The sequence below is a fragment of the Cellulosimicrobium cellulans genome (genome assembly GCF_016921195.1).
Lineage (GTDB): Bacteria > Actinomycetota > Actinomycetes > Actinomycetales > Cellulomonadaceae > Cellulosimicrobium > Cellulosimicrobium cellulans_F.
On record NZ_JAFGYF010000010.1, the window covers coordinates 1 to 114,718 of the forward strand.

Annotated in this window: 100 protein-coding genes, 1 tRNA gene and 1 riboswitch (1 of these 102 cut by a window edge); of the genes, 28 read left to right on the top strand and 73 right to left on the bottom strand. The window is 74.5% G+C overall.

What is annotated here, in order from left to right; all coding sequences use genetic code 11:
- Positions 1–630: 630 nt before the first annotated feature.
- Positions 631–1,632, top strand: coding sequence for an ATP-binding cassette domain-containing protein (locus tag JN535_RS16945; RefSeq protein WP_205206906.1), 1,002 nt, complete (start codon positions 631–633; stop codon positions 1,630–1,632).
- Positions 1,632–2,480 (top strand): ABC transporter permease, encoded by an 849-nt coding sequence (locus tag JN535_RS16950; RefSeq protein ID WP_205206907.1) that lies wholly within the window; start codon positions 1,632–1,634, stop codon positions 2,478–2,480. The genes JN535_RS16945 and JN535_RS16950 overlap by 1 nt, the downstream gene beginning before the upstream one ends.
- 11 nt (positions 2,481–2,491) lie before the next feature.
- Here the strand turns inward: JN535_RS16950 and JN535_RS16955 are convergent, their stop codons facing one another.
- The 3 genes from JN535_RS16955 to JN535_RS16965 form a co-directional block, all read right to left on the bottom strand.
- Complete coding sequence (locus JN535_RS16955; RefSeq protein ID WP_205206908.1) at positions 2,492–3,439, bottom strand: universal stress protein; 948 nt, start codon at positions 3,437–3,439, stop codon at positions 2,492–2,494.
- A gap of 187 nt (positions 3,440–3,626) precedes the next feature.
- Complete coding sequence (locus JN535_RS16960) at positions 3,627–4,427, bottom strand: C40 family peptidase (protein ID WP_374100523.1); 801 nt, start codon at positions 4,425–4,427, stop codon at positions 3,627–3,629.
- Positions 4,428–4,434: 7 nt separating this feature from the next.
- Positions 4,435–4,595: riboswitch (cyclic di-AMP (ydaO/yuaA leader) on the bottom strand.
- Positions 4,596–4,762: 167 nt separating this feature from the next.
- Positions 4,763–5,473 carry a metal-dependent transcriptional regulator gene (locus JN535_RS16965; RefSeq protein WP_205206910.1) on the bottom strand — a complete coding sequence of 237 codons (711 nt, stop codon included), beginning with the start codon at positions 5,471–5,473 and terminating at the stop codon, positions 4,763–4,765.
- A 249-nt stretch (positions 5,474–5,722) separates the two neighbouring features.
- Between JN535_RS16965 and serC the strand changes: the two genes are divergently transcribed.
- Positions 5,723–6,865, top strand: coding sequence for a phosphoserine transaminase (gene serC, locus JN535_RS16970; RefSeq protein WP_307868871.1), 1,143 nt, complete (start codon positions 5,723–5,725; stop codon positions 6,863–6,865).
- Positions 6,866–6,959: 94 nt separating this feature from the next.
- On the opposite strand, the gene JN535_RS16975 is transcribed toward serC, so the two are convergent.
- The 6 genes from JN535_RS16975 to JN535_RS17000 form a co-directional block, all read right to left on the bottom strand.
- Positions 6,960–8,306, bottom strand: coding sequence for an MFS transporter (locus tag JN535_RS16975; RefSeq protein WP_205206912.1), 1,347 nt, complete (start codon positions 8,304–8,306; stop codon positions 6,960–6,962).
- On the bottom strand, positions 8,303–8,761 hold the full coding sequence (locus JN535_RS16980; RefSeq protein ID WP_205206914.1) for a MarR family winged helix-turn-helix transcriptional regulator: 459 nt from the start codon (positions 8,759–8,761) through the stop codon (positions 8,303–8,305). Before JN535_RS16980 ends, JN535_RS16975 begins: the two co-directional genes overlap by 4 nt.
- Positions 8,762–8,846: 85 nt before the next feature.
- Positions 8,847–10,193 (bottom strand): mannose-6-phosphate isomerase, class I, encoded by a 1,347-nt coding sequence (manA, locus tag JN535_RS16985; RefSeq protein ID WP_205206916.1) that lies wholly within the window; start codon positions 10,191–10,193, stop codon positions 8,847–8,849.
- Between the two features lie 9 nt (positions 10,194–10,202).
- Entirely contained in the window at positions 10,203–11,678 is a 1,476-nt protein-coding gene (locus tag JN535_RS16990) for an NCS2 family permease (protein WP_205206918.1), read from the bottom strand.
- An 85-nt stretch (positions 11,679–11,763) separates the two neighbouring features.
- On the bottom strand, positions 11,764–12,504 hold the full coding sequence (locus JN535_RS16995; RefSeq protein ID WP_205206919.1) for a hypothetical protein: 741 nt from the start codon (positions 12,502–12,504) through the stop codon (positions 11,764–11,766).
- A gap of 38 nt (positions 12,505–12,542) precedes the next feature.
- Positions 12,543–14,057 (bottom strand): sugar transferase, encoded by a 1,515-nt coding sequence (locus JN535_RS17000; protein WP_205206921.1) that lies wholly within the window; start codon positions 14,055–14,057, stop codon positions 12,543–12,545.
- A gap of 447 nt (positions 14,058–14,504) precedes the next feature.
- Between JN535_RS17000 and JN535_RS17005 the strand changes: the two genes are divergently transcribed.
- Positions 14,505–14,768, top strand: a complete 264-nt coding sequence (locus JN535_RS17005; RefSeq protein ID WP_205206922.1) for a DUF2530 domain-containing protein — start codon at positions 14,505–14,507, stop codon at positions 14,766–14,768.
- On the opposite strand, the gene JN535_RS17010 is transcribed toward JN535_RS17005, so the two are convergent.
- Genes JN535_RS17010 through JN535_RS17025 form a run of 4 tightly spaced genes read right to left on the bottom strand, consistent with a single transcriptional unit; the run spans position 14,744 to position 19,916 of the window.
- The gene (locus JN535_RS17010) at positions 14,744–17,884 is read right to left on the bottom strand and encodes a sacsin N-terminal ATP-binding-like domain-containing protein (protein WP_205206923.1); all 3,141 of its coding nucleotides are present in this window, start codon (positions 17,882–17,884) and stop codon (positions 14,744–14,746) included. The two genes, JN535_RS17005 and JN535_RS17010, sit on opposite strands and share 25 nt — an antisense overlap.
- Entirely contained in the window at positions 17,881–18,741 is an 861-nt protein-coding gene (locus JN535_RS17015; protein ID WP_205206924.1) for a DUF3027 domain-containing protein, read from the bottom strand. Before JN535_RS17015 ends, JN535_RS17010 begins: the two co-directional genes overlap by 4 nt.
- 1 nt (position 18,742) lies before the next feature.
- Positions 18,743–19,126, bottom strand: a complete 384-nt coding sequence (locus JN535_RS17020; protein ID WP_237840107.1) for a cold-shock protein — start codon at positions 19,124–19,126, stop codon at positions 18,743–18,745.
- A gap of 40 nt (positions 19,127–19,166) precedes the next feature.
- Positions 19,167–19,916, bottom strand: coding sequence for a TetR/AcrR family transcriptional regulator (locus JN535_RS17025; protein WP_205206926.1), 750 nt, complete (start codon positions 19,914–19,916; stop codon positions 19,167–19,169).
- Between the two features lie 121 nt (positions 19,917–20,037).
- On the opposite strand from JN535_RS17025, the gene JN535_RS17030 reads away from it, so the two are divergent.
- The 5 genes from JN535_RS17030 to JN535_RS17050 all read left to right on the top strand — a co-directional run bounded on the left by JN535_RS17030 (position 20,038) and on the right by JN535_RS17050 (position 28,647).
- Positions 20,038–20,976, top strand: a complete 939-nt coding sequence (locus JN535_RS17030) for an NAD-dependent epimerase/dehydratase family protein (RefSeq protein ID WP_205206927.1) — start codon at positions 20,038–20,040, stop codon at positions 20,974–20,976.
- A 106-nt stretch (positions 20,977–21,082) separates the two neighbouring features.
- The gene (locus tag JN535_RS17035; RefSeq protein ID WP_205206929.1) at positions 21,083–23,605 is read left to right on the top strand and encodes a helicase-associated domain-containing protein; all 2,523 of its coding nucleotides are present in this window, start codon (positions 21,083–21,085) and stop codon (positions 23,603–23,605) included.
- Between the two features lie 84 nt (positions 23,606–23,689).
- Positions 23,690–25,369 carry a DNA repair helicase XPB gene (locus tag JN535_RS17040; protein WP_205206930.1) on the top strand — a complete coding sequence of 560 codons (1,680 nt, stop codon included), beginning with the start codon at positions 23,690–23,692 and terminating at the stop codon, positions 25,367–25,369.
- Positions 25,370–25,685: 316 nt separating this feature from the next.
- Entirely contained in the window at positions 25,686–27,731 is a 2,046-nt protein-coding gene (locus JN535_RS17045) for a TPM domain-containing protein (protein WP_307868875.1), read from the top strand.
- Between the two features lie 112 nt (positions 27,732–27,843).
- Entirely contained in the window at positions 27,844–28,647 is an 804-nt protein-coding gene (locus JN535_RS17050) for a PspA/IM30 family protein (RefSeq protein ID WP_205206931.1), read from the top strand.
- A gap of 396 nt (positions 28,648–29,043) precedes the next feature.
- Here JN535_RS17050 and JN535_RS17055 read toward each other — a convergent pair whose 3' ends face one another.
- Complete coding sequence (locus JN535_RS17055; RefSeq protein ID WP_205206932.1) at positions 29,044–29,802, bottom strand: type 1 glutamine amidotransferase; 759 nt, start codon at positions 29,800–29,802, stop codon at positions 29,044–29,046.
- A gap of 92 nt (positions 29,803–29,894) precedes the next feature.
- Here JN535_RS17055 and JN535_RS17060 point away from each other — a divergent pair, with 92 nt between their 5' ends.
- Entirely contained in the window at positions 29,895–30,494 is a 600-nt protein-coding gene (locus JN535_RS17060) for an NYN domain-containing protein (protein ID WP_205206933.1), read from the top strand.
- An 80-nt stretch (positions 30,495–30,574) separates the two neighbouring features.
- Here the strand turns inward: JN535_RS17060 and JN535_RS17065 are convergent, their stop codons facing one another.
- Positions 30,575–31,804: a winged helix DNA-binding domain-containing protein gene (locus JN535_RS17065; RefSeq protein ID WP_205206935.1), complete on the bottom strand. Its 1,230-nt coding sequence runs from the start codon at positions 31,802–31,804 to the stop codon at positions 30,575–30,577.
- Between the two features lie 114 nt (positions 31,805–31,918).
- Here JN535_RS17065 and JN535_RS17070 point away from each other — a divergent pair, with 114 nt between their 5' ends.
- The 4 genes from JN535_RS17070 (at position 31,919) to JN535_RS17085 (ending at position 35,718) form a co-directional block, all read left to right on the top strand.
- The gene (locus JN535_RS17070; RefSeq protein ID WP_205206937.1) at positions 31,919–32,656 is read left to right on the top strand and encodes a response regulator transcription factor; all 738 of its coding nucleotides are present in this window, start codon (positions 31,919–31,921) and stop codon (positions 32,654–32,656) included.
- 215 nt (positions 32,657–32,871) lie between these two features.
- Entirely contained in the window at positions 32,872–34,332 is a 1,461-nt protein-coding gene (locus JN535_RS17075) for a sensor histidine kinase (protein ID WP_240201355.1), read from the top strand.
- 236 nt (positions 34,333–34,568) lie between these two features.
- Complete coding sequence (locus JN535_RS17080; RefSeq protein WP_155097872.1) at positions 34,569–35,300, top strand: HD domain-containing protein; 732 nt, start codon at positions 34,569–34,571, stop codon at positions 35,298–35,300.
- A gap of 124 nt (positions 35,301–35,424) precedes the next feature.
- Positions 35,425–35,718 carry a WXG100 family type VII secretion target gene (locus tag JN535_RS17085; protein ID WP_047232478.1) on the top strand — a complete coding sequence of 98 codons (294 nt, stop codon included), beginning with the start codon at positions 35,425–35,427 and terminating at the stop codon, positions 35,716–35,718.
- Between the two features lie 25 nt (positions 35,719–35,743).
- Here the strand turns inward: JN535_RS17085 and uca are convergent, their stop codons facing one another.
- From uca to urtA, 7 genes are all read right to left on the bottom strand, one after another.
- Positions 35,744–39,472, bottom strand: coding sequence for an urea carboxylase (gene uca / locus JN535_RS17090; protein ID WP_205206941.1), 3,729 nt, complete (start codon positions 39,470–39,472; stop codon positions 35,744–35,746).
- Between the two features lie 159 nt (positions 39,473–39,631).
- Positions 39,632–40,330: a GntR family transcriptional regulator gene (locus JN535_RS17095; protein ID WP_205206943.1), complete on the bottom strand. Its 699-nt coding sequence runs from the start codon at positions 40,328–40,330 to the stop codon at positions 39,632–39,634.
- A 114-nt stretch (positions 40,331–40,444) separates the two neighbouring features.
- Positions 40,445–41,137: an urea ABC transporter ATP-binding subunit UrtE gene (gene urtE / locus JN535_RS17100; protein WP_155097875.1), complete on the bottom strand. Its 693-nt coding sequence runs from the start codon at positions 41,135–41,137 to the stop codon at positions 40,445–40,447.
- Complete coding sequence (gene urtD / locus JN535_RS17105) at positions 41,137–42,084, bottom strand: urea ABC transporter ATP-binding protein UrtD (RefSeq protein ID WP_155097876.1); 948 nt, start codon at positions 42,082–42,084, stop codon at positions 41,137–41,139. Before urtD ends, urtE begins: the two co-directional genes overlap by 1 nt.
- Positions 42,081–43,319: an urea ABC transporter permease subunit UrtC gene (urtC, locus tag JN535_RS17110; protein ID WP_205206945.1), complete on the bottom strand. Its 1,239-nt coding sequence runs from the start codon at positions 43,317–43,319 to the stop codon at positions 42,081–42,083. The genes urtD and urtC overlap by 4 nt, the downstream gene beginning before the upstream one ends.
- On the bottom strand, positions 43,316–44,200 hold the full coding sequence (gene urtB / locus JN535_RS17115; protein ID WP_205206953.1) for an urea ABC transporter permease subunit UrtB: 885 nt from the start codon (positions 44,198–44,200) through the stop codon (positions 43,316–43,318). The genes urtC and urtB overlap by 4 nt, the downstream gene beginning before the upstream one ends.
- 190 nt (positions 44,201–44,390) lie before the next feature.
- A complete protein-coding gene (gene urtA, locus JN535_RS17120; protein WP_205206954.1) occupies positions 44,391–45,656 on the bottom strand; it encodes an urea ABC transporter substrate-binding protein in 1,266 nt (421 codons plus the stop codon).
- 503 nt (positions 45,657–46,159) lie between these two features.
- Here urtA and JN535_RS21620 point away from each other — a divergent pair.
- On the top strand, positions 46,160–46,567 hold the full coding sequence (locus tag JN535_RS21620; RefSeq protein ID WP_307868880.1) for a GNAT family N-acetyltransferase: 408 nt from the start codon (positions 46,160–46,162) through the stop codon (positions 46,565–46,567).
- Between the two features lie 209 nt (positions 46,568–46,776).
- Here JN535_RS21620 and JN535_RS20950 read toward each other — a convergent pair whose 3' ends face one another.
- From JN535_RS20950 to groL, 8 genes are all read right to left on the bottom strand, one after another.
- Positions 46,777–47,823: an energy-coupling factor ABC transporter permease gene (locus tag JN535_RS20950; RefSeq protein WP_240201356.1), complete on the bottom strand. Its 1,047-nt coding sequence runs from the start codon at positions 47,821–47,823 to the stop codon at positions 46,777–46,779.
- A gap of 1 nt (position 47,824) precedes the next feature.
- On the bottom strand, positions 47,825–48,841 hold the full coding sequence (locus tag JN535_RS17135; RefSeq protein WP_205206956.1) for an urease accessory protein UreD: 1,017 nt from the start codon (positions 48,839–48,841) through the stop codon (positions 47,825–47,827).
- A gap of 22 nt (positions 48,842–48,863) precedes the next feature.
- The gene (gene ureG / locus JN535_RS17140) at positions 48,864–49,679 is read right to left on the bottom strand and encodes an urease accessory protein UreG (RefSeq protein WP_205206958.1); all 816 of its coding nucleotides are present in this window, start codon (positions 49,677–49,679) and stop codon (positions 48,864–48,866) included.
- Positions 49,672–50,460, bottom strand: coding sequence for an urease accessory protein UreF (locus JN535_RS17145; RefSeq protein ID WP_205206960.1), 789 nt, complete (start codon positions 50,458–50,460; stop codon positions 49,672–49,674). The genes ureG and JN535_RS17145 overlap by 8 nt, the downstream gene beginning before the upstream one ends.
- A gap of 3 nt (positions 50,461–50,463) precedes the next feature.
- A complete protein-coding gene (locus JN535_RS17150; protein ID WP_240201357.1) occupies positions 50,464–52,182 on the bottom strand; it encodes an urease subunit alpha in 1,719 nt (572 codons plus the stop codon).
- Positions 52,183–52,185: 3 nt separating this feature from the next.
- Positions 52,186–52,617: an urease subunit beta gene (gene ureB / locus JN535_RS20955; RefSeq protein ID WP_240201358.1), complete on the bottom strand. Its 432-nt coding sequence runs from the start codon at positions 52,615–52,617 to the stop codon at positions 52,186–52,188.
- 50 nt (positions 52,618–52,667) lie between these two features.
- Complete coding sequence (locus JN535_RS17155; RefSeq protein WP_205206962.1) at positions 52,668–52,970, bottom strand: urease subunit gamma; 303 nt, start codon at positions 52,968–52,970, stop codon at positions 52,668–52,670.
- 165 nt (positions 52,971–53,135) lie between these two features.
- Entirely contained in the window at positions 53,136–54,761 is a 1,626-nt protein-coding gene (gene groL, locus JN535_RS17160) for a chaperonin GroEL (RefSeq protein WP_205206964.1), read from the bottom strand.
- 298 nt (positions 54,762–55,059) lie between these two features.
- Here groL and JN535_RS17165 point away from each other — a divergent pair, with 298 nt between their 5' ends.
- Positions 55,060–56,520: a glycoside hydrolase family 15 gene (locus JN535_RS17165; protein ID WP_205206966.1), complete on the top strand. Its 1,461-nt coding sequence runs from the start codon at positions 55,060–55,062 to the stop codon at positions 56,518–56,520.
- Positions 56,521–56,527: 7 nt separating this feature from the next.
- On the opposite strand, the gene JN535_RS17170 is transcribed toward JN535_RS17165, so the two are convergent.
- The 4 genes from JN535_RS17170 to JN535_RS17185 all read right to left on the bottom strand — a co-directional run bounded on the left by JN535_RS17170 (position 56,528) and on the right by JN535_RS17185 (position 59,490).
- Positions 56,528–58,030, bottom strand: a complete 1,503-nt coding sequence (locus JN535_RS17170) for a phytoene desaturase family protein (RefSeq protein WP_205206968.1) — start codon at positions 58,028–58,030, stop codon at positions 56,528–56,530.
- A 19-nt stretch (positions 58,031–58,049) separates the two neighbouring features.
- Complete coding sequence (locus JN535_RS17175) at positions 58,050–58,253, bottom strand: cold-shock protein (RefSeq protein WP_205206970.1); 204 nt, start codon at positions 58,251–58,253, stop codon at positions 58,050–58,052.
- A 182-nt stretch (positions 58,254–58,435) separates the two neighbouring features.
- Positions 58,436–59,089: a LytR C-terminal domain-containing protein gene (locus JN535_RS21625; RefSeq protein WP_205206972.1), complete on the bottom strand. Its 654-nt coding sequence runs from the start codon at positions 59,087–59,089 to the stop codon at positions 58,436–58,438.
- Between the two features lie 80 nt (positions 59,090–59,169).
- Positions 59,170–59,490 carry a DUF3263 domain-containing protein gene (locus JN535_RS17185; protein WP_240201359.1) on the bottom strand — a complete coding sequence of 107 codons (321 nt, stop codon included), beginning with the start codon at positions 59,488–59,490 and terminating at the stop codon, positions 59,170–59,172.
- Between the two features lie 242 nt (positions 59,491–59,732).
- On the opposite strand from JN535_RS17185, the gene JN535_RS17190 reads away from it, so the two are divergent.
- Positions 59,733–60,392, top strand: a complete 660-nt coding sequence (locus JN535_RS17190; RefSeq protein WP_307868901.1) for a uracil-DNA glycosylase — start codon at positions 59,733–59,735, stop codon at positions 60,390–60,392.
- Positions 60,393–60,864: 472 nt separating this feature from the next.
- Positions 60,865–61,704: an SGNH/GDSL hydrolase family protein gene (locus JN535_RS17195; RefSeq protein WP_240201374.1), complete on the top strand. Its 840-nt coding sequence runs from the start codon at positions 60,865–60,867 to the stop codon at positions 61,702–61,704.
- A gap of 135 nt (positions 61,705–61,839) precedes the next feature.
- Here JN535_RS17195 and JN535_RS17200 read toward each other — a convergent pair.
- The 4 genes from JN535_RS17200 to JN535_RS17215 all read right to left on the bottom strand — a co-directional run bounded on the left by JN535_RS17200 (position 61,840) and on the right by JN535_RS17215 (position 65,336).
- Positions 61,840–61,915 (bottom strand) — tRNA-Thr (locus tag JN535_RS17200).
- A gap of 92 nt (positions 61,916–62,007) precedes the next feature.
- The gene (locus JN535_RS17205; protein ID WP_205206974.1) at positions 62,008–62,862 is read right to left on the bottom strand and encodes a DsbA family protein; all 855 of its coding nucleotides are present in this window, start codon (positions 62,860–62,862) and stop codon (positions 62,008–62,010) included.
- 89 nt (positions 62,863–62,951) lie between these two features.
- A complete protein-coding gene (locus tag JN535_RS17210) occupies positions 62,952–63,527 on the bottom strand; it encodes a hypothetical protein (protein ID WP_205206976.1) in 576 nt (191 codons plus the stop codon).
- Positions 63,528–63,614: 87 nt separating this feature from the next.
- Positions 63,615–65,336, bottom strand: a complete 1,722-nt coding sequence (locus JN535_RS17215; protein ID WP_205206978.1) for a serine/threonine-protein kinase — start codon at positions 65,334–65,336, stop codon at positions 63,615–63,617.
- Between the two features lie 191 nt (positions 65,337–65,527).
- On the opposite strand from JN535_RS17215, the gene JN535_RS17220 reads away from it, so the two are divergent.
- The 5 genes from JN535_RS17220 to JN535_RS17240 all read left to right on the top strand — a co-directional run bounded on the left by JN535_RS17220 (position 65,528) and on the right by JN535_RS17240 (position 72,431).
- Positions 65,528–66,988 (top strand): alpha,alpha-trehalose-phosphate synthase (UDP-forming), encoded by a 1,461-nt coding sequence (locus JN535_RS17220; RefSeq protein ID WP_307868884.1) that lies wholly within the window; start codon positions 65,528–65,530, stop codon positions 66,986–66,988.
- Positions 66,985–67,830 (top strand): trehalose-phosphatase, encoded by an 846-nt coding sequence (gene otsB / locus JN535_RS17225; RefSeq protein WP_307868885.1) that lies wholly within the window; start codon positions 66,985–66,987, stop codon positions 67,828–67,830. The genes JN535_RS17220 and otsB overlap by 4 nt, the downstream gene beginning before the upstream one ends.
- Positions 67,831–68,081: 251 nt before the next feature.
- Positions 68,082–69,206, top strand: coding sequence for an ABC transporter ATP-binding protein (locus JN535_RS17230; protein ID WP_205206994.1), 1,125 nt, complete (start codon positions 68,082–68,084; stop codon positions 69,204–69,206).
- Between the two features lie 177 nt (positions 69,207–69,383).
- Positions 69,384–71,093: a discoidin domain-containing protein gene (locus JN535_RS17235; RefSeq protein WP_205206995.1), complete on the top strand. Its 1,710-nt coding sequence runs from the start codon at positions 69,384–69,386 to the stop codon at positions 71,091–71,093.
- Between the two features lie 78 nt (positions 71,094–71,171).
- Entirely contained in the window at positions 71,172–72,431 is a 1,260-nt protein-coding gene (locus JN535_RS17240) for a DUF4032 domain-containing protein (RefSeq protein WP_205206996.1), read from the top strand.
- Between the two features lie 77 nt (positions 72,432–72,508).
- On the opposite strand, the gene rlmB is transcribed toward JN535_RS17240, so the two are convergent.
- From rlmB to JN535_RS17255, 3 genes are all read right to left on the bottom strand, one after another.
- On the bottom strand, positions 72,509–73,522 hold the full coding sequence (gene rlmB / locus JN535_RS17245) for a 23S rRNA (guanosine(2251)-2'-O)-methyltransferase RlmB (protein WP_205206997.1): 1,014 nt from the start codon (positions 73,520–73,522) through the stop codon (positions 72,509–72,511).
- A gap of 209 nt (positions 73,523–73,731) precedes the next feature.
- Complete coding sequence (gene cysS / locus JN535_RS17250; protein WP_205206998.1) at positions 73,732–75,162, bottom strand: cysteine--tRNA ligase; 1,431 nt, start codon at positions 75,160–75,162, stop codon at positions 73,732–73,734.
- 91 nt (positions 75,163–75,253) lie between these two features.
- Complete coding sequence (locus JN535_RS17255) at positions 75,254–76,522, bottom strand: alanine racemase (RefSeq protein WP_205206999.1); 1,269 nt, start codon at positions 76,520–76,522, stop codon at positions 75,254–75,256.
- Between the two features lie 44 nt (positions 76,523–76,566).
- Between JN535_RS17255 and JN535_RS17260 the strand changes: the two genes are divergently transcribed.
- Positions 76,567–77,985 (top strand): D-arabinono-1,4-lactone oxidase, encoded by a 1,419-nt coding sequence (locus tag JN535_RS17260; protein WP_205207001.1) that lies wholly within the window; start codon positions 76,567–76,569, stop codon positions 77,983–77,985.
- A gap of 31 nt (positions 77,986–78,016) precedes the next feature.
- Here JN535_RS17260 and JN535_RS17265 read toward each other — a convergent pair whose 3' ends face one another.
- Complete coding sequence (locus JN535_RS17265; protein ID WP_205207003.1) at positions 78,017–78,655, bottom strand: TetR/AcrR family transcriptional regulator; 639 nt, start codon at positions 78,653–78,655, stop codon at positions 78,017–78,019.
- A 157-nt stretch (positions 78,656–78,812) separates the two neighbouring features.
- Between JN535_RS17265 and JN535_RS17270 the strand changes: the two genes are divergently transcribed.
- Complete coding sequence (locus JN535_RS17270) at positions 78,813–79,379, top strand: LpqN/LpqT family lipoprotein (protein ID WP_205207005.1); 567 nt, start codon at positions 78,813–78,815, stop codon at positions 79,377–79,379.
- A 2-nt stretch (positions 79,380–79,381) separates the two neighbouring features.
- Here the strand turns inward: JN535_RS17270 and ispF are convergent, their stop codons facing one another.
- The 3 genes from ispF to JN535_RS17285 all read right to left on the bottom strand — a co-directional run bounded on the left by ispF (position 79,382) and on the right by JN535_RS17285 (position 81,269).
- Positions 79,382–79,930: a 2-C-methyl-D-erythritol 2,4-cyclodiphosphate synthase gene (ispF, locus tag JN535_RS17275; protein ID WP_205207007.1), complete on the bottom strand. Its 549-nt coding sequence runs from the start codon at positions 79,928–79,930 to the stop codon at positions 79,382–79,384.
- Positions 79,927–80,673 carry a 2-C-methyl-D-erythritol 4-phosphate cytidylyltransferase gene (gene ispD / locus JN535_RS17280; RefSeq protein ID WP_205207009.1) on the bottom strand — a complete coding sequence of 249 codons (747 nt, stop codon included), beginning with the start codon at positions 80,671–80,673 and terminating at the stop codon, positions 79,927–79,929. The genes ispF and ispD overlap by 4 nt, the downstream gene beginning before the upstream one ends.
- Before the next feature lie 113 nt (positions 80,674–80,786).
- Positions 80,787–81,269 carry a CarD family transcriptional regulator gene (locus JN535_RS17285; protein ID WP_031315710.1) on the bottom strand — a complete coding sequence of 161 codons (483 nt, stop codon included), beginning with the start codon at positions 81,267–81,269 and terminating at the stop codon, positions 80,787–80,789.
- 314 nt (positions 81,270–81,583) lie between these two features.
- Between JN535_RS17285 and JN535_RS17290 the strand changes: the two genes are divergently transcribed.
- A complete protein-coding gene (locus tag JN535_RS17290) occupies positions 81,584–82,090 on the top strand; it encodes a hypothetical protein (RefSeq protein WP_240201361.1) in 507 nt (168 codons plus the stop codon).
- 318 nt (positions 82,091–82,408) lie between these two features.
- On the opposite strand, the gene pstB is transcribed toward JN535_RS17290, so the two are convergent.
- The 6 genes from pstB to JN535_RS17320 all read right to left on the bottom strand — a co-directional run bounded on the left by pstB (position 82,409) and on the right by JN535_RS17320 (position 88,693).
- Positions 82,409–83,188 carry a phosphate ABC transporter ATP-binding protein PstB gene (gene pstB / locus JN535_RS17295; RefSeq protein ID WP_205207011.1) on the bottom strand — a complete coding sequence of 260 codons (780 nt, stop codon included), beginning with the start codon at positions 83,186–83,188 and terminating at the stop codon, positions 82,409–82,411.
- A 14-nt stretch (positions 83,189–83,202) separates the two neighbouring features.
- A complete protein-coding gene (gene pstA / locus JN535_RS17300) occupies positions 83,203–84,186 on the bottom strand; it encodes a phosphate ABC transporter permease PstA (protein WP_205207012.1) in 984 nt (327 codons plus the stop codon).
- Positions 84,186–85,208, bottom strand: a complete 1,023-nt coding sequence (pstC, locus tag JN535_RS17305; protein ID WP_205207015.1) for a phosphate ABC transporter permease subunit PstC — start codon at positions 85,206–85,208, stop codon at positions 84,186–84,188. The genes pstA and pstC overlap by 1 nt, the downstream gene beginning before the upstream one ends.
- 109 nt (positions 85,209–85,317) lie before the next feature.
- Positions 85,318–86,457, bottom strand: coding sequence for a phosphate ABC transporter substrate-binding protein PstS (gene pstS / locus JN535_RS17310; RefSeq protein WP_307868888.1), 1,140 nt, complete (start codon positions 86,455–86,457; stop codon positions 85,318–85,320).
- 248 nt (positions 86,458–86,705) lie between these two features.
- Complete coding sequence (locus tag JN535_RS17315; RefSeq protein WP_087469847.1) at positions 86,706–87,410, bottom strand: response regulator transcription factor; 705 nt, start codon at positions 87,408–87,410, stop codon at positions 86,706–86,708.
- Positions 87,407–88,693, bottom strand: coding sequence for a sensor histidine kinase (locus JN535_RS17320; RefSeq protein WP_307868890.1), 1,287 nt, complete (start codon positions 88,691–88,693; stop codon positions 87,407–87,409). The genes JN535_RS17315 and JN535_RS17320 overlap by 4 nt, the downstream gene beginning before the upstream one ends.
- 218 nt (positions 88,694–88,911) lie before the next feature.
- Here JN535_RS17320 and phoU point away from each other — a divergent pair, with 218 nt between their 5' ends.
- Positions 88,912–89,595 carry a phosphate signaling complex protein PhoU gene (phoU, locus tag JN535_RS17325; protein ID WP_087469848.1) on the top strand — a complete coding sequence of 228 codons (684 nt, stop codon included), beginning with the start codon at positions 88,912–88,914 and terminating at the stop codon, positions 89,593–89,595.
- 719 nt (positions 89,596–90,314) lie between these two features.
- Here phoU and JN535_RS17330 read toward each other — a convergent pair.
- Positions 90,315–91,052, bottom strand: a complete 738-nt coding sequence (locus JN535_RS17330) for a phosphoglyceromutase (protein WP_205207019.1) — start codon at positions 91,050–91,052, stop codon at positions 90,315–90,317.
- Positions 91,053–91,176: 124 nt separating this feature from the next.
- Here JN535_RS17330 and JN535_RS17335 point away from each other — a divergent pair, with 124 nt between their 5' ends.
- Positions 91,177–91,623 (top strand): nitroreductase family deazaflavin-dependent oxidoreductase, encoded by a 447-nt coding sequence (locus tag JN535_RS17335; RefSeq protein ID WP_205207021.1) that lies wholly within the window; start codon positions 91,177–91,179, stop codon positions 91,621–91,623.
- Between the two features lie 25 nt (positions 91,624–91,648).
- Here JN535_RS17335 and mshA read toward each other — a convergent pair whose 3' ends face one another.
- The 21 genes from mshA to dacB all read right to left on the bottom strand — a co-directional run.
- The gene (gene mshA, locus JN535_RS17340; RefSeq protein WP_205207080.1) at positions 91,649–92,908 is read right to left on the bottom strand and encodes a D-inositol-3-phosphate glycosyltransferase; all 1,260 of its coding nucleotides are present in this window, start codon (positions 92,906–92,908) and stop codon (positions 91,649–91,651) included.
- 69 nt (positions 92,909–92,977) lie between these two features.
- A complete protein-coding gene (locus JN535_RS17345) occupies positions 92,978–94,174 on the bottom strand; it encodes a lactonase family protein (RefSeq protein ID WP_205207023.1) in 1,197 nt (398 codons plus the stop codon).
- A 140-nt stretch (positions 94,175–94,314) separates the two neighbouring features.
- Entirely contained in the window at positions 94,315–94,650 is a 336-nt protein-coding gene (locus tag JN535_RS17350) for a histone-like nucleoid-structuring protein Lsr2 (protein ID WP_205207082.1), read from the bottom strand.
- A gap of 175 nt (positions 94,651–94,825) precedes the next feature.
- The gene (locus JN535_RS17355) at positions 94,826–95,005 is read right to left on the bottom strand and encodes a hypothetical protein (protein ID WP_205207025.1); all 180 of its coding nucleotides are present in this window, start codon (positions 95,003–95,005) and stop codon (positions 94,826–94,828) included.
- Positions 95,006–95,034: 29 nt separating this feature from the next.
- Positions 95,035–96,495, bottom strand: coding sequence for a lysine--tRNA ligase (gene lysS / locus JN535_RS17360; protein WP_205207084.1), 1,461 nt, complete (start codon positions 96,493–96,495; stop codon positions 95,035–95,037).
- A 198-nt stretch (positions 96,496–96,693) separates the two neighbouring features.
- Positions 96,694–97,575, bottom strand: coding sequence for a carboxylating nicotinate-nucleotide diphosphorylase (nadC, locus tag JN535_RS17365; RefSeq protein ID WP_307868902.1), 882 nt, complete (start codon positions 97,573–97,575; stop codon positions 96,694–96,696).
- Between the two features lie 235 nt (positions 97,576–97,810).
- Positions 97,811–99,499, bottom strand: coding sequence for an L-aspartate oxidase (locus JN535_RS17370; protein WP_205207027.1), 1,689 nt, complete (start codon positions 99,497–99,499; stop codon positions 97,811–97,813).
- The gene (gene panD / locus JN535_RS17375; RefSeq protein ID WP_240201382.1) at positions 99,496–99,960 is read right to left on the bottom strand and encodes an aspartate 1-decarboxylase; all 465 of its coding nucleotides are present in this window, start codon (positions 99,958–99,960) and stop codon (positions 99,496–99,498) included. Before panD ends, JN535_RS17370 begins: the two co-directional genes overlap by 4 nt.
- A gap of 53 nt (positions 99,961–100,013) precedes the next feature.
- Complete coding sequence (gene panC, locus JN535_RS17380) at positions 100,014–101,024, bottom strand: pantoate--beta-alanine ligase (protein ID WP_205207029.1); 1,011 nt, start codon at positions 101,022–101,024, stop codon at positions 100,014–100,016.
- Positions 101,021–102,031: a Rossmann-like and DUF2520 domain-containing protein gene (locus JN535_RS17385; RefSeq protein WP_205207030.1), complete on the bottom strand. Its 1,011-nt coding sequence runs from the start codon at positions 102,029–102,031 to the stop codon at positions 101,021–101,023. The genes panC and JN535_RS17385 overlap by 4 nt, the downstream gene beginning before the upstream one ends.
- Positions 102,028–103,641, bottom strand: coding sequence for a PH domain-containing protein (locus JN535_RS17390; protein ID WP_205207032.1), 1,614 nt, complete (start codon positions 103,639–103,641; stop codon positions 102,028–102,030). Before JN535_RS17390 ends, JN535_RS17385 begins: the two co-directional genes overlap by 4 nt.
- Positions 103,638–104,156, bottom strand: coding sequence for a PH domain-containing protein (locus tag JN535_RS17395; protein ID WP_205207034.1), 519 nt, complete (start codon positions 104,154–104,156; stop codon positions 103,638–103,640). The genes JN535_RS17390 and JN535_RS17395 overlap by 4 nt, the downstream gene beginning before the upstream one ends.
- Positions 104,157–104,263: 107 nt before the next feature.
- On the bottom strand, positions 104,264–104,773 hold the full coding sequence (locus JN535_RS17400; protein ID WP_205207036.1) for a DUF3180 domain-containing protein: 510 nt from the start codon (positions 104,771–104,773) through the stop codon (positions 104,264–104,266).
- The gene (folK, locus tag JN535_RS17405) at positions 104,773–107,355 is read right to left on the bottom strand and encodes a 2-amino-4-hydroxy-6-hydroxymethyldihydropteridine diphosphokinase (RefSeq protein WP_307868895.1); all 2,583 of its coding nucleotides are present in this window, start codon (positions 107,353–107,355) and stop codon (positions 104,773–104,775) included. Before folK ends, JN535_RS17400 begins: the two co-directional genes overlap by 1 nt.
- A 128-nt stretch (positions 107,356–107,483) precedes the next feature.
- On the bottom strand, positions 107,484–108,371 hold the full coding sequence (gene folP / locus JN535_RS17415) for a dihydropteroate synthase (protein WP_205207093.1): 888 nt from the start codon (positions 108,369–108,371) through the stop codon (positions 107,484–107,486).
- 64 nt (positions 108,372–108,435) lie between these two features.
- Positions 108,436–109,089, bottom strand: coding sequence for a GTP cyclohydrolase I FolE (folE, locus tag JN535_RS17420; RefSeq protein ID WP_240201362.1), 654 nt, complete (start codon positions 109,087–109,089; stop codon positions 108,436–108,438).
- A complete protein-coding gene (ftsH, locus tag JN535_RS17425; RefSeq protein ID WP_205207039.1) occupies positions 109,089–111,191 on the bottom strand; it encodes an ATP-dependent zinc metalloprotease FtsH in 2,103 nt (700 codons plus the stop codon). Before ftsH ends, folE begins: the two co-directional genes overlap by 1 nt.
- A gap of 192 nt (positions 111,192–111,383) precedes the next feature.
- A complete protein-coding gene (hpt, locus tag JN535_RS17430; RefSeq protein WP_205207040.1) occupies positions 111,384–111,938 on the bottom strand; it encodes a hypoxanthine phosphoribosyltransferase in 555 nt (184 codons plus the stop codon).
- A gap of 5 nt (positions 111,939–111,943) precedes the next feature.
- On the bottom strand, positions 111,944–113,074 hold the full coding sequence (gene tilS, locus JN535_RS17435) for a tRNA lysidine(34) synthetase TilS (RefSeq protein WP_205207046.1): 1,131 nt from the start codon (positions 113,072–113,074) through the stop codon (positions 111,944–111,946).
- A gap of 4 nt (positions 113,075–113,078) precedes the next feature.
- Entirely contained in the window at positions 113,079–114,260 is a 1,182-nt protein-coding gene (locus tag JN535_RS17440; protein ID WP_307868898.1) for a zinc-dependent metalloprotease, read from the bottom strand.
- 65 nt (positions 114,261–114,325) lie between these two features.
- A protein-coding gene (gene dacB, locus JN535_RS17445) for a D-alanyl-D-alanine carboxypeptidase/D-alanyl-D-alanine endopeptidase (protein ID WP_307868900.1) crosses the window boundary here: on the bottom strand, positions 114,326–114,718 show its end. The gene runs 1,107 nt beyond the window's last position; only the last 393 of its 1,500 coding nucleotides appear in the window; its start codon lies beyond the right edge, outside the window; its stop codon occupies positions 114,326–114,328.

A 114,718-nucleotide genomic window follows, 5' to 3' on the forward strand; every position in this document is an offset into this window, starting at 1 on the left:
GTGGTGGTGCCGCGTCTACCATCCGCCGCTCGTTCCTCGCGGCTCCCGCCAGGCCCGACCACGACGCGGCACCACCACCCACCCCGCCCTGCGCCGTCTCGCCCTGGTCTCCGCTCACTGCCCGCGGTGTCAGGTTCTTCCGTGCCATGCCGCCGCTCGGCCCCCGCGCTCTACGCCGACCGAGCGCCGTCGTGTCGAACAGGCGATCTGGGCGCGTCCTACTTGCCTGATTGACCCTGGCCATCTGTTCGACCTGCCGAGACCACCTGCTGGACTTGGTGGAGACCGCCGTGGACGGCAAGACCACCGAGGCGTGCGGCCGGCGATCCCGGGGGCGACCGGGCCGCGCTGGATGACCGGCCGCCGTCCGGCACGACCGCGGTTCTACCTCGCGCGACCAGGGTTCTACCTCGCGCGACCACGGTTCTACCTCGCGCGACTGGAGGCACTCCTGCGTGCGAGCTCCCTCTGCTCCTGACGAATCGCACTGGTCCTCGGGCGCCCGTGCGGCGCAGGATGGAAGGCGTGCGCGACCGATGAGTTCCGCTGGCCCCGACGGTCGGTGGGTGGGTGGCCCGGAGACCCGGGCGGCTCGTCGGCAGCGGCGAACGACCATCCCGCGGAGGGGACATGACCGACACTGCACGCGGCGACCTCGCCGTCGAGGCACGCGGCCTCGTCAAGCACTTCACGTCCGGGAAGTCCGTGACCAAGGCGGTCGACGGCATCGACCTGCTCATCCCCGAGGGCACGGTGTTCGGCGTGCTCGGGCCGAACGGCGCGGGCAAGACGACAGCCGTGCGCATGCTCGCGACGCTCCTGCGCCCTGACGCGGGCACGGCGCGCGTGCTCGGCCACGACGTGGTGCACGACGCCGACCAGGTGCGCTCCGTCGTCGGGCTCACCGGGCAGTACGCCTCCGTGGACGAGGACCTCACGGGGACGGAGAACCTCGTGATGCTCGCGCGGCTCTACGGGTTCCTCGGGGGGACGGCGCGCGGGCGCTCTGCCGAGCTCCTGGAGGCGTTCGGCCTCGGGGACGCGGGCGACCGCCAGGTGAAGACGTACTCGGGCGGCATGCGGCGCCGCATCGACCTGGCCGCGAGCCTCGTCATGAGCCCTCGCGTGATCTTCCTGGACGAGCCGACGACGGGCCTCGACCCGCGCAGCCGCAACCAGGTGTGGGACATCGTCCGCGTGCTCGTGGCAGACGGTGCGACGGTCCTGCTGACCACGCAGTACCTGGAGGAGGCGGACCAGCTCGCCGACCGGATCGCCGTGATCGACCACGGCAAGGTCATCGCGGAGGGCACCGCGACGGAGCTCAAGCGCTCCGTGGGCGAGGGCGCGGTCCACGTGCGGCTCGCGGACGCGACCCAGCGCGGCCGCGCGGCGGAGGTCGTGGGCGCGCTGCTCGGCACGGAGATCACGCTCGCGAACGACCCGTACGCGTTCACGGCGCGCGTGCCCGACGACGGCGCGGCCGACGTCGCGCGCATCCTGCCCGCGCTCGGGGACGAGGGCATCGTCGTGCCGGAGTTCACGCTCGGACAGCCGAGCCTCGACGAGGTGTTCCTCGCCCTGACCGGTCAGCCCATGGAGGACGACGAGACGATCGAGGAGGTGGCCTGATGGCCGTCGAACCCACCACCACCGCCGACCTGCGCGCGCCGGAGGCGAACGCGCTGCGGGCCGCCGTCGCGCTCGAGCAGCGGCCCTCGCGCCCGTCGCCGGTCTCCGCGACACTCACGTACACGTGGCGCGCGCTGCTCAAGATCAAGCACGTCCCCGAGCAGCTCTTCGACGTCACGGTCTCGCCGATCATCTTCACGCTCATGTTCACGTACCTGTTCGGCGGCGCGCTGGCCGGCGACGTGCAGAGCTACCTGCAGTTCCTCCTCCCGGGCATCCTCGTGCAGGCGGTGCTCTTCACGACGATCTACACCGGCTACACGATGAACACGGACATCAGCAAGGGCGTGTTCGACCGGTTCCGGTCGCTGCCGGTGTGGCGGCCCGCGCCGATCGTGGGGGCGCTGCTCGGCGACACCGTCCGCTACACGATCGCGTCGGTCGTGACGCTCGCCCTCGGCCTCGTCCTGGGCTTCCGACCGCCGGGCGGGGTCGTCGGAGTGGTCCTCGGGATCGTGCTGCTGCTGGTGTTCGCCTTCGCGCTGAGCTGGGTGTTCACCGCGCTCGGGCTGGTGCTGCGCTCCCCCAACGCCGTCATGGGCACGTCGATGCTCGTGCTCATGCCGCTGACGTTCGCGTCCAACATCTTCGTCGACCCGTCGACGATGCCCGTGGTGCTGCAGCGGTTCGTCGACGTCAACCCCGTCACCCACCTCGTGACCGCGGTCCGCGGCCTCATGGCAGGAGAGCCGGCGACGGAGGGGATCGTGTGGGTCCTCGTCGCGTCGGTCGTCCTCACCGCGATCCTCGCCCCGATCACGATGCGGCTCTACCGCAACCGCAGCTGACCGGTCCTCGGTCAGCCGTCCTCGGCCGTCGGCGCGTCGTCCTCGCACTTCTTCGTCACGACCATGACCGGGCACGCCGAGTGGTGCAGGACCGCCTGGCTCGTGGACCCGAGGAGAAGCCCCCGGAACCCGCCGCGACCGCGGGAACCGACCACGATGAGGTCAGAGGCCGTGGAGAACTCCGTGAGCAGCTCCGCGCCCGTGCCGTCGAGCACGATGCGCTTGATCGTGAGCCCCGGGTGCTCCGCCTCGTGACGGTCGATGATGACGTTGAGGCCCTCGGTGATGTCCGCCAGGACCTGCTCGTGGTCGATCGACGCGGGCAGCCACGCGAGGAGCCCGGCGCCGGCGCCGACCGGGACGCCGGCGACCGCGACGAGCTCCGCGCCCCATGCCTGAGCCTGCCGGATCGCGTGCCGCAGGGCGATCTCCGCGGACGGCGACCCGTCCACCCCGACGACGATGCGCCGCAGCGGCTTGACCGCGGGAGGCTCCTGCAGCGCGCCGTCGGCGTCCTTCGCGTCGGAGCGGTACGGCACGACGACGGTCGGGCAGTGGGCGTGCGCGGGCAGCGCCGACGACACGGTGCCGAGCAGGCGCTCGGTGAACCCCCCGCGACCACGTGTGCCGACGACGACGAGCGAGTGCTCGCGCGACATCTCGACGAGCACGCCCGCAGCGTCCCCCGTCGTCACCGTCGCGGTCGTCCGCACGCCGGCCGCCTCGGACCGTGCGCGGGCCTCCTCGAGGACCGCGCGCGCACCCTCCTGGATGGCCGAGTCGTCGAGCGCCGCGTAGCCACCGTCGAGCGAGGCCGCCGTGAACGACGGCAGCGAGTAGGTACAGACGATGTGGAGCGGCCAACCCACCCGCAGCGCGTACGCCGCGGCCCAGTCCAGGGCGTGCAGGCTCGGCGCCGAGCCGTCGACGCCGACGAGGACGGATTCCGTGCGGGTCATGAGCGACGCTCCTCTCGACGGCCCGGTGCCATCGGACGACCAACCTAGCCGAGACCAGCCCGCTCGTCCGTCTGCCACGAGTCACGAATACGTCAAGAATGCCACGAACCCCGCCTCCTCGCGACGATGCGCGAGGTGACGGGGTTCGTCAGGCCAGTGGCCGCAGGGGCCCTGAGGGCGTGGGCGATCAGGCCACGCGGATGAAGGTGGGGTTCGACTGCCAGATCTGACGGAACTGGACGGTCTTCCCGGGGCGCGGGGCGTCGATCATCATGTTGTCGCCCGCGTAGATCGCGATGTGGCCCGGCGTCCAGATGAGGTCGCCCGGCTGCGCCTGGTCGCGCGACACCTTGGTGCCGACGGAGCCCTGCGCGCTCGAGGTGCGCGGCAGGTTGATGCCGACCTGCGCGTAGACGTAGCTGGTGAAGCCCGAGCAGTCGAAGCCGTCGGGGGTGGTGCCGCCGTAGACGTAGGGGACGCCCACGTAGCGCGCGGCGATCGAGACGATGGTCGAGCCGTAGGCCGAGGCCGGGACCTCGACGGCCGCCTCCTGCTGGGCAGGCGCCTCGGACTGGGTGGACTGACGCTCCTGGGAGCGGCTCGTCTGCGTGCTGCGGACGGGCTCCGGCTCCGGCTCGGGCTCCGGCTCAGGGGCGGGCGTCACGGTGACAGGCGCGGCGGCCTGCTCGATCGTGAACGCCGCGTCGGCCGCGACGGTCACCGCAGGGGCGGCCTCGAGAGCCTGACGCGCCTGCGCCGTGAGGGCGCTGAGGTCGACGGCGTTGAGCTTGCCGGACTCGTTGTCGACGGGCGCGGCCGTCGCGGGGGCGGCGGCACCGATCATCGAGACGATGAGGCCCGAGGACGCGGCGACGACGGCGGTGCGGCGACCGACGGTCGACATCTGGTCCGACGCGGTCTGGGCGATGGAGCTGAGTGGCGTCACGGGACGCCGCGCCGCGCGGTGGCGGGCGCGAGTCGTGCTCACGGTCACTGTTGCCTCTCCTGGACGCCTGCGAGGTCAGCTGTCGGGTTCGGGTGGAAGAGTCACCCGGCCCGGCGGACCGAGGTCCGTCGGGCTTCACCCCAAGGGCGCTGTCCCCAGCACCCGGAAGTGGGTCCCCCGTCCCTGTCATCGGGTCGTCGTTGGCCTCTTGCGGTGACAGGGTTAGGCGTTCCGCGCGAGGACTCCCCCGGACGTGTCTTCCGATGGAGCAGCACCGACCGTACAGGACGCCTCGGCAAAAGTCACGTTCCCATTACGAATCGACGCGGACGATCGCGTCGTCGCAGGTCACAGCGGATTCGCGGGTGAACGGACGGCTAGCCGCGGGCGACGAACAGGTGGCGCGCTACGTCGTCGGGCAGGTCCAGGACGATCTCCGCGCCCTCGCCCTGCACCGTCACTCCGCCGTCCCCGGCCCACCGCACGACGAGCGTCCGGCGCGGCAGCACCCCGGCCTCCGCGAACCTCGCGAGCAGCTCGACGTCGACCTGGATCGGCTCGCCGATCCGCTGCAGCACGACGCGCGCCTCCGCGCCGACACGCCCGTGCTCGACGAGGAACGCCGGGAGGGACACGACACCGTCGAGGAAGTCGACCTCCTCGAACTGCTCCCCCAGCTCCGGCAGACCCGGGATCGGGTTCCCGTACGGGTCGAAGTGCGGGTGGTCGAGCAGCCCGATGAGTCGCTGCTCGACGAGCTCGCTCATCACGTGCTCCCACCGGCACGCCTCCGTGTGCACGTGCTCCCAGTCGAGCTTGATGACGTCGGTGAGCAGCCGCTCCGCGAGCCGGTGCTTGCGCATCACGCGCGTGGCCTTGTCGTGACCCACGGGCGTGAGCTCCAGGTGCCGGTCGCCCGTCACGACCACGAGACCGTCGCGCTCCATGCGCGCGACCGTCTGCGACACCGTCGGGCCCGAGTGCCCGAGGCGCTCCGCGATGCGCGCGCGCAGGGGGACGATGCCCTCTTCCACGAGCTCGTAGATCGTCTTCAGATACATCTCGGTGGTATCGATCAGATCGGTCACGTCACGCTCCCAGTCGCTCGTCGGCTCGGGGCGCCCGGTCGTCGTCGCCGCGGGGCGCCTGCCCGCACCGGCGGGCCGCTGGGGACAGTCTATGGCGAGCCCGTGACCCGGCCCGGGGCCCGCGCGGGAGAACCCGTGGTGCCCCGCTCGCCCGGATGTCCCGCCACCCGTCCACGACCCCGCGACCGCGGTCGCGCGCGCCCGCGGACGCCGCTCCCGGCGCGCGCGTCACGCGCGTAGGGTGGCGGCGTGCCTGATCCCGCCACCGCCCCGATCACGATCCCCTCGGACCTGCTGCCGGCCGACGGCCGCTTCGGCTCCGGACCCAGCAAGGTGCGTGCCGCGCAGGTCCGCGCGTTGTCCGACGCCGGTGCGTCCCTGCTCGGGACGTCCCACCGCCAGGCGCCGGTCCGCTCGGTCGTGCGCCGGACGCGCGAGGGGCTCGCCGAGCTCTTCGCGCTGCCCGAGGGCTACGAGGTCGTGCTCGGCAACGGTGGCTCCACGACGTTCTGGGACGTCGCCACGGCCTGCCTCGTGCGCACCAAGGCGCAGCACGCCGCGTTCGGCGAGTTCGGTGCCAAGTTCGCCGCCGCGACGACGGCCGCGCCGTTCCTCGAGCCGTCGCAGGTGATCTCGGCACCCGCGGGGTCCGTCGCGCTGCCCGAGCCGGCCGACGACGTCGACGTGCACGCCTGGCCCCACAACGAGACCTCGACCGGCGCCACGGCCCCGGTCCGCCGCGTCGAGGGGTCGCGCGAGCGCGGCGCGCTCACGCTCGTCGACGCGACCTCGGGTGCCGGCGCGCTGCCGGTGGACGTCGCCGAGACCGACGTCTACTACTTCGCGCCGCAGAAGGTCTTCGGGTCCGACGGCGGCCTGTGGCTCGCGCTGTGCTCGCCCGACGCGCTCAAGCGCGCGGAGGAGGTCGAGTCGAGCGGCACGCGGTGGGTGCCGGAGTCGCTCTCGCTCCGCACGGCGGCAGCCAACTCGCGCCGGGACCAGACGCTCAACACGCCCGCGATCGCGACCCTCGTCATGCTCGCCGAGCAGGTCGAGTGGATCCTCGGCAACGGCGGGCTCCCGTGGGCCGCGGCCCGGTCGGCCGAGTCCGCCGCCCATCTGTACGGCTGGGCCGAGGCCCGCGAGTGGGCGACGCCGTTCGTCGCCGACCCGGCGCAGCGGTCCACCGTCGTCGGGACGGTCGACCTCGACGACACGATCGACGCGACCGCCGTCGTGGCCGCGCTCCGCGCGAACGGCATCCTCGACGTCTTCCCCTACCGCAAGCTGGGCCGCAACCAGCTCCGCGTCGCGATGTTCCCGGCGATCGAGCCCGACGACGTCCGCGCGCTCACCGCGTGCGTCGACCACGTCGTCGCGCACCTCGCCTGACGACCACGACCGTGCTCCGCGTCGAGCACGACCTTGGTGTCGTCATGGCCCCCATGACCACAGCAAGGTCGTGCTCGACGGGGAGACCGCGGCGTCAGGCCGCGCGGGCCGCCTCCTCCGCGTCGTCGGCCTCGAGCCGACGACGCGTCTCGGCGCGGGCCGAGCGGTCGGTCGGCGTCCCGGCGTCGAGGTAGCGGACCACGAGGTGCGGGCGCTGGAGGACCCGATAGCGGACCTCGAGGTGCCAGTTGCGCACCGCCCAGACGGCGGCACCCACGGCGACGAGCCCGGCGGTGATCGACCCGACGCCGATGGCCCAGCGCGGGCCCCACGCCTCGGCGATCCAGCCGACGAGCGGCGACCCGACCGGCGTCGCGCCGAGGAACACGATCATGTAGAGCGACATGACACGCCCGCGCATGACGGGGTCCACGGACATCTGGATGGTCGAGTTGGCGGCGGTCATCATCGTGAGCGACGCCAGGCCCACCGGGATGCAGGCGACGGCGTAACTCGCGTACGTGGGCATGAGGGCCATGACGCCCGTCGCGACGGCGAACCCGAACGCGGACCCGATGACGAGCCGGACGCGCGGGCGCTCGCGCCGCGCAGCGAGCAAAGCGCCGGTCAGCGACCCGATGGCGAGGATCGACCCGAGGATCCCGTACTCGCCCGGACCCTTGCCGAACTCGACCTTCGCCATCATCGCGGACGTGAGCTGGAAGTTCAGCCCGAACGTCGAGACGACCCCGACGACCACCATGATGACGATGATGTCCGTGCGCTTGCGCACGTACCGGATCCCCTCGCGGATCTGCCCCTTCTCCCGTGGCGCACTGGGCAGCACGTGGAGCTCGCGCGTGCGCATGTAGGCCAGCGCGAGGATCGTCGCCCCGAACGTCACGCCGTTGATGACGAACAGCCAGCCGGAGCCGACGGCCGCGATGAGCAGCCCGGCGACGCCCGGCCCCACGAGCCGCGCGGCGTTGAACGACGCGCTGTTGAGCCCGACGGCGTTCGACAGCTTGTCAGCGGGCACCATCTCCGCGACGAACGTCTGGCGCACGGGGTTGTCGAACGCCGAGACGACACCGAGCAGGCCGGCGAACACGTAGACGTGCCACAGCTCGACGTTCCCGGACAGGACGAGAGCGCCCAGGCCGAGCGCGAGCAGGCCCATCGCGCCCTGCGTGGCCATGAGGAGGCGACGGCGCGGGAGCCGGTCGGCGAGCAGGCCCGCCCACGCCGACAGGGCGAGCACGGGGGCGAACTGCAGCGCTGTCACGACGCCGACCGCGACGCCGGAGTTGTCGGTGAGGTCGGTGAGGACGAGCCAGTCCTGCGCGACGCGCTGCATCCAGGTGCCGACGTTCGCGACGAGCGCGGCGCCGAACCAGACGCGGTAGTTGAAGTACTGGAGGGAGGAGAACGTGGTGCTCATCGGGCGGCGATCCGGGTCAACAGCTCACTGGCGCGGGCCAAGGTCTCTCTTTCGTCGGGGGTGAGGGAGGACAGCTGCCGCGTGAGCCACGCGTCCCGGCGACGGCGGGTCTCCTTGACCTCGCGCGCGCCGGCGTCGGTGAGCCGCACGACGACCTGGCGGCGGTCGCTCGCGTGCTCGCCCTTCTCGACGAGCCCCATCTCGACGAGCGCGTTGACGGCCCGGGTCATCGACGGCGGCTTGACGCGCTCGTGCTCGGCGAGCTCGCTCGGCGACATCGCGCCGTGCTTGTGCAGGACGGTGAGCACGCCGAACCGGCCCTCGGGCAGGTCGGCCTCGCCGCGCTGGGCGCGCAGGCGACGGGAGATCCGGGTGAGCGCCACACGGAGCTCCCCGCCGAGCGTCGCGGGCCGGTACTGGCTCCGGGTTGGGGCAGTCGGGTCCGCAGCAGGCATGATAGTTACCTTAACTCATTACCTAGAGTAATGAAAGAGGTGCACGTCACCCCCGCGGTGTCGCAGCGAACCGGGAAGGACCCGGTCAGGGGACGTAGGCGACCACGACGTGGCCGTCGCCGCGCGCGGCGACCGGCCCGGTCGCGTGGGGGACGAACACCGACTCGCCCCGTGCCAGCGCCGTCTCGGCCAGGGTGTCGTCGCGTCCCCCGGCGACCGTCACCGCGCCGTCGAGGCACAGCACGACGCGCGGTCCGGCGTCGGGCAGCGGCACCGCCCCCGTGACCCGGCCCGCTCGGAGCGCGAACTCCGCGACCGGCGGGCGGTAGGTGACGAGGCCGGACCCGTCGTCGACCAGGCGCGGGCGGGCGGCAGGCCCGGGCGTGCACGTGGCGCACTCGAGCAGCGCGTCGACGTCGACGAGCTTGCTCGTGAGCCCGGCGCGCAGGACGTTGTCGGAGCTCGCCATGACCTCGACGGCGCAGCCGGACAGGTAGGCGTGCACGTGCCCGGACGGCACGAACATCGACTCCCCGGGCTCGAGCGTGACCCGGTTGAGCATGAGGGAGACGACGGGGCCCGGGTCGCCCGGATGCTGCTCGGCGAGCGCCAGCACGGTGGCGTCGGCGCGCCGCGACGTGCGCCGCGGTCCTCCGGACGCCGGCCCGGGGCCGCGCTCCGCCCGGCCCCGCACCGAGGCGACGGTCCGCGCGAGGTCCGCCGCGACGTCGGGCTCGGACCGGGCGTGGAGCGCGAGCGTGAACGCCTCGCGGACCCCCGCCTCGCTCGGGCGGGCGAGGAGCGCTGCGCGCATGCGGGCGACGAGGTCGCCGTCGAGCCCGTCGAGGAGCTCGAGGATGCGCGCCGGCCGGCGGAATCCCGACAGGCCCTCGAAGCGCGACACCGCCACGACCATCTCGGGCTTGTGCTGGTCGTCGTGGAAGCTGCGCAACGGGGAGTCGCGAGCGACGCCCTCCCGGTTCTCGCGGTTGAACCCCTCGCGGGCGCGGTGCGGGTGCGGGTGGACCTGGAGCGAGAGCGCGCGCTCGGCGGCGAGCACCTTGAGGAGGAACGGCAGCCGGGGACCGTACTGGTCGAGGACGCGCTGCCCCAGCACCCCCACGGGGTCCGCGCGCACCAGGTCCGCGAGCGTCGCGCCCGACGCCGTCGCCCCGCCCTCGCGAGGCCCCTCGCCCGGGCGCGCCGCGCCGTCGGGCACGACGCGCGACGGCGCGAGCGGGTGCGCGCCCATCCACAGCTCGGCTGCAGGACGACCGTCCGGTTCCATCCCCAGGAGGTCCTGGATCGCCGACGTCGAGCCCCAGTCGTACGGCTGGACCGTGTTCTCCAGCCGGTAGAACGCGGGCGGACGAGCGGCGGGGAGGGCGTCGACCGACGCCTTCCCCGACCGCTCCTCCGCCGCGCTCGTCATGGGCCGAGCCTAGAGGCCCAGGGCATCCCGGATCGGGCCGAGGAGGAAGTACACGAGGAACATCACCGAGGCGACCCACATGAGCGGGTGGATCGCGCGGACCTTGCCGAGCGCGAGCTTGATGACGACGAACGCGAGGAAGCCCGCGCCGATGCCGTCCGCGATCGAGTAGGTGAACGGCATGACGATGATCGTGAGGAACGCGGGGATGCCGATCTCGACGTTCTTCCAGGAGATGCCGGCGATCTGCGTCATCATGAGGAACCCGACGAAGACCAGCGCGGGGGCGGCGGCCTCGTAGGGCACGAGCGCGACGAGCGGCGACAGGAACGTCGCGAGCAGGAACGCGACGCCCGTGACGACCGACGCGAGGCCCGTGCGGGCGCCCTCGCCCGCGCCCGTCGTCGACTCGACGAAGCTCGTGTTCGACGACACCGAGCCGGCGCCGCCGGCCGCCGCGGCGATCGAGTCGACGACGAGGATCGCGCGTGAGCGCGGCGGGATGCCCTCGGCGTCGTTGAGGCGCGCCTCGGCCCCGACGGCGACCATCGTGCCCATCGAGTCGAAGAAGTCCGCGAGCAGGAGCGAGAACACCAGCAGGACGACCGTGACGGTCGCGATGTTCTGGAACGAGCCCAGGAGCGAGAACTGGCCGAGGAGACCGAAGTCGGGGACCTGCGCGACGCCGTCGAACGTGGGCGCGTTGAGGTTGAAGCCGTCGGGGTTCGAGCCGTCGGGCGCCTTGGCGCCGATGTGCAGGGTGTTCTCCAGCACGACGGCGAGCGCGGTCGCCGTGAGGATCGCGACGAGCAGCGCGCCCTTGACCTTGCGGACCCACAGCACGATCGTCAGCACCAGTCCGACCACGAACACGAGGATCGGCCACGTGCCGAGGTTGCCGAGCGCGAGGAGGGTGCCACTGCCGGCGGTGACGAAGCCCGCGTTGACGAGGCCGATCAGGGCGATGAACAGGCCGATGCCCACGCTGATGGCGGTCTTCAGCTCGACCGGGACCGCGCGGAAGACCGCCTCGCGGAACCCGGTGAGCACGAGGACGAGGATGATGAGGCCCTCGATGACGACGAGGCCCATCGCGTCCGCCCACGTCACCCCCGGCAGCGACGCGATGGAGTACGCCACGACCGCGTTGAGGCCCAGCCCGGCCGCGAGGCCGAGGGGGAAGTTCGCGAAGACGCCCATGGCGATCGTCATGACGCCCGCGACGAGCGCGGTGGCCGCGGCGATCTTGCCGAAGTCGGGCGCGTCGCCGCCGCCGAGGAACTGGCCCGTGCCGTCCTGGACCGTCCCGATGATCAGCGGGTTCAGCACGATGATGTACGCCATCGCGAAGAACGTGACGAGACCACCTCGGATCTCGGTGCCGATCGTCGAGCCGCGCTCGGTGATCTTGAAGAAGCGGTCGATCGCGCCGGACGCAGGGGGCGGCGCCTGCTCGTCCTCGCGGACGGAGGTGGGGGTGGACATGGGGAGAATGCTGCCAGAACCCTGTGACCGCGCGGTAACACGCGGGACACGGTCCGGCATCGCCCTCGGGGGACGTCCGCGCACGTCAGGCAGCGCCGACCGCGGCGAGCGCCGCCTCGGGTGTGCTCGACACCACGTCCGTGCCGTCGTGCGCGCCAGGGCCCCTGAGGGCTGCCGGACGCGGCGCTCCGGCACCGTGCCCGAGGCTCTCCGCGGTCGCGAGGTCGGTCACCGTCCGGGGCGCCCCCGTCGCGAGCTGCACCGCGTGCAGCACGTCCAGGATCGCGGCGGCCCGCTCGCCGGCCGGGCCGGAGGGGACCCCGTGGACGAGCCGCGACGGGTGCAGGAGGTCGACGACGGCGTGTCCCGGCCGGTGCTCGTCGGGCACCCACGCGACCGTCGCCCGGACGCCGTCGGCGGCGAGCCCGGCCGCGAGCCACTCCGCCGTGCCCGCGGGGACGCGGGCGCGCCCGACGACGAGGTCCCCCGGGCCGAGGTGCGGGACCAGGCCGTCGAGCGCGTCGCGCAGCGCCACCACCCGGGAGACGCCGTCGGGGTCGGGGTGGGGACCCGCCCCGACGCACAGGACGTGCACGCGCGCTCCGGCGACCGCGGTGCGGTCCGTCGTGGGACGCAGTCGGCCGCTCACGCGGGCGAGCGCGAGGAGCCGCTGGAGCCTCGGCTCAGCAGCGCGGCGCGGCGCCGCGCGGAGCACGTCGAGGGCACGAGGGTCGGTGTCGTGGAGCACGACCTCGTGCCCCGCCGCCGCGAGGCAGGCCGCGTGCAGGACGCCGCGGCGACCGCATCCCGAGACCGAGACCCGCACGACGCACCTCCCGCGTCCGACCGCTCACCCCGCCGGCCTCAGTAGGCCCCGGAGCCGGAGAACACCGCGCGCGCCGTGCGCGCGAGGATCAGGAAGTCGCCGAACATGGTCCAGTTCTCGACGTAGTACACGTCGAGGCGGACGCTCTCCTCCCACGACAGGTCGGACCGGCCGCCGACCTGCCACAGGCCGGTGAGGCCGGGCTTGACCAGGAGGCGGCGGTGCACCTTCTTCTCGTACTTCTGGACCTCGCGCGGCAGCGGCGGGCGCGGGCCGACGAGGCTCATGTCGCCGCGCAGGACGTTGAAGAGCTGCGGGAGCTCGTCGAGCGAGTAGCGGCGCAGCACGCGGCCGACGCGCGTGACGCGGGGGTCGTCGCGCATCTTGAACAGCGGGCCGGCGCCGTCGTTCTGCTCGACCAGGTGCTCGACCTCGCGGTCTGCCCCGACACGCATCGACCGGAACTTGAACATGGGGAACGTGCGCCCGTTGCGGCCGACCCGCTCCTGCCGGAAGAGCACGGGCCCGCGGCTCGTGAGGCGGACCGCGAGCGCGACCAGCACGAGCACCGGCAGCGCGGCGAGCGTGATGAGCGCCGCGCCGGTCCAGTCGACGACCGACTTCACGACGAACTTCGGCCCCGTGAAGCGGGGCGCGTCCACGTGGAGGAGCGAGACGCTCTCCGCCGGGGTGATGGTGATGCGAGGACCGGCGACGTCCGCGAGCTCGGCCGTGAGCATGAGGTCGACGCCGTACGGCTCGAGCTCCCAGCCCAGCCGACGGACGACCTCGGCCGTGATGGCGTCCGAGCCCGACACGGCGACGACGTCCGCGCCGACCCGCGTCGCGACCTCGCCGGCGTGCCGCAGCTCGCCGAGGACCGGCACGCCCCGGATCTCCTCGCCCGCCCCGAACCCGCCGGACGGGACGCACACGCCGACCACGCGGTACCCGGACTCGTCGCGACCGTTGAGGTCGCGGATGAGGCGCTCCGCCTGGTCACGGTGCCCGATCGCCAGCACGGCGGAGCGCATGCGCCCGTGGGCGCGCTGGCCGTGCAGCCACTGGCGCCACGCGTACCGACCGAGGAGCAGGCCACCGAGCCCGATCGGGAACGCGAAGGCGAGGTAGCCGCGCGCCTCCGGGAAGCGGAAGAGGAAGGCGAGCACCGCGAGCACGGCGAAGAGGCGCCACGACGCGTCGAAGACCCGGTGGTACTCGGTGGGGCCGCTCCCCATGACCCGGGGGTCGCGCGTGCGGCTCACGACGAGCGAGACGGACCAGGCGACGCCGACGAGGAGGCTGAGCACGACGTACGGCACGCGTGTCTCGCGGACGGGCTCGTTGATGAACTGGTCCCAGCGCAGGAAGTAGGCGACGAGCACGGCGACGACGATCACGGCCGTGTCGGTGAGCAGGAGCCGACGCCGGTAGGCGACCTCCCAGCCCTGCGCGGCGAACGCGGCGCGCGCGGCGCGGATCCGGGCCGCGGGGGTCGTGGCGAGAAGGGTGCGCAGACTCCGCCTCGTGTCTTCGGTGACGCTGTGGGACATGCGTCCACCTCCGGTCGGTTCCACTCCCTGCATGGCGACTCATCCTAGGGTCGAGAAACGGCTTGAACGAGAGTTTTCACGGGGTTTCACCCGGGTGAGACGACATCCCGGACCGTCATCGTCGGAGTCGTCATGACGCGCGGTATCCCGCGAATCCTGCGTCAGGGCAGCCACCCGGAAAATGCGCTTGGACGGGTGTCCAGGTTGGACGTTCCGACTTCCGTCCGGATACATCGGACGAAGGTCCCGAAGCGATGCTCGGCACGAGGCCCGACAGATCTACCTGGACGAGTGACCACCTGCGGAGGCAGCAGCGCGGCGCATGCATCGTAGCGTGCGGTTGCGACTTCTCCGGACGTGTGCTCACACCAGAAGGAGATGCGGTGCAGGTCACGGGCGTGACACGTCGGTGCGGGTGAAAAACCGCGTCGTCGCTACGATGCCCCTGTGCCCTCGTTCGTCACGCTGCTGCTCCACCCCGACCGTCGACGCCCCGACCCGGGGCCGTGGCGCGTCGACCTGCGCGTCGTGATCCTCGTCGGGATGGGCCTCTGGGCGTTCGCGCTCGTCGTGTGCGCCGTGCTCCTCGCCCTGGGGACGGCCTCCCCGCGCGCGGTCACCACGTGCGGCGCCGGGCTCGTCCTCGGCCTCCTCGGGCTCGCGTGGGAGCGCCGGAACCGGACCCGCTACCGCGCCTCCGTCGACGACTGAGGGACGTCCCAGGCCGTCCGCGCCAGCGCGCCCTGCGCGGCTCCGGGGTCGCGGAGCACCTCCTCGAGCACGAACCTCGCGCCGTAGCGTCCCGCCGCGACCGCGAGCCCCGCGGCGAGCCCGGCAGGCCCGGTCGCGTGCACGACGGCGTCCGCTCCCCCGCCGCGCTCCACCCACCACGAGACCGCGACCCCGCCCACGCGGAGGTCGTCGTGGCGCTCCCAGGTGCGCGGCACCGGCCCGTCGAGCACCGCGCGCGCCGCCTCGGGGACGTCGGCGCGACGTCCGGCGGCGTCGGGGGCGGGGGCCGTGCGCGGGACGGTCGGGACGTCCAGGAGGTCGGCCACCTCGGCGACGAGTCCCGGCGGCGCCGGGAGGACCGCGCGGACGGGCGACCACATCGGGTCGGGCGCGACGGCGACGTCGTCCGCGCCGACCACGCGCACCGCGCCGCCGCGCAGCGCGGGCACCCGGTCCGGCGGCGGGTCCAGATGCTCACCACGGCCGGCGAGGACGCCGAGCGCGCTCCAGAGCGTCAGCGCGGCCCGCGCGTCGACGACCTGCCCGACGTCAGGCAGGTCGTCCAGCAGCTCGACCCACTCGTCCGGCTCGAGCTCCGCGAGGTCCCGCACGCCACCCAGCGCGGCCAGCGCCTCGTCGTCGAGCCGGGCTACCTCCGGCGGCGCCGGGCGCAGGAACGGGGCCCCTGCGGGGCCGGTCCCGAGCGCGAACGCCCCACCGAGCTCCTCGCGGAGCCACCACGCGGTGTACGAGCGCGCCGTCCCGCCGCGACCGCCCTCCGCCCGCACGGGGGCGAGCAGCGCCTCGCGCGCGGCGGGGTCCGCGGCGAGGCGTGCGAGGGCGTCGGGCCACGCGTCGTCGGCGACGGCGTCCAGGTCCGCCACCGCGAGCACGTCGCCCACGTACGCCTCGGGGCCGAGGGCCGCCGCGAGGTACGCGAGGTACCCGCTCCAGTCGGACAGCCACCCCTCCGGCGCGTGCGGGTCCAGCTCCGGCTCGTCGTCGGCCGACACGGGAGTGAGGACGTCGTGCACGCGCACCACCCCGAGCCCGGTGGCCGCACCCACGGCGCGCAGCACCGGCTCTCCCCAGCGGTCGACGACCGCGGGATCGACGAGGTCGAGCGTGTCGAGGGCGTCGGCGGCCCACGTCCCGGGGAGCGCGCAACCGCGCACCGCCGACCAGCCGCCGTCGGCCGTCCGGACGGGCAGCTCGCCCCACCAGAACGGGAGCCCGGCGCGCGCCGGGTCCGGCACGTCGCGCACCGCCGCCGCGACCAGGGCGAGCAGCCGCTCGACGTCCGACGTCGGGTCGTCGCCGGCCTCGGCCGCGTCCGACGCCGCGAGCACACGCTCGCGGACGGCCCCGTCGGAGAGCACCGTCCGCAGGTCGGTGGCGCGCGCCCCGAGGCGTTCCAGCAGCGGGTGCGCCGCGCGCGGGTCGACGACGGGCACCCCGAGGTCGGCTGCGTCGCGGGCGTCCAGCACCCCGCCGCCGGCGTCCGAGGGTTCGCCCGACCCGACGTCCAGGAGGAGGAGACCGCGGGCACCGCGCACGACCTGCCCACCGAGCAGCGGCACCGGGAGCGCACCCAGCGCCTCGAGCACCGACCGGTCGGTGGCGTGCGGCGCGAGGGCGTCGTACAGCGCCCGCCAGCGCGCCGGGTCGGCGACGAGCGGCAGGTCGTCCACCACGTCCGCGAGGTCCACGACCTGCGCCCCGAGCGACCGCGCGACCGCGCGGAGCGGACCCGGGACGTCCACCAGGTGCGCGACGCCGAGCTCGGCGCGCACGCGCGCGTCGCCCACGTCGCCCGCGAGGACGCGCGCCTCGGCGGGCGCGACCAGGGAGTGCCGGCCGGCGTCGGCCGCGTCGTCCTCGGCCGCCCCGGGTGTCTCCTCGGTGCCCTGGGTGGGCGGCGCGTCGAGCGGGAGGAGCGGGGTCCGGGCGAGCGCCACCTCGGCCGACGCACGCACCTCCGCGTCGACCGCGCTCGCCGGCAGCCCGGTCGGGACGAGGGCCAGCACGTCGGCGCCGCGCGACCTCGCGAGCCCCCCGAGCAGCTCCGCGTACGCCCGCCCCGCCGCGCGCGCGACGTGCGCGGTGACCGGCCCGGGCGGGACGTGCCGGCGCGCCGGGTCCAGCGGGAAGGTCGCCAGGAGCAGCGCGGGGAACGTGAGGCGCTCGTCGGTGGGGGTCGGGGCGTGCAGGACGTCGGTGCGCGCGCCGCCGTCGGGCAGCGCCCACGTGACCGCCCACCGCGTGCTCGCGCGCTCCTCGACCGGGCGGTCCGCGAGCAGGGCCGGGTCGACCGATCCCTCCCGACGCAGGACGGTCCACCGGTCGGCGACGTCGGCGACGCGGCGCTCCCGGACGCCGTCCCCGGTCACGACGACCTCCGTGAGCGCGGGGAGCGCGAGCAGCAGCGGGTCCCCCACGTCCGCGAGCTCGGCGCGGACGGCGACGAGCGCGTCGGCGTCGCGCAGCTCGACCTCGACGACCGTGTCGTAGCCCGACGGCACCTCGACGCGGGTCGGGAACGGGAGCCGCAGCGCAGGAAGCCGGTCGCCGCGGCGCGCGACCTCGGCGGCGAGGTCGGGACGGTCGGCGACCACGTCGTCGAGCGCGGCACGCGTGCGGGCGAGCGACAGCTCCACGGCACGCTCCCCCGCCCCGACCCGCACCCGGTCGGAGACCGAGCGGACGGCCGCGAAGCCGACCCCGAACCGGCCGACCGTGGACGCCCGGCCGTCGGGGTCGCGCGCGCCCCGCCCGGTGGCGGACGCGCGCAGCGCCACGAGCGACGCGACGCCCGGCGCGTCCAGCGGCTCGCCGGTGTTCGCCGCGCGCAGGACCCAGGTCCCGTCAGGTCCCGACGGCGCGTGCAGGCTCAGGCGCAGCCGCCCCGGGACCCCGGCACGGGCCGCGGCGTCCGCGGCGTTCTGCGCGAGCTCGACGACGAGCCGCCCCCGGTACGACCCGTGGGCGTGGTCCTCCTCGGTGTTCGCGTCCTCGCGCAGCCGCGTGGGCGACGACCGCCACGCCTCCAGGACCGCGCGGCGCAGCGCGGCCGTCCCGAAGACGTCGTCCGTCACTCCTGCGGCTCGTCCGCCGCTACGACCCCCTCGGCCGCGGGCTCCGTCGGCGGGGTGACCGACTCGAGCAGCGAGACGATCTCGACGTGCAGCTCGTCGACGAGAGGATCGGCGTCCGGCCAGTCGCTCCGCTGCGGCTCGACGTCGGTCTCGGAGTGCGCGCCGCAACCGTGGTCGAGGCTCACGACCTTGCCGTCGTCGGGCGACCACTCGTTCGCGCACACGCCGAACACCTGGCCGAGGCTGCCCTGGAGGGGGACGAGAAAGCCGCACGACCCGCACTCCGCGGCCGACGCGACCGAACCACGCGTCGTCGGGCCGCGCGAGCCGCGGTACCAGCGCTCGGCAGCCTCGTCCCGCCCCTGCGGGGACAGGACGCGAGCGCGCGCGAGGGCGAGCTCCTCGATCGCGACGGAGTCCTGCTCCTCGTCGCCCGTGGGCACGTAGCCGGGCTCGAGGCGCGGGTCGTCGGCGCGGAACGGGAGCACGTCGCCGGGCCCGACGTCGCCCGGGCGCAGTCGCTCGGACCACGGCAGCCACGGCGGCGCGAGCAGCGCACCGTCACCGGGCAGCAGCTCGACCTCGCACACCGTGGCCGTCCGCCCGCGCGGCACGCGGGCGAGGGTGACGGTCCAGTGCCAGCCGCGGTAGCCGCGCATCGTGCACGCGAACCGGTGGGAGATGAGGCGGTCCGCCTCCGCGTACGTGCCGAGGTGCTCCCCGACGTCCTCGGGTCTCTCGGCGACCTCCTGGGCCGCGGCGCGCGCGAGCTCGACCGCGCCCGTGAGCACGGCGTCGCGCGCGGCACGCGCGGACACTCCCCGGGAACGCTCCTCGGCGGCAGCCACGGCGACCATGTCAGCCCTCGATCTCGTCGGCGACCACGCGCAGCACCTTGGCGACCATCGTCGCCTTGCCCTTCTCCGGGTAGCGACCGCGGCGCAGCCCGTTGCCGATCCCGTCGAGCTCCTTGATGAGGTCCTCCACGATGACCGCCATCTCGTCGGCCGAGCGGCGCTTCGCCTTGACCACGGACGGTGCCGGGTCGAGGAGCTTGACCGCGAGCGCCTGCGGGCCGCGTCGCCCGTCGGCCACGCCGAAGTCGACGCGTGCGCCGGGCTTGGGCGCGGGGGCGTCCGCGGGCAGCGCGGAGGCGTGCAGGAAGACCTCGCCGCCGTCGTCGTTGGCGATGAAGCCGAACCCGCGTTCGGTGTCGAACCACTTGACCTTGCCGGTGGGCACGTGAACCTCGTTCGTGCTCGTAGGAACCAGAACCCCCAGGCTACCGGCCGTGCGGCGGCAAAGCCGCATCCATACCGCGCGGGACCACCCCCGCGTCCGCCCCCACCCGCAGCGCGACGGCGTCGAACCAGTCGGCGTAGTCGGCGACCGTGCGGTGGAGGTGGCCGAACAGCTCGAAGGAGACCGTGCCGAACAGCGTTGTCCAGGCCATGAGCGTGCGGACGACGGCCTCCGCCGGGGCGTCGGGCGCGACGAGGCCCCGCGCGCTCACGAACGCGAGGGCGGGGGCGACCAGCGCGGCCGCGTCTCCCCCGGACCGCGGGGCGGGCGTGGGGCCGGCGCCGTCGGCCCAGGAGTCGGCGACGATCCGGACGAGCGCGCGCACGACCCGGGTCGCGGGCTCGACGGTGTCCTGCGGTGCCGCGTACCCCGGCACGGGCGTGCCGTAGAGCAGCGCGAAGTCGCCGGGCCGCTGGACGCACCATGCGCGCAGCGCCCGGCACGCGGCCAGCCACCGGCCGGTCAGGTCGCCGCGCGCGACGGCGGCCTCCGCGTTCTCGACGGCTGCGCCGAGCTCGTCGTAGCACTCGACGAGGAGCGCGGTCAGCAGCGCGTCGCGGCTCGGGAAGTACCGGTAGACGGCCGACGACACCATGCCGACGTCGCGCGCGACGGCGCGCAGCGAGAGCGCGGCGGGGCCGTCGGCGACGAGCCGCGCCCGGGCGGCGTCGAGGATCTCGCGCGTCAGCGTCTCGCGCGCCATGGCGCGCGCCGTGCGGGGTGCGGTCATGCCGCCAGGGTGCCAGACGAGAGCGGCGCCCACAAACGAGAGCAGCGCTCTTGCTTTCGACCCCGTCCCGTGCCATGCTCCTCGACGAAGCGAGAGCACCGCTCTCGGAAAGGAGACCTCCATGTCCAGCACCCCGTCCTCCTCCGACCGGCACGTGATCGTCGGCGCCGGCCCCGTCGGGCGGCACGTCGCCGCCGAGCTCGCGGCCCGTGGGTCGTCCGTCACCGTCGTCACGCGCAGCGGCCGGGACACCGGCGTCGCCGGCGTCACGCACGTCGCCCTCGACGCGTCCGACGCCGACGCCCTGACCCGCGTGGCCGAGGGCGCGGCCGTGCTCTACAACTGCGCCAACCCCGGCGACTACACGCAGTGGGAGCGCGTGTGGCCGCCGCTCGCCACGGCGCTGCTCACCGCGGTCGAGCGCACCGGCGCGGTCTACGCGATCACCGGCAACCTCTACCCCTACGGCCCCGTCGACGGCCCGATGATCGAGGACCTGCCCGACGCGGCGACCGACCACAAGGGCGTCCTGCGCGCCCGGCTCTGGGCCGACGCGCTCGCCGCGCACCGCGCCGGTCGCGCGCGCGTCGTCGAGGTGCGCAGCTCCGACTTCGTCGGGCCCGGGGTCGGGAGCAACGGGCACGTCTCGCGCGTCGTCCCGGCCGCGCTGCGCGGGCGTTCCGTGACAATGATCGGGCGCACCGACCTGCCGCACTCGTTCACCGACGTCCGCGACGCCGCGCGCACGCTCGTCGCGGCCGCCGCGGACCCCGGCGCGCACGGCCGCACGTGGCACACCCCGAGCAACCCGCCGCGCACGCAGCGCGACGCGCTCACCGACGTCCTCGCGAGCGTCGGGCGTCCGCCCGTCCGGGTCCGCTCGCTGCGCGGCGCAGGCCTTGCCGCCGCCGGCGTCTTCTCGCCCCTGCTGCGCGAGCTGCGGGACCTCGCCTACCAGTGGGACCGCCCCTACGTCCTCGACGACACGGCGGCGCGCGCCCGCTTCGGGATCGAGCCGACGCCCTGGGACGAGGTCTGCCGGCGCACCGCCCGCGGCTGACCGGGCGCGCGAGGTCGGCACGTCCGGTGTCGCCCGGCACCTCGCGGTGCCGACGAGCGGCAGCCGGTGCCGAACGGTCACGCACGATCCGCGTAGCATCGAACGGATGGCCACTTCCCGGCCCGAGCGGGCTCCGACGTACAGCGAGTCGCTGCGCCAGCGCGACGACGCCGCCCTGGTCGCGCTGCTCGGGCGACGGCCCGACCTCGCGACGCCGTCGCCCTCGACCCTTCTCTCGCTCGCCGCGCGCGCGATGAACCGGACGAGCCTGGAACGTGCACTCGCGGGGCTGGACGAGCTCACGCTCCACGTCCTGGAGGCGGTGCTGGTCCTGGACTCCGTGGGATCGTCCGCCACGGCGACGGCGGTCGCCCGGGCGACGGGCGTCGACCGGGCGCGCGTCACCGCCGCCCTCGCCCTCCTCGACGAGCTCGCGCTCGTCTGGACCCCCGGCACACGGTCTGCCGGGTTCCGCCCGGCGCCCGGTGTCGCGGAAGTCCTGGGCCCCCACCCCGCCGGTCTCGGTCCCGTCGCGGCGCCCGCCGCCGGTGAGCCGAGCGCAACCGGGACGAGCGCGCGGCCCACGGCGCCACCCGGCGACCTGCCCGACGACGCCCCGCCGGGCGCCCGGGCGATCCTCGACGCGCTGACGTGGGGGCCGCCCGTCGGGGTCGCGCCCCGCGCGGACGCGTCGGCCCGGCGCGCGACGGGCTGGCTCGTCGAGCACGGCTACCTGCGTACGACGGACGAGCGGCACGTCGTGCTGCCGCGCGAGGTCGGGCTCGCCCTGCGCGGCGGTCGGACGCACCGTGACGTCCGGACCGCGCCGCCCGTCCCGGACGTCCGCGAGCTCCCGGCCGCGACGGTCGACGCCGAGTCCGCGAGCGCCGGGCTCGAGGCCGTCCGGCTCGTCGCGCGACTCGTGACGCACTGGACCGAGCACCCCCCGGGCGTGCTGCGCGGCGGGGGGCTCGGGGTGCGCGACCTGCGGCGCGCAGGGTTGGCGCTCGAGGTGGACGACCCGACCGCGGCCGCCGTCGTCGAGCTGGCCGCGGCGGCCGGGCTCGTGGCCGACGACGGCGACGACCCGCCGACGTTCGCCCCGACCCTCGGTGCGGAGGACTGGCTCGAGGACGGCCTGGGCGACCGCTGGGCGACGCTCGCCCGCGGCTGGTGGCGTTCGCGCCGCACGCCCTGGCTCGTGGGCAGCCGCGACGAGAAGGGCGCCCTGCGTGCCGCGCTCGACCCGGAGCTGTGGCGTCCGTGGGTGCCCCGGCTGCGGCGGTCGGTGCTGGACGTCCTCGACCTCACCCCCGGGCGCCCGCTCGCCGCGGCCGACGTCGTCGCGGTCCTGCGGTGGCGCACGCCGCGTGCGGTCCCGCCCGAGCAGGCCGTCGCGGGGCTGCTGCGCGAGGCCGCGCTGCTCGGGGTGACCGGCGCGGGGGCGCTCGCTCCGCCGGGCCGGGCGCTCGTCGCGTCCGACGACGCGCCGTCCGGGACCGGGGCGGCGGACCTCGGCGCCGCGTTCGAGGCGGTGCTGCCGGCCGAGGTCGACGACCTGCTGCTCCAGGGCGACCTCACGGGCATCGTGCCGGGCCGGCCGTCACGCACGCTCGAGCGGCTCGTGGAGGTCGCGGCCGACGTCGAGTCCCGCGGCGCCGCGACGACGGTCCGATTCACCCCGGAGTCCGTCCTGCGCGCGCTCGACCGCGGCGCGACGGCCGACGAGCTCCTCGCCGAGCTCGCGTCCCACTCCCGGACCCCGGTGCCGCAGCCGCTCGAGTACCTCGTGCGGGACACGGCCCGCCGCCACGGCCGGGTGCGCGTGGGGACGGCGTCGTCGTACGTACGCGCCGAGGACCCGGTGCTGCTCGCCGGGATCGCGGAGGACCCGGCCCTGCGCGGGCTGGGGCTGGTGCTCCTCGCGCCGACCGTGCTCGCGTCGGCCGCGCCCGCCGGGGAGCTCCAGGAGGCGCTGCGCGCGCGGGGGGTGCCGGCCGTCGTCGAGGGCCCGGACGGGCGCGTGCTCGTCGCGGACCGGGCGGGACGACGAGGCGGGGCCGACGACGTCGCGGCGCCCCGGCGCGGTCGGCTCACCACGCCGGGTCGGCGCGCGGGCGGTCGTGCGCGGACGGGTGTCGTCCCCGGGTCGGGGGCGCGCGTCGACGAGCCCGGCGGTGCCGAGAGCAGGAGCGCCCAGCGGTTCGCCGACCTCGTGGCCCGCCTGCGGGCCGCCGACTCCCGCTCCGCGGCGCAGACCGACGGCCGCGCCGGAGGACGACGCACCGAGCCGGGGCCCGCGGGGGGCGACGGACCGCGCACGGGTGGGCCGGCGCCGTCGGGCACGAACGGGCACGGCGGGGACCACCCCGTGGAGGGAACATCCGACCCGGTGGCCGCGTTGGGTCTGCTGCGCGAGGCGATCGCGGACGGGGCGATGGTCTGGCTCGAGGTGGTCGGGCCGACGGGCTCGCAGGACCGGCGCCGCGTGCGACCCCTCACCCTCGACGCAGGTCGGCTGCGCGCGCAGGACCCGGCGCGGGACGCCGAGCTCACGGTCGCGGTCCACCGGATCGCGTCCGTCGCCCCCGACACCCCGCCGGCGGAGGACCCCGGTGGCGCGAGGTAGAACCGTGGCCACGACCGCTCCTCTACCTCGCGGCACCACGGTTCTCCCTCGCGAGACCACGGTTCTACCTCGGCAAGGAGACACATGACCGACGGACCTCTCATCGTCCAGAGCGACAAGTCGCTGCTGCTCGAGGTCGACCACCCGCGCGCGGACGACGCGCGCCGCGCGATCGCGCCCTTCGCCGAGCTCGAGCGCGCCCCCGAGCACGTCCACACGTATCGGCTCACGCCGCTCGGCCTGTGGAACGCACGCGCGGCCGGGCACGACGCCGAGCAGGTCGTCAACACGCTCATCGAGTACTCGCGCTACCCGGTGCCGCACGCGCTGCTCATCGACGTCGCGGAGACCATGTCGCGGTACGGGCGGCTCACGCTCGCGCAGCACCCGACGCACGGCCTCGTGCTCGAGGCGACCGACCGCGCCGTGCTCGCCGAGGTCCTCAAGTCCAAGCGCACCGCCGGCCTGGTGGGCGAGCGGATCGACGACACGACCGTCGTCGTGCACCCCTCCGAGCGCGGCCACCTCAAGCAGGTCCTCGTGAAGCTCGGCTGGCCCGCCGAGGACCTCGCGGGGTACGTCGACGGCGAGAAGCACGCCATCGCGCTCAGCCCGACGACGCCGCCGCGCACCGAGGGCGAGGCGCCGAAGCCGTGGGAGATGCGCCCGTACCAGGCGCAGGCGGTGGACGGTTTCTGGCACGGCGGGAGCGGCGTCGTCGTGCTGCCGTGCGGCGCCGGGAAGACGATCGTGGGCGCGGGCGCCATGGCGAGGTCCGGGACGACGACGCTCATCCTCGTGACGAACACGGTGAGCGCGCGCCAGTGGCGCGACGAGCTCGTGCGGCGCACGACGCTCACCGAGGACGAGATCGGCGAGTACTCGGGCGCGCGCAAGGAGATCAAGCCCGTCACGATCGCGACCTACCAGGTGCTGACGACCAAGCGGAAGGGCGTGTACACGCACCTCGAGCTGCTCGACGCCCGCGACTGGGGGCTCGTCGTGTACGACGAGGTGCACCTGCTCCCCGCGCCCATCTTCCGCATGACGGCGGACCTCCAGGCGCGCCGCCGGCTCGGGCTCACCGCGACGCTCGTGCGCGAGGACGGCCGCGAGGACGAGGTGTTCTCGCTCATCGGGCCCAAGCGGTACGACGCCCCGTGGAAGGACATCGAGGCGCAGGGGTACATCGCGCCCGCGGACTGCGTCGAGGTGCGCCTCACGCTGCCCGAGGCCGACCGCATGACGTACGCCGTCGCGGAGCCGGAGGACAAGTACCGGCTCGCCGCGACCGCCACGGGCAAGAACCGCGTCGTGGAGCAGATCGTCGCGCAGCACCCGGACGACCAGGTGCTCGTGATCGGCCAGTACCTCGACCAGCTCGAGGAGCTGTCGCAGCACCTCGACGCGCCGCTCATCACGGGCGCGACGACGGTCCGCGAGCGCCAGCGCCTGTTCGACGCGTTCCGCTCGGGCGAGATCTCGCGGCTCGTCGTGTCGAAGGTCGCGAACTTCTCGATCGACCTGCCCGAGGCGTCCGTCGCGATCCAGGTCTCCGGGTCGTTCGGGTCGCGCCAGGAGGAGGCCCAGCGTCTCGGCCGCGTCATGCGCCCCAAGGCCGACGGCCGCACCGCGCACTTCTACGCCGTCGTCGCGCGCGACACGGTCGACCAGGACTTCGCGGCCCACCGCCAGCGGTTCCTGGCGGAGCAGGGGTACGCATACCGCATCGTCGACGCGGAGGACCTGGACGTCGTGCAGTGACGGGTGGGGACCGCAGCGAAGCAAGGTACCCGGCTGTCACGGAACGACGCCCAAGGCCGACCACGAGCACGGAGGACCTGGGCGTCGTGCAGTGACGGGTGGGGGTCCCGCGACGCAGGAGCGCGGCACCCGCCGGGCACGCAACGACGGCCAGTCCGACCGAGAGCATCAGGACCTGGACGTCGTGCAGTGACGGGTGGGTCCCGCGACGCAGGAGCGCGGCACCTGCCCGGCGCGGAACGGTGCCCGGTGCGACCACGATGGGCGACCATCGGTACCGATTGCGGGACCCAGGCCGCTGGGAAAGGATCGGCGCGTGAGCACGGCCGAACGTCCCTCGCTCCCTCGCGCCGCCGCGGGCCGCGGCGCCCGCGCGCTCGCCTCCCTCGTCGTCGCGACGGTGATGACGCTCCTGACCGGCCTCGCGCTGCTCGCCCCCGCAGGGACGGCGCACGCCGTCCCCCCGACGGACGTCGCGGGCGAGATCACCGACCCCGACGGCGTGCTCGGCGACCAGACCGACGAGGTCCAAGACGCGCTCGACCGCCTCGCGCAGGACACCGACCTCCAGCTCTTCGTCGTCTACGTCGCGAGCTTCGACGGCATGGACGGGGTCGACTGGGCGAACGCCACGGCGAACGCGTCGGGCCTCGGGGTCGACGACCTGCTGCTCGCCGTCGCGACGGAGGACCGCCGGTACGGGCTCTCCTACGACAACAACGTGTCCCTCACCGACGCCGAGCTCGACCGCATCTCCGCCGCCGCGGAGGACGAGCTGCGGGACGACGACTGGGCCGGCGCCGCGATCGCCGCGGCCGAGGTCGCTCGGGGCGCGAGCCAGGGCTCCGGTGGCGTGCCCTGGCTCTGGGTCCTGCTCGGGCTCGGCGCGCTCGTCCTCGTCGTCGTGCTGATCGTGCGCTCCGTCGCGAAGCGGCGCCGCGCGGCACCGGCGGGAGGGCCCCCGGAAGCAGGGCTCGCGAGCCTGCCCACCGACGAGCTCGACCGACGCGCGAGCGCTGCGCTGGTCGCCATCGACGACGCCGTGAAGACCTCGGAGCAGGAGCTCGGCTTTGCGCAGGCCCAGTTCGGTCTCGAGGCGACGCAGCAGTTCTCGGCGGCGCTCGCCGAGGGCAAGCGGAAGGTCTCGGAGGCGTTCGCGCTCCGACAGCAGCTCGACGACGACCGCCCCGAGACCGAGCCGCAGGCCCGGGACGCGATGGCGCGTATCGTCGCGCTGTGCGACGAGGTCGCGGAGTCCCTCGACGCCCAGTCCCGCACGTTCGACGAGCTGCGCGACCTCCAGGCGCGCGCGCCGCAGGTGCTCGACGAGACCGACCAGCGGGCGAGCGAGATCCTCGCCCGTGTCGAGCCCGCGCGCGTGACGCTCGACGGGCTCGCCCGCACCTACCCGCCGACGTCGCTCGCGTCCGTCGCGCAGAACCCGGACCAGGCGCAGGCGCTCGTCGCGAACGCCCGGGAGTCCGTCGCGCGGGGCCGCGAGGCGCTCGCCGGCAAGGACCGCGCGACGGCGGTCGCGCTCGCCCGCGCCGCGCAGAACGCCGTCGGGCAGGCCGTGACGCTGCTCGACGCCGTCGACCGGGCCGGCGCGGACCTTGCCGAGTCGGGCCCACGGCTCGACAAGGGGCTGGCGTCCATCACCTCCGACATCGCCGACGCCGGGCGGCTCGCGCCCGGGAACCCGGCGGTCGCGCCGGCGCTCGCCGAGGCGCAGGCCGCCGTGGCGGCGGCCGCCACCGCCCGCGACGGCGGCGACCCGCTCGCCGCGCTGCGGCGCCTCACCGCAGCAGAGGCCGCGCTCGACGCCGCGCTCGCCCCGTTCCGCGAGCGCGCCGAGCAGGCCGCGCGCGCCAACGCGCTCCTGCGCGACACGCTCGCGCGCGTCGACTCGCAGGTCCGCGCGACGAACGACTTCATCGAGACCCGGCGCGGCGCCGTCGGCCCCGAGGCGCGCACCCGGCTCTCCGAGGCCATCCGGCTGCTCGGCGAGGCGCGCGCCCTCCAGCCGACCGACCCCGTCGCCGCACTCGACCGCGCGCAGCAGGCCGACGCGCAGGCGCAGTCCGCGGCGCAACGCGCCCAGCAGGACGCGTCGAGCTGGCAGTCGTCGCAAGGCGGCGGCATGTTCGGCGGTGGCAGCGGGAGCAACGTCGGGGGCATGGTGCTCGGCGGCATCCTGCTCGACTCGATCCTGCGCGGCGGTGGCGGGGGCCGCTCCGGCGGGTTCGGCGGCGGGAGCTTCGGGGGCGGTTTCGGCGGGGGTGGCTTCGGCGGCGGCCGGGCGGGCGGGCGCTCCGGCGGCCGCTCGTCGGGCGGCCGCTCGGGTCGCGGCGGGCGCTTCTGACGAGGACGGCGAGCGCCCGCGACCAGACCGGCCGAGGCAGACGAGACAGACGAACGAGAGCAGCACGCAGGACCGACCAGCACGAGACCGGCTCACCGAGAGAGGGACGACCATGGCGGAGAAGCAGAGCATCTTCGGACGGATCGCGCAGCTCGCCCGCGCGAACATCAACGCGCTCCTGGACAGCGCCGAGGACCCGCAGAAGATGCTGGACCAGCTCGTGCGCGACTACACGAACAACATCGCCGACGCCGAGCAGGCGGTCGCGCAGACCATCGGCAACCTCCGCCTCGCGGAGCAGGACTACAACGAGGACGTCGCCGCGGTCCAGGAGTGGGGGCAGAAGGCCGCCGCCGCCTCGGCGCAGGCCGACCGCTACCGGCAGCAGGGTGACACCGCCAACGCCGACAAGTTCGACAACCTCGCCAAGGTCGCGCTCGGCAAGCAGATCTCCGCCGAGAGCGAGGTCCGCCAGGCCGAGCCGCTCATCGCCTCGCAGCGTGAGTCGGTCGAGAAGCTCAAGTCCGGGCTCGCGATGATGAAGGACAAGCTCGGCGAGCTGAGGTCCAAGCGCGACTCGCTCGTCGCCCGGCAGAAGAGCGCGCAGGCGCAGCAGACCGTCCAGGGCGCGATCAGCTCGATCAACGTGCTCGACCCGACGAGCGAGATCTCCCGCTACGAGGAGATCGTGCGTCGCGAGGAGGCGCAGGCCCTCGGCCAGGCCGAGGTCGCGGCGTCGAGCATCGACGCGCAGTTCGCCGAGCTGGAGACGTCCGGCGAGGCCGTCGAGATCGAGGCACGGCTCGCCGCCCTCAAGCAGGGCTCGTCGCCCGCGTCGCAGGTGTCGCCCACCCAGGTCACGCCCGCGATCGAGTCCGGTACCACCACCCAGGACGCCCCGACCTCCGACTGGTGACTCCTCGCGGGGACAACCCTGGACCCGCGAGGTGGAACCCTGGTTGCGCGAGGTAGAACCGTGGTCGGCCGAGGTAGAACCGTGGTTCTTGTGCTCGACGGCGCGTGGTCGGGGTGGGTGGTTGGTCGCCGGTCGCCGGGTGACCTCGCGGCTGAGCGGTGGGGGTGGGCTCGGATGCGACAGGGCGTCAGCGCGGCGCTCCAAAAGCCACGTCCGAGCGACCCGGGTGACGCGCCGCAGCCCCGAGCACCGAGGCCGCCCGCACCGCGGACCCGACCACGCGGGCCTGAGACCCGACCACAGTTCTACCTCGACCAACCACAGTTCTACCTCGCGCAACCACGGTTCTACCTCGGCCGACCGGTGCGACCGCGCGGAGGGGATCGCGGCGTCGGGTCAGGCCGGGACGCGCTGCCCCACGGTCGTGCGGACCTCGGCGACGAAGGCCTCGGCGAGGCGACGGCCGCCGTCGAGGATCTCCTGCGCGTGCTCGTCGAACCCGGCCAGGGCGGCAGCGGCGTCGACGTCGTCGAACGCGTCGCACCACGTCTCGAAGCCCGCGCGCGTCGTCTCGGGGTGGAACTGCACGCCGAGCGCGGAGCCGAGGCGGAACGCCTGGTACGGGTACATGTTGGACGACCCGAGCCAGACGGCGCCGCGCGGCAGGTCGACGATCGCGTCGGCGTGCATGCTCGTCACGTACCGCACCGGCTCGTCGCCGACTGCGAGCGCCGAGAGGACGGGGTCGGTCTCGGCGTCGGCGCGCCAGAAGACGCGGGTCGCGCCGGCCTCGCGCCCCGGAGGCGCGGCCACCTGGACCTGGCCGCCGCCCGCGACGGCGAGGAGCTGCGCCCCGAGGCAGATGCCGAGCGTGGGGACGCCGGTCGTCGCCGCGGCGATCAGGGTCTCGCGCAACGCGGGCAGCCAGGGGGCGCGCTCGTCGTCGTGCGCGGACATGTGTCCGCCGAGCACGACCAGGCCGTCCCCGACCCCGTCCGCCGGGGGAATCGCGTCGCCGTCGTGCGCGCGCACGACCCGCAGGTCGGCGGCGAGCTGGTCGGCGTAGGCGTCGAGCGTGACGTCCGGAGAGTTCTGGACGACCGTGAGCCGGACGGTTCCGGTCGCGGCCGTGGCGTCGGTGTCGTGCGTGGTCACGAGGTCCGACGGTACCCACTCCGGGGTACCCCGACGCAAACACCCACGTCGTGGACATGGCAGGCGACGGTCGCGCGGATAGGCTGACCAGCATGTCCGACCTCCAGACCTCCGACGGCCGAGCCCTGACGACGCCGCGCCGCACCTACCTCGTCGTCGACGGCGAGAACATCGACGCGACGCTCGGCATGAACGTCCTCGGGCACCGTCCCGCGCCGGAGGAGCGGCCACGGTGGGACCGCATCGTGGAGTTCGCACGCCAGGCCTGGGGCCAGGACGTCACGCCGCTGTTCTTCCTCAACGCGTCGTCGGGCCAGATGCCGATGTCGTTCGTGCAGGCGCTCCTCGCGATGGGCTACCGGCCGATCCCGCTCGCCGGCTCGGGCAGCGAGAAGGTCGTGGACATCGGTATCCAGCGCATGCTCGACGCGATCGTCGACCAGCCGGGCGACGTGCTGCTCGCGAGCCACGACGGGGACTTCCTGCCGCAGGTCGAGACGCTGCTCGACGACCCGGACCGCCGGGTGGGCGTCCTCGCGTTCCGCGAGTTCGTCAACGTGCGGCTCACGGAGCTCACCGGGCGCGGGCTCGAGGTGTTCGACCTCGAGGACCACGCGGGGGCGTTCACGACCGTCCTGCCGCGCGTGCGCATCATCCCGCTCGAGGAGTTCGACCCGCTGCGCTACCTCTGACCGACCTGCTGGGTGCTGGGCTCCTGTCGTCGCGGCTCCCCGTGGACGACGAAGACCCGGCACTCAGCCGGTGTCCACCGTCAGGCGTGGAGCTCGCGGTACAGCGGCGTGGGGAACGACGCCGTCACGCCGTCGCCGCCGAGGAGCGCCGCGATGCGCTCGGCCTCCGCGGCGACGGCACGCTCGGCGTCCGACCCCACGTCCTCGAGCAGGCGGAACACCGGCTCCCCGCCCGGGCGCACGGCCCAGGCGCCGGCGATCCGGCCCTCCCACCAGACGGTCGCGCCGGCGTTGCCGATCGTGTCGAAGATCGCGGCCTTGTGCGGGCCGAGGTACCAGTCGCGCGCGGCCCAGCCCATCGTCGTCGGGTCGAGCGACGGCAGGAGCGCGACGCTGCCCTCGAGCGGCGACTCCGTGACACCGGGCAGGTCCGTCCCGGCGAGCATGACGCCCGGCTGCGGGGCGGGGTCGCCCGGCGTCCCCGTCTCGACCTCCACCTCGACGACGTCGAGCGCCGCGAGCGCGGCGCGCGTGTCCCGCTGGTTCCAGCCCGTCCACCACGCGAGGTCCTTGACCGTCGCCGGGCCGAACACCTCGAGCCAGGACCGGGCCAGCTCCGTGCGCGCGGCTGCCTCGTCCATCGCAGGGATGCCGCCCGGGAACCAGTCCTCGACCGGTGACCAGACGTGCCGGTTGGACGACCACGACCCCCGCGGCTCGCCGCGCACGACGGCGCCCTCGGCGGACAGCAGCGCCGTGAGCGGGGACGTCAGGGTGCGGCGTACGTCCCACGTCTTGTCGGTGGTGGGCAGGAACGCGGTGCGCAGCAGCGGCGCCGCCCTGGACAGGCTGGCGCCGTCGAGCGGGCCCTGCGAGGCGAGCGCGTCGTGCACCTGCGCCTCGACCGCGGCGAGGAACGTCGCCGCGTCGTCGACGGGCGGGTCCGTGGGCAGCGTCGAGAGCTCCTTGAGCAGCCGCGTGCGCAGCCGCCGCGCGACGGCGAGCGCCGCGGCCGCGTGCACGACGGGAACGGTCTCGCGCCGCACCACGAACATCGTGCGCCGCATGGCCAGCACCTTGACCAGGGTGCGCCGGCCGAACACGGCGTCGCGGACGTCGTCGAGCACGAGCCCGGGGACCCGCGCGAGCACGGAGAGGTAGACGCTCGGGGCGTCGGTGGCGTGGAGCGCGAGCAACCGGTCGACGACGTCCTCGGGGCTCCGAGCCGCCGGGCGCCCCGGGAGGTCCGATGCGAGCGCGAGTTGCTGCGCGACGAGCCGTCGTCGCCTCTGGTCCACCGTGATCCGCACGCCCGCCATCCTGCCCGACGCCGCCCACGCGCACCGCGCGACCCGCCTCCTGAGGAGTCCGCGGGTGGAGCGCGTTCCCAGGCGACTCCCAGACCTGAGGAGGACACTGGACGCATGAGCACCACGCCTGAGGCACGCCTCGTCGTCGTCGACGACGAGCCGAACATCCGCGAGCTGCTGGCCACGTCCCTGCGCTTCGCCGGGTTCGAGGTCCACGCCGCCGCGGACGGGCAGAGCGCCCTGCGGCTCGTGCGCGACGTCGAGCCCGACCTGGTCGTGCTCGACGTGATGCTCCCGGACATGGACGGGTTCACCGTCACGCGCCGCCTGCGGGAGAAGGGGCAGCACACGCCCGTCGTCTTCCTCACGGCGAAGGACGACACGCGCGACAAGATCACCGGCCTCACCGTCGGCGGCGACGACTACGTGACGAAGCCGTTCAGCCTCGAGGAGGTCGTGGCGCGCATCCGCGCGGTCCTGCGCCGCACGCACGCCGAGCCCGTCGACGACGCTGTGCTGCGCTTCGCCGACCTCGAGATGGACGAGGACTCGCACGAGGTCCGCCGTGCGGGGATCGACGTCGACCTCTCCCCCACGGAGTTCAAGCTCCTGCGGTACCTCATGCTCAACGCGGGCCGCGTGCTGTCCAAGGCGCAGATCCTGGACCACGTGTGGCAGTACGACTGGGGCGGCGACGCGAACATCGTCGAGTCCTACATCTCCTACCTGCGTCGCAAGATCGACAACCTCACGGTGCCCGGGCCCGACGGCGAGCCCGTCGCGCTCCCGCCGCTCATCCACACCAAGCGGGGCGTGGGCTACCTGCTGCGCCAGCCGCCGACGACCTCATGACGTCCGGCCCCGACCGTACGACGACGGGGTCCCGACCGGTCCCACCGCCCCCTCCCCCGCCCCCCGGGTCCACCACCCCCGCCGGACCCGCACCGCACACGAGCGGCGCCCCGGGAGCCGGCGCCCCCCTCTCGCCGGGAGCAGGCCCGACGGCGGAGCGTCCCTTCGGTCGTCCCGTCCCCACCGAGGGGTGGGGCTGGTTCGCGCGCGTCCCGTTGCGCGCCCGGCTCGTCGCCATCACGGTGCTGCTGCTCGCTGCGGGGCTCGGGCTGGCGTCCGTCGTGACGACGACGGTCGTGTCGAGCTATCTCGTGCGACAGGTCGACGTGCAGCTGGAGCGGTCGGCGGCGGCCGTCGCGAACATCACCCTCAACGAGCGGATCGGCAGCGGCTCCCAGCTGCCCAGCGACTACTACGTCCTCGTCCGACCCCGCGGCGGCGACGAGGTCCCGCTCCGATGGCCCCAGACGGTGAACCTCTACGGCGTCCCGAACATCCCCGCGATGTCCGACCCCGAGGTCGAGGCGAGCCAGGACGAGCCGTTCACCGTGGACTCCGTCGGCGGGACCGACCCGGCCGAGTGGCGCGTCACGACGTTCTTCTTCTACGACAAGTTCAGCGGCGAGCTCGGTGGCACGGCGTTCGTCGCCCTTCCGCTCACCGGCATTCACGAGACCGTCAAGGTCCTGGGCCGCGCGCTCGCGCTCTCGGCGCTCGGCATCGCTCTCGTCGGGGGCGCCGTGGCCTACCTCGCGGTGCACCGCGCGCTGCGCCCGCTGCGCGAGATCGAGGAGACGGCGGCGGACATCGCGGCGGGCGACCTGTCCCGGCGCGTGCGTCCGGCACCGCCGACGACCGAGGTCGGCTCGCTCGCGGCGTCGCTCAACGCGATGCTCTCCCAGATCGAGGAGGCGTTCGCGGTCCAGGAGGCGTCCGAGGAGCGGATGCGACGGTTCGTGTCCGACGCGAGCCACGAGCTGCGCACCCCGCTCGCGACGATCCGCGGCTACGGCGAGCTGTACCGGATAGGGGCGCTCGACACGCCCGACAAGGTCGACGACACCATGGGACGCATCGAGGACTCGGCGACCCGCATGGGCACGCTCGTGAACGACCTGCTCGCGCTCGCGCGACTGGACGAGGGGCGCCCGCTGCGCCACGAGCCCGTGGACCTCGTGTCGCTCGCGCGCGACTCCGCGCAGGACCTGCACGCGCTCGACCCGACGCGCGACGTCCGGCTGGTGGGTCTCTCCCCCGGCGCGACGGCACCGACGGCGCTGCGCGTCGTCGGCGACGAGGACCGGCTGCGACAGGTGCTCGCGAACCTCGTCGGCAACGTCACGCGCCACACTCCTGCGGGCACACCGGTCGAGATCGCGCTGGGCACGGTCGGACCGGCCGCCCCACCGGACGCGCGCAAGGACGGCGCGGCCGTCGACGCGGTCGCCGTGCTCGAGGTGCGGGACCACGGGCCGGGCGTCCCCAGCGAGCAGCGCGGCCGGGTGTTCGAGCGGTTCTACCGCGCGGACTCCTCGCGCAACCGCGCGTCGGGCGGCTCGGGCCTGGGTCTGGCCATCGTCGCCGCGATCGTGGGCGCGCACCGGGGACGAGTCTCGGTGAGCGAGACGACGGGCGGCGGGCTCACCGTGCGCGTCGACCTCCCGCTCGCCCCCTGACGGTCCGCACCGCGCCCCACCTGCGCGTCCGCCGAGCGCCCGGCCAGGCATGCCCCGAGCGCCCCGACGGCACCGGTCCCGTGCACCGCCGAGTGCGGCTACGATGGCGGGTCGTCCCGCGCGACCTAGGCTGGTGGTGAGGCCACGCGGCGACGCGGGGGCCTCCGCGTCAGGTACCACCCTGGCGACGACGACCTCCGTCATCTCCTCGTCACCGTCGAAGAAGGCTGAAGTTCATGGGCGTCAACAGCGCCGACGCACCGCAGTGGTTCCTCTCCTCGTTCGTCCGCAGCGCCCGTGGCGCAGGGGCGACCGCCCCGGACGACGAGATCCGCGCCGTCGGGCAGGGGCTGCTCGACCGCTGGGACCAGCCGGACCGCCACTTCCACAACCTGCGCCACCTCGCGGACGTGCTCGGCCGGGTCGACGAGCTCTCCCAGGAGACGCACGACCCCGACCTGGTGCGCCTCGCCGCCTGGTACCACGGCGCGATCTTCGACGCGAAGGGACGAGCGACGTACGCCAACAAGGGCGGCGAGGACGAGTCGGCGAGCGCCGCGCTCGCCCACACGGAGCTCACCTCGCTCGGGGTCCCGGAGCCGGCCGTCCGCCGCGTCGCCTACCTCGTCAACGCGCTCGTGCGGCACGCACCCGACGCGTCGGACTTCGACTGCGCGGTGCTGTGCGACGCCGACCTCGCGATGCTCGCCGCGGAGCCGCAGCGCTACAAGGAGTACCTCAAGGACGTGCGTGACGAGTACGCGCACATCCCGAAGCCCGACTACGTGCGGGCCCGCATCGCGATCCTCACCAAGCTGCTCGACCGGCGGTCGCTCTTCTCGAGCCCGCTCGGCGCGGCGTGGGAGGAACCGGCGCGGCAGAACCTGGACGCGGAGCTCCAGCGGCTGCGCAAGGAGCAGCTCAAGCTGGCGGAGGCATCCACGCCGTCCACAGGCCCCACTTCCTGATCTGTCGTCCACAGGGGCGTCGCCGCGCACACGCCGCCCGGCGTCCCGTGGCTAGCGTCGTCGTCGCACCGGCGCCCGCCGCGTGCAGGGCGGTCCGCGGACCGAGGAGACGACGGAGGACGACATGAGCCGGTACGAGGTCGACAGCGCACGGGTCGCCCAGGCGAGCGCGGCGGTGAACGGGTCGGTCACCGCGATCCGGGCGGAGGTCGGGGCCATGATGCGCCACCTCACCGACCTGCAGGCGTCGTGGCGAGGCGGCGCGGCGACGTCCTTCACGGGCGTGATGGCGCAGTGGCAGACCACGCAGAACCAGGTCGAGCTCGCGCTCGACGACATCACGGCCGCGCTCGGCGCGGCCGCCCAGACCTACGCCGACGCCGAGTCCCAGGCCGCGCGGCTGTTCACCACGCGGTAGCCGCACCGGGCGACGACGCTCCGCGTCACGCGTCGAGGTGCACGACGGCGAGCGGATCGCCGGCGCGCACGTGGTCGCCGGGACGTACGGGGACGTCGACGACACGGCCGCCGGACGGCGCCAGGACCGGCAGCTCGAGCTTCATCGCCTCGAGCACGACCACGGGTGCGCCCTCGGTGACGCGCCGCCCCGGCGGCGACTCCACGCGCCACACGACTCCGCCCAGTGGCGCGCGCAGCACGACGCGGGACGGGTCGTCGACATCGGTGGGGCCGCCTCCGGCGCCGTCCGTGCCGGTGGCCGCCGCAGCCGGTCCGCCGCGCGCGGTCGCGCGGGCGGGGGACCCGACCAGCTCGCCCGCTTCCGCCCAGGCGGCGGCCTCGCGCTCGAACGCCGCGCGGCGCGCCGCCGCGACCGCGGCGATGTCGTCGGCCTCGCGCGCGAGGAGCGCGGCATGCTCCCGGCCGGAGAAGACCCCGTCCTCGACCGGGACCTCCAGGACTCCCGCGCGCGCCGCCGCACGACGTTCGCCGAGCTCGTCCGGGTCGACCGGTTCCCACACGATCCGGTCGAAGTATCGGAACAGCCACGGGACGCCCGGGCGGAACGGCGGGCGCTGCACGTGGGCCGACCAGACCGGGACGGTCCGGCCCACGAGCTGGTAGCCCCCGGGGCTCGCCATGCCGTACACGCACAGGAACGCCCCGCCCAGGCCGACCGCGTCCGACGGGGTCCAGGTGCGTGCCGGGGTGTACTTGGTCGTGAGCAGGCGGTGCCGAGGGTCGACCGGCACCGCGAGCGGGGCGCCGAGGTACACGTCGCCCAGCCCGAGGACGAGGTACTCGGCGTCGAGGACGGTACGCCGCACGTCCTCGACGCTCGCGAGCCCGTTGGCGCGCCGGACGAAGTCGACGTTGGACGGCAGCCACGGCGCGTCGGACCGGACCCCGGCCGCGTACCGTTCGACGGCGTCCCGGATCGCCGGGTCGTCCCAGCTCAGCGGCAGGCGGAGCACACGGCTCGGGACCTCGATCTCGGTGCTCGGGGGGAGGTCCACCTCCAGCTCGCGGAGCAGCCCCACCAGGGTGAGTACCGGCAGCACGTCGGGGTCGACGTGCAGGTGGAGCGTGCGCACCCCCGGCGTCACGTCGCGCACCCCGCGCGGGGCCGCCGCCTCGAGCCCTCGCGCGAGAGCGTGGACGCGCAGGCGGTCGTGCAGGTCCAGTCCGCCGCCGCCGTCGTACTCGACGAGCACCGCGTCGTCCGCGCCGCGCAGGTAGCGGACCGCGGGCCGGCCGTCGGCGGGCGACGTCGGCCCGCCCGTGGCGCGGACGTCGTCACCGTCGAACGCCACGGCGTCGCGACCGCGCACGGCGCGCACCTGCGTCGGGACGCGTGCCGCCGCCCGGGCCGTGGCGTCGCGGCGCAGCCGGTCGGCGCCGTCGTCATGGACGGTCACGAACCGCACGACGTCGCCGGGCCGCATCTGTCCGAGCTTCCACCGGGAGCCGGCGACGACGGTGAGGGCGCACACGAAGCCGCCGAGGCTTGGCCCGTCCGGGCCGAGCAGGATCGGGGTGTCCCCGCTGATGTTCAGCGCGCCGACCGAGTACGGGTTGTCGAGCACGGTGGACGGATGGAGGCCCGCGTCGCCGCCGTCGGGCCGCGCCCACGTGAGCGGGGGCCCGGCGAGCCGCACGCCCGTCCGGTCGGCGTGCGGCAGGACGCGCCACCACGACGTCCGCAGCCGCCCGAGGGCGGCGGCGGTGAGCGCCGCGGACTGCGGTCCCGTCGTCACCGCGAGCTCCCACGAGTGGCCCATCCGGGGGCGGGCGTCGGGCGGCACCGCACCGGCCGCATCGAGCCCGGGAGCGCTCGCCACCTCCTCGCCCCTGCGACGTGCCGTCCCTGGACCGGTGGTGCGAGGGTGCAGCGCGTCGCCCGCGACGAGCGCGCGCCCGGCCGGGCCGCCGACGGCGCCGAGGACGAAGGTCGCCGCCGACCCGAGGTACTCCGGGACGTCCAGACCGCCCGCCACGAGCACGTACGTCCGCAGCCCGGCGGCGTGCGGGGCCCCGACCGCGAGCACGCCGCCCGCGGGGACCGCGACCGGCTCCCACTGTCGCACGGGCTCGCCGTCGACCGTCACCGGCGCAGGCGCCCCGGTGACGCACACCGTCGCCTCGTGGGAGAACCGCAGGGTCGGACCGGCAAGGGTGCACTCGAGCCCCGCCGCGCCCTCGGGGTTGCCGAGCGCGCGGTTGCCGGTCCGGAACGACAAGTCGTCCATCGGACCCGAGGGCGGGATGCCCACGCCCCAGTAGCCCGTGCGTCCCGGCCAGTCCTGCACCGTCGTGAGGACGCCCGGGTCGAGCACGTCGATCCAGGGACCTGGGTCGCGCACCGTGCCGAGCGTGGCGGTCGTCGCGGTCCCCGCGACCACGGCCGTGCCGGCGAGCGCGGCGCGCAGCAGCGAGACGTTCGTCGGGACGCCGTCGACGTGCACGTCGCCCAGGGCGGCGCGCAACCCGTCGACCGCGTCCTCGTGCGCGGCGGCGCGCACGACGACCTTCGCGAGCAGCGGGTCGGTGTGGGGACCGAGCTCGTCTCCCACGCACGCACCGGTCTCGACGCGGACGTCGCTCGCCCGACGGGCGTCGGCGGTGCCGGCCCCCGGGAGGTCGAACCGCGCGAGCGTCCCCGCGACGGGCCGCCCGTGCCGCACGTCCTCGGCGTAGACGCGCGCCTGCGCCGCCGCGCCACGCACGGAGGGACCCGACGGCGCCACGCCGTCGAGCACGGTCGTGTCACCGAGCGCGACGCGCAGCATCCAGGCGACGAGGTCGACGCCCGTGACCTCCTCGGTCACGGTGTGCTCGACCTGGATCCGTGGGTTCACCTCGAGGAACGCGACCTCCCCCGAGTCGACGTCGAGCAGCGCCTCCAGTGTCGCGGCCGAGCGCAGCCCGACGCGCGCCGCGAGGCGGCGACCGGCGTCGTGCAGCGCCTCGCGGCCGGCGCGATCGAGCCCGGGTGCGGGCGCGACCTCGACGACCTTCTGGTGACGACGCTGGAGCGAGCAGTCCCGGTCCCCGAGCGACACGACCCGGCCTGTCCCGTCACCGAAGAGCTGCACCTCGAGGTGCCGCGCCCGCTCGACGTGCCGCTCGACGAACAGCCGCCCCGAGGAGCCCGGGCGCGACGACTCCCGCCGCCACGCCGCCGCGAGACCTTCCGCGTCGCGGCAGACGTGCACGCCGGTCCCGCCCCCGCCGCCGGCGTCCTTGAGCACGAGCGGGAAGCCGATGTCCTGCGCCCACCCCAGCGCGTCCTCGAGACCGCCGAGCACCGGCGAGCCCGGCAGCACCTGCAGGCCGCACTCCTGCGCGAGCGCCCGAGCGCGCGCCTTGTCGCCGAGGACGCGAAGCTGCTCGGGCGTCGGGCCGGCGAACGCGACGCCCGCGGCCTCGACGGCCGCGGCGAACTGCGCGTCCTCCGCGCGGAAGCCGTAGCCCGGGTGCAGGAGGTCCGCACCCGAGGCGAGCGCCGCATCGAGGAGCCGTCGTCCGTCGTCGTACGACTCGGCGACCGGTGCCGGACCGATCCGCACCGCGGTGTCCGCGAGCCGGACGTGCCGCGCCCCACGGTCCGCGTCGGAGTGCACCGCCACCGTGCGCAGCCCGAGCTCCCGCGCGCTGCGCAGCACGCGGCAGGCGATCTCGCCGCGGTTCGCGACGAGCAGCGTGGCGGCCATCGCCTCCCCGGAGTCGGTGCGGGCACGAGGCCGCGCCTCGCCGTCGGACAGAACGGGCTCAGCCTAAAGCCCCTCCTGCCGCTCGGCCCCGACCCACCCTGGTCGCCGGGCTCCGGCTCGACCCGTCGTGCCGAGCGGGGCCTTGGTCGGCGGGTGACGTCAGACGGCGAGAGCCATGCGGGACAGCGCCCGCGCCGCGCGTTCCATGACGACGGCGAGCGACTCGCCGACGTGCAGGTGGAGCGCGGTGCGCGCCTCGGGGAGGCGGTCGGCGAGCGCGAGCTCGAGGATCTCGATGTGCTCGTGGATGGTGATGCGGATGCGCTCGGACTCGACGAAGTCGTACATGCGCACGGCGCGCACCTTCTCGTTCACCTCGACGAGCGCCTCGGTCAGCCGTTCGTTCCCCGCCGCGCGGGACAGCACGGTGTGGAAGCGCTCGTCGAGGAGCACGAAGCTCGGGTCGGGCTCGGGGGGCGCGGCGCGCAGCTCGACCCATCGGGCGAGCTCGTCGCGCAGGGCGTCGGAGTCGTAGTGCAGCTCGGTGTTCTCGATGATGCGCTCCACCCCGCGCAGCTCGAGGGTCACGCGCAGCTCGTAGAGGTCGCGCAGCTCGGCGAGGCTCGGCACGACGACGGCGTACCCGAAGTCGGTGCGCTGGATGAGCCCGTCGGACAGGAGCCGGGACAGCGCCTCCCGCACCGGCGTGCGCGACACCTCGAACCGCCGGCTCAGCTTGGGCTCGGTGAGCCGCTCACGCGGGTCGACCCGGCCGTTGAGGATCTCGGCACGCAGCCGCGTGTAGACGGCGTCGCGCAGCGAGGTCGCAGCGGGTTCCGGCGCGGTCACGATGTCCATGCGGGGTCTCCTGGTCGTCCGGCCCGTGCGTCGTCGTCCTGCCCTGCCATCATCCCGCACCGCGGCCCCGCAGCGGTGCCGCCGGGCACGCCCCACGGATCGACGCGACGTCCCCTACACGGCCATCGCCGCACGGACGCTCTCCTCGGCCGCCTCCCCGCCCGCACCCCGGCTCGTCACGCGCCCGGACTGCAGCACGACGTAGTCGCGCGCGGCGCCGAGCGCGAACCCGACGTGCTGCTCGACGAGCAGGACGGACAGCCCGCCGGCGTCGGTGAGCGTGAGGATCGCGTCCTCGATCTCGGTGACGACGGACGGCTGGATGCCCTCGGTCGGCTCGTCGAGCACGAGCACGCGCGGGCCGGTGATGAGGGCGCGCGCGATGGCGAGCTGCTGCCGTTGGCCCCCGGACAGGAGCCCGGCGCGACGGCCGAGGAGGCCGCGGAGCGCCGGGAACAGGTCGAGCGCCTCGTCGAGGCGCCGCGGCCCTTCGCGCGACGTGTCGGCGACGAGCTGCAGGTTCTCGCGCGCCGTGAGGTCGCCGAACGACTGCTGCCCCTGCGGCACGTACGCGAGCCCGCGCCGCACACGCTGGTGGGTGGGCAGCCGGGTGACGTCCTCGCCGTCGAGCACGACGCGCCCCGACCGGGCCTTGAGCAGCCCGAGCGCGGTCCGCAGGAGCGTCGTCTTGCCGGCGCCGTTGTGCCCCAGCACGGCGGCGACGCCGCCCGCGGGCACGGTGAGGTCGACGTCGTGCAGCACCATCGTCCGGCCGTAGCCCGCGTGCAGTCCCGTCAGCTCGAGCATCACGCCTCCTTCTCGTCGGTCGTCGTGCGCGGCGACGCGTGCGCGCCCTCGGTCGTCGACGCCGAACCTCTCCGTCTGGCGCCGCGGGTCGCGCCCGCGCTGCCGAGGTAGACCTCCTGCACGCGCGGGTCGGCCTGGACCTCGGCGTACGTGCCCTCGGCGAGCACCTGACCCAGGTGCAGCACGGTCACCGAGCTCGCGAAGGCCCGGAGGAAGTCCATGTCGTGCTCGACGACGACCACGGTCCGCTGGGCGCCGATGCGCTGCAGCAGCTCGCCCGTCTGCTCGCGCTCGGCCTGGCTCATGCCGGCGACGGGCTCGTCGAGCAACAGCAGCCGGGCGTCCTGGACGAGCAGCATCCCGATCTCGAGCCACTGCTTCTGCCCGTGCGCGAGGATCCCTGCCTGGACGTCGCGCAGGTGCGCGAGCCCGACGGTCTCGAGCGCCTGCTCGACGGCCTCGGGCGTCGAGGACCGGCGGCGCAGGAGCGTCAGCGGACCGCGCCGAGCGCCCGCCGCGATGTCGAGGTTCTGCAGCACGCTGAGCTCCTCGAACACGCTCGCCGTCTGGAACGTGCGCCCGACACCGGCCCGCGCGATGCGGTGCGTCTTCCTGCCGAGCAGGTCGACCCCGCCGAACTGCACCGATCCCGACGCCCTGGCGAGACCGGTGATCGCGTCCACGATCGTCGTCTTGCCCGCACCGTTGGGCCCGATGAGGAACCGGAGGTCGCCCGCGGTGACGGTGAGGTCGACGCCCTGGACGGCGACGAACCCGTCGAACTCGACGCGCAGCCCGCGCACCTCGAGGTAGTCGTGCCGGAAGCGCGAGTCGTCGACGCCCAGGACGGACTGCGCGGCCTCGAGGTCGAGCCCGTCGCCCGCGACGCCGGTCTCGAGAAGCGTCTCTCCGGTGCCCGGCACCGGCCCGGTGGGTTGCGTGGTCATGCGGTCCTCCCGGAGGTCGCAGGGTCGTGGTCGACGGCGGTCTGTGGTTCGACCGTCGGGTTGCCGCTGCCCGGCTCACCCGTGCGCGCCGCGCCCGGGCGACTCCCGTCGGAGGTGCCGTCGTCCCCCGGGGCGGGCGCACCGCCGTCGGGCACGGAGCCGCGGCGCGAACGGCGCCACCGCGTGAACAGCTCGGCGAGCCCGCCGGGCAGGAAGGCGACGACGAGGATGAACAGAGCACCCTGGGCGTAGATCCAGCCGGACGGGAACGCCTCGGAGAGGCTCGTCTGCGCCCAGCTCACGGCGATCGACCCGACCACCGGGCCGAGGAGTGTCGCCCGACCGCCGATCGCGACGCCGATGAGGAACCCGATGGACGGCACGACGCCCACGTCGGCCGGCGAGATGATGCCGACGATCGGCACGAACAGCGCGCCGCCCACCGCGGCCATGAAGGCCGCGACCGCGTACGCGACGACCTTGACCTGCGCCGGGTCGTAGCCGAGGAACCGCACGCGGTTCTCCTGGTCGCGCACGGCGACGAGCAGCTCGCCGAACCGCGACACCATGAGCTGGCGCGCGACGGCGACCATGACGAGCAGCGCGCCTGCGGCGAGGAAGAAGAGCATGCGCTTGTTCACCGGGTCCGCGAGGTCGTACCCGAAGAACGACCGGAACCCGTTGAGGCCGTTGGTGCCGCCCGTCGTCGCCTGCTGACCGATGAGCAGGATCGCGAACGCGGCCGCGAGCGCCTGCGAGAGGATCGCGAAGTAGGCACCGCGGACGCGCCGTGTGAAGACCGCGAACCCGAGCAGCGCCGCGAGGCCCGCGGGCACGACCGCGATGGCGAGGATCGTCACGACGGGCGACCGGAACGGCTCCCACCAGCCCGGGACCTCGCCCGAGCCGTAGAGCATCATGAAGTCCGGCACGCCGCCCGGACCGGCGTCCGCGAGCTTGAGGTGCATCGCCATGATGTAGGCACCCAGACCGAAGAAGACGCCCTGCCCGAGGGTGAGCATCCCGCCCCGCCCCCACGCGAGGCCGATGCCGACCGCGACCATCGCGAGGCACAGGAACTTGCCGAGCAGGCCGAGGCGGAAGGTGGACAGCGTCGCGGGCGCGACGGCGAACAGCAGGACGGCCGCGACGGCGAACCCGACGATCACGCGGGCGCGCGAGGAGCGGTACAGGGCGGTGAGCCGGGAGGTCCTCCCGGTCGTGGCGGCGCTCATGCGAGGCTCCTCGTCCGGACCGACACGAGGCCCTGGGGTCGCACCTGGAGGAAGACGACGATGACGACGAACACGAGCACCTTGGCGATGCTCGCCGTCGTCGAGTACTCGAAGGTGGCCTGCAGCAGCCCGAGCGCGAACGCGGCGATGACCGTGCCCTTGATCTGCCCGATGCCGCCCGCGACGACGACGAGGAAGGCGTCGACGATGTAGCTCGTCCCCAGCGTCGGGCCGATCGACCCGAGCAGCGTGAGCGCAACGCCCGCGATCCCCGCGAGGCCCGAGCCGATGAAGAACGTCAGGCGGTCCGTCGCCCGCGTGGAGACGCCGCTCGCCTCCGCGAGGTCGCGGTTCTGCACGACGGCGCGGATCCGCCGACCGAGCGGCGTCACCTTGAGCACGACGGCCAGGGCGATGACCGCGACGACCGCGAGCGCGAGGATGAAGAGGCGCGTCTTGGGCACGGCCAGGCCGAACAGGTCGACGGCGCCGCTCAGCCAGGCCGGGGCGCGCACGTCGACGTTCGGGGCGCCGAACACGTCGCGCGCGACCTGCTGCAGCACGAGCGCGACGCCCCACGTGACGAGGAGCGTGTCGAGCGGCCGCTTGTACATGCGGTGGATGAGCGTCGCCTCGAGCAGCAGCCCGAGCAGACCGCCGACGAGGAACCCGAGCGGCAGCGACACGAGCAACGAGACGCCGGCGTTGCCGACGACCCCCTGCACGACGAACGCCGTGTAGGCGCCCGCCATCATGAACTCGCCGTGCGCCATGTTGATGACGCCCATCTGGCCGAACGTGAGCGCCAGCCCGAGGGCGGCGAGGAGCAGGACCGAGCCGAGGCTCAGCCCCGCGAAGAGCTGCGAGAACAGCACATCCATGGGCGTCGTGCCTTCCGGTGGGTGCGTAGCAGGACGGGTGACGTGACCGCCGAGGTGGGGGCCGGGGGTGTGCGTGCCGGGTCGTGGCGGGACTGGCGGGAGCCCGCGAGGAACGAGCGGGCGGATGGTAGACCCGGCACGCACACCCCCGGTCCCCGCCGGACTCAGCGGGTCGGGAGCGACGAAGTCGTCAGGAGAGGCCCTCGGCCCAGTCGTAGCCCTCGAGGTACGGGTCGGGCTCGATCGGCTCGCCCGAGCTCCACTCGGTGTAGATGAGGCCGTCGGGACCGATCTTGCCGATGAGCGCGGTCTTGGCGATGTGGTGGTTGTCGCCGTTCACGGTGACGGGCCCCTCGGGCGCGTCGACGGTGACGCCGTCGGCGGCCTCCTGGACGTCGGCGACGTCGAACGACTCGGCCTTCTCGACCATGCCCTTCCAGAGGTAGAGCGAGGTGTACGCCGCCTCCATCGGGTCGGACGTCACGCGGTCGGCGCCGTACTCGGCCTGGAACGCCTCGACGAACGTCGCGTTCTCGGGGCTGTCGATGGTCTGGTAGTAGTTCCAGGCCGTGAGCTGACCCTCGACGTTCTCGACGCCGACACCGCCCACCTCCTCCTCGGCGATCGACACCGACACGACGGGCATCGTGTCCGGGCCGAGGCCCGCGTTCTTGTACTCCTTGAAGAACGCCACGTTGGAGTCGCCGTTGAGCGTGTTGAACACGGCGTCCGCACCGGCGGACTTCACCTTGTTGACGATCGTGGAGAAGTCGGTGTGGCCGAGCGGCGCATACTCCTCGCCGAGGACCTCGATGCCGTTCGCCTCCGCGTAGGCGTTGATGATCTTGTTCGCGGTGCGCGGGAAGACGTAGTCGGAGCCGACGAGGAAGATCGACGTGACCCCCTGCTCCTTGAGGTAGTCGAGCGCGGGGACGATCTGCTGGTTGGTCGTGGCGCCGGTGTAGAAGATGTTCGGCGACGACTCGAGGCCCTCGTACTGGACCGGGTAGAAGAGCAGCGAGTCCTGCGCCTCGAAGACGGGGAGCATCGCCTTGCGCGACGCGGACGTCCAGCCGCCGAACACCGCGGCGACGCAGTCGCTCGTGATGAGCTTCTCCGCCTTCTCGGCGAAGACCGTGGGCTCGGACTGGCCGTCCTCCTGGACGATCTCGAGCTGCTTGCCGAGCACGCCCCCGTCGGCGTTGATCTCCTCGGCGGCGAGGGCGAGGGAGTCGGCGACGGTCTGCTCGGAGATCGCCATGGTGCCGGAGAGCGAGTTGAGGAAGCCGATCTTGACGGTGTCGCCGGAGGTGTCGACGCAGCTCTCGGCGGCGCTGGTCGCGGCGCCCGCACCGTCGCCGGTCTCGGTCCTCGCGCCGCACGCGGCGAGCGTGAGCGCGAGGACGACGAGAGCGGCGGCCGGGGCGAGACGGGTCGTGGCGCGTGAAGGTGTCACGAGAGTCCTTTCAGCGAGGGACGCGCAGCGGAGCTCTGCGCAGGTTTCTCAGCAGGAGGCCGGCGGCCGCCGCACAGGCGGTCGCTCGCCGCGGGCACCGGGTACAGGCGTGTATACGAGCACGTGCCCGGAGTGGTGCCCACTGATGTCGACGCTAGTGACGCCGTGTTTCGGCCGATCTGCCCGGCCTGTTAACGGCACGTGTCGCACGGTCACGATCCGGTCACGCGCCGGAGCACTTCTGCCGAGGTAGTCCCCCGGTAGCGCGAGGTAGAACCCTGGTCGCCGAGAGAGAGCCCTGGGCCGGCGAGGTAGAACCGCGGTCCGCCGAGGTAGAACGCTGGTGTCGAGCGATCTGGAACAAGCTCTCTACCTCGCGGTACCAGGGCTCTATCTCGCGACTACGCTCGTCCCGTGCTGCTCCGACCTGCCGAGCCCGACGACGCCGCGCGCCTCGCACTCGTGCACCACAGCGTGTGTGGCGCGCGACCTACGCCGGCCTCGTGCCCGACACCTTCTGGAGGACGGCCACGCTCGAGGAACGCACCTCGTCGTGGGAGCGCTGGCTCGGCCCGGAGGCTCCGTCCGGCCGCGGCCACGTCGTCGTCGCGGAGGTGGACGACGCGGTGGTCGGGTTCGGCATCGGCGGCCCCTCGCGGGACGTGGGCGGCCACGCGCCCGTGCGGGATGCCGAGCTGTACGCCCTGTACGTGCTGCCCGAGCACCACGGCACGGGTGCGGGACAAGCCTTGCTCGACGCCGCCGTCGCGCCCGGGCCGGCGCAGGTCTGGGTGGCCGAGGAGAACCCCCGTGCACGACGCTTCTACGCGCGCAACGGGTTCGAACCCGACGGCACTCGGCACGCCGACGCCCGCTTGGGTGGGATCGTCGAGATCCGGTTGGTCCGGTAGGGCAGGGCAGGGGCCCCGCTGCGTATCGGGGCACCTGGGCAGCGACGGAGAACCCTGCTCGTGGGTACTCCTCCGACCAGGTATCTCCCTCGGCCAACCAGAGTTCTACCTCGCGCGACCACGGTTCTACCTCGCGCGGCCACGGTTCTACCTCGCGCGGCCACGGTTCTACCTCGCGCGACCACGGTTCTCCCTCGCAGGGGTGGCCGTCAGGCGGCCGGTGCGGTCGCCGTGCGGCGGCGGGCGGTTGCGCGCAGGCCGGCGGTGAGGAGCCCGGCCGTGAGCGCGACGACCAGCGCCACACCCACGAGGCCGGCGACGCCGACGAAGATCCCGCCTGCCTCGCCGTAGTCGGCGAGCGGCATCCCTGCGAACGCGTGGTCGCGCGCCGCGTCGGCGAACCCGACCGACTCGGCCGTCGCCTCGAGGCCGTCAGGCGTCGCCGCGGCGAACGACGACACGACGACCGCGGCGAGCAGCGCGCCCGTCCCGAGCGCGAGCACCGCACGCCGCACCGCGCCGGCCGGGGCCGCCGCGAGCGACGTGGAACCCGGCGAGACAGCCGTACCCGGCGAGGCCACGGCGTCGGGCCCGACGGCACGGCTCGCCGCAGGTCGTGCCACGCCCTCGATGGCTGCGACGCCCGGAGCGACCGCGAGCACGAGCCCGACGACCCCCGCCGTGATCAGCGCCTCGCCGAGCCCGATGACCGCGTGCACGGAGAGCATCTGGCCGATGAGCTCACCCACCGAGACCGGAACCGTCCCGCCGACGGCGAAGAGCCCGGCGAACACCGCGGCCGAGGCGGGCACGCTCACGAGCGCCCCGACCCCCGCAGCGCCTGCCGCGCCCCGTCCTCGCGTCAGGCGCAGCACCCCGCGCGTCGTCGCCCAGCCGACGAGCGTCCCGACCACCGCCATGAGCAGCACGTTCGTGCCCAGCGCGGTGAGCCCGCCGTCGGCGAAGACGAGCGCCTGGACCAGCAGCACGAGCGTCACGGACAGCATGCCGAGCCACGGCCCGACGAGCGCTGCCGCGAGCGCCCCGCCCATGAGGTGCCCGCTCGTCCCGGCCGCGACGGGGTAGTTGAGCATCTGGACGGCGAAGACGAACCCGGTCGTCGCGGCCGTCAGCGCGACGCGACGGGGGGTGAGGTCCTCGCGCGCCCGGTACGCCGCGTAGCCGACGGCGGCGAGGGACACGACGGCGGTCGTCGCCGACGTGGGGTCGTTCAGGAAGTGGTCGGGGACGTGCATGTCAGGCTCCTGTCGTCAGCAGTGTCGTGCGGTGGTCGGGATGGTCGGCGCCCGACGGTCCGGCCCGTACGGCCGTGCCCGTGCTCCCACGGTCGGCGGGCGGTGCGGGGCTCGCACCTCCGGGAGCGGGCGAGGCGCGCGCGGCCCGCGCGGCCGTCGTCCAGGCCGCCACGACGGCGTCGATCCCGGCGTCGTGGGTGCTCGCGCCGAGGTGGCGGGCGAGGGCGCCGGGGCCGTCGAGGTCCAGCCGCAGCGGGTCGCCCGGGGCGGCCGACCTGCGCGTGGAGGTGTCCGCCGCCGCGGCGCGGAGCGGTGCCGGTGGTCGCGCCCCGAGGCACAGCACCGAGTCGACGACGCGCGCGTCGCCGAGGATCCCGGGCAGGGTGCGGTCGGCGTCGAGGTCGAGGTCCTCGGCGAAGAGCTCGCGCACGTGCTCCGGTCGAGCGGGGTCGCTCCGCCACGCAGGTCCCGACCCGTCCGGTGCCGCGGACTCACCGGTCCCGCCCACGCCGCGGGGCGTCCGGGCGGCACCAGGTGCCGACAGGTCGACGCGCGTGCGCGACCGCAGCCGTCCGCCGACCTCTCCCGAGCGGCCCAGGACGAGCGTCTCGCGCAGCAGCGCGACGCCCCGCTCGTGCCGCGCTCCGCCGTCGGCGAGCGACACGCGCGTCGAGCGCTCGACGTCGGCCCCGTCCGCCACGACGAACGGCAGCGCGTCCCACACGAGGAGCCCGCCGGCGTCGACCCGCACGTCCACGTCCCACGAGGCCGACCGTCCGCGCCCGGCGTACGCGACCGTGCCCGACACCTCGACGAGCTCGAGCTCGACGCCCTCCCCCGCACGCACCTCGACGCGGACGCGGTCGCCCCCGAGGAGCAGCGCACGCGTCGCGACGAGCGCCACCCGCGCGGTGCCCGGGCCGGTGGACAGGACGCGCGGGCTCAGCGCGCCGGGGCGCAGGTCGCACCGCACACGACCCGCCTCCCGGTACGCGCCGACGCGCGTCACGTCGTCCATCAGCGCCTCGTCGCTCTGAGTCTCAACCGCGTCCGACGGCGGACGCCGGCTCCGCGGGCCCGTCACCGTGCGCGTGGTCGTGCTGGTGCTCGTGCCGGTGGGAGTGCATGGCGTCGTCGTCGTGCGTGTGGAGGAAGCCGTTGCCCTCCTCGTCCGCGTGGAAGTGCGGTGCCATCGGCCCGGGGTCCTGCGGCACGTGCGCGCCCGCGCGGTGCGCCGCGAGCAGCGTCTGCACCCACGTGGTGAGCGTGTCGATGGACTCGCGGTCGAGGCGCGAGAGGGCGAGCACCGGGGCGCCGTCGCGCGCGGCCGTCGCGTCGAGGACCATCCGCGGCACGTCCACCCCGACGTACGGTGCGAGGTCGGTCTTGTTGACGACGAGCAGGTCCGCGCGCGCGATCCCCGGGCCGCCCTTGCGCGCGACGTCCCCGCCGCCCGCGACGTCGAGCACGAAGATCTGCGCGTCGACGAGCGCCGGAGAGAACGTCGCCGTGAGGTTGTCGCCGCCCGACTCGACGAGCACGACGTCGAGCGGCGCGAAGTCCTCCTCGAGGTCCTCGACCGCGAGCAGGTTGGCGGTCACGTCGTCGCGGATCGCGGTGTGCGGGCACGCGCCGGTCTCGACCGCGCGGATGCGCTCCGGGTCGAGCACCCCCGCGGAGCGCAGGAAGCGCGCGTCCTCGTCGGTGTAGATGTCGTTGGTGATGACGCCGAGCTGCAGCACGCCGGACAGCTCGCGGCACAGGAGCGCGATGAGCGAGCTCTTGCCCGTGCCGACGGGGCCGGCGACGCCGAGTCGCAGGGAACGAGTGCTGGCGGGGGTCGTCTGGTCAGGCACTGAACAGCCTCTCGGTGGTGCGGGCGTGGATCTCGGCCCACTGCTCGACGAGCGGTGCGCCGTGCGCGGGGATCGCGCGGGGGTCGGTCAGGTGGGCGACGTCGTGGGCGAGCGCGTCGATCGCGGGCTGGGCCGCGACGACCCAGCCCGTCGCGACGACGGGGTCGACCGGCTCGAGCTTGAGCGTCGCCGCGGCGACGGTCTGCACGTCCTCGTACCCGACGAGCCGCGCGACCTGGAGCGCGGACAGGCCCGCGCACGCGGCGGTCGCGCCGAGCACCGCCGGTCGCGGGGGCTGCGGCGCGCGGTCCCGGCGCACCGACGGCTGGCGGTCGCCGTGCCTCGCGGCCACGACCACCGCCGCCTCGTCCAGTGCGGCGACCGCGGGATGCCCCGCCCACAGCCGGTGGAGCAGCCGGAGGTAGCCCCGCCCGAGCCGTTGTGACGTCTCGCGGAGCGCGGGCGACGGCGTCCGGGCCGCCCAGGCGACCCACGTGTCGGCGAGGGCACGTGCGGCGGCCGACGTGTCGCCGTCGGGCCCGGGGCGCGCCGCGAGCGCCACGTGCCGCGCGACGACGGCCGTCGCCGCCTCGGTCCGGGTGACGGTGGCCAGCCGGGCGCGCACGTAGTCGGGCACGCTCGCCGCGGGCATCCCGGCCCGCAGCGCGGGCTCGAGGCCCGCGGACTGGGTGTGCCCGCCGGTGGGCAGGCGCGCGTCCGCGAGCAGCGCGAGCATGAGCTCCGCGCGCCCCTCCACGTCGACCTCCGGCATCGCGCTCATGGCTCAGAACAGCGAGTAGAGCTGCGCGAGGGGCAGCCGGTCGGCGGGAGCGGGGACCACGAGCTCGCCGTCGACCTCGATCGCGAAGGACTCCGGGTCGATGTCGATCTGCGGGAGGTAGTCGTTGTTCTTCATCTGCGCCTTGCCGACACCGCGCGTGTCCGCGACCGGGAGGAGCTGTCGGGCGAGGCCGAGGCGTTCCTCGAGGCCGTCGTCGAGCGCGGCGGGCGAGACGAACGACATGGACACGTCGGCCCCGATCGCGTCGGCGAGCGCGGGCCGCATGAGCACGGGCTGCGGCGACGGGATGGACGCGTTGGGGTCGCCGAGCGCGCCCCAGACGAGCGCGCCGCCCTTCATGACGACGCTCGGCCGGACGCCGAAGAGCTTGGGCTCCCACAGCACGAGGTCCGCGACCTTGCCCGGCTCGACCGACCCCACGTACGCGTCGATCCCGTGCGCGACGGCCGGGTTGATCGTGTACTTGGCGACGTACCGGCGCGCGCGCAGGTTGTCCGCCGGCAGCTCCGGCCCGCGTGCACCGCCGGGGTGCGCGCCACGCCGCGCCTTCATGACATGCGCAACCTGCCACGTGCGCGTGACGACCTCGCCGATGCGGCCCATGGCCTGCGCGTCGGACGACGTGATCGACATGGCGCCGAGGTCGTGGAGCACGTCCTCGGCGGCGATGGTCGTGCCGCGGATACGCGACTCGGCGAACGCGAGGTCCTCGGCGACCTGCGGGTTGAGGTGGTGGCACACCATGAGCATGTCGAGGTGCTCGGCGACGGTGTTGACCGTGTGCGGGAGCGTCGGGTTGGTCGAGCCGGGGATGACGTTCGGGTGGCTCGCGACGGTGAGGATGTCGGGCGCGTGGCCACCGCCCGCGCCCTCGGCGTGGAACGCGTGGATCGAGCGGCCGCCGATCGCGCGCAGCGTCGACTCCACGAACCCGGCCTCGTTGAGCGAGTCCGAGTGCAGCGCGACCTGGAGGCCCCAGTCGTCGGCGGCGCGCAGCGCGGCGTCGATCGCGGCCGGCGTCGACCCCCAGTCCTCGTGGACCTTGTAGCCGCCCGCGCCCGCCATGGCCTGCTCGCGCAGGCCCTCGGCGCTCACCGTGTTGCCCTTGGCGAGCAGCAGGACGTTCACGGGGAGGCGGTCGAGCGAGCGGTGGATCGCCTCGAGGTGCCACGCCCCGGGCGTGACGGTCGTGGCCTTGGTACCCTCGCTCGGCCCCGTGCCGCCGCCCGCGACGGTCGTGATGCCCGTCGCGAGCGCCTCGACCACCTGCGACGGCGAGATGAGGTGCACGTGCGAGTCGATGCCGCCCGCGGTGAGGATCTTGCCCTCCCCGCTCACGACGTCCGTGCTCGGCCCGATGTGCAGGTCCGGGTGCACGCCGTCCGCGACGTCGGGGTTGCCCGCGCGCCCGAGCGCGACGATCCGCCCGTCCCGGATCCCGACGTCGGCCTTGACGATCCCCCACCAGTCCAGCACGACGGCGTTCGTGACCACCGTGTCGAGCGCGCCCTCGGCGCGGGTCGTGGATCCCTGCGCCATCGACTCGCGGATCGACTTCCCCCCGCCGAACACGACCTCCTCGCCCCCGAACGTGCGGTCCTCCTCGACCTCGATCCACAGGTCGGTGTCGCCGAGGCGCACCTGGTCGCCCGTCGTCGGGCCGTACAGCGCGACGTAGCGCTCGCGCGAGATCGCGACCATGCGTCAGCCCTCCTCAGGGATGGTCGTGCCCGACGACGACTGGTCGCCCGGGCCCACGGGCACCTCGGGCGACGGCGGCACGCGGTCCAGCGCGCCGCCGTCGGACTTGCCGCGCTGGAGCCCCGGGACGCGGCGTCGGCCCCGGAGGGCGACGGCCTCGACCTCCGCGGACGCGCCGGGCTCGAAGCGACGCGACGTGCCGGACGGGACGTCGAGCCGGAACCCGTGCGCGGCGGCACGGTCGAACGCGAGCGCCGCGTTGGCGTCGGGCAGGTGGAGGTGCGAGCCGATCTGCACCGGCCGGTCCCCCGTGTTCGTCACGACCAGGGTCACGCGCTCGTCGTCGGTGCGGTCGGCGTTGAGGACGACGGGGACGTCCCCGGTGCCGCGCTTGAGCCGGATCGCGCCAGGTCCGCTCGTGCTGATGCCTGCCATGGGTCGCCTCGTTCTCGCTGCGTCTCGTGCGTGCGCCGGACCGGGCCGGCTCAGGCGATCGGCTGGTGGATGGTGACGAGCTTGCGCCCGTCGGGGAACGTCGCCTCGACCTGGACGTCGGGCAGCATCTCCGCGACCCCGTCCATCACCTCGTCGCGCCGGAGCACCTCGCGCCCGGCGACCATGAGCTCCTCGACGCCCGCCCCCTCGCGAGCGCGCTCGATCACCCACGTCGTGAGCAGGGCGACCGTCTCCGGGTAGTTGAGCAGCACGCCGCGCTCGCGACGGTCGCGCGCGACCATGCCCGCGACGGCGAGCAGCAGCTTCTCGGTGTCCGCGGGTGTCAGGTGCATGACCGCGATCCTGCCGGGCGTTCGTTTCCGGCGTGTATACACCGCGTTATACGCCCGTGTACCGGACCCCGGGCACGACGAAGGCCGCCGACCGGGCGAACCCGGCCGACGGCCTTCGATGTCCTGCGACCTCCCGGACGGGGCCGGGCGAGGGTCAGGCGTGGATCAGAAGTCCATGCCGCCCATGCCACCGTCGCCACCGGGAGCGGCCGGAGCCTTCTCCGGCTTGTCGGCGACGACGGCCTCGGTCGTGAGGAAGAGCGCCGCGATGGAGGCGGCGTTCTGCAGCGCGGAGCGCGTGACCTTGACCGGGTCGTTCACGCCGGCGGCGAGGAGGTCCTCGTACTCACCGGTCGCCGCGTTGAGGCCCTGGCCGGACGGGAGGTTGCGCACCTTCTCCGCCACGACGCCGCCCTCGAGGCCCGCGTTGACCGCGATCTGCTTGAGCGGGGCGTCGATCGCGGCGCGCACGATCTGCGCACCGGTCGCCTCGTCGCCCTCGAGCTCGAGCTTCTCGAACGCCACGGCACCGGCCTGGATGAGCGCGACGCCACCACCGGCGACGATGCCCTCCTCGACGGCAGCCTTCGCGTTGCGGACGGCGTCCTCGATGCGGTGCTTGCGCTCCTTGAGCTCGACCTCCGTCGCGGCACCCGCCTTGATGACGGCCACGCCGCCGGCGAGCTTCGCGAGGCGCTCCTGGAGCTTCTCGCGGTCGTAGTCGGAGTCCGACTTCTCGATCTCGCCACGGATCTGGTTGACGCGACCCTGGATCAGGTCGGCGTCGCCCGCGCCCTCGACGATCGTGGTCTCGTCCTTGGTGACGACGACCTTGCGCGCCTGGCCGAGCAGGTCCAGCGTCGCGTTCTCGAGCTTGAGGCCCACCGTCTCGGTGATGACCTGGCCGCCGGTGAGGATCGCGATGTCCTGGAGCATGGCCTTGCGGCGGTCGCCGAAGCCCGGGGCCTTGACGGCGACGGACTTGAACGTGCCACGGATCTTGTTGAGCACCAGGGTCGCGAGCGCCTCGCCCTCGACGTCCTCGGCGATGATGAGGAGCGAGCGGCCGGCCTTCATGACCTGGTCGAGGACCGGGAGCAGGTCCTTCACGTTCGAGATCTTGGACTCGACGATGAGGACGTACGGGTCCTCGAGCACGGCCTCCTGGCGCTCGGGGTCCGTCTCGAAGTAGCGCGCGAGGAAGCCCTTGTCGAAGCGCATGCCCTCGGTGAGCTCGAGCTCGAGGCCGAACGTGTTCGACTCCTCGACCGTGATGACGCCCTCCTTGCCCACCTTGTCGAGGGCCTCGGCGATGAGCTCGCCGATCGCGGGGTCGCCGGCGGAGATGGCGGCCGTGGCGGCGATCTCCTCCTTGGTCTCGATCTCCTTGGCGGCGTTGAGCAGCTGCTCGGTCACCGCGTCGACGGCCTTCTCGATGCCGCGCTTGACGGCGATCGGGTTGGCGCCGGCCGCGACGACGCGCAGGCCCTCGCGCACGAGCGCCTGGGCGAGCACGGTCGCGGTGGTGGTGCCGTCACCCGCGACGTCGTCGGTCTTCTTGGCGACCTCCTTGACGAGCTCCGCGCCGATCTTCTCGTACGGGTCCTCGAGCTCGATCTCCTTGGCGATGGAGACGCCGTCGTTCGTGATGGTCGGCGCGCCCCACTTCTTGTCGAGCACGACGTTGCGGCCCTTGGGGCCGAGGGTGACCTTGACGGTGTCGGCGAGGGCGTTGAGCCCGCGCTCCATGCTCCGACGAGCCTCCTCGTCGAAGGCGATGATCTTGGCCATGGGGAATGATCCTCCGCTGGTGGCGTATGGCGGTCGGCCGGCGCCCGCGACGGCCGGCCCGCGACGGGCGGCGTTCATGTCACGCCGCCGGGCGGGCCTCACCTGTCGACCTGGTGTGGTGCGCCGCAGCCGCGTGAACGGCTGCCAGCGCTGGTCACTTCTGTCACTCTCATGACGAGAGTGCTAACGCCATTATTGGCACTCGCAGGGGGCGAGTGCAAGACAGCCCCACCGGGTGCCTCCCCGTATCGCGACGGGCGAAACCTCCGCACCTCGCGACGCCCTTAGGATGCGCGGTGTGATCCGCGCAACACCGTCGTGGCGCCTCGCAGCAGCCCTGGCCGGCTTCGTGCTGGTCCCCGCCCTCGGCCTCACCGCCGCGACCGCCGTCGCCGCGCCCACGGGCGAGCACATCGACCTCTACCAGGACGGCGTCGCCGTCGCGACCGCCCCCGACGGCGGCGCCGCGCTCCTGCGCCTCGCCCCGGGGGCCGCGGCGACGTTCCTCCCCGGGAGCCGGGTGCTCGACCCCACGAGCCTCGACCCGTCCCGGCTCGCCGCGGGCGTCGACCCGGCCGACGGCGAGGCGAATCGGCTCGCCCAGGTCGCCGGGGCGTCGCTCGACGCGTCGACGCTCCTCGACCCCGACGCCGCTCGCGACGCCGCCGCGGCGTCCCGCGCCTGGCTCGCGTCCGGCGTCGTCCCGGGCGCGGACGGGCCGTTCGCGGCGCTCGGCGAGGCCGCGCTCCTCGACCTGCGCGCCCTGACGCTCGAGGACGGCGCCGCGCTCGCCGCCCCCTCGCCCAAGTGGCGCTACGTGTGGCCGCGCGACGCGTCGTTCACCGCGGCGGCGTTCGCGCGCACCGGTCACGTCGACGACGCACGCGACGTCCTCGGCTTCCTCGCCCGCGTCCAGGAGGACGACGGGTCGTTCCACGCGCGCTACCTGCCCGACGGCTCGGGTGTCCCCGACGACCGCGGCCTCCAGTCCGACGGCGTCGGCTGGGTCCTGTGGGCGGCGGACGTCGTGCTCGAGGAGACGCCCGCCGCGGCGCGGCGCGAGGTCGCCGCCGAGCTGCGCCCCCTCGTGGACGCGGCGACGGACCACGCGCTCTCGCTCGTCGACGGCGAGGACCCGCTGCCCCCGCCGTCGAGCGACTACTGGGAGGTCGGGCCGACGGCGCTGACCCTCGGTACCGCCGGCCCCCTGCTCGCCGGGCTCGAGGCAGCGGCCGACGTCTACGCCGCGGCGGGCGACACGGCGCGGGCCACCGAGGCGACGCTCGGCGCCGCACGGCTGCGGATGGCCGTCGAGCGGTCGTTCGGGTCCCAGGGCTACCCGCGCCACGTGACCGGCGGCGCGCGCGACGCGTCGACCGCGTTCGTGCTGCCGCCGTTCCAGCCCGAGCCGCTCGCGGGAGCGGACGTCGCCTGGCGCGCGTCGGTCACCGAGATGCTGCGCCCCGCCGGTGGGCTCGCGCCCGGGGCGGGCTGGCGCGAGGACGGTATCTCCTGGACACCGCAGACGACGCTCTACGCGCTCACCGCCGCGTCGTCGTCGGACCCGGAGGACCGGGCCGACGCACGGGAGTGGCTCCGCTGGGTCGACGACCATCGCACCGCGTCGGGCGCGATCCCGGAGAAGGTCCTCGCGGACGGCTCCCCCGCCGCCGTCGCACCGCTGTCCTGGAGCTCGGCGCTCGTCGTGCTCACGCTCGTCGAGCTCGACGAGCAGGAGCCCGTCGCCCCGACGCGGTAGGGCGCGGTCAGGGCCGCGTGCCTGCCCCCGCCGTCGGCGCCAGGCTCGGCTCCTCCCGCACGTCGAACTCCCGGCGCAGCACACGCCGCGCGGCGTACCAGCCGCCGAGCCCGTGCACGCCGGGCCCGGGTGGGGTCGACGCCGAGCACAGATACACGCCCTCGAGGCCGACGGCGTACGGGTCGAGGCGGGGCGTCGGCCGCGCGACCATCTGCCACATGCTCACGGCGCCGCCCGCGATGTCGCCGCCCACGTAGCTCTCGTCGTGCGCCGCCATCTCCGCGGCGGGTACGCAGCGCGACGCGACGACGAGGTCCCGCGCGCCCGGGGCGAACCGCTCGAGCTGACCGAGGACGTCCTCGGTCACGTCGCGCGTCGAGCCGGCGGGCACGTGCGCGTACGTCCACAGGGGCCGCAGCCCGCCGGACCCGCGCGCCGGGTCGACGACGGTCGGGTCGCTGACCAGGACCACCGGACGCGGGGCGTGGCGTCCGGCCGCGACGTCGGCCTCGGCGCGCGCCATCTCGGCGCGTGTGCCGCCGAGGTGGACCGTGCCGGCGCGACCTACCTCCGGGTCCGCCCACGGGACCGGCCCGGAGAGCACGAGGTCGACCTTCGCGGCGGCGTCGCCGTGGCGGAACCGCCGAAGGGCGTTCTCGGCGCGCGGCGGAAGGCGGTCCGCGAAGACGTCCACGACGACGCGCGGCGCCGTGTCGAACACGTACGCCCGGGCTCGCGGCAGGTCGGCGAGCGAGCCCACACGGTGACCCGTGACGACCTCCCCGCCGTGCGCGCGCAGGTCGTCCAGGAGGGCCGCGACGATCGCGCCCGAGCCGCCGCGCGGCAGCGGCCATCCACCGGGAGCGTGACCGAGCGAGGCGAGAAGGACCGCCGTGCCGGCCGCGGCCAGCGACGGCAGTCGCGAGATGGCGTGCGCCGCGACGCCCGTGAGGAGCGAACCAGCCTCGTCGGTGCGGAACCGCCGCGTCCACGCCGCGCTCCCCTGCTCGAGCACCGCTGCTCCGAACCGGGCCGCCACCGCTGCGCCGCTCGGCGTCAGCGCGCGACCCGGTACGGAGCGCTTGTCGCCCAGGGCGACGGCAACGACGTCGCGCCAGCCGTCGACGAGCGGTCCCAGCAGCGCGCGCCAGGCGGCGCCGTCGACGCCGAGGCGCTCGACCGTGCGGTCGAGGTCGTGAAAGGCGATGCCTGCGCGGCCGCCGTCGAGCGGGTGCGCGTACGACACCTCGGGCGCGAGCAGCTCCACGCCGCGCGCGCCGAGGTCCAACGCCTCGAAGAACGGCGACGCCCACGCCATCGGGTGGACGGCCGAGCACACGTCATGGACGACCCCGTCCGCGAGGTCGAGGTCGAGCGTGCGGGAGCCACCGCCGATGGTCGGCTGCGCCTCGAGGACGCGGACGGCGAGACCGGCGCGTGCGAGGGTCACGGCGGCGGCCAGCCCGTTGGGGCCCGAACCGACGACGACGGCGTCGAGGTTCTCCGTCACGCGACCCTCAGGGGCGGCGTCAGAGCGGCCGCACCTGCTCGGCCTGCGGGCCCTTGGTGCCCTGTCCGAGCTCGAACTCGACCTCCTGGCCCTCGTCGAGGGTGCGGTAGCCGTCGGTCTGGATCGCGCTGAAGTGCACGAAGAGGTCCTGTCCGCCGGCGGCAGGCGTGATGAACCCGTAGCCCTTCTCGGCGTTGAACCACTTCACGGTGCCCTGAGCCATCTATCTCTCCTCGTGCATCGTCGCCCGCGAGGCGACCCCCGCCCCGTGGTAGCCCGAGCCTAGCCCGCGGCGGGCGCGCGCGGAAGGTCGGACGCGCAGCGTGACGCAAGCAGGAGCTCCGGCGAACGAGCAGGTCACACGGGTGCGACCTCAGTCCCCGTGATCGAGGGCGGGCGCAGCCGTCAGCCGACGGGGGTGAGCTCCGACTTGATGATGACGGCGACGTCGCCGGTGTTGAGGGAGTCGACCTGGACCACGTTCTCCGCCGGGATCCCGAGCGTCGCCGCGACGGCGGCGGCCGTGTCGCTGCGGTTCGGCACGTACCAGACGGTCGTGACGTCGGGGCTCTCGCTCCCCCGGGGGAAGTCCCCCGCCTCGGTGTTGCTGAAGCCCTGCGCGTCGAGGGCGTCCTTGCCCTTGCGGGCCTCTCCGCCGATCCCGCTGTCGTTCAGCACGCGGACGTACGCGCTCGGGTCGGCCGCGGCCATGAGCGTCGCGAGGTCCGGAGCCGCCGGCGTCTCCTCGACGGGCGGCTCCTCCGTGGCCGGGGGCTCCTCCGTCGCGGGGGGCTCCTCGGTCTCCTCGGCGGGCGGCGCCTCGGTCTCCTCGGCCGCGGGCTCGGTGGACTGCGCCTGCGGCGGGTTCTCGGTCGCGCCGTTGTCCGACAGCAGCGCGACGCCCCCGTACGCGAGGCCGGCGAAGACGACGGCGACCAGGAGGAACGGCCACGTCTTGCTCCACCCGCTGCGCGGCGTGCGGTGCACCCCCACGGGCGCACCCTGCGGCGCGGGCGCGTCGAACTCGTCGGGCGCGTACGGGTAGCGGCTCTTCGTCACGGCGACAGGGTAGCCCGGTCAAGGCCGTTGACTAAACGCCCGGTTCGCGCAGACTTCACCGGCGATCGGCGCATCCGAGGTCACAGACCCTCGAGCCGGCGGGCGGTGCGGGCCCGCTGCCTGGTGGAACGCATCCGGCGCAGCCGCTTGACGAGCATGGGGTCGTGCGCGAGCGCCGCCGGAGAGTCGATGAGCGCGTTGAGCACCTGGTAGTAGCGCGTCGCGGTCATGTCGAACAGCTCGCGCACCGCCTGCTCCTTGGCCCCCGAGTACTTCCACCACTGCCGCTCGAACGCCAGGATCTCCTGGTCCCGCTCGCTCAGGCCCGACGCCGAGCCCTCCTGGACGGTCGGGTCGCCGACCGCGTCGGGTCCGTCGAGCACGTACGCCGCCTCGCTCATCGTTCCCTCCCTGCACTCTCTCGTCACGGGACCTGCGCACCCCGGTGCGTCTGGCCGCCTCTCAGGGTACGCACGAACCACACGGGTGTCATTCGTCCCCGCCGGAGTCCGCCGAGGCCCTCCGCGCGCCGGATAGGCTCGGTGCCGTGGAGAGCGCACCCGCCCAGCCCGTCGACGTCGGTCCGGGCAGCACCCCGGCCGGCACCGATCCGACGCCGAGCCCTCGCCCCCCGCTCGCGAGCATCATGGCGCCCGACTGGGCCCAGGCCCTCGCGCCGGTCGAGCCGCAGCTCCACGCGCTCGGGGACTTCCTGCGCGCGGAGGTCGCGGCCGGTCGGGAGTACCTGCCCGCGCCGTCGGCGATCCTCAACGCCTTCTCGCGCCCGCTCGCGGACGTGCGCGTGCTCGTCGTCGGACAGGACCCCTACCCGACGCCGGGGCACCCGATGGGGCTGTCGTTCTCCGTGCAGCCGCACGTGCGCCCGGTGCCGCGCTCGCTCCAGAACATCTTCGCGGAGCTCGCGGAGGACGTCGGCGCCCCCACGCCCGCGAACGGCGACCTCACCGCGTGGAGCGACCAGGGCGTCATGCTCCTCAACAGGGTGCTCACCGTCCGCCCGGGCGAGCCGGGTTCGCACCGCGGCCAGGGCTGGGAGGCCGTCACGGAGGCCGCGATCCGGGCGCTCGTCGCCCGCGACGCCCCGCTCGTCGCGATCCTGTGGGGCCGCGACGCCGCGACGCTGCGCCCGATGCTCGGCGACACTCCCGTCGTCGCGAGCGCCCACCCGAGCCCGCTCTCCGCGCGCCGCGGGTTCTTCGGCTCCCGCCCGTTCTCCCGCGTCAACGAGCTCCTCGTCGCCCAGGGCGCCGACCCTGTCGACTGGACCCTCCCGACGGCGTAGGCCCACCCGCCGCGGGAGAACCTCGGTCACCCACGGAGAACCGTCGTCACGCGAGGTAGAGCCGTGGTCCGCCGAGGTAGAGCCGTGGTCGCGCGAGGTAGAGCCGTGGTTCTTGGGCTCGACGGCGTGTGGTCGCCCTGGGTGGGCGGGGTGGGTGGTGGTGCCGCGTCTACCATCCGCCGCTCGTTCCTCGCGGCTCGCGCCAGGCCCGACCACGACGCGGCACCACCACCCACCCCGCCCGGCGTCGTCTCGCCCTGGTCGTCACTCACCCGGGTGACCGCCCGCGGGGTCCGGTGTGCCCAACGCCTCGTCGCCACCGTGCGCCCGGGACCAGCCACCGCAAGACTCACAGGTTCTACCTCGCGCGACCGCGGTCCTGCCTCGCGCGACCGGGATCCGCTCGGCGGGGGCACAGCGGTGGTGGGAGCAGAATGGGCGGGTGACGACGCAGAACCCGACGACCACTCCCCTGGCCGGTGACGCCTCCGACGCACGCCGAGCCGACGACGCCCCGCCCCGTTGGACGAGCTACGTCGCGATCGGCGACTCGTTCACCGAGGGCCTGTGGGACCCCTACCCCGGTGAGGAGGACCACCAGCGCGGCTGGGCCGACCTCCTCGCGCAGCACCTCGCGGCTCGACGCGTCGCGGCGGGAGAGGAGCCGCTGCGCTACGCGAACCTCGCGATCCGCGGACGCAAGCTGCGCTCGATCCTCACCGAGCAGGTCCCGACGGCGCTGGAGCTGAAGCCGGACCTCGTGAGCATCATCGGCGGCGGCAACGACATCCTGCGGCCGAACGCCGACGTCGACCGGCTCGCGCGCAACCTCGAGCACGCCGTGGCGCGCCTGCGCGGGGCGGGGATCGACGTGCTCATGGCGACCGGCTTCGACGCCTCGCAGTCGCCGCTCGTGAGCCTCACGCGCCCGCGCGTCGGGGTGTACAACGCGCACATCTGGTCGATCGCGCGCCGCCAGGGTGCGTACGTGCTCGACCTGTGGGGCATGCGCGCGCTCCAGGACTGGCGGGTGTGGTCGGAGGACCGCATCCACCTGACGCCCGAGGGCCACCGGCGGGTCGCGCAGGCGGCGCTCGTCGGGCTGGGGCAGGCGCCCGACGACGCGGCGTGGGACGACCCGCTCGCTCCCCTCCCGCCGCTCCCGGCGCTGGACCGGGCGCGGCAGAACGCGCAGTGGGTGCGCACGCACGTCGTGCCGTGGGCGCAACGCCGGATCCGGGGGACGTCGTCGGGCGACGGCCGGCTCCCCAAGGCACCCGAGCTCCTCCCGGTGCCGCTCGCCGACCGCTGAGCGCGGACGAGATCGGCAGCTCCTGCCCGGATCGGCGGTCGGAGCTGCCGATCCGGGCAGGAACCGCCGACCTCACGATGCCGCACCGGAACGACGACGCCCCCGGCTCCTCGCGGAACCGGGGGCGTCGGGGGGTGGAGCCGCCTGTCGGGTTCGAACCGACGACCTTTCGCTTACAAGGCGAGTGCTCTACCAGCTGAGCTAAGGCGGCGTGCCCGGCCTGCCGGGCGAGCGAACAGACTACCTGCTCACCCGGCCGGTCCGGGAGCACAGGCCCGCGCCGGTGGCGCGGGCCCGCGGCGGTCAGCCCTGCGCGGCCGTGACGGCCTCCGAGAGCGCGTTCGGGTCGCTCCAGTTGCCGTCCCAGCGCTCGCCGTCGATCGTGATCGTCGGCGTGCCGAAGCCGCCGGACTGCGGGTTCACGAGGGACTCGTCCTGCGTGACGAGGCTCGTCGCGGTGGCGGCCCAGTCGCCGTACGTCTCGACGGCGGTCCCGTCGGCGATGCCCGCGGCGACGTCGGCCGGGACGCCGGCCTGCTCGGCCAGGTCCGCGATCTGCTCGTCGGTGAGGGTCGAGACGTTCTCCTCGGGCTGGTTCTGGAACATGATCGCGTTGAACGCGTTCATCTGCTCCGGCGCGCGGTCCGCGACCCACGCGGCGGCCGCCGCGGAGCGGGTCGAGAACTGCTGCGCGTTCGCCATGCGGTCGAGGATCGAGACGGGGTGCAGGACGACGGTGATGTCACCCGACTCGCGGAGCTGGTCGAGCATCGCGCCGTTCGTCTCCTCGAACTGGCCGCAGATGGGGCACATGTAGTCGAGGTAGACGCCGACCTCGACCGCGCCCTCGTTCTCCGTCCCGGCCGCGCCGTCGGCGCCCATCGGGATGCCGCCGTCGTCGCGGGACGTCGAGGGGCTCGTCACGTCGGCGAGGTTGCCGGCCGCGACCGCGTCGATCGTCTTGTTCTGGTCCTTCATGGCCGGGATCCACACGGCGAGGAACACGCCGACGAGGACGAGGACGCCCGCGACGAGCGCTCCGATCGTGATGAGGCGGTTCCGCTTGTCGCGCTTGGCCTGCGCCTCGCGCAGCGCCAGGGCCTCCGCGCGCGCGGCCTCGCGGCGCTGGGCCTTGGTCTGGGTTTCGTTGCTGGGCATGGTCGTCCTCCGAGGGAGTTCCGAGAGCTGGGGATGTGTCGGGGTGCGCGCCGACGAGGGTCGCGCGGGCCGTGCGTCCGACGGCGTCGTCAGACGAGCGCGAGCCGCGGCGGGCCGCGCCGCGTGCGCACCACCGCGTCGGCGAGGTGGTGCAGGGCGGCGGGGACGGCGTCGGGCACCGGACGCGCGACCCGACGGGCGCCCGCGACGAGCGCGCCCACAGGGCGGAGCGCGCCCCGCACCACCGTCCGCAGCGCACGCGCCGCCCCGGCCACGACGGCGCGGGAGCGCTCGTGCGCGCGCCGCGCCCACGCCGACACGCCCCAGGCGACCGCCGCGGCCACCGCGTGCGCGACGACGACGGGCAGCGCGAGCGCCCCGACCACGGTGACCATGGCGGCGGGGTCGCCGCCGAGGGCCGTGCCGGACGGGCAGTCCGGGGCCTCGTGGACGAGGGCGAGGTGCATCCCCGCGACGCCCCACGCACCGGGCACCGTCACGCACTGGTGCACGACGGCGTAGCCGCGGTCGGCGAGCTGCGTCACCAGGGCGGCGACGAGCGTGAGGAGCAGGAGGGCGGGGCCGAGGAACCGGCCGGTCACGGGCACGACGGACGTGCGCGTCACGCCGCGCGACCACGCGCGCGGCACCGTCGTCCGGAGCACGGCGCCCATCCTACGCATGCGGGCTGGTAGCGGGCTGGGAGAACTCGGCACGGGGTGACGTGCGGCGCCCGGTGCCGGTCGACCCGCTCAGCGCAGCGACGGCGGCCCGGGGAACGGCCACCACGTGACGCCGGGGTCGCCCGCGAGGAGCACCACGCACACGACCGTGAGGACGATCCCGACGCCCGCGAGCACGAGCGTCCCCGTGCGCCCCGGCGCGAGGCGCGCGAGGGCCGTGCGCGTCCCGTAGCGCGTGAGGTGGGTCAGCGGCCCGGCCCAGGCGAGCACGACGGCCGCGAGCGCCGCGAGGCCCAGGACCACCGTCGTGACGACCGGCGAGTTCCCGCCGTCCGCGCCCTCGACGACGACCCAGCGGTCGGACTCCAGCAGCCACCACCCGGCCACGACGACGAGCACGCCGGCGCACGCCGCGACGAGCAGCGACGGGAGCGCCCCGACGACGGCCCGCACGACGTACCAGGGCGACGCCGCGACGGCCCGCACGGTGTCGCGGGGCGAGACGCCGCGCCGCTCGCGCCGCGCGTGGAGGGACTCGGTGGTCACGCCGACGATGCGCGCGAGGACCACGAGGACGGACAGCACGACGAAGCCGACGCCCGGGTAGAGCACGCCGAGCAGGACGAGCGGCGCGGCGAGCAGGAGCAGCGCGGTGCGGCGTGCCGGGGGCACGGGCCGTACGTACAGCGGTTCGCCGTCCTCGCCGACGGGTGGGGCGCCGAGGTCGTCCATGAGGTCGTGGCCGGCCGGCACGGCCATGGTGCGGCCGTCGTTGACCTGGGACTGCGACGTGGGCAGCGGCGGCGGGACGACCTGAGCCTGGCCGGTCCACCCCTGCGCACCGGTGCCGCCGGGCACGACGGCGACGGGAGGCACGACCCGCGTGGGACCGGTGGGCGGGCCGACGACCTGGGTCGCGGGGGCCACGTCGCCCGTGTCGGCGGCGTGCCGCAGGGCGGCGACGACCTCGGTCGGGCCGAGCCGCTGCGCGGGGTCGGCGTGCAGCGCCCCGGCGAGCGCACGTGCGGTGACCGGCCCGAGGCCCGCGAGGTCGGGCCGCCCGCTGCGTGCCCGGGCGAGCACGACGTCGGTGGGCCGGACGCCGAACGGCGCCCGCCCCGTCGCGGCGTACGCGAGGAGCGCGGCCCAGCCCCACCAGTCGGAGCCGACGCTCGGGGCGGCGCCCTCCAGCAGCTCGGGCGCGAGGTAGCCGGGCGTGCCCATGACGAGGCCTGTCGACGTGACGCGTGCGTCCTCGAGGCCCTGGGCGATGCCGAAGTCGATGAGCACGGGGCCCCGCGAGGAGACCATGACGTTGCTCGGCTTGAGGTCGCGGTGCACCACGCCGGCCGCGTGGACGGACTCCAGCGCGGCGGCGAGCTGGTCCGCGAGCTCGTAGAGGTCCCACGCGTCGAGCGGGCCGCCCTCGGCGACCTCGTCCTCGAGCGTCGGGCCGTCGACGAGCTCGGTGACGATGAACGCGTCCGGGCCGTCGAGCTCGACGTCGAGGATCTGCGCGACGGCGGGGTGCCGCAGGCGCTGGAGGGCGAGCGCCTCGCGCCGCAGCCGCTCGCGCCCCTGGGCCGCGGCGTCGAGGTCGACGTGCGCGTGGAGGAGCTTGATCGCGACGAGGTTCCCGCCGCCGTCGTGCGCGCTGTGGACGGTGCCCATGGCGCCGGACCCGAGCCGCGCGCCGATGTGGTAGCCCCCGACCTCGCTGCCGGGCGCGGGGCCGCGCGACGGCCCGGCGGGGGCGGTCCGCACGTCGACGCGCTGCGTGGGCTCCTCCATGGTGACAAGGTAGCCGCAGCGGGCCGGTCATCGCCTTCCGGACCGACCCGTCGGGCCCGGTGGGCGACGCGGCCCGGGACGGACGGCCCGTCCGCGCGCCGGGCGGGCCCACTACCCTGGGTCGCCCAGGCGCGATCCATCGAAGCTCAAGGAGTACTCCATTGACAGGCAAAGAGGGATTCGATCTCGTCGTGGTGGCCAACCGGCTGCCCGTGGACTTCACGGTCGGACCCGGTGGCGACGTCGTCGAGTGGAACCGCTCGCCCGGCGGTCTGGTGACGGCGCTCGAGCCCGTCATGCAGGCGTCCGACGGCGCGTGGGTCGGCTGGTCCGGTGCCCCCGACCTCGCGAGCGAGCCGTTCGACGCGGACGACATGCGGCTCGTGCCCGTCACCCTCTCGGCCGACGAGATCGAGCGCTACTACGAGGGCTTCTCCAACGACACGCTCTGGCCGCTCTACCACGACGTCATCTCGCCGCCCACCTATCACCGCACCTGGTGGGAGGCCTACCGCCGCGTCAACCAGCGCTTCGCGGACGCCGCGGTCGCGCAGGTCTCGCCGGGCGGCGTCGTGTGGGTGCACGACTACCAGCTCCAGCTCGTGCCGCAGATGATCCGCGCCCAGCGCCCGGACGTGCGGATCGGGTTCTTCAACCACATCCCGTTCCCGCCCCTCGAGCTCTTCCAGCAGCTCCCCTGGCGACGGCAGGTGCTCGACGGCCTCCTCGGCGCCGACCTCGTGGGCTTCCAGCGCGCGGGCGACGCCGCGAACTTCATCCGCGCCGTGCGCCGCCTGCGTGCGCACACGACGCGCGGCCCCATCATCACGGTCCCCGGCGAGGACGGCCGCGACCGGCACGTGCGCGCCGCGGCGTTCCCCATCTCGATCGACTCGCGCCGCTTCGACGAGCTCGCCCGCTCGCCCGAGGTGCAGCAGCGCTCGCGCGAGATCCGCGCCGACCTGGGCGACCCGGACATCATGATGCTCGGCGTCGACCGACTCGACTACACCAAGGGCATCCGGCACCGCGTCAAGGCGTACGGCGAGCTGCTCCAGGACGGGCGCCTCGACGTCGAGCACGCGACGCTCGTCCAGGTCGCGAGCCCGAGCCGCGAGAACGTCGACGCCTACCAGGAGCTGCGCGAGCACGTGGAGGGCGCGGTCGGGCGCATCAACGGGGAGTACGCCGAGATCGGGCACGCCGCGATCCACTACCTGCACCACTCCTACCCGCCGGAGGAGATGGCCGCGCTGTACCTCGCGGCGGACGTCATGCTCGTCACGGCGCTGCGCGACGGCATGAACCTCGTCGCCAAGGAGTACGTCGCGGCGCGCTCCGACGACCGGGGCGTCCTCGTGCTCTCGGAGTTCACGGGCGCCGCGGACGAGCTCTCCTCGGGCGCGCTGCTGGTCAACCCGCACGACATCGACGGGATGAAGGACATCATCGTGGCCGCCGCGCACATGGACCACCGCGAGCAGCGCAAGCGCATGCGCCGTCTGCGCCGCAAGGTCCTCAACGACGACGTCGCGAAGTGGTCGGAGTCGTTCCTCGGCGTCCTCACGGCCATGCCGTCGCGCGTGCCGCACCGTCGTGCCGACGACGACCCGGCGCAGCGGGCCGGCGTCGCCGCGGAGCTCGGCGCGTGACCCCGCCGGGCGCGCCGCCCTTGCCCCCACCCGTCGCCGGCGCCGTCCGCGCGTTCGCGACGGACGGCGCCGACGCCCCGCACGCCCGGCTCGTCGCGCTCGACTTCGACGGGACGCTCGCGCCGCTCGTCGACGACCCGCACGCGGCGCGCATGGCGCCCGCGGCGCGGGCCGCGGTCGACCGCCTCGGGAGGGTGCTCGCGGGGACGACGACGCGCCTCGCCCTGGTCTCGGGGCGGCACCTCGCGGACCTCGCCGAGCGCAGCGAGCCGCCCGTCGGGACCTTCCTCGTGGGCAGCCACGGCGCCGAGACGGGCGTCGTCACGCCGACGGGTCTCGAGGCGGTCCCGCTCGAGCTGACCGCGGACCAGGCCGAGGCCCTCGCGGCGCTGCGGGCCGGCCTCGCGGACGCCGTGTCGGGCCGCGAGGGCGCGTGGGTCCAGGACAAGCCGAGCGCCGCCGTCCTGCACACGCGGCTCGCGTCACCGGCGGACACGCGCGCGGCCGAGGACGTCGCGGACGCCGTGGCCGAGCGGCTCGGGCTGCACGCGATGCACGGCAAGGACGTGGTGGAGGTCGCCGTCGTCGAGACGTCCAAGGGCGAGGCGGTCGACCGGCTGCGGGACGTCGTCGGGCAGGACGCCGGGCTCGCGCGCACGCGCGTGCTGTACGCCGGGGACGACACCACGGACGAGACCGCGTTCGCCGTCCTCGGCACGGGCGACCTGGGGATCAAGGTCGGGGACGGCGAGACCCGGGCCGCCGCGCGGGTGCCCGACGCCGACGTGCTGGCCGCGGCGCTCGACCTGCTCGCCGACCTGCTGGGGCACCCGGAGGCCTGACGGGCGGGTCACGGGCCGCCGCGCGAACCGCTACCCGATCGTGACCGGCGCTGTGACGAAGCACTCAGAACCGGGAGTAGTATCGGGTCCACGATGACGTCGGGTCCCCTGCCCGTACCGGAGGGGGTCCGACTTCTTCTGTGTCGTCGAAGACACGCTCGTCCGCCATCGCGAACAGCTACGTCGACGTGGCACGTCACTGCACAACGGATCGTCCGGCACGTACCTGCCGGTGGAGGGATGTACCAGTCATGGCTACGGTCACCTACGACCACGCAACCCGGCTCTACCCCGGGACCGAGCGCCCCGCCGTGGACCAGCTCAACCTGCACATCGAGGACGGCGAGTTCCTCGTCCTCGTCGGCCCCTCGGGCTGCGGCAAGTCGACCTCGCTCCGCATGCTCGCGGGCCTCGAGGACGTCAACGGCGGTCACATCTACATCGGCGACCGCGACGTCACGGACGTCCAGCCGAAGGACCGCGACATCGCGATGGTGTTCCAGAACTACGCGCTGTACCCGCACATGTCCGTCGCGGACAACATGGGCTTCGCGCTGAAGATCGCCGGCACGCCGAAGGCGGAGATCCGCCAGCGCGTCGAGGAGGCCGCGAAGATCCTCGACCTCACCGAGTACCTCGACCGCAAGCCGAAGGCGCTCTCCGGTGGTCAGCGTCAGCGCGTCGCCATGGGCCGCGCGATCGTCCGCCAGCCGCAGGTGTTCCTCATGGACGAGCCGCTGTCGAACCTCGACGCCAAGCTCCGCGTCCAGACCCGTACGCAGATCGCGTCGCTCCAGCGTCGCCTCGGCGTCACGACGGTCTACGTCACGCACGACCAGACCGAGGCCCTCACCATGGGCGACCGCATCGCGGTCCTCAAGGACGGCCTCCTCCAGCAGGTCGGCACGCCGCGCGAGATGTACGACACGCCGGCCAACGTCTTCGTCGCCGGCTTCATCGGCTCGCCGGCCATGAACATCGGCACCTTCGCCGTCAAGAACGGCGTCGCCGAGGTCGGCCCGGCCCGCCTCACGCTCGAGCGCGAGACGGCCGCGAAGATCACCGAGGCCGACAACGGCAAGGTCACCATCGGCTTCCGCCCCGAGTCGCTCGACGTCGTGTCGCAGGCCAACGAGAGCGCCTTCCCCGTCGAGGTGAACATCGTCGAGGAGCTCGGCTCCGACGCGTTCGTCTACGGCACCCTCAAGGGCGAGCTGGCCTCGCAGGCCGACGTCCACTCGGGCGCCGGCGACAACCAGGTCATCGTCCGCGTCGACCCCCGCAACGTCCCGGCCAAGGGCGAGCGCATCTACGTGACGATCCGCCCGGGTCACTCGCACGTCTTCTCCGCCGCGTCGGGCCAGCGCATCAGCTGACACCTCTCGCGTCGCCGCCGCAGGGCGGGTCCTCCCGATCGGGAGGGACCCGCCCTGCGGCGTTCCACGGCCGATCGTGTCGCCGCCCGCCGGTGGGGCCGGGTCGGCCGGGCTCGCCCTTGACAGGGTCATGGCCGCCCACAAGACTCCTTTTGCACACGCGACGTCAGAAGTCGCATGCTCGTCACCCAAATCGACAACGCTGTCAATTGGAGCCTCATGCAGATCCCGCACCTCTCGCCCCGCGCTCGGCGCCTCGGCGCGGCACTGACGGGCGGCGCGCTCGTCGCGTGCACGCTCGCCGCGGCCCCGGCCGTCGCGACCCCGTCCCCCGCGTCCAGCCCTCCGTCCACCCTCGCCGCGGCCGTCACGTGCGGCGCGGACGAAGGGCTCCCCGACTCCAAGATCTCGATCCAGCTCTACACGCACGTCGGTGAGCTCGGCGGCTCGGGGACGCCGTCGGCCGAGACGATCGACCGGGTCCTCGGCGAGGTGGCGAACGCCGGGTTCACGAACGTCGAACCGTACAACCAGCCCTACTCGATGCCCGTCGACGAGTACCAGGCGATCCTCGACGAGCACGGCCTCGCGGTGTCGTCGAGCCACGGCAGCACGGACTGGGCGACGTGGCCCCAGACGGTCGCCTACGCCGTCGCGCTGGGCCAGGACTACATCGGGACCGGCGGGATGGCCGGTGGCTACGGCACCTACGCCGAGGCGGTCGCGACCGCCCAGCACGCGAACCGGCTCGGCCAGTACGCGCACGAGAACGGTGCGAACAAGATCGTGCTGCACAACCACCAGAGCGAGTTCACCACGCGGTACCCCCACCCGGTGACGGGCGAGATGGTCAGCGCGTGGGAGGTCATCGAGGAGAACACCGACCCGCGCTACGTCACGTTCGAGCTCGACGTCGGCTGGGCCGCCGACGCGGGCATCGACGTGCCGTCGTGGATCGAGGAGCACGGCGACCGCATCGAGCTGCTCCACATCAAGGACGCCGTGAACGTCGACGCGCCGGGCGACATGCGGCAGGTCGCGCTCGGTCGGGGCGAGCTGGACCTCCCGGCGATCATCGCCGCGGCCGAGCCGTACGTGCAGTACTTCACCTACGAGTGGGACTGGGCGCCGTCGTTCGAGACCTCCGCGGAGTCCTACCGGTACCTCCGCTGCTTCGAGTCCGAGGGCGGCGGCGAGGAGGACGAGGACTCGCTCGCCCTGGGCCGCCCGGTGACGGCCTCCAGCATCGACGAGCCCGGTCACGAGCCCGAGCTGGCGGTCGACGGCAACGCCGGCACCCGCTGGAGCAGCGCGTGGAGCGACCCGGAGTGGCTCGCCGTGGACCTCGGCGCGAGCTACGACCTGAACCGCGTCGTCGTCGACTGGGAGACGGCGTACGGGTCGGGGTACCAGATCCAGACCTCGCCCGACGGCGAGACCTGGACCACGGTCCACACCGTCGCGGACGGCGACGGCGGGTTCGACGACCTGGAGATCTCCGGGACGGGGCGGCACGTGCGGCTCTACCTCACCGAGCGCGCGACGCAGTGGGGCTTCTCGCTCTACGAGCTCGAGGTCTACGGCACGCCGGTCGGGCAGCTCGACCTCGACGTCGAGGTGCAGGCACGCTGCCTGGCCGGCCAGGCGTACCTCGCCGTCCGTGCGGCCAACGGTGAGGACTCGCCGGTCGACGTGACCCTCACGACGCCGTACGGCACGCGCGAGTTCACGGACGTCGCACCGGGCTCGAACGCGTACCAGTCGTTCGCGGTGCGTGCGACCTCGGTCGCGAGCGGCTCGGTGACCGTCACCGGTGCCGCGACGGTCGACGGCGAGGAGGTCACCTCGACCGTCGACGCCGAGCACGACGCGCTCGCCTGCTCCTGATCTCCTCCTGGGCCTCGGCGGGGCGGGTCCGGCCTCCGGGTCGGACCCGCCCCGCCCGTCCGTCCGCGACCATGGACAATGGACCCCGTGACGGTGCACAACCTGCAGATCACCGCGTCGGCCCCCGACCCGGCTCTCCTCGACCTGCCCTGGGACATCCCGCTCGAGGAGTGGCCGGCCGAGACCCTCGCGGCGCTGCCGCGCGGTATCTCCCGGCACATCGTGCGGTTCGTCCGTCTCTCCGGACGGGTCATCGCGATCAAGGAGATCGGCGAGACGGTCGCGTACCGCGAGTACGAGCTGCTGCGCCAGCTCCGCCGGCTCGAGGTGCCGAGCGTCGTCCCGGTGGGCGTCATCACCGGGCGCCAGGACGCGAACGGCGAGCGCCTCGAGGCCGTGCTCATCACGGAGCACCTGCAGTTCTCGCTCCCCTACCGCGCGCTGTTCAGCCAGTCGCTGCGCCCGGACACCGCGACGCGCCTCATCGACGCGCTCGCCGTGCTGCTCGTGCGCCTGCACCTCGTCGGGTTCTACTGGGGCGACGTGTCGCTGTCGAACACGCTGTTCCGGCGCGACGCCGAGACCTTCGCGGCGTTCCTCGTGGACGCGGAGACGGGCGACCTGCACCGCGAGCTCTCCCCCGGCCAGCGCTCGTACGACGTCGACCTCGCGCGGACCAACATCATCGGCGAGCTCATGGACCTCTCGGCGGGCGAGCTGCTCGACGAGGACGTGGACGAGGTCGCGATCGGCGACGCGCTCGTGGCGCGCTACGAGGAGCTGTGGGCGGCGCTCACCACGTCGGAGTCGTTCGACGCGAACGAGCGGTGGCGCGTCGCGGCGCGCATCGAGCACCTCAACAACCTCGGGTTCGACGTCGACGAGCTCGCGATCACGACCGACATCGACGGCACGACGGTGCAGATCCAGCCGAAGGTCGTCGACGCGGGGCACCACTCGCGCCGCCTGCTGCGCCTCACCGGACTCGACGTGCAGGAGAACCAGGCGCGCCGTCTGCTCAACGACCTCGACTCCTTCCGGGCCGCGGCGGAGCGGCAGAACGACGACGAGGAGTTCGTCGCGCACGACTGGCTCAGCGGCGTGTTCGAGCCCACCATCCAGGCCGTGCCCCGCAACCTGCGCCGCAAGCTCGAGCCGGCGCAGCTCTTCCACGAGATCCTCGACCACCGCTGGTTCATCTCCGAGCGCGCAGGTCGTGACGTCCCGATGGCGGAGGCGACCCAGTCGTACGTCGAGAACGTGCTGCGGCACCGGCCGGACGAGAAGGCGATCCTCGGCCTGGCACCGGGTGAGAAGGACCCCGAGTACTACGGCTGAGACCGTCAGACGCACGAGAGCCGCCAGCGCCCCACCGGTCCATGACCGGTGGGGCGCTGACAGGTGGTGAGGAGCGCTCAGGCCTCGCGGCGCAGGCGCGCGACCTCGTAGAGCGAGATGCCCGTCGCGACGGCGGCGTTGAGCGACTCGGTGTCCGACCCGATGGGGATGGACGCGACGACGTCGCACGCCTCGCGCACGAGGCGCGAGAGACCCTTGCCCTCGGACCCGGCGACGACGACGAGCGGCTCGGTCGCGAGCTGCAGGTCGCCGATCGCGGTCTCGCCACCGGCGTCGAGCCCGACGACGAAGCAGCCCGCCTTCTTGAGCTCGCCGAGGGCGCGGACCAGGTTGGTCGCGCGCGCGACGGGCACCCGGGCGGCGGCACCCGCCGAGACCTTCCACGCGGACGCCGTGACGCCCGCGGCGCGGCGCTCGGGGACGAGCACGCCGTGCGCCCCGAACGCGCCCGCCGAGCGCAGCACGGCGCCGAGGTTGCGGGGGTCGGTCACGCCGTCGAGCGCGACCACGAGCGGCGCGCGGCCGGACGCCTCGGCCGCGTCGAGCAGGTCGTCGACGTCGGCGTACTCGTACGGCGGCACCTTGATCGCGACGCCCTGGTGCACGGCGCCGTCGGTGAGGCGGTCGAGCTCCGGCTTGCCGACCTCGAGGAGGTCGTAGCCACGGCCCGCGACGATGTCGACGATCTCGCGCGTGCGGTCGTCCGCGTCGAGGCGCGACGCGAGGTAGACGACCTCGACGGGGATGCGTGCCCGCAGCGCCTCGAGCACGGAGTTGCGCCCCGCGACGACCTCCTGCACCGAGCCGCGACCCTTCGGGCCGCCGCCGCGCGACGCGCCACTCCGGGCAGCGCCACCGCGGGCCGTTCCCCCGCGACCGGTCGCCGCGGCCGCCCGCTTCTCCTCCGCGACCTTGCGCTTGTGCGCCGCGTGGTAGACGCGGTCCTCGGCCTTGGGGGTCGGCCCGCGGCCCTCGAGGCCCTTGCGCCGCTGCCCGCCGGAGCCGACGGTCGCGCCCTTCTTGCTGCCGGGCTTGCGGGTCGCGCCGCGTCGTCGTGAGTTGCCAGCCATGGTGTACCGATCGTGTCGTCGTTCAGGTCAGTTCAGGTCAGGTCACGTCGGGCTCGGCGCCCGGCGTGCGTGTCTCGCTCCTGGTCCAGTGTCCCCCAGACCTCTCGCCGAGGGAGAACCGTGACCAGGACCAGGGGTCTACCTCGCGCTACCAGGGTTCTACGTCGCGAGGCCCGGGTTCTCCCCGGCGGGCGTCGGTCGGGTGAGCGTCAGGCGAGGGTCCAGCGCGCGCCGTCGGCCGAGTCCTCGACCGCGACCCCCGCCGCGGCCAGGCGGTCGCGGATCGCGTCGGCGGTCGCGAAGTCGCGGGCCGCGCGCGCCTCGGCGCGGGCCGCGAGCTCCGCGCCGACGACGGCGTCGAGCACCGCCGCGTAGCGCGAGTCCCCGCGGTCGGCCCACTGCGCGTCGCCCGGGTCGAGCCCGAGGACGTCGAGCATGGCCCGCACCGCGACGAGGTGGTGGCGCGCGACGGCGTCGGCGGCCGTGGTGCGGTCCGCGAGCGCCGCGTTGCCCGCGCGCAGGTGCTCGTGCACGACGGCGAGCGCCGCCGGGACGTTGAGGTCGTCGTCCATCGCCGCGGTGAACGCCGTCGGCAGCTCGGCCTCGGTCACGTCGCCGACGTCGCCCACGCGCTCGGTCGCGCGCTCGACGAACCCGGCGAGCCGCTCCCACGTGGCCTCGGCCTCGGTGACGGTCGCGGGCGTCCACTCGAGCATCGAGCGGTACTGCACGGACCCGAGCGCGTAGCGCAGCACGGCCGGGCTCGTCGTCGCGAGGACCTCGCGCACGAGCAGCCCGTTGCCGAGCGACTTGCTCATCTTGGCGCCGCCCTGCGTGACCCACGCGCTGTGCAGCCAGTGCTGCGCGAACCCGTAGCCCGCGGCGCGCGACTGCGCCTGCTCGTTCTCGTGGTGCGGGAAGCGCAGGTCGAGCCCGCCGCCGTGGATGTCGAACGTGTCACCGAGGTACCGGCGCGCCATCGCGGAGCACTCGAGGTGCCAGCCGGGACGGCCTCGACCGAACGGGGTGGGCCACGACGCGGTCTCCGGCTCGCCCTCCTTCGGGGTTTTCCACAGCGCGAAGTCGCGCGGGTCGCGCTTGGCCGCGGCCTCCTCCGCGTCCGCGGGGACGTCGTCGGGCACGGGGTTGAGGTCCTCGAGGCGCTGGTTGGTCAGCGAGCCGTACTCGGGCCACGACCGCACGTCGAACCACACGTCGCCGGGGCCGGTCGTGTACGCGTGCCCGCGTTCCACGAGGCGCTCCATGAGCTCCACCATGTCCGGCACGTGCCCGGTCGCGCGCGGCTCGTACGTGGGCGGCAGGACGCCGAGCGCGTCGTACGCGGCGGTGAACGCGCGCTCGTACGTCGCGGCCCAGGCCCACCACGGCTCGCCGGCGTCGGCCGACTTGGCGAGGATCTTGTCGTCGATGTCGGTGACGTTGCGGATGAGCGTCACGCGCGACCCGCCGCGCCGCAGCCACCGCACGAGCACGTCGAACGCGACGGCGGAGCGCATGTGTCCGATGTGGGGAGCTGCCTGGACGGTCGCACCACACAGGTAGATGCCGACCTCGCCCGGGGTCAGGGGCACGAAGTCGCGCACGTCCCGCGTGGCGGTGTCGAACAGGCGAAGAGTCACGTCCGCAAGGGTACCGGGGAGCCGCCGCGACGACCGTCAGCGCGGCGCGCCCGCCCCGGGTCCGGTCCCGCCGACGGCCGGTCGGGCCGCGTCAGCCGAAGCTCTTGCCCTCGCCGCGGTACGTCGGGACCACGTCGACGACCTCGTCGCCCCGCACGAGGTGCACGCGGTCGAACCGCTCCATCGCCTCGCCCGCCTTGCCGTGGCGGAACCACACGCGGTCGCCCACGGCGAGGTCGGGAACGCCCACGGCACCGCGAGACCGGTGCAGCGGCGTCTGGACCTCTCCCGCCCCCTCGCGGCCCGTGAGCGACCACCCGGGCGTCGCGACGCGGGGCAGGCGGCTGCGCGACGCGGGACCGGACGCGACGTACCCGCCACCGAACGCCGTCGCCCACCCAGGGGCGGGCACGCGCACCACGTCGAGCCCGAAGAAGGCGGACGGCCGCGGCCGGAAGGACCGGTACTCGTCGAAGAGCCCCGGGACGTACAGCCCCGACCCGGCCGTGACCTCCGTGACGACGCCGTCCGCCGACGACGTCTCGAGCGACCCCGTGCCGCCCGAGTTCACGAGCTCGAGGTCGTGCCCGACGACGTCGCGCACCGCCGCGACGACCTCGCCGCGACGCTCGCCCAGCTCGAGCACCGAGAGCCGCTTGACCGCGCGGACGGCGAGGCTCGAGTCGGGCATCCCGGCGACCTGCGCCTCGTAGAACATGAGCCCCCGCAGCGCGAGACCGGGCGTCGAGACCACGCGCGCGGCGAGCGACGCGACGTCCGGGGGGTCGTGCAGGGGCGAGCGCCGCGTGCCGAGGTGGACCGTGACGAGGCCGAGGCCGACGCGCAGGGACGCGTCGACGTCGAGGCACACGCGTACGGGCGGCTCGTCACCCGTGCCCGCCTCCGCGAGCGCCTGCCGGACGAGCTCGAGGTGCGCGGCGTCGTCGACCATGAGCGTGACCTCGCGCCGCCCGGGCTCGTGCCGCGCGAGCGCGGCGAGAGCCCCGCGGTCCACCGACGGGTAGCCCACGAGCACGTCGCGGGCGCCCGCGTCGACGAGCCACAGCGCCTCGCGCACCGAGTACGCCATGACGCCCTGGAACCCGCGCTCCCCGGCGCGCGCCACGAGCGAGCGGACGCGGACCGACTTCGAGGCGACGCGCACCGGCACCCCGCCCGCGCGTGCCAGGAGCTCGTCGGCGTTGGCGTCGAACCGGTCCAGGTCGACGACGGCGAGCGGGCCGTCGAGGTGCGCGGTCGCGCGTGTGAGCCGGGCGAGCAGCGACGGCGTCGCGCCGCGCTCGTCCGCGGCCCGGTCGGCCGTCCCCACGTTCGTCCCGGGTGCCGCGTCGCTCGTCATGGGGAGAACGTACGCCACCCGGGGAGCGTGAGACAGTACGACCTGTGAGCAGCGACGACGCCCTCTCCTGGACCAACTGGGCCCGCACGGCCTCCGCCACCCCGCGCCGTCGGGCCTCCCCGCGCGACGAGGCGGAGCTGAGCGAGCTCGTGGCACGCGCCGCCGCCGACGGGATGCCGGTGCGCGCCGTCGGCGCGGGGCACTCCTTCACCCCTGCGGCCGTCACGGACGGGCTGCTCCTCGACCTGGACCGCATCGGCCTCGTCGAGCGCATCACCCGCGGCACGGGCGCGTCGAGCGAGGCCGACGCCGACGCGATCCTCGTGACGGTCGGGGCGGGCATCCGCCTGCACCGGCTCAACGAGGCCCTCGCCGCCGCGGGCCTCGCGATGCGCAACCTCGGCGACATCGACCGGCAGTCGGTCGCGGGCGCGATCTCGACCGGCACGCACGGGACCGGCGCCCGCCTCGGCGGGCTCGCCACCCAGGTGCGCGGCGTCCGCGTCGTCGGGGCGGACGGCGAGGTGCGCGAGGCGTCGGCGACGCAGGACCGCGACCTGTTCGAGGTGAGCCGCCTGGGGCTCGGTGTCACGGGCGTCCTGTCCGCCGTCACGCTCGAGGTGGTGCCGGCGTTCCTGCTCCGCGCGCGGGAGGAGCCGTGGCCGCTGGACCGCGTGCTGGCAGGCCTCGGCACGCCGGACGACGCCGACGGCCTCGTCGGGGGCAATGACCACTTCGAGTTCTACTGGTTCCCCCACACGCGCCGCGCCCTGACCAAGCGCAACAACCGGCTCGCGCCCGACGAGGAGGCGGCCGAGCTCGATCGGCTGCGGACCACCGGGCCGGGGCCGGTCGCGCGGGCGCGCACGTGGGTCGACGAGGAGCTGTTGTCCAACGGCGCGTTCGAGCTCGTCAACCGGCTCGCCACGGCGGTCCCGCGCGTCACCCCCCGGCTCAACGCCGTCTCGGCGCGCGCGCTCGCGCCGCGGACCTACGTCGCGCCGTCGCACCAGGTCTTCGTCACGTCGCGCCGGGTCCGGTTCCGCGAGATGGAGTACGCCGTGCCGCGCGAGCACCTCGCGGACGTGCTCGCGAGCATCGACGCCTGGCTGAACCGGTCCGGCGAGCACGTGCCCTTCCCGGTCGAGGTCCGGTTCGCGGCGCCCGACGACGTCTGGCTGTCCACGGCCCACGGTCGCGAGACCGCGTACGTCGCGGTGCACCAGTACGCGCGCCTGCCGCACGACCGGTACTTCGACGCCGTCGAGCGGATCGTCGCCGAGGTCGACGGCCGTCCGCACTGGGGCAAGCTCCACGGTCTCGACGCCGACCGGCTCCGGGCGCTCTACCCCCGGTTCGACGACGCGGTGGCGGTCCGCGACGCGGCGGACCCGGACGGGGTGTTCGCGAACGCCTACACGGACCGGGTGCTCGGACGCGCGCCGGCGGCGACCGCGGGCTGAGGGCCCCGGGCCCGGCGCGACGGCCCGTCGGTCAGGGCACGGGCTCCGGGCCGTGCTCGCGCACGGGCGAGCCGTCGGGCCGGACCATGACCGACAGGACGTACTCGGCGAGCGCGTGGAAGCTGCGGACCGCCGTCTCGTCGTCCTGCTCGACGAGCCACGCGATCTCGATGCCGTCGATGTACCCGGCGACGATGCGCGAGAGGAAGCCCATGTCCATCGAGTAGGTGACGTTGCCGCGCTCGGCCACGTTCTCGAGGAAGCCGCGGGTCATCGCCCACGTCTGCTCCAGGTGCGTGTGCGCGACGGACCGCAGCGCGCGGCTGCGCACGCCCGCCGTCGCGAACTCGAAGGTGAGCAGACGCATGTGCCGGCGCGGGGTCAGCCCGCTCCAGAGCCCGTCGGCCGCCGCGTGCGCGAGCTGGACGACGTCGCCGTCGACGTCGAGGGCGGCGCGCACCGGCTCGGACGCGACGAGGGCGAGGCTGTTGCCCATCGCCTGGAGGAGCTCGTCCTTGTCCTCGAAGCAGTAGTGCACGACGCCGAGCGACACGCCGGCCTCGGCCGCGACGCCACGGATCGTGACGGCCTCGACGCCCTCGCGGACGGCGATGGTCATCGCCGCGTCGACGAGCTGGGCCCGGCGTTCTTCGACGGACATTCGGTTCATGTGCGATTCATCCCATGTGTCGTTCTTGGGAAAGTCAAACACATCGATGCGCTCCCAGCGATCGTAGTGTCTGCTCGTGGGCCTGGCACCCGGGACGCCCGGAGGCGAGAATGGCGAGCCGAGCCCCTCATGCCCCTGCTTCCGACGAAGGACGACCGTGCCCCGACCGCGCCACCCTCGCCCCCTCTGGCACCTCGCGACCCTCGCGACCGCGGCGCTCGCCCTCGCGGGCTGCGGCGGCGGTCCCGCGGGCGCCGGGGCGGACGACGCGCCGGTCGCGTACGACGTCCCGGAGGTCCCCGTGCGGGTCACCGCACCCCCGGGCTGGGAGCGCGCCACCCGCGACGGGGCCTTCGTGCTGCACGCGCCGGGCGGGTCGGGGGGCTTCCGGGCGAACGTCGTCGTGACGGGTACGCAGTCCGCCGCCACGCTCGAGGAGGCCGGCGCGAGGACCGCCGCGGCCGTCGACGCGATCCCCGGGTGGGGCCTGGACGCCGACGGCCAGGGCACGACCACGCTCGGCGAGCTCCCCGCCTTCCGGGTCGCGGGCACGTACGAGACGGCCGGGACCGTCGTCGTCCAGGAGATCCTGGCGGTCCGGACGGGCGACGCGCCGGACGACTGGGTCGTCGACCTCACGGCCTCGTACGCCGACGGTGACGCCGACGGCGCCGCGCAGACGCGCGCGATCCTCGAGAGCGTGGAGCTCGCCCCCGCGGGCTGAGGTCACGCGGGCGACGTCCCGACCGCGACGACGAGGGCCGTCGCGACGGCCGCGACGCCCTCCCCACGGCCCGTGAGGCCGAGCCCGTCGGTCGTCGTGGCCGTGAGCGTCACCGGGGCCCCCGCAGCCGCCCCGAGGGCCGCCTCGGCCTCCGCACGGCGAGGCCCGAGGCGCGGGCGGTTGCCGATGACCTGGACGGCCACGTTCCCGATCTCGAACCCCGCCGCCCGCACCCGGCGCGCCGCCTCGGCGAGCAGGCGCGACCCGCTGGCCCCGGCCCACTCGGGCGCGCCCGTGCCGAAGTTCGACCCCAGGTCTCCGAGCCCCGTCGCCGAGAACAGCGCGTCCGCGGCAGCGTGCGCCGCGACGTCCGCGTCCGAGTGCCCGGCGAGACCGCGCTCGCCCGGCCAGAGCAGCCCCCCGAGCCACAGCTCCCGCGCCTCGCCCTCGGGGGCGAACGCGTGCACGTCGACGCCGACGCCGGTGCGCGGCAACGGGGGCAGGGCGGCGCGCGGCGGCGCGTCCTCGGCGTGGTCGGCGGGGGTCGTCATCGGTCCTCCCGGAGGGTCAGCGCGGCGACGCGCAGGTCGTGGGCGGTGGTGATCTTGGCCGCCGCGGCGTCGCCGGGCACGACGTGGACGGGGAGCCCGAGCGCCTCCACGAGGCCCGCGTCGTCGGTCGCGGAGACCTGCTCGTCGTCGGCACGGTGGGCGGCCGCCTCGTGAGCCCGGACGAGGAGCTCACGGTCGAACCCCTGCGGGGTCTGGACGGCGCGCAGCGTCGCCCGGTCCACGGTCTCGGCCACGGGCTCGGCGTGGGACGGGTCGTCGCTCCGCGCGGCCGTCACGCGCTTGATCGTGTCCGTGACCGGCAGCCCCGGCACGACGGCGTCGTGGCCCGCCCGCACGGCCTCGACGACGCGGCGGACCAGCGCGGGCGGTGCGAGCGGCCGCGCCGCGTCGTGGACGAGCACGACGTCGACCGGCTCTCCGCCCGGCCCCTCGACCAGCCCCGCGCGCAACCCCGCCGCGACGGAGGCCTGGCGGGTGCCCGCGCCCTCGACGACGCGCACGGGACGGTCGATCGCGGGGTCGTCCCGCAGGAGCGCCGCGACGTGGTCGCGCAGGCCCGCAGGTGCCGTGACGACGATGGCGTCGACGGCACCGGACGCGCACAGCCGCCGCGCGGCCTGCACGACGAGCGGCAGGCCGTCGAGCTCGACGAGGGCCTTGGGCAGGTCGAGCCCTAGACGGGTCCCCGAGCCCGCGGCGGTGAGCACGGCAAGAGTCGGCACGGGCACACGCTACCGGCACGACGACGGGGAGGGTGCCGTCCGTGCGGACGGCACCCTCCCCGGTGTCTGTGTCGCCGGCAGTCGCCGGCCGTCGCGGGCGGGAGCCCGGGACGTCAGGAGGCCAGCACCTCGTCGAGGATCGCCTCGGCCTTGTCCTCCTCGGTGTGCTCGGCCAGCGCGAGCTCGGAGACGAGGATCTGCCGCGCCTTGGAGAGCATGCGCTTCTCCCCCGCCGACAGGCCACGGTCGGCGTCCCGGCGCGACAGGTCGCGCACGACCTCCGCGACCTTGATCACGTCGCCCGACGCCAGCTTCTCGAGGTTCGCCTTGTACCGACGCGACCAGTTGGTCGGCTCCTCGGTGTAGGGTGCACGCAGCACCTCGAAAACGCGGTCGAGACCCTCCTGGCCGACGACGTCACGCACGCCGACGAGGTCGACGTTCTCGGCTGGGACTTCGATGGTCAGGTCGCCCTGCGCGACCTTGAGCTTGAGGTAGATCTTGTCCTCTCCGCGGATGGTGCGCGTCTTGATCTCCTCGATCAGTGCGGCTCCGTGGTGCGGGTAGACAACGGTCTCGCCTACTGTGAACGTCATCTGCAGATGTCCCCTTTCGCGGTGGTCCACCTTACCACGCGGAAGGGCGAAAATCCGAGCCCCTGCGCCCCTTGACAAGCCCCAGAGGGCGACGTTTCCCCAGGTCAGCGCGGTGTCAGCGCGCCTCACGAATCCCGCAGGGCGGGCCACAGGACCCTGGAGACCGCCGCCGGACGCTCCCGAAGCCCGCGCGAACCTGCGTGACACCGCTCACGCCCACGCCCCGCAGCGCCGGTTCCGGCCGCCCGGCCTCGCCCGACGCACTAGGCTGGGCGCGGAACCCAGTCCCCCCTCTCGCAGCCCTGGAGTGCACCGTGACCCGCATCCCGACCCCCCGAGCAGCGACCCGTGCGGCGTCCCGAGCGACCGGCCGCGCGCGCTACTGGGCCGTCCCCCTCGTGGTCGCGAGCGTGGCCGTCGCCTCCGCCTGCTCCCCGATCGAGACCACCCGCCCCTACTCGCCGTCGGACGGCCTGCGCGTCGACCTCACCGACGACCTGCGCGGCCTCAACCTCCTCGTCGTGAGCGCGGCCGAGGGCGACGCCGGCGCGCTCGTCGGAGCCTTCGCGAACGACTCGACCGAGGACGTGGAGTTCGACGTGACGCCCGAGGGCGGCGAACCCGTGACCATCCCCGTCGCCGCCGGCGAGACCGTCTACCTCGGCGCCGAGGACGGCTTCGACGCGCAGATCGGCCGCGTCGACGCCGCCCCCGGCGGCATGCTGCCCGTGACGGTCGGCGTGACCTCGGGCGAGGAGCAGAGCCTTTCCCTGCCCGTCCTGGACGGCACCCTCGAGGAGTACGCGCACCTGCTGCCGTGACGTGACGGCCCGGGCCGGGCCGGGCCGGAAAGAGGCTCGGGCCGTGACACCGGCTGCTGCTGTCCTCCGCGTGCCCGCCGCTTCAGACTCCTCGATGAGGGTGGAACCTCCAGGACGACTCGGCCGGTGCGTCCTCGAACACCGACGGCGCCGACGTGAGCTCCCTCCCGCGCACCGCGTCCGGATCCGACCCGCGCGCACGACGGCGCCCCTCCCCGCGGGGAGGGGCGCCGTCGTCGGTTCGCCCGGTCGCCGGAACTGCCGGGGCTGCCCGGGCTGCCCGGGCTGCCCGGGCTGCCCGGGCTGCCCGGGCTCAGCTCACCCGAAGCGGCCGGAGATGTAGTCCTCCGTCGCCTGCTGGCTCGGCGAAGAGAACATCGTCGCCGTGTCGTCCATCTCGATGAGGCGCCCGGGCTTGCCGGTGCCCGCGATGTTGAAGAACGCGGTGCGGTCGCTCACGCGTGCGGCCTGCTGCATGTTGTGCGTGACGATGACGATCGTGTACTCGTCCTTCAGCTCCGCGATGAGGTCCTCGATCGCGAGCGTGGAGATCGGGTCGAGCGCCGAGCACGGCTCGTCCATGAGGAGCACCTGGGGCTTGACCGCGATGGCCCGCGCGATGCACAGGCGCTGCTGCTGGCCGCCGGAGAGGCCCGACCCCGGACGGTCGAGGCGGTCCTTCACCTCGTTCCACAGGTTCGCGCCGCGCAGCGACGACTCGACGAGGTCGTCCGCGTCGGACTTCGAGATGCGCTTGTTGTTGAGCTTCACCCCGGCGAGGACGTTCTCCTTGATGGACATCGTCGGGAAGGGGTTGGGCCGCTGGAAGACCATGCCCACCTGGCGGCGGACGGCGACCGGGTCGACGTCGTCGCCGTAGAGGTCGACGCCCTCCATCGCGACGGTGCCCTCGACGCGTGCGCCGGGGATGACCTCGTGCATGCGGTTGAGGGTCCGCAGGAAGGTCGACTTGCCGCAGCCGGACGGGCCGATGAAGGCCGTCACGGACTTGGGGTCGATCGTCATGCCGACGTCCTGCACGGCGAGGAAGTCGCCGTAGTAGATGTTGAGGTCCTTGACGTCGATGCGCTGTGCCATCGGAGTGTCCTGTTCTAGCGGAGGGTCTTGGGGGCGAACCAGCGGGTGACGAGTCGCCCGACGAGGTTGAGCAGCATGACGATGAGGATCAGCGTCAGGGCGGCCGCCCAGGCCCGGTCGTAGTTGATGTCGGGGAGGCACACGACGTCGGTGACGTTGCTGCAGGGCACCAGGCCCTGGCTGTACTGCCGGTACACGTACACGGGCAGCGTCATCATGCGGCCCTCGAAGAGGTTGCCGTTGATGGAGTCGACGACGCCGACGGTGATGAGGAGCGGCGCGGTCTCGCCGATGACGCGCGCCACGGCGAGCATGACGCCCGTCGTGATGCCCGCGATCGACGTGCGCAGGACGACGCGGACGACGGTGAGCCACTTGGGCACGCCGAGCGCGTAGGCCGCCTCGCGCAGCTCGTTGGGCACGAGGCGCAGCATCTCCTCGCACGAGCGGACGACGACGGGGATCATGAGGACGGACAGCGCGACCGAGCCGACGATGCCCATGCGCACCCCCGGCCCGAAGATCACCGCGAAGAGCGCGTACGCGAAGAGGCCCGCGACGATCGACGGGATGCCGGTCATGACGTCGACGAAGAACGTCACGGCGCGCGCCAGCGGCCCGCGCCCGTACTCGACGAGGTAGATCGCGGCGAGCAGGCCGATCGGCACCGAGATCACCGCGGCACCCAGGGTGATGAGGAGCGTGCCGAGGATCGCGTGGTAGATGCCGCCCGCGTCCATGCCTCCGAAGACGCCGCGCATGGAGTGCGTGAGGAAGTAGGCGTCGAACCGCTCCATGCCGTGCACGACGACGGTCCACGCGACGGACACCAGGGGCACCATCGCGAGGGCGAACGCGCCCCACATGAGGACCGTCATGGTGCGGTCCTTGCGGCGTCGGCCGGCGTCCGCGCCGCGCAGGAGAGCCCGGACGGACGCGGTGCGCTCCGGGTCGGGGGCGGAGGCCCCGCGCGCGGGGCTGGTGCTGAGGGCGCTCATCAGTTGGCTCCCGAGAAGTCCTTGCGCCGCGCGACGATCGCGCGGGCGCCCATGTTGACGAGCAGGGTGATGAGGAACAGGGCGAGGCCGGTCGCGATGAGCGCGCTCACCCCGAGCGGGTTGGCCTCGGGGAAGTCGGCCGCGATGTTCGCGGCGATCGTCTGCTGCTGCCCGGCCTGCAGGACCTTGAACGAGTAGAGGAGCCCGGGCGAGAGGATCATCAGCACGGCCATCGTCTCGCCGAGCGCGCGACCGAGGCCGAGCATCGCGGCCGAGATGACGCCGGACCGTCCGAACGGGATGACCGCGGTGCGGATCATCTCCCAGCGCGTCGCGCCGAGCGCGAGCGCCGCCTCCTCGTGGAGCTTGGGCGTCTGGAGGAACACCTCGCGGCTCACGGCGGTGATGATCGGCAGGATCATCACGGCGAGCACCAGCGCGACGGTGAGCAGGACGCGACCGGTCGGCGAGGCCGGACCGGCGAAGAGCGGGAACCAGCCGAACGTGTCGGCGAGCCACGACCACACCGGGACGACGATCGGCGGGAGCACGAGCGAGCCCCACAGGCCGTAGACGACGCTGGGGATCGCTGCGAGCAGGTCGACGACGTACCCGAGCGTGGACGCGAGCCGGCGCGGCGCGTAGTGCGAGATGAAGAGCGCGATCCCCATGGCGACCGGTGTCGCGAGCAGGAGCGAGAGCGCCGCCGCGAGGAGCGTGCCGAAGATCAGCGGCCCCACGAAGGACACGAGCGACGCGCCCTCGGGGAACCAGGACACCTCCTCGGACAGGACGTCGCCACCGGCGGTGAGCGCGGGCCACGCGCGGAGCACGAGGAAGATCGCGACCGCGGCGAGGACGGCGAGGATGAGCCCCCCGGCGCCGGTCGCCGTCCAGCGGAACGCGCGGTTCACGCCGCGGTCGGTGTTCCGCGCACGACGGCGCGGGGCGTCCGGGCGCGGCGCGCCGGACGGGCCGCCCGGCGCGGGGCCCGGCGTCGTGGGTGGGGCTGTGGTGGTCACTCGTGCTCCCGGTGCATGCGGTCCTGCTGCCTGAGGTTGTGGCGGGCCGATCTCGCGGATCAGGGGCGGCGGGGCCCGCAGGCCCCGCCGCCCCCCGGTCCGAGAGTCGTCAGCCGGCGGCGCCGACCGTGATGGACTCGATCGCCGCGTGGACGTCCGTGCGCAGGTCCTCCGAGATCGGCGCGTTGCCCGCGGCCGACGCGGAGGCCGACTGGCCCTCCTCGCTCGAGATGTAGGTGAGGAACGCCTTGACGAGGTTGCCCGTCGCCTCGTCCTCGTAGCTGGTGCACGCGATCGCGTAGGAGACGAGCACCAGCGGGTAGGCGCCGGCCTCGGTCGTCGTGCGGTCCAGCTCGACCGCGATGTCGTGCTCACCACGGCCCTCGACGCGCGGCGACGCGTCGACGACCTTCGCGGCGGCCTCGGGCGAGTACGCGACCCACTCCTCGCCGACCTTGATGCTCGCGGTGCCGAGGTCGCCGGCCTTCGAGGCGTCGGCGTAGCCGATGGTGCCCTCGCCGCCCTGGACGGTCTGCACGACGCCGGAGGTGCCCTGCGCGGACTCGCCGCCCTGCGTCGGCCAGTCACCGCTCGGCTCGTGGCCCCACGCGTCGCCCGCGGTCGCGGCGAGGTACTCGGTGAAGTTCTCGGTCGTGCCCGACTCGTCGGAGCGGTGGACCGGCGTGATCGCGAGGTCCGGGAGCGTCGCGTCGGGGTTGTCGGCGGCGATCTCCGGCGCGTTCCACTGCGTGATCGTGCCGTTGAAGATGCCCGCGATCGTGGCCGGCGCGAGGTTGAGCTCTGCGACGTCCGGCAGGTTGTAGATGATCGCGATGGGGCTGACGTAGACCGGGAGGTCGATCGCACCGTCAGGGCCGCACACGGCCTGCGACTGCGTGATCTCCTCGTCCTTGAGCACCGCGTCCGAGCCGGCGAACGCGACGCCGCCCTCGAGGAACTGGGTGCGACCGCCGCCGGAGCCGACCGGGTCGTAGTTCACGGTGACGTCGGGGTTCGCGCTCTGGAACCCGGCGCGCCACGCCTCCATGGCGGACTCCTGCGAGCTCGCGCCCGCACCGTTGAGCTCACCGCTGAGGTCGCTCGCGGTCTCGGACGAGCCCTCGGAGGAACCGTCGGTGGCGCCGTCGGCGCTGCCGACGGGGTCGTCCGACCCGCAGGCGGCGAGGGTCAGCGCGAGCGCACCGATCGCGACGGCGGATCCAGCACGGGAGAATCGGCTGAGCTTCACTCTTCGTTCCATCCTGTTCAAGCGTCTCGTGGCACCAGCGAGCGCCGGTGACGAGCCCGACGCTAGGAGCGTCGGGTGACGCGTTCCCCGAGAGCGGGTGAACGACGGATGAACAGTGCACAGACCTTCCGTGCCACGCTCCCGGCCGGTTCGGGCGCGGCCGGCCGGGCCCCGGGCACCGCACGACGACGGCCCCGCCGCGTCCGTGAGGGGACGTGGCGGGGCCGTTCCGGCGCCGTGCGGGAGGGTCAGGCCTGGCCGACCCCGTCCGCGATCTTGTACCCCAGGCCGCGCACCGTGAGCAGGTAGCGAGGGCTCGCGGGCTCGGGCTCGATCTTCGACCGGATGCGCTTCACGTGGACGTCGAGCGTCTTCGTGTCGCCCACGTAGTCCGTGCCCCAGACCCGGTCGATGAGCTGCCCGCGCGTGAGCACGCGCCCTGCGTTGCGCAGGAGCAGCTCGAGGAGCTCGAACTCCTTGAGGGGGAACGGCACGACCTGGCCGTCGACGCTCACCGTGTGCCGCTCGACGTCCATGCGCACCGGGCCGACCTCCAGCGCGCTCTCCGCGACGACCTCGCCCCCGTTCTCCCCGCCCTTGCGGCGCAGCACGGCGCGCACGCGCGCGAGCAGCTCGCGGAACGAGTACGGCTTCGTCACGTAGTCGTCGGCGCCCAGCTCGAGGCCCACGACCTTGTCGATCTCGGAGTCCTTCGCCGTGAGCATGATGACGGGGACGTCGCCGCGCTGCCGCAGCTCGCGGCACACCTCGGTGCCGCTGAGCCCGGGGAGCATGAGGTCGAGCAGGACCAGGTCGGCGCCGTCCGCGTCGAACCGCTCCAGCGCCTCGGTGCCGGTCGCGGCCTCGACGACGTCGAAGCCCTCGCGCCGCAGCTGGTACGTCAACGGGTCGCGGTACGACTCCTCGTCCTCCACCACCAGGATGCGCGTCACGCGCCTACCTCCTTGTTCTGTACGTCCGTGTCCGGTGCGGCGGCGCGCCGCCCGTCGTGCTGCACGGTCGCGGGGTCCGCCCCGGCCGTGCCCTCGTCCCCCGCGGTACGGGTGCCGTGCGGCGCGTCGTGCGCCTGCCCGGTCGGCACGTCGGCCGCGGGGATCCGGAGCGTGAAGGTCGAGCCGCGTCCCGGCTCGGACCACATGGTGACCTCGCCGCCGTGGTCGGCGGCGACGTGCTTGACGATGCTGAGCCCCAGACCCGTGCCGCCGGTGTCGCGCGAGCGCGCGGGGTCCACGCGGTAGAAGCGCTCGAACACGCGGGCCTGCTCGTCGGCCGAGATCCCGATGCCCTGGTCCACGACCGCGATCTCGACGAGGTCGCCCGCGCGCGTCACACCGACCCCGACGCGCGTGTTCTCGCCCGAGTACGCGACGGCGTTGTCGAGCAGGTTGCGCACGGCCGTGACGAGCAGGTTGTGGTCCCCGTACACCGCGGCGTCGAGCTCGCCCCCGGTGGTCAGCGTGATGCCCTTGCCCTGCGCCGTCGTGCGCGCGCGGTCCACCGCCTCCTCGACGACGCCCCGCACCGGGACCACCGTGACCTCCTGCAGCGCGCCTGCCACCTGGAGCCGCGACAGCTCGATGATCTCCTGCACCAGCGCGGACAGCCGCGTCGCCTCGGACTGCATGCGCGCGGCGAACCGCCGCACCGCCACCGGGTCGTCGGCGGCGTCCTGCACCGTCTCGGCGAGCAGCGCGAGCGCCCCGACCGGGGTCTTGAGCTCGTGCGAGACGTTGACCACGAAGTCGCGTCGGATCGCCTCGACGCGGCGCGCCTCGGTGCGGTCCTCCGCGAGCACGAGCACGTGGTGCGGGCCCACCTGGGCGACGCGGACCTGGAGCATGACCGTCCCGCGGCCCACGGGCCCTCGAGGAAGCTCGAGCTCCTCGTCGCGGATCACCCCGTCGCGGCACACGTCGTCGATCATGTCCCGGATCGCCGCGTGGGCGATCGCGTCGCCACGGACCACACCGAGCGCGTACGCGGGCGGGCTGGCGCGCACGACCTCCGCGTCCTCGTCGAGCACGACCGCGGCGGAGCGCAGCACCGCGAGCACCCGGACCAGACCCTCGTCGAGCTCGGGCGCCGGCTCCGCCCGCGCGGCGCGCTGCTGGCGCTCGCTCACGCGGAACGCGATGGCGGCGATCACGCCGACGACGACGCCCACGACGCCGGCGGCCAGCACGGTCGCGCCCTCGATGAGACTCTCGGCTTCCACGCGTCCAGCCTACGGTCGCGCGCGCACCCGACCGGTCGATCGGGCGCCCCACGGGTGCGAGCCGCCAAGAGTTCACCTGGCGGCGCCCTGGAGTTCACCGCCCGGTCGACCACGCCTGCGAGCGTGACGGGAGCCGACGGCGTGCCCGGGCGCCGCCCGGCGCGCAGGGGCGCACGCCGTCACGGACCGGACCGACCGGTCACGACGAGAGGGAAGCGATGCGGGAGATCTTCGAGGCCGAGCTGAAGCAGGTCGGTGACGACCTGGCCGAGATGAGCCGGCTGGTGGAGTCGGCTGTGAACCGCGCCGGGCAGGCGCTCCTCACGGCGGACCTGCAGCTCGCGCAGTCGGTGATCGGGGACGACCACACCATCGACGCGCTGGAGCGCGAGCTCGACGAGCGGTGCGTGCTCCTGCTCGCGCAGCAGCAGCCCGTGGCCACCGACCTGCGCGTCGTGGTCAGCGCGCTGCGCATGAGCGCCACGCTGGAGCGCATGGGCGACCTCGCCCGCCACATCGCGCAGGTCGCGCGCGGCCGCTACCCGGCCCGCGCGATCGAGCCCTCGCTGCACCGCACGTTCGAGCAGATGCACGACGCCGCCGTGCGCGTCGCGCGCCGGACGACGACGCTCCTCACGACGCGCGACCTCACCGTCGCCGCGAACATCGAGCGCGACGACGACCTGCTCGACAAGCTCCACCAGGACACGTTCACCGCGCTGCTCGACGGCACGTGGACCGGCACCCCGCAGGAGACGGTCGACGTCACGCTCGTGGGCCGCTACTACGAGCGCTTCGGCGACCACGGCGTGTCCATCGCCAAGCGCGTGACGTACCTCGTCACCGGCGACTTCGCCGACGACCGCGGCACCCCCGCCGGCTCCGCCCGCGCCACCGCCTGACGATCGTCCGCGCGAGGTCGTAGTTCGGTCGGCCGAGGTAGAACCCTGGTCGCGCGGGAGAGAACCCCGGTCAGCCGAGGTAGAACCGTGGTTGCGTGAGGTAGAGCCGTGGTTCTTTGTGCTCGACGGCGCGTGGTCGGGTTGGGTGGGCGGGGCGGGTGGTGGTGCCGCGTCCACCATCCGCCGCTCGTTCCTCGCGGCTCCCGCCAGGCCCGCCACGACGCGGCACCACCACCCACCCCGCCCTCCGTCGTCTCGCCCTGGTCTCCAGGCGCCCGGGCGACAGCGCTGGTTCAACCCTTGCCGTAGCACCGTTCGCCGTTCGGCGTTCGACGCTAGGCGTGCCGGGTGCCCCGCAGGTCGGCGTAGTCCCGGTGCTGGCCCGTCGTGTCGAGCAGGCGGTCAGGTCGCAGGCCGTCGACGGTTGCGACCCTGCGGTGCCGGGCGATCCACCGTCGTCGTCCGTGGCCGCGGTTCTACTTCGCGCGACCGCGGTTCTACCTCGCGCAACCACGGTTCTACCTCGGCTGACCGGGGTTCTCTCTCGCGCTACCAGGGTCCTATCTCGCACTACCGGGTTCTATCTCGCGCAACCGCGGTTCTTTCTCGCGGACCGGGGTTCACCCTTGCGCGCCGGGAGGAGTCCTTTCCGGGCGCGCAGACGGCCGTGGCCCGTCCGGATGTCCGGACGGGCCACGGCCGTCTCTGCGTGCGGGCTGTCAGCGGCCCTGGTTGGCGACCGCGGCGGCGGCCTCGGCAGCGGCCTCGGGGTCGAGGTAGCGGCCGCCCTTCGTGACGGGCACGAGGTCCTCGTCGAGCTCGTAGAGCAGCGGGATGCCGGTCGGGATGTTGAGCGCGGCGATGTCCTCGTCGGAGATGCCGTCGAGGTGCTTGACGATCGCGCGCAGCGAGTTGCCGTGCGCGGCGACGAGGACGGTCTTGCCCGCCTTGAGGTCCGGGACGACCTCGCCGTCCCAGTACGGCAGGGCGCGCTCGAGCACGTCCTTGAGGCACTCGGTGCGCACGACGGGGGCGTCGGCGTAGCGCGGGTCCGCGTCCTGCGAGAACTCGGAGCCCAGCTCGATCTCGGGCGGCGGGACGTCGTACGAGCGGCGCCAGAGCATGAACTGCTCCTCACCGAACTCCTCGAGCGTCTGCTTCTTGTTCTTGCCCTGGAGCGCACCGTAGTGGCGCTCGTTGAGGCGCCACGACCGCTTCACGGGGATCCAGTGGCGGTCGGCCGCGTCGAGCGCGAGGTTCGCCGTCGTGATGGCGCGGCGCAGGAGCGAGGTGTGCACGACGTCGGGCAGGACGCCGGCCTCGGTGAGGAGCTGACCGCCGCGCTTCGCCTCCTCGGTCCCCTTCTCCGACAGGGCGACGTCCACCCAGCCGGTGAACAGGTTCTTGGCGTTCCATTCGCTCTCGCCGTGGCGGAGCAGCACGAGGGTGTAGGTCATGGGCTCCATCCTGCCGCACGGCCCGCCGCGCGGGCACCCGCGTCCCACGTGGTGGTGACCGTCGCCGTCGGGCGTGGGACGAAGGTCCGGGAATCGTGCGCGCGGCGCGCACGTTCCCCTGGACATGCCGATCGACGGAGAGTACGCCCCCAGCCCGAGCGCCTGGTCCCGCCAGCAGGCCGAGTCCTACGAGTCGTCCGGCGGGACGCGCAGCACGACCCTGAACGGGATGCCGGTGGTCGTGCTCACGACCCTCGGTCGACGCACCGGCAAGGTCCGCAAGACGCCGCTCATGCGGGTCGAGCACGACGGCACGTACGCCGTGGTGGCGTCGCTCGGCGGCGCGCCGAAGCACCCGGTCTGGTACTTCAACGTCCTCGCGCACCCGCAGGTCGAGCTGCAGGACGGCACCGAGCGTCACGACTACGTCGCGCGCGAGGTCCACGGCGAGGAGAAGGCCGTCTGGTGGGAGCGCGCCGTCGCGGCGTACCCGCCGTACGCGGACTACCAGGCGAAGACGTCGCGCGAGATCCCCGTGCTGGTCCTGGAGCGCGCCACCCCCGGCGCCTGACCCGCACGGAGGGCTCCGCGCGGCGTCAGCGCGCCGCGCGGACCTTGCGCGCCTGCGCGTAGACGTCGAGCATGCGCAGCGCGGCGGTGTCCCAGCCGAACCGCTCGCCCGCGCGCCGGGCGCCGTCGCCGAGCGCGGCGAGGCGGTCGTCGTCGGCGAGCAGGTCGCGGAGCACGCGCGCCCACGTCTGCGGGTCGTGGTCGGGCACGAGCACGCCGGACACCTGGTCCTCGACCACCGTCCTCAGCCCGCCGACGGCGGCCGCGACGACGGGCGTGCCGCTCGCCTCGGCCTCGGCGGCGACGAGCCCGAACGACTCGTTGTGCGACGGCACGGCGACGACGTCGGCCGCCCGGTACCACTGCGCGAGCTCGTCTCGCGGGACGGGCGGGCGCACGACGAGCCGGTCGCTCACCCCCACCTGGTAGGCGAGCGCCTCGAGCTCGCGCACCGCGGTCGGGCGCCCGCTCGGGCCGCCCAGGACGACGAGCGTCGGCACGGGCTCTCCCCGCTCGGCCAGGACACCGAGCGCCCGGACCAGCACGTCCGGGCCCTTGAGCGGCTGCACGCGCCCCGCGAAGAGCACGAGGCCGCCGTCGGTCGGAAGCCCCAACCCCGCGCGCAGCACCCGGCGCCGCTCGCGCCGCGCCGCGCCGTCGCCCGCCGACGCGTCTGCGGCGTCCGGGGAGAACAGGTCGAGGTCGACGCCCGGCGGCACGACGTGCACGCGCGCACGGTCGGCGGCGTAGTCGCGCACGAGGTCGTCGGCCTCGGCGTCCGTGCTCGCGACGAGCGCGTCCGCCTCCGCGACCACCTGCTCCTCCCCGATGATCCGCCCCAGCGGCTCGGGCGCGTCACCCGGGGCGAGCGCGGCGTTCTTCACGCGCGCGAGCGTGTGCATGGTGTGCACGAGCGGGACGTCCCACCGGTCGGCCGCGAGCCAGCCGACCTGCCCCGAGAGCCAGTAGTGGGTGTGGACGACGTCGTACCAGCCCTCGTGGTGCCGCGCCTCCGCACGCAGCACCCCCGCCGTGAAGGCGCAGAGCTGGCCGGGCAGGTCGTTCTTGTCGAGCCCCTCGAAGGGCCCGGCGACGACGTGGCGCACCGTCACGCCGTCGGACACCTCGACCTTGGGGGGCTGGCTCGACGCCGTCGCGCGCGTGAAGATCTCGACCTGCGTGCCGCGGCGCGCGAGGGCGTGCGCGAGCTCCGTGACGTACACGTTCATCCCGCCCGCGTCGCCCGTGCCCGGCTGGTCGAGGGGCGACGTGTGCACCGAGAGCATGGCGACCCGGAGCGGGGTCGACGGGTCCGGGGCGACGCCCTGCGGCAGCTCGAGCGCGGCCACGGCGGGTCAGGCCTCCACGACGCAGGCCGGGGCGGGCAGCGCGAGCACGTCGAGCACGTGGGCGGCGCCGTCCGAGCGGCGCACCCGCAGGAGCGCGAGGTTCGACGTCGGCCCCTCCCCCGTCGACGCGGCGTCCGGCCGCTCGATGAGCGGGTCGTCGTTCTGGTTCGCGACGACGACGAGGTCGTGCAGCGGCGCGTCGGGCGCGCCGGGACCTGCGAGCACGGCGAAGTGGCGCGGCCAGGCGCCCCCCACCGGGGAGTCCGCGAGGTGGCGCAGCGAGGGGACCCCGCCGTCGTGCCCCGGCTCGACCGCGTGCACGGCGAGCACGTCGGCGCCGCGCACCGCGGCGAGGACGCGCGTGCCGTCCGCCGAGACCGCCACGTGGGAGGGGAAGTTCTGGCCGCCCTCGGGCGCCGCGGCGTGCGTGACGTCGTAGCGCGCGACCACGTCGTACGTCCGCGCGCCCTCGGGGCCGTCGACCGGGGCGAGGACGAACAGGGCCGGGTCGAGCTCGCCGACCACGACGAGGTGCCCGGACGGCAGCGCCGCGAGGTGGCGCGGGCCGGTCCCCGGGGGGAAGGTCGCGACGACGCGAGGGGCCGAGCCGTCGGGGGCCGCGGGGTCGTGCCGGCGCAGCTCGTCGGTACCCAGGTCGACGACGAGCACGTCGCCGCTGTCGTCGTCGGCGGCGCCGAGATGGGCGAGCGGGGCGACGAAGTGGGCGTGCGGCCCCTCCTGGCGGTCGGTGACGGGTCCCGTCCCCGCGTGACCCTGGTGACGCACCGCGGTGCCGGACGGGTCGTCCGGCCTCGTGGCGAGCGTGCCGTCCGCCGCGGTCGCGACGGCCGTGAGGACACCGTCCCCGTAGTTGGCGACGAGCACGTCACCGCTGACGACCACGTGGCACGGGTACGAGCCACCCGTGGCGACGCGCTCGCCGCGGGGCGCGAGGCCGCCGTCGGGACCGACCGCGAACGCCGACACCGAGCCGGCCTCCGTCTCCCCCACCGCGTACAGCGTGTCGCCGTCGAGCGCGAGGAACGACGGCGACGGCGTCTCCGCCGCCAGCACCCCGCCCACGAACGTCCCCGTCCCGGCTACGGCGTCGACGTCGAGCTGGACGCGCCACACACCCTCCGCACCGCCGTTCGCCGCGTGCGGGTAGGTGCCGATCCAGAGGGCGCGGGTCGCGGAGGTCATGACCCGAGCCTAGTTCTCCGGACGCGTGCCTCCGGCACCGGCCGACCCGTCATCGGCACGCGGCACGATCCCCACGAACGCGAGAGCGCCCCGCCGACGGACTCGTCGGCGAGGCGCTCCGGTGCTCGTGCGGCGTCGCGTCAGTGCGCGGCGTCGTACGCCGTCTGGATCTCCTGGGAGATGCGGCCGCGATCGTTCACCGTGTAGCCGTTGGCGCGCGCCCACTCGCGGACCTCGGTCGCGCGGGCGGAGCCCGAGGAGCGGCTGCTGCGGCGTGCGGGACGGGCCGTGCTCGTGCGCGACGAGACCTTGCGCGCGTTGCCGACCCAGGACGCGAAGGCGTCGCGCAGCTCCTGCGCATTCTTGGTGCTGAGGTCGATCTCGTAGGAGACGCCGTCGAGCGCGAACGTGACGGTCTCGTCGGCAGCGCCCCCGTCGAGGTCGTCGACGAGAATTACCTGGACTTTCTGGGCCACTGTGGTTACCTCACGCTTCACAGGAATGATTGTCCTCGTCAGGATGCCATCGAAAAGTCGGGACGGTCAATTGGGCACGCCGTTGTCGGGCGCGCGTCGTCCGGGGCCGCGCCCATCATTCCTGGACGCCGGGTACATCATTTCGCTGCTCTTTGCGCGCGGCAGCGGGCGAGGTTCAGGAGTCGCGCGGGGACGCGGCATTCCCGTGGGCGCCCGATTCCTGTTCCGCGTCGAGGCGCGCGAGCGCGGCGCGCTCGTTGCGGTCGGCCCGCACGATCGCACGCATCGCGACGTAGAAGAGCACGCCGACGCCGATCGAGGGGATCAGTGCCGCGACGGTGGGCCAGATGTCCATGCTGTCGATCCTAGGTCTCTCGCGCGCTACTACTGCGCGGGCTTCACGAGCGGGAAGAGGATGGTCTCGCGGATGCCGAGGCCGGTGAGCGCCATGAGCAGGCGGTCGATCCCGAGGCCCATACCGCCCGACGGGGGCATCGCGTACTCCATCGCGGTGAGGAAGTCCTCGTCGATGCGCATGGCCTCCTCGTCGCCGGCGGCTGCGAGCAGCGCCTGCGCCTCGAAGCGCTGGCGCTGGACCACCGGGTCCACGAGCTCGGAGTAGGCGGTCGCGAGCTCGACGCCGCGCACGTAGAGGTCCCACTTCTCGACCTGGCCGCGCACCGTGCGGTGGTCGCGCGTGAGCGGGGAGGTCTCCACGGGGAAGTCGCGCACGAACGTCGGCGCGACGAGGTGGTCGCCCACCAGGTGCTCCCACAGTCCCTCGACGAGCTTGCCGTGGTTGACGTTCTTCGGGTCGAAGGTGAGCTCGAACTTGTCCGCGTACGTCAGCAGCGTCTCGACCGACGTCTCGGGCGTGACGGCATCGCCCAGCGCGTCCGAGAGCGAGTCGTACATCTTCAGTTGCGTCCATTCGCCGCCGAGGTCGTATTCCGTCCCGTCGGCGAGCGTGACGAGGGTCGTGCCGAGCGCGTCCTGCGCGGCGCGCTGCACGAGGTTCTGGGTGAGCACGGCCATGGTGTCGTAGTCGCCGTAGGCCTCGTACGCCTCGAGCATCGCGAATTCCGGCGAGTGCGTGGAGTCCACGCCCTCGTTGCGGAAGTTGCGATTGATCTCGAACACCTTCTCGACGCCGCCGACCGCCGCGCGCTTGAGGAACAGCTCGGGCGCGATGCGCAGGAACAGGTCGATGTCGAACGCATTCATGTGCGTCTCGAACTGGCGCGCCGCCGCGCCTTCCGGACGCGTCTGCAGCATCGGCGTCTCGACCTCGACGAAACCGCGCTCCCAGAAGTTCTCGCGGATCGAGCGCACGACGGCGGCGCGCAGGCGCACCGTGTCGCGTGCGGCCGGGCGCGCGATGAGGTCGACGTAGCGCTGGCGCACGCGCGCCTCCTCCGAGAGCTCCTTGTGGAGCACCGGGAGCGGGCGCAGCGCCTTCGCGGCGATCTGCCACGCGTCGGCGAACACGCTCAGCTCGCCGCGGCGCGAGCTGATGACGCGGCCGTGCGCGAAGAGGTGGTCCCCCAGGTCGACGTCCGCCTTGAACGACGCGAGCGACTCCTCCCCCACGACCGCCTGGCTCAGCATGACCTGCAGGCGGTTGCCCTCGCCGTCCTGCAGCGTGGCGAAGCACAGCTTGCCGGTGTTGCGCAGGAAGACGACGCGGCCGGCGACGCCGACCTCGTCCTGGGTCTCCTCGCCCGTCTCCAGGTGCGCGTAGGCGGAGCGGACGTCGGCGATCGTCGTCGTGCGCGGGACGGAGACGGGGTAGGGCTCGTCACCGCGGGCGAGGATCCGCTCGCGCTTCTCGCGGCGGACCTGCATCTGCTCGGGCACGTCGTCGACGTGGTCCTCGGGCTCGCGCGCGTCAGGAGAGGGGGTACCGGCAGGGGAGGTCACCCGAGGATTCTACCGACGCTCGTGCATCGCCGAGGTAGAGGCCTGGTCCAGCGAGGTAGAGGCGTGGTCATGACCAGGGCTCTACCTCGCGCTACCAGAGCTCTACCTCGCGCTACCAGAGCTCTACCTCGGCGGGAGGGGAGGCAGGAGGTCGAGGGCGAGGTCGAGGATCGGGGCGGAGTGGGTCAGCGCGCCGACGGACAGGTAGTCGACACCGGTCCCGGCGACCTCGCGCGCGCGGTCCAGCGTGAGGTTCCCCGTGGCCTCGAGCTCGACCTTCGCCGGGACGCCGTCCTTCCCCTCGCGCGCCCGGACGGCCGCGACCGTCTCGGCGAGCACCGGCGTCGGCATGTTGTCGAGCAGGAGGAAGTCCGCGCCCGCCGAGACGGCCTCGAGCGCCTGCGCGGTGGTGTCCGCCTCCACCTGGACCAGCACGTCGGGGAACGTCCGGCGGATCGTGTCGATCGCGGCGCTCACCGACCCGGCGGCGACGACGTGGTTGTCCTTGACCATCGCGACGTCGTAGAGGCCCATGCGCTTGTTCGTGCCTCCGCCGGCGCGCACCGCGTACTTCTCCAGGGCGCGCAGGCCGGGCGTCGTCTTGCGGGTGTCGAGCACCTGCGCGCCGGTGCCGGCGAGCTCGCGCGCCCACGCGCGCGTCGCCGTCGCGACGCCGGACGCACGGCTCGCGAGGTTGAGCAGCGTGCGCTCGGCCGCGAGGAGCACCTGGACCGGGCCCGTGAGCGCGGCGAGGACGCGGCCGCGACCCACGGCCGCGCCGTCGGACGCGACGAACGTCACCTCGACGGGCGGGAGACCGAACCGCTCGGCGACCTGACGCGTCACCTCCTCGACGACGACGAGCCCCGCCACGACCCCGTCCGCGCGTGCCACGAGGTGCGCGGTCCCGGTGGCCGACGGCGGCACGGTCGCCTGCGTCGTGACGTCCCGCCCCGGCGCGACGCCCAGGTCCTCGTCGAGCGCCCGCGCGACGGTCTCGGCGATCCACGCCGGGTCGAGCCCGGGCTCGACGCGCGACGGGACGGGCGGCGCTCCGCCGTCGGACGGAGGGGCGGGCACGGGCTCGGAAGGGCTGCTCACGGTCCCCCACCGTATCCGCTCGTCCGCGAACCGAGGCTCCACGCCCGGCGGTGGTTCGTGCCCCGTCGAGCCCGGGCTTGTCGACGGGTTCGCGCCGGATGCGGACGACAACCCCGGGTTCGGCGGGAGCGCTGGTTCCTCAGCGGACGAGCAGCGTCCCGTCCGCGTCGAGCGACACGAGCACGCGGCGCTCCCACGCCGGGTCTGTGGCCGGGAAGTCGGTGCGGAAGTGGCCGCCGCGGCTCTCCGTGCGCAGCGTCGCCGCGGCGGTGAGCGCGGTCGCGACCTGGTGCACGTTCGTCGTCTCCCACTCCGCGGCCTGCGGCTGCGCGACGACGTCGCTCGCCTCGTGCGCGTCGGTGCGGACCGCGGCGAGGCGGGCCGCCGCTGCGGCGAGACCGTCGCCGTCGCGGATCACGCCGGGGCCGGTCGAGGCGATCGACTGGATCCGCGAGCGCGCCGCGGCCGCCACGAGGGCCGACGGCCCGGGACGTCCGACGGGCTCGACCTGCTCGAGCTCTCCCACCGCGACCCGGTCGGTGATCTGGCGCGCCGCGCGGTGCGCGAACACGAGGCCCTCGAGCAGCGAGTTGGACGCGAGCCGGTTGGCGCCGTGGACCCCCGTGCACGCGACCTCGCCGACGGCGTACAGCCCGTCGACGGTCGAGCGCCCGTGCAGGTCCGTCACGACGCCGCCCGAGTGGTAGTGCTGGGCCGGCGCCACGGGGACCGGCTCCTCGGTCCAGTCGAGGCCGTTCTCCGAGAGCCGCTCGGTGATCGTCGGGAAGCGCGAGCGCAGGAAGTCGGCGCCGAGGTGGCGCGCGTCGAGCAGCACGTGGTCCGAGCCGGTCGCGGCCATCTGCCGCACGATCGCGTGCGCGACGACGTCGCGCGGCGCGAGCTCGGCCATCGGGTGCTGCGCGGGCATGAACCGGTGGCCGTCGGTGTCGAGGAGGATCGCGCCCTCGCCGCGGACCGCCTCGGAGATGAGCGGGAGCTGGCCACGCGCGCCGAGCCCGAGCCACAGGACCGTGGGGTGGAACTGGACGAACTCCAGGTCGCCGAGCGTCGCGCCCGCGCGCAGCGCCGCGGCGATGCCGTCACCCGTCGCCTGCGGCGGGTTGGTCGAGGAGCGGAACACCTGCCCCACTCCCCCGGTCGCGAGCACGACCGCCCGCGCGAGCACCGCGCCGACGCCGTCGCGCGTGCCCTCGCCGCGCACGTGGAGCGTGACGCCGCAGGCCCGGGGCGCGCCGTCCTCGCCCGGCCCGGTGAGGACGTCGAGCACGAGCGCGTTCTCGATGACCTCGATGCCCGGGTCGCTACGGACGGCGTCGAGCTGCGCGAGGAGCGCGCGCGAGATCTCGGCGCCGGTCGCGTCGCCGCCCGCGTGCGCGATGCGGTCCGCGTGATGGCCGCCCTCGCGCGTCAGCGCGATGTCGCCGTTCTCGGCCCGGTCGAAGTTCGCGCCGCGCGACACGAGCTCTCGCACGCGCGCCGGGCCCTCGGTGACCAGCACCTCGACCGCGGCCGGGTCGCACACCCCGACGCCCGCGACGAGCGTGTCCGCGAGGTGCGCCTCGGGCGAGTCCTCGGGGTCGAGCGCCGCGGCGATGCCGCCCTGCGCCCACACCGTCGAGCCCGACGACAGCTCGCCCTTGGTGACGAGCAGGACGCGCGGCACGCGCGTGCGCAGCTCGAGCGCCGCGGTGAGGCCCGCGATGCCCGACCCGACGACGACGACGTCCGCCGTCGTCGTCCAGCCCGGCGCCGGCGCCGCGAGGGTCCGGGCGAGCCCGGGAGCCCCGGACCCGCCGCGTCCGCTCACGCGGGGCGCACCGCGGACGCGGCGCTACCCGTGTCGCCCCCGTCTCCGCTGCGGAACGGGGCGAACGGCAGGCCGCTCGCCTCGAGGCCGTGGCCCGCGGGCACGAGGCCGGGCTCGTCCGAGAGCTCGACGATCCGGTTCTGCTCGTCCACGAAGACGACGTTCGGCAGGTAGGTGCGCGCGTCGGCGTCGTCGAGCATGCCGTAGGCGATGAGGATGACGACGTCGCCGGGCTTCACGAGGTGCGCGGCGGCGCCGTTGATGCACACCTGGCCGGCGCCGCGCTCCCCCGGGATGACGTACGTCGTCAGGCGCGCGCCGTTGGTGACGTCCACGACGTCGACCTGCTGGCCCGGGTAGAGGTCCGCGGCGTCGAGCAGGTCGGCGTCCACGGTGATCGAGCCGACGTAGTGCAGGTCGGCCTGCGTCACCGTCGCGCGGTGAATCTTGCCGATCATCATGGGGCGCTGCAGGGACGCCGGACGGCGCTGCGGGCTCGACGGGGTCTGCGCGGTCACGCGGTACCTCCAGGTGCGGGGGCGCGGCCGGCGGGGTCGGCGGCCCGGGTCGCGGGCGGCGCGATCTCGACGGCCGCGTTGTCGATGAGACGGGTGGTGCCCACGCGTGCCGCGACCAGGAGGAGCCCGGGGCCGACGGCGCCGGGCGCCAGGTCCTCCACGGTAGCGGGATCGACGAGCACCACGTAATCGACGTCAACACCGTCGGTGGTGTCCAGGATTCCCCGCGCGGCGGCGAGGACGGCCGGCGCGTCGGCGCCTGCGGCCGCCGCGTCCTGGCCGGCACGCAGCGCGCGGCTCAGCGCGAGCGCCTCGTCACGCTCCGCGGGCGACAGGTAGGCGTTGCGCGACGACCGCGCGAGCCCGTCCGCCTCGCGCACCGTGGGGACCGCGACGATCTCCACGTCGAGGTCGAGGTCGGCGACCAGGCGCCGGACGGCGAGGAGCTGCTGCGCGTCCTTGGCCCCGAACACCGCGACGTCGGGCCGCACGAGGTGGAGCAGCTTGAGCACGACGGTGAGCACGCCGTCGAAGTGACCGGGCCGCGACGCGCCCTCCAGCACGGTGCCGATCCGGCCCGAGGTGACCCGGACGATCGGGCCGGCGCCTCCTGCCGAGGGCCCGAGGTCCGGGTACAGCTCCTCGACCGCGGGTGCGAAGACGACGTCCACCGCGACGTCGTCGCCCGCGGCGGCGAGCAGCGCGACGTCGGCGGCGACGTCGCGCGGGTAGCGCTCGAAGTCCTCGCCGGGGCCGAACTGGAGCGGGTTGACGAAGTCGGTGACGACGACCTGCCCGTCCGGGCCGACCTCGGCCCGCGCGCGGCGCACGAGCTCGAGGTGCCCGGCGTGCAGCGCGCCCATCGTCATGACGACGGCACGGCGCAGCCCCGGGTGGGCTGCGGCCCAGCCGTCGAGCGCGGCACGGAGGTCGGCGCGCGTCGTCACGACGCGCGGGGTGCCCGGCCGGGACGTGGGCGGGACGTCGGGGGCGGGGGTGCTGGTCATGCGGTTCCTTCGTCCTGCGGGTCGTGCGGGTCGTCGTGCGGCGCGGCGCCGGGCCCCGCGTCGGGCGCCTCGCCGAGGGCGTCGAGGAGCGTGCGGGCGGTCCGCTCGTCGAGACGCCCGCCCGCGAGCGCCCGGTGGGTCGCCGCGCGGCCGAGCGCACGGTACGACGGCGGCACGTCGGACGCGTCGCTCGTCGCCGCGAGCGCGTCCAGGGCGTCCAGGTGCTCCCGCACCGTGCCGACGTCGCCGCGCACCACGGGGCCGGTGAGGCCCAGGAGCGCGCCCGCGCCCGCCCCCGTCCCCGACTCGGCGCCGGCGTCCGCGCCGCGGGTCGCGCCGTCGAGCGCGGCGGCGAGCAGCGGGGCGAGCGCCCGGCCCGGCTGGTCGACGCCCGCGGCCTCGAGCGCCTGCGCGGCCTGGGCGACGAGCACGACGAGGTGGTTCGCGCCGTGCGCGAGCGCCGCGTGGTACAGCCCGCGGGACTCCTCCGCCACGACGACGGGCTCCCCGCCGAGCTCGACCACGAGGGCCTGCCCGATCGGCAGGACCGGCCCCGGTGCCGTGACGGCGAACGTCGTGCCCTCGAGCCGCGCGAGGTCGAGCGACGTGCCGGTGAACGTCATGGCCGGGTGCAGCGCGAGCGGGATCGCGCCCGCGGCGCGGGCCGGGTCGAGCACGGCGGTCCCGTAGCGGCCGGACGTGTGCACGACGATCTGCCCCGGCTGCCAGGCCCCGACGTCGGCGAGGCCGCGGACGAGGTCGCCCAGCGCGTCGTCGGGCACGGCGAGGAGCACGAGCTCCGCGCGCTCCACGACCTGCGGGACCTCGAGCACCGGTACGCCGGGCAGGAGGGTCTCGATGCGCTCGCGCGACGCGTCGGACACGCCGCTCGCGCCGACGACGGCGTGCCCGGTGGCGCGCAGCGCGCTCCCGAGGACCGCCCCGACGCGGCCCGCCCCGACGACGCCGACGCCGAGGCGTCCGGGCCGAGCGACCGCCGCGCTCACTGCCGCTCCCCGTCGGCGGCCGGAGGGCCGTCGGGTCCCGCCCCGGGAGCGGGCCGGGGCTCGGCGGCGGCTGCGGACGCGGTCGCCAGGGGGACGTCGTCGCGGCGCATCCACAGCTCCGGACCCGCGTGCGCGCGGGCCTCGCGGGCGCGCGCGGCCTGGGTGTCGAGGAGGCGCGCGGCGTCGCCCGAGTCGAGGTGCCAGACCTTCGGCGAGACCGGGCCGGGCGTCGAGTGCACCGCGAACGTCGCGACGTCGAACCGGCGCTGGAGCGGGCCCTGCTCGAGCCCGAGCGACTGCGTGCGCTCGTGCGGCACGACGACGAGGCTGCGGAACACCCGCCCGCCGCGCAGCACGAGCGCGCGTTCGGTCACCGTGAAGCCGTTGCGCCGCCACGACACGGGGTCGAGCAGGCGCGCGCGCCGAGGGGTCACCGTGAAGTGCTCGCCGGCGTCGAGGCCGGACAGGCCCTCGTCGAGGAGGGCGCGCGGGTCGGACGTGCCCAGGTCGGGCAGCACGAGCCACAGCGCGGCGAGCGCCTCGTCGCGCGTCCCGACGGGCAGGAGCACGCTCGTCGTGGCCGATCCGTCGGTGCTCATGCCGTAGCCCGCGACGTTGACGTCGACGCGCCACCAGTCCGGTCCGCGCCAGAACGGACCCTGACGCAGCCGCACGGCCTGGACGCGGCCGGGCGGGATGGTCTGCGAGCGGGTCTCCAGGAGCCCGTGCCGCAGGCGGATGCCGTCCGGCGAGATCGCCGAGCGGAAGCCGAACTCGCCCGTGAACCGCGAGAAGAGGAAGCCGCCGAAGCCGAGGACCGCGGGCAGCGCGCTGAACAGCACGCCGATCTCGCGCGTGCCGATGACGACGCCGGCGATCCCCAGGACGCCCAGGACGAGGCCGACCGTCGCGCCCGACCGGAGGAGCGACGCGACGAGCCGTCCCGGGGCCACCGCCGTGACCGGCTGCTCGGGGGCCTCCGGGGCGACCAGGAGCCCCTCGGCCGCCGTCCCGGGCGCGACGTCCGGGGCCACGCCCGCCGTGCCGTCGGGCGTCGCCCGGACGACGCCGCTCGCGCCCTCGGCCGTCGGGACGCCGGCCGGGCGCTCGCGCGCGACCCGCAGGCCCGCGGCGCGCGCGAGGAGGTCGTTGCGCAGCCGGTTGGCCTCGGCCTCCTTGAGGAAGCCGAGCTTCACGCCCGAGTCCGCGCCCCCGGCGACCTCGAGCTTGAGCTCCGCGAGGCCGAAGAACCGCGCGAGGAGGGGCTGCACGACGTCGACCGCCTGGAGCCGGTCCAGCCGTGCCTTGCGCTGCTGCCGGAACAGCACGCCCGTGCGCAGGTGGACGGACTCGTCGTCGACCGCGTAGCTCGTCATGCGCCACGCGAGCGCCGAGTACCCCAGCCCCACGAGCCCCACCACGAGGATGCCGAGCAGGATCATCCACCAGCGGTCGCCCTCGAGGAGGTTCTGCCCCTCGGGCAGCCCGTTGAGCGTCTGCTGCCCGACGACGACGAGCAGCACCGCGATGACGGTCCAGCCGCGCACGAGCGGCGTGACCGGGTGCACCCGGTGCCACACGAGGTCGTCGGTGGCCGGTGCTTCGCTCACAGGCCCGCCAGCCTCGCCTCGCCGCGCGACGCGAGGCGGTCGCGCAGGCGCTCCGCCTCGGCGGGCTCGAGGCCGTCGATCGTCGCGTCGGTGGACGCCGACGCCGTGTGGAGCTGCACCTGCGCGATGCCGAGCTTGCGGGCGAGCGGCCCGGCCTGCACGTCGACGTACTGCATGCGGCCGTACGGCACGACGACGAGCTGGCGGAACATGATGCCGTGGCGGATCAGCAGGTCGTCGTCGCGCTCGGCGTACCCGATCGCTCGCACCTGGCGCGGGACGAGGACGAGCGCCCACACGCCGAGGAGCAGGAGCACACCGAGCACGAGCCACTGCCACCAGTGCGGGAAGAGGATCGCGAGGACGACCGCGGCGACGGCCGGCACGGCGAGCGTGATGCCCACCGACAGCAGGCGCGCGGTGATCAGCCGGGGCGAGACACGCGTCCACACGATGCCGGGCGGGTCGAACGGGCCGGTGCCGCGGGGATCGATGTCCCGTGCAGGGTCGGTCATGCGTCGATTCTCCCATCCCGTCCCGGTGCGCCCGGGGCGCGTGTCGCGCGTCACGCCCGACGGACGTGCCGTCGCTCGGCGGCGCACCTGTCCCGCCGCGCGCGGCGTCAGGCGGGCGTGCTCGCGCCGGGTGCCTCCGGGTCCTCGCGCGTCGTGGAGCCCTCGCGACCCTCGCCGCGGTCGTCCGGCGGGAGCTGGCAGAACCGCTCGGCCACCAGCCCGACGACGGCGAGCAGCACCGCGCACGCGACCGCGACGCCCGCCGCCACGGCCCGGTCGCGGTAGGCGTCGATCGAGAGGTCGGGCAGGGCGACGAGCACCTGCGCGCCGTACCAGCCGGCCAGCAGCGCTCCCGTGAGCGAAGCGGCCTTGGCGAGCACGAACGTGCGCGCCGCGCGGATGGGGTCGAGCGAGGGCCGCTTCCCGCGCTGGTACGCGCGGACCGTCCACCCCGCCCAGAACACGGCTGCGGCGAGCGCGACCACCGCGACGTCCACGACCCACGGCACCGCCGGCAGCAGCGTCCCTCGGCCCTGGAGCAGCCGGACGACGAACCAGCCCACGACCGCCGTGGCGACCGCCACGAGCAGCAGGGTGCGGACCGCGGTGCGCCGCATCAGCGCTCGTCGTCGCGCCCGGCACCCGCCACGGGCCCGAACGGCGGCCACGGGTCGGGCGCCGGGTGCAGCGACGCGTCCGCGAGCGGTCCGGGAGCCGACGCCGGGGCGGGAGCCGAGACCGGGGCGAAGGGCACCGAGCGGATGATCCCGTCGTCCGTGGCGGGCGCAGGCGCGGGGGCCTGCGCGGGCGGCGCCGCGGCGGGCTCGGGCTCACCGGGGTGGACGGGCGCGAACGCCGGGAACGCCGGGGCGACGTGCTCCGTGGACGGCACGGACTCCTGCGCGGGCGCCTCCGGCGTCGGCAGGTCCGCGGGGCGGTTCGACGGCCCGGGGAACGGTGCGAGGTTCGGCAGCGCGGCCACGTCGTGCGCGCGGAACGAGCCGTCCGGGACGACCGTCGGGGACGACCCCTCGGGCGCGGGCGCCACGCCCTCGGACACGGGGGCGAAGACGGGCCGGACGGGGCCCTCCGCCGGGGCCGCCTGCGGCGGGATCGCGGCCTGCGGCGGCGCGACCGGGAGCGCCGCGCCCGGGGCGGGCGGCTCCTGCGGCGGTACGGGCTGCGCGGGCGACGGCTCTTGCGGCACCGGGGGCCGCTGGGGCAGCGCCTGGTGGGGCGCCTGCGGCGGGACCGGCGCGTGCTGGGGCTCGGCGGGCACCGGGACGGCCTCCGGGACCGCCTGCGGGCCGACCGGCCCCGACGTCGGTGCCCCGTGCGGTCCGGGGGCGGCGTCGGCCGGCTGCTGCCGGTACGGGTCGTCGACGACCACGGGCGCGGCCGGCGCGGGAGCCGGGGGCGCGGCCGAGCCCTCGGTCGCGAGCGGGACCGCGCCCGTGGGCTCGGGCGCGGCGTCGGTCAGCCAGTCCAGCGCGAGCCACCGGATGCCACCGCGGTCCGGTGCGGTCGCGGCGAGCGCAGCGACGGGACCCCCGCCGAGGCCGGGGAGCACCGCGTCCGGGTCGATCTGCGACCACGGTTCGAGCACGAACGCCCGCTCGTGGGCGCGGGGGTGCGGCAGCTCCAGGTCGTCGGCGACGGCCGTGAGCGTGCCGTACACGATGAGGTCGACGTCGAGGGTCCGTGGCCCCCAGCGCTCGTCGCGCACGCGGCCGTGCGCGTGCTCGACGGCCTGGCACGCGTGCAGCAGGTCGCGGGCCGAGAGGCGCGTGCGGGCGAGCAGGACGGTGTTGAGGAAGTCGGGCTGGTCGGGGCCGCCCACCGCCGCCGTCCGCGCGAGCGGGGAGACCTCGGTGATCTCGAGCCCGGAGATCCGGTCGAGGTCGGTGATCGCGTCGCGCAGCGTCTGCTGCGCGTCGCCGAGGTTCGCGCCGAGCGCGAGCACCACGTCGACGAAGCCGGCGGGCACGTCGTCCATGCGGTCGTGCTCGACGGGCGGAGCGGGGATCTCCTCCTCCGCGGCGACCGGCGCGGCAGGCTCCCCCGACGTCGCGGCCGGGGCACCGTCGTCGGGCGCTGCCGCCACGACCGGTTCGCCGGCGACGGGCGCCTCGACCACCGGGTCGCCGTGGCCCTCGTCCGCCGGCTCGGCGAACGGTGCGGGAGGCTGCTCCGCGGGAGCGGCGGGCGCCGGGTCGTGGACCGGCTCCGGCTCGCGCTCGGCCAGGGGTGCGGTGCCGGGGGCCGGGCTCGCCTGCTCGGGCGCGGGTGACTCCGGGGGCGTCGGCACGGGTGCGAGCGTCGCGGCCGGGACACTCCGCGCGGCAGGCTCGGCCGCCGCCGAGGCCTCGAGCAACGCGTCGTACGGCGCCGAGGCCGGCTCCCGTGCGGGCGCAGGCGCGGGCGACGATGCCTCCGGGGCGGGCACGACGGACGCCGGCTCCTCGTACGTCGGTGCGGTCGGTCCGGGCACCGCCGGGGACTCACGCGTGGCGTCACGCTCGTCGTCGAGGTCCGCGGTGCCTCCCGCGACCTCGTGCTGCGGCTCGGGCGCCGGGTCCTCGACGGGCACCGCGGTCGCGCCCGGGGGGATGCTCGGCGGCATGACGTCGGGCGCCGGGGCGAGCTCGACCCGCTCCTCGGCGACCGGGGCGTCCCCGACGCCGTGGATGAGCGCGGGCGCGACCGAGCCCACGGGGATCGGCGCGACGGGCTGCCCGTCCCGCGGGCCGTGCTGCTCGGACCGGCGGGACAGCGGCGCGACGACCGGCACGACGACGCGGTCGCGACGGATGACGACCTCGACGTCCTCGAACGGGACCGTGATCGGCGCCTGCGGCTTGTGCACCGCGACGTCCACCGCGACGACCTCGTCGTGCGTGAGGATGGTCGCCGCGATGCGCTCGGCCACCGTCTCGACGAGGTCGGCCGGCGAGCCGGCGAGCACGGCCACCACGTCCTCGGCGACGCCCGCATAGCTGACGGTCCGGCCGAGGTCGTCCCCGCTGGCCGCGGCGCGCGTGTCCAGGTGCAGCACGACGTCGGCGCGGAAGAGCTGGCCCTCGACCTTCTCGTGCTCGAAGACGCCGTGGTGCCCCGTGGCGCTCAGGCCCGTGAGCCGGATCCGGTCGAACGGCCGTCCGTCCGCGTCGAGGACCGCTCCTGCGAACGCTGTGGTCACGTCGTGCTCCCGTCCGGTGCTTCGTCGCCGCCCGCCGGTCGGGCGGACGGACCTCTCGTCACCGTGTCTCGTTCCGTGTGTCGTGCTGCGCCGGGCCGGCCGCGCCGCGGGGCCCGTCGCCCATCCTGCTAGGTCGTGGCCCGCGCCGTCGAGTCGCTCCCGGTCCTCGGTCGGTCGGCTGCACCCTCGGCCGACCTGCCCGGCCGGTGCCCCGCCGCCTCGCCCGCGCGGGACCAGGCGGCCGCGACGCGCACCGCGTCGGCCGACGCGCGGACGGCGTGGACCCGCACGCACCACGCGCCCGCCGCGGCGGCGAGCGTCGTGATCGCGGCGGTCGCGTCGTCGCGCAGCAGGGGCGGCACGGGCTGCCCGTCGGAGCGCGCGAGCAGGTGCCCCAGGAACCGCTTGCGGGACGCGCCGACGAGCACGGGCAGCCCGAGCTCCTCGAGCTCGCCGAGGCGGGCGAGCAGGGGCCAGTTGGACGACCCGGCCTTGGAGAAGCCCAGGCCGGGGTCGAGGACGACCTGGTCGCGCCGCACCCCGGCCGCCAGGAGCGCGTCCACGCGCACGGCGAGCTCGTCGCGCACGTCCGTGACGACGTCGTCGTAGTCCTCGAGGTCGTCCATGACGTCGGCGTGGCCGCGCCAGTGCATGCAGACGTACGCGACGCCGGTGCGTGCGACCACGTCGGCCATGGCCGGGTCAGCGAGTCCGCCCGAGACGTCGTTGACGATCCGCGCGCCCGCCTCGACCGCACGCTCGGCGACGACGGCGCGCGTCGTGTCGACGCTCACGACCGCGCCCTCCGCGGCGAGCGCGGAGATCACCGGCAGCACGCGCGCGAGCTCTGCCTCGACGGGGACGCGGCCCGCACCGGGGCGGGTCGACTCGCCGCCCACGTCGAGGATGTCCGCGCCCTCGCCCAGCAGCTCGCGCCCGTGCGCGATCGCGGCGTCCGGCTCGTACCACTCGCCGCCGTCGGAGAACGAGTCCGGCGTGACGTTGACGACGCCCATGACGAGCGTGCGGCCGACGTCGGCCAGCTCCTCGAGCCCGGCGACCACGACGCGGTCCACGGGACTAGCGCCCCAGGATGAGGCTCATCGCCTCGGCCCGCGTCGCGCCGTCGCGCATCTGGCCGCGCACGGCAGACGTCACCGTGCGCGACCCCGGCTTGCGCACGCCGCGCATCGACATGCACAGGTGCTCGCACTCCACGACGACGATCGCGCCGCGGGGCTGGAGGTGCTCCACGAGCGCGTCCGCGACCTGCGACGTGAGCCGCTCCTGGACCTGCGGGCGGCGCGCGAAGACCTCGACGAGGCGCGCGAGCTTCGACAGGCCGGTGATGCGGCCGTCGACGTTGGGGATGTAGCCGATGTGCGCGACGCCGTGGAACGGCACGAGGTGGTGCTCGCACGTCGAGTACACCTCGATGTCCTTGACGAGCACCATCTCCTCGTGACCGAGGTCGAAGGTCGTCGTGAGGACGTCCGCGGCCTCCTGGCGCAGGCCCGCGAAGATCTCGCGGTACGCGCGCGCCACGCGGGCGGGCGTGTCCCGCAGGCCCTCGCGGTCCGGGTCCTCCCCCACCGCGAGCAGCAGCTCGCGGACGGCGGCCTCGGCGCGCTCCTGGTCGTACGGCGGCACGTCCGCCGGGGCCCGCAGGTCCTCGGCCGCGCGGGCCCGCGTGATCGCGCTCGGTGCGGCGTCCCCGCCCGGAGCCTCGCCCATCAGTCCTGCCCCGGCTCGCGCACGTCGGTCGCGTCGACCGTGCCGTCGCGGCCGAGCGCCCGGTCGAGCGGGCTGTCGGCGGGGACCTCGCCGATGCGCTCGGGCGGCAGCTCGTCGTTCGCGGCCGCGGCCTCGTCCTGCGGGATCACCGGGGCGCCGTTCTGCGCCGCCTTCTCGGCGTCCGTGAGGACCGGCCCGCGCTGCGAGACGGCGCGCTGCTCGCTCGAGAGCCACACGTCGCGCGGGGCGCGCTTCTCGACGGGCGCGAAGACCCGCGCGAGCTCGGCCTGGTTGAGCGTCTCCTTCTCGAGGAGCTCGAGCACGAGCGCGTCGAGCACGTCGCGGTACTGCGTGAGCACCTCCCACGCCTCGTCGTGAGCGGCCTCGACGAGCTTGCGCACCTCGTGGTCGACCGTGCCCGCGACGGACTCGGAGTAGTCGCGCTGGTGGCCCATGTCGCGACCGAGGAACGGCTCGCCCGAGCCCGTGCCGAGCTTGATCGCGCCGACGCGCTCGCTCATGCCGTACTCGGTGACCATCTTGCGCGCGATCGCGGTCGCCTTCTCGATGTCGTTCGAGGCGCCCGTCGTCGGGTCGTGGAACACGAGCTCCTCGGCGACACGGCCGCCCATGGCGTACGCGAGCTGGTCCAGCAGCTCGTTGCGCGTCGTGGAGTACTTGTCCTCGGTCGGCATGACCATCGTGTACCCGAGCGCACGGCCGCGCGGCAGGATCGTCACCTTGGTGACCGGGTCCGTGTAGCGCATCGCCGCGGCGACGAGGGCGTGGCCGCCCTCGTGGTACGCCGTGATCTTCTGCTCCTTGACGTTCATGACGCGCGTGCGCTTCTGCGGGCCGGCCACGACGCGGTCGATCGCCTCGTCGAGCGCGCGGTCGTCGATGAGCTGGGCACCGCTGCGCGCGGTGAGGAGCGCGGCCTCGTTGAGCACGTTCGCGAGGTCCGCGCCGGTGAAGCCCGGGGTGCGGCGCGCGACCGCGGCGAGGTCGATCTCGGGGACGATCGGCTTGCCCTGGGCGTGCACGCGCAGGATCGCCTCGCGGCCCTTGAGGTCGGGGGCCTCCACGGCGACCTGGCGGTCGAAGCGGCCCGGGCGCAGGAGCGCCGGGTCGAGGATGTCGGGGCGGTTCGTCGCCGCGATGAGGATGACGTTCGTCTTGACGTCGAACCCGTCCATCTCGACGAGGAGCTGGTTGAGCGTCTGCTCGCGCTCGTCGTGACCGCCGCCCATGCCGGCGCCGCGATGGCGGCCGACGGCGTCGATCTCGTCGACGAAGATGATCGCGGGCGAGTTCTCCTTGGCCTGGGTGAACAGGTCGCGGACGCGGCTCGCGCCGACGCCGACGAACATCTCGACGAAGTCCGAGCCGGAGATCGAGTAGAACGGCACGCCCGCCTCGCCGGCCACGGCGCGCGCGAGCAGCGTCTTGCCCGTCCCGGGCGGGCCGTAGAGCAGCACGCCCTTGGGGATCTTGGCCCCGACGGCCTGGAACTTGTCCGGCTCCGCGAGGAACTCCTTGATCTCGTGGAGCTCCTCGACCGCCTCGTCCGCGCCGGCGACGTCCGCGAACGTCACCTGCGGGGTGTCCTTGGAGACGAGCTTGGCGCGCGACTTGCCGAAGCCCATGACGCGCGAGCCGCCGCCCTGCATGCGCGAGAGCAGGAACCAGAACAGCACGCCGATGATGAGGAACGGGATGAGCAGCCCGAGCAGGGACGACCAGAACGACGGCTGCGCGACCTCGGAGTTGTACCCGTCCTTCGGCTCCGCCGCGACGACCGCGTCGACCACGGCCTCGCCCTGGGGCTGGACGTAGTAGAACTCGACGTTCTTGCCCTTGTTCTCCTCGGTGTCCGTGCCCTCGTCGACCACGTAGTCGTCGGACAGCGTGAGGCGCACGCGCTGGTCGCCGTCCACGATGAGGGCCTGCTCGACCGTGTCGCCCGAGAGCAGCTCGAGGCCCTGGGACGTGTCGATGCGCTGCACCGTCGGGCGCGACAGCGTCGCGAACGCGATCCACAGGATCACGAGGCCCAGGACGATCCAGACGATCGGCCCACTGAGAATCTTCTTGATGTTCATCGGCGACGGGGCGTGCGCCCCGGATCCCTCCGCTCGCGCAAGTGTTCGGGCTCGAAACTACACTCTGGACCTTGACGCCTGCTGGGGATCACGCCTCTGTTCGCCCAGGGCGTGGCCCGCGTCCCCTGGGCGCGCGCGACGAGCGCCCGGAGACGGGACGCCACCGCGGCGACGGGCGGCCCCGCCTCCCGTTCAGCTCGAGTACACGTGGGGCGCGAGGGTCCCGACGAACGGCAGGTTGCGGTACTTCTCCGCGTAGTCGAGGCCGTAGCCCACGACGAACTCGTTGGGGATGTCGAACCCGACGTACCGGACGTCGACGTCCGTCTTCGCCGCGTCGGGCTTGCGCAGCATCGCCGCGATCTCGACCGACGCCGGTCCGCGCGAGCGCAGGTTCGACAGGAGCCAGGAGAGCGTGAGCCCCGAGTCGATGATGTCCTCGACGATGAGCACGTTACGGCCCGTGAGGTCGGCGTCGAGGTCCTTGAGGATCCGCACGACGCCCGACGACTTGGTGCCCGAGCCGTACGACGAGACCGCCATCCAGTCCATCTCGACATGGCTGTGCAGGCGGCGCGCGAGGTCTGCCATGACCATGACCGCGCCCTTGAGGACGCCCACGAGCAGGAGGTCCTTGCCCGCGTAGTCGCGGTCGATCTGCTCGGCGATCTCGTCGAGCCGCGCACCGAGCTGCTCCTCGGTGAGCAGGATGTTCTCGAGGTCGCCTGCGACGTCCGATGCTTCCACGGGGGTCACTCCTGAGGTGTGGGGGTGGTGGGGGTGGTGAGGGTTCGCGGGGGGATCCTGCGCCGGGGCGTCGTCTCGCGGCCCAGGGAAAGCCTGCCACACGCGCGCGCGGCCCTCAGGTCGCCCGGCAGGTGCACGGGCCCCTGGCCGCGCCACGCCGTCACGAGCGCGTCGAGCGCGGCGACGTGCACGGCGAAGAGGTCGCTCGGGGGGCAGCCCGCGCGCAGCGCCGCCGTCCGCAGCGCCCGACGACGCAGGGCCGGGTGCGCGGCGGCGAGCACCTCGGCGTCGAGCACGACGTCGTCGGGGCCCGATGCCGCGGGCCCGCGTGCCGGGCCGTCCTCGCCGGCGCCCGGGGACGCGACGAGGGCGGTCGCGAGGAGGTCCGCGGCGAGCGCGTCGAGCAGGTCGGCGTCGTCGCGCAGGAGATCCGCGGTCCGCGCGAGCGCCGGCACCGCCCCGGGCCCGAGCACGTCGACGAGCGCGGGCACGACGCGGCCGCGCACCTGCGAGCGCAGGGGCACGGCGTCGTCCGGCGGCGCCGCCGCGTCGCCCGGCACGTCGTTGGTCGGGTCGTCCCACCACGCGAGCCCGAGCGTGCGGCACACGGCCTCGGTGTGCGCGCGCCGCAGCGCGAGGAACGGGCGCCGGTGGACGCCGCGTCGCGCCGGCATCCCCGCGAGCGAGCGGGCGCCCGCGCCGCGGGCGAGCCCGAGCAGCACCGTCTCCGCCTGGTCGTCGAGCGTGTGGCCCAGGAGCACCGCGACGGCGCCGTGCTCGGTCGCCGCGGCGTCGAGCGCCGCATACCGGGCCGTGCGCGCGTCGGCCTCCGGACCGTCGCCGGACGCCGGCACGACGACGCGGCGCACCACCACCGGGTCGAGCCCCAGCCCGCGGCAGCGCTCCGCGGCGTCCGCCGCGACGCCCGCGCTGCCGGCCTGGAGTCCGTGGTCCACGACGACGGCGCCCGCGCGCAGCCCGAGCCGGGGCGCCACGAACGCGGTCGCGGCCGCGAGCGCCGTCGAGTCGGCGCCGCCCGAGCACGCGACGAGGACGAGGTCGCCCGGGTGCAGGTCGTCGAGCGTGCGACGCACGGCGCGGCGCGCGGCGGCGACGACGGGCGCCGGCCCGCCCACGGGCTCAGCCGTGGACGCGGCGCACCCAGGCGCGCGCGTCGGCGATCTCGCGGGCGGTCGGCAGGTTCTCGGGCACCGCCCACACGGCGTTGAACCCGTCGCGCCCGACCTCCTTCTCGACCGCGCGCACGAACGCCGCGCCGTCGCGGTACTGGGCGATCTTGGCGTCCATGCCGAGCACACGACGGAGCACGACGTCGAACCCGGACCGCCCCTCGCCGTCGCGCCGGGCCTCGAACTTGCGCCGGATGCTCCGCACCGTGCGCACGGTGCGCGGCCCGACGGCGTCCATCGCCACGTCGGCGTGCCCCTCCAGCAGCGCCATGACGGCCGTGACGTCGGCGAGGCGGTCCTGCTCCTCGGGCGTGAGGAGACCGTCGACGAACGTCGAGCCCTCACCGCGGACCGCGTGGAGGACGGCGCGGCCCACGGTCGCGAGCTTCTCGCGCAGCCGCGCCTCGGCGAGCCGGCGCGACGACGCCGAGAGCTCGGTGAGGAGGGCGTTCGCGCGCGCGCGCAGGTGGTCGGCGAGCCACGGCGCGGCGGCGAACTGCAGCGCGTGGGTCTGCTCGTGCAGGCACACCCAGAGGCGGAAGTCGGCGGGCCTCAGGTCCAGGGCGCGCTCGACCTGCAGGACGTTCGGCGCCACGAGCACCAGCCGCCCGGGCGAGCCGGTGGCCGCGAGCGACGGCCCGTCGTCGGGCACGACGCCGGCCGCGGGCGCGGCGCCGCCCAGCCCGCTGTACGGGTCGAACTGGCCGAGGACCCGGCTGGACAGGACCGCGAGGACCGACCCGACCTGGGCGGCGCCGACGAGCGCCGTCGTCTGCGGGACGCGCCCTCGCTCGCCGACGAGCGCGTCGGCCACGCCGTCGGTGAGCGACGCCATGATCTCGGTGTTGGCGCGGGCCCAGCGCGCGCGGTCCACGACGTACACGGTGCCGAGCCCGGTCGTCGGCCCGCCCCCGGCGGGCGTCATGCGCGTCACGTCCAGGACGTGCGGCACGGCGTCCTGCGCCGCGGTGCGCAGCCCTTCGACGAGGTCGGCCAGCTCGTCGCGCGACGCCTGCGGGCCCGGGCGCGCGAGCCGGCCCGCGACCTGCGCGGCGGCCGACCAGTCGACGATCGAGGTGTCGCCGCGTGACGGGTCGCTGCCCGATCGGCCGTCCTGCTCGACGAGTGTCACCGTCTCACCGTATCCCGGGCCCCTGCGGCTCGGGCGACGGGCCCGGGGGCGGGGGCCGACGCGGGTCAAGCGGTGCAGCCGCACTCCGCGAGCGAGGCGACGAAGTCGTCGAAGATGAGGCGCGCGCCGTACGTGCCCCCGTCGGGGACCGCGTCGGCCATGAGGGAGAACACGAGGAGGCGGTCGTCGGCCGTGACGACCGTGCCCGCGAGCGAGGTGACGTTCGGCAGGCTGCCGGTCTTCGCGCGCACGACGCCGCGGCCCGCGTTCTCCAGGTAGCGCTCGCCGAGGGTCCCCGACAGGCCGGCGACCGGCAGCCCGACGGCACCGGGCCGCAGCTGCGGGTGCGCCGGGTCCGCGAGCAGGCCGACGACCTCGTCGAGCTGCGCGGGCGTGAGGACCGACCCGTCGCCGAGGCCCGACAGGTCCGCGAGCGCCGCGCCCGTGAGGTCGACGCC

What these genes read in the sequence shown, in the direction of transcription:
- JN535_RS17215 (WP_205206978.1), bottom strand. Translation starts at nt 65,336, where the DNA reads ATGGAGGAGCCCACGCAGCGCGTCGACGTGCGGACCGCCCCCGCCGGG.
- JN535_RS17135 (WP_205206956.1), bottom strand. Translation starts at nt 48,841, where the DNA reads ATGGACGACGTGACGCGCGTCGGCGCGTACCGGGAGGCGGGTCGTGTG.
- JN535_RS16990 (WP_205206918.1), bottom strand. Translation starts at nt 11,678, where the DNA reads ATGTCCACCCCCACCTCCGTCCGCGAGGACGAGCAGGCGCCGCCCCCT.
- panD (WP_240201382.1), bottom strand. Translation starts at nt 99,960, where the DNA reads ATGATGATCGGCAAGATTCACCGCGCGACGGTGACGCAGGCCGACCTG.
- JN535_RS17175 (WP_205206970.1), bottom strand. Translation starts at nt 58,253, where the DNA reads ATGGCTCAGGGCACCGTGAAGTGGTTCAACGCCGAGAAGGGCTACGGG.
- JN535_RS17155 (WP_205206962.1), bottom strand. Translation starts at nt 52,970, where the DNA reads ATGCACCTGACACCCGCGGACACCGAGAAGCTGCTGCTCGCCGTCGCG.
- JN535_RS17015 (WP_205206924.1), bottom strand. Translation starts at nt 18,741, where the DNA reads ATGGTCGCCGTGGCTGCCGCCGAGGAGCGTTCCCGGGGAGTGTCCGCG.
- JN535_RS17185 (WP_240201359.1), bottom strand. Translation starts at nt 59,490, where the DNA reads ATGAGCGAGGCGGCGTACGTGCTCGACGGACCCGACGCGGTCGGCGAC.
- JN535_RS16945 (WP_205206906.1), top strand. Translation starts at nt 631, where the DNA reads ATGACCGACACTGCACGCGGCGACCTCGCCGTCGAGGCACGCGGCCTC.
- urtE (WP_155097875.1), bottom strand. Translation starts at nt 41,137, where the DNA reads ATGCTCGAGCTGACGGGACTGCACGCGGGCTACGGCCGGACGATGGTG.
- manA (WP_205206916.1), bottom strand. Translation starts at nt 10,193, where the DNA reads ATGACGAGCGCGGCGGAGGAGCGGTCGGGGAAGGCGTCGGTCGACGCC.
- JN535_RS17355 (WP_205207025.1), bottom strand. Translation starts at nt 95,005, where the DNA reads ATGGACATCTGGCCCACCGTCGCGGCACTGATCCCCTCGATCGGCGTC.
- JN535_RS17235 (WP_205206995.1), top strand. Translation starts at nt 69,384, where the DNA reads ATGCTCGTCACCCAAATCGACAACGCTGTCAATTGGAGCCTCATGCAG.
- JN535_RS17040 (WP_205206930.1), top strand. Translation starts at nt 23,690, where the DNA reads ATGACCGACGGACCTCTCATCGTCCAGAGCGACAAGTCGCTGCTGCTC.
- groL (WP_205206964.1), bottom strand. Translation starts at nt 54,761, where the DNA reads ATGGCCAAGATCATCGCCTTCGACGAGGAGGCTCGTCGGAGCATGGAG.
- JN535_RS17070 (WP_205206937.1), top strand. Translation starts at nt 31,919, where the DNA reads ATGAGCACCACGCCTGAGGCACGCCTCGTCGTCGTCGACGACGAGCCG.
- JN535_RS17095 (WP_205206943.1), bottom strand. Translation starts at nt 40,330, where the DNA reads ATGGACATCGTGACCGCGCCGGAACCCGCTGCGACCTCGCTGCGCGAC.
- JN535_RS17255 (WP_205206999.1), bottom strand. Translation starts at nt 76,522, where the DNA reads ATGACGAGCGACGCGGCACCCGGGACGAACGTGGGGACGGCCGACCGG.
- mshA (WP_205207080.1), bottom strand. Translation starts at nt 92,908, where the DNA reads ATGCTCTCGGTGCACACGTCGCCCCTCGACCAGCCGGGCACGGGCGAC.
- JN535_RS20950 (WP_240201356.1), bottom strand. Translation starts at nt 47,823, where the DNA reads ATGCACGTCCCCGACCACTTCCTGAACGACCCCACGTCGGCGACGACC.
- urtB (WP_205206953.1), bottom strand. Translation starts at nt 44,200, where the DNA reads ATGGATGTGCTGTTCTCGCAGCTCTTCGCGGGGCTGAGCCTCGGCTCG.
- JN535_RS17335 (WP_205207021.1), top strand. Translation starts at nt 91,177, where the DNA reads ATGCCGATCGACGGAGAGTACGCCCCCAGCCCGAGCGCCTGGTCCCGC.
- JN535_RS17150 (WP_240201357.1), bottom strand. Translation starts at nt 52,182, where the DNA reads ATGGTCGCGATCTCGCGCGAGCGCTACGTCGCGCTGTACGGCCCGACG.
- JN535_RS17230 (WP_205206994.1), top strand. Translation starts at nt 68,082, where the DNA reads ATGGCTACGGTCACCTACGACCACGCAACCCGGCTCTACCCCGGGACC.
- JN535_RS17050 (WP_205206931.1), top strand. Translation starts at nt 27,844, where the DNA reads ATGGCGGAGAAGCAGAGCATCTTCGGACGGATCGCGCAGCTCGCCCGC.
- pstA (WP_205207012.1), bottom strand. Translation starts at nt 84,186, where the DNA reads ATGAGCGCCCTCAGCACCAGCCCCGCGCGCGGGGCCTCCGCCCCCGAC.
- JN535_RS17080 (WP_155097872.1), top strand. Translation starts at nt 34,569, where the DNA reads ATGGGCGTCAACAGCGCCGACGCACCGCAGTGGTTCCTCTCCTCGTTC.
- uca (WP_205206941.1), bottom strand. Translation starts at nt 39,472, where the DNA reads ATGGCCGCCACGCTGCTCGTCGCGAACCGCGGCGAGATCGCCTGCCGC.
- JN535_RS17205 (WP_205206974.1), bottom strand. Translation starts at nt 62,862, where the DNA reads ATGCCCAGCAACGAAACCCAGACCAAGGCCCAGCGCCGCGAGGCCGCG.
- JN535_RS17060 (WP_205206933.1), top strand. Translation starts at nt 29,895, where the DNA reads ATGTCCGACCTCCAGACCTCCGACGGCCGAGCCCTGACGACGCCGCGC.
- urtD (WP_155097876.1), bottom strand. Translation starts at nt 42,084, where the DNA reads ATGACCACGCAACCCACCGGGCCGGTGCCGGGCACCGGAGAGACGCTT.
- JN535_RS16955 (WP_205206908.1), bottom strand. Translation starts at nt 3,439, where the DNA reads ATGACCCGCACGGAATCCGTCCTCGTCGGCGTCGACGGCTCGGCGCCG.
- JN535_RS17085 (WP_047232478.1), top strand. Translation starts at nt 35,425, where the DNA reads ATGAGCCGGTACGAGGTCGACAGCGCACGGGTCGCCCAGGCGAGCGCG.
- folE (WP_240201362.1), bottom strand. Translation starts at nt 109,089, where the DNA reads ATGGGCGAGGCTCCGGGCGGGGACGCCGCACCGAGCGCGATCACGCGG.
- JN535_RS17000 (WP_205206921.1), bottom strand. Translation starts at nt 14,057, where the DNA reads ATGTCCCACAGCGTCACCGAAGACACGAGGCGGAGTCTGCGCACCCTT.
- panC (WP_205207029.1), bottom strand. Translation starts at nt 101,024, where the DNA reads ATGACCAGCACCCCCGCCCCCGACGTCCCGCCCACGTCCCGGCCGGGC.
- JN535_RS17240 (WP_205206996.1), top strand. Translation starts at nt 71,172, where the DNA reads ATGGACCCCGTGACGGTGCACAACCTGCAGATCACCGCGTCGGCCCCC.
- JN535_RS16975 (WP_205206912.1), bottom strand. Translation starts at nt 8,306, where the DNA reads ATGAGCACCACGTTCTCCTCCCTCCAGTACTTCAACTACCGCGTCTGG.
- JN535_RS17035 (WP_205206929.1), top strand. Translation starts at nt 21,083, where the DNA reads ATGGCCACTTCCCGGCCCGAGCGGGCTCCGACGTACAGCGAGTCGCTG.
- ftsH (WP_205207039.1), bottom strand. Translation starts at nt 111,191, where the DNA reads ATGAACATCAAGAAGATTCTCAGTGGGCCGATCGTCTGGATCGTCCTG.
- JN535_RS16980 (WP_205206914.1), bottom strand. Translation starts at nt 8,761, where the DNA reads ATGCCTGCTGCGGACCCGACTGCCCCAACCCGGAGCCAGTACCGGCCC.
- JN535_RS17285 (WP_031315710.1), bottom strand. Translation starts at nt 81,269, where the DNA reads ATGACGTTCACAGTAGGCGAGACCGTTGTCTACCCGCACCACGGAGCC.
- JN535_RS16950 (WP_205206907.1), top strand. Translation starts at nt 1,632, where the DNA reads ATGGCCGTCGAACCCACCACCACCGCCGACCTGCGCGCGCCGGAGGCG.
- phoU (WP_087469848.1), top strand. Translation starts at nt 88,912, where the DNA reads ATGCGGGAGATCTTCGAGGCCGAGCTGAAGCAGGTCGGTGACGACCTG.
- urtC (WP_205206945.1), bottom strand. Translation starts at nt 43,319, where the DNA reads ATGAGCGCCGCCACGACCGGGAGGACCTCCCGGCTCACCGCCCTGTAC.
- folP (WP_205207093.1), bottom strand. Translation starts at nt 108,371, where the DNA reads ATGGGCGTCGTCAACGTCACGCCGGACTCGTTCTCCGACGGCGGCGAG.
- JN535_RS17265 (WP_205207003.1), bottom strand. Translation starts at nt 78,655, where the DNA reads ATGAACCGAATGTCCGTCGAAGAACGCCGGGCCCAGCTCGTCGACGCG.
- ureB (WP_240201358.1), bottom strand. Translation starts at nt 52,617, where the DNA reads ATGGCAGGCATCAGCACGAGCGGACCTGGCGCGATCCGGCTCAAGCGC.
- ispF (WP_205207007.1), bottom strand. Translation starts at nt 79,930, where the DNA reads ATGACGACCCCCGCCGACCACGCCGAGGACGCGCCGCCGCGCGCCGCC.
- JN535_RS17395 (WP_205207034.1), bottom strand. Translation starts at nt 104,156, where the DNA reads ATGACCGACCCTGCACGGGACATCGATCCCCGCGGCACCGGCCCGTTC.
- JN535_RS17400 (WP_205207036.1), bottom strand. Translation starts at nt 104,773, where the DNA reads ATGCGGCGCACCGCGGTCCGCACCCTGCTGCTCGTGGCGGTCGCCACG.
- JN535_RS17345 (WP_205207023.1), bottom strand. Translation starts at nt 94,174, where the DNA reads ATGACCTCCGCGACCCGCGCCCTCTGGATCGGCACCTACCCGCACGCG.
- lysS (WP_205207084.1), bottom strand. Translation starts at nt 96,495, where the DNA reads ATGCAGGTCCGCCGCGAGAAGCGCGAGCGGATCCTCGCCCGCGGTGAC.
- pstB (WP_205207011.1), bottom strand. Translation starts at nt 83,188, where the DNA reads ATGGCACAGCGCATCGACGTCAAGGACCTCAACATCTACTACGGCGAC.
- JN535_RS17030 (WP_205206927.1), top strand. Translation starts at nt 20,038, where the DNA reads ATGTCCAGCACCCCGTCCTCCTCCGACCGGCACGTGATCGTCGGCGCC.
- JN535_RS17145 (WP_205206960.1), bottom strand. Translation starts at nt 50,460, where the DNA reads ATGAGCGCGATGCCGGAGGTCGACGTGGAGGGGCGCGCGGAGCTCATG.
- JN535_RS17025 (WP_205206926.1), bottom strand. Translation starts at nt 19,916, where the DNA reads ATGACCGCACCCCGCACGGCGCGCGCCATGGCGCGCGAGACGCTGACG.
- rlmB (WP_205206997.1), bottom strand. Translation starts at nt 73,522, where the DNA reads ATGGCTGGCAACTCACGACGACGCGGCGCGACCCGCAAGCCCGGCAGC.
- JN535_RS17330 (WP_205207019.1), bottom strand. Translation starts at nt 91,052, where the DNA reads ATGACCTACACCCTCGTGCTGCTCCGCCACGGCGAGAGCGAATGGAAC.